83 protein-coding genes, 3 rRNA genes and 3 pseudogenes (2 of these 89 running past the window's edge) are annotated in these 115,343 nt (G+C 46.3%); 48 read left to right on the top strand and 41 right to left on the bottom strand.

Annotated elements, in window-relative coordinates; all coding sequences use genetic code 11:
- A protein-coding gene (locus tag C1H71_RS20885) for a CHASE2 domain-containing protein (RefSeq protein WP_223145966.1) crosses the window boundary here: on the bottom strand, positions 1-781 show its 5' portion. Its footprint begins 323 nt before the window's first position; the window shows 781 of its 1,104 coding nt (coding positions 1-781); it begins with the start codon at positions 779-781; its stop codon lies beyond the left edge, outside the window.
- Between the two features lie 328 nt (positions 782-1,109).
- Here C1H71_RS20885 and C1H71_RS02130 point away from each other — a divergent pair, with 328 nt between their 5' ends.
- A complete protein-coding gene (locus tag C1H71_RS02130; RefSeq protein WP_130105099.1) occupies positions 1,110-1,544 on the top strand; it encodes a FecR family protein in 435 nt (144 codons plus the stop codon).
- 3 nt (positions 1,545-1,547) lie between these two features.
- Complete coding sequence (locus C1H71_RS02125; protein WP_130105098.1) at positions 1,548-2,147, top strand: OmpA family protein; 600 nt, start codon at positions 1,548-1,550, stop codon at positions 2,145-2,147.
- An 87-nt stretch (positions 2,148-2,234) separates the two neighbouring features.
- Here C1H71_RS02125 and hutH read toward each other — a convergent pair whose 3' ends face one another.
- The 4 genes from hutH to hutI all read right to left on the bottom strand — a co-directional run bounded on the left by hutH (position 2,235) and on the right by hutI (position 8,105).
- Complete coding sequence (gene hutH, locus C1H71_RS02120) at positions 2,235-3,770, bottom strand: histidine ammonia-lyase (RefSeq protein ID WP_130105097.1); 1,536 nt, start codon at positions 3,768-3,770, stop codon at positions 2,235-2,237.
- A gap of 199 nt (positions 3,771-3,969) precedes the next feature.
- Entirely contained in the window at positions 3,970-5,640 is a 1,671-nt protein-coding gene (gene hutU / locus C1H71_RS02115) for a urocanate hydratase (protein WP_130105096.1), read from the bottom strand.
- Positions 5,641-5,803: 163 nt separating this feature from the next.
- The gene (hutG, locus tag C1H71_RS02110) at positions 5,804-6,733 is read right to left on the bottom strand and encodes a formimidoylglutamase (protein WP_130105095.1); all 930 of its coding nucleotides are present in this window, start codon (positions 6,731-6,733) and stop codon (positions 5,804-5,806) included.
- Positions 6,734-6,881: 148 nt separating this feature from the next.
- A complete protein-coding gene (hutI, locus tag C1H71_RS02105; protein ID WP_130105094.1) occupies positions 6,882-8,105 on the bottom strand; it encodes an imidazolonepropionase in 1,224 nt (407 codons plus the stop codon).
- A 443-nt stretch (positions 8,106-8,548) separates the two neighbouring features.
- Between hutI and C1H71_RS02100 the strand changes: the two genes are divergently transcribed.
- The 3 genes from C1H71_RS02100 to rrf all read left to right on the top strand — a co-directional run bounded on the left by C1H71_RS02100 (position 8,549) and on the right by rrf (position 13,683).
- Positions 8,549-10,081: ribosomal RNA gene (locus C1H71_RS02100) — 16S ribosomal RNA — on the top strand.
- A gap of 448 nt (positions 10,082-10,529) precedes the next feature.
- A 23S ribosomal RNA gene (locus tag C1H71_RS02095) occupies positions 10,530-13,420 on the top strand.
- A gap of 149 nt (positions 13,421-13,569) precedes the next feature.
- Positions 13,570-13,683: ribosomal RNA gene (gene rrf / locus C1H71_RS02090) — 5S ribosomal RNA — on the top strand.
- Together the 16S, 23S and 5S rRNA genes form the textbook arrangement of a ribosomal RNA operon.
- An 84-nt stretch (positions 13,684-13,767) precedes the next feature.
- On the opposite strand, the gene C1H71_RS02085 is transcribed toward rrf, so the two are convergent.
- Positions 13,768-14,814: a glycosyltransferase family 4 protein gene (locus C1H71_RS02085; protein WP_130105093.1), complete on the bottom strand. Its 1,047-nt coding sequence runs from the start codon at positions 14,812-14,814 to the stop codon at positions 13,768-13,770.
- Entirely contained in the window at positions 14,811-15,629 is an 819-nt protein-coding gene (locus C1H71_RS02080; RefSeq protein ID WP_130105092.1) for a UDP-2,3-diacylglucosamine diphosphatase, read from the bottom strand. Before C1H71_RS02080 ends, C1H71_RS02085 begins: the two co-directional genes overlap by 4 nt.
- Before the next feature lie 135 nt (positions 15,630-15,764).
- On the opposite strand from C1H71_RS02080, the gene C1H71_RS21880 reads away from it, so the two are divergent.
- Positions 15,765-15,968, top strand: coding sequence for a DUF1289 domain-containing protein (locus tag C1H71_RS21880; RefSeq protein WP_130105091.1), 204 nt, complete (start codon positions 15,765-15,767; stop codon positions 15,966-15,968).
- 102 nt (positions 15,969-16,070) lie between these two features.
- Here C1H71_RS21880 and C1H71_RS02070 read toward each other — a convergent pair whose 3' ends face one another.
- Positions 16,071-18,044 (bottom strand): DUF2298 domain-containing protein, encoded by a 1,974-nt coding sequence (locus C1H71_RS02070; RefSeq protein ID WP_188053529.1) that lies wholly within the window; start codon positions 18,042-18,044, stop codon positions 16,071-16,073.
- Between the two features lie 344 nt (positions 18,045-18,388).
- Between C1H71_RS02070 and C1H71_RS02065 the strand changes: the two genes are divergently transcribed.
- From C1H71_RS02065 to C1H71_RS21225, 4 genes are all read left to right on the top strand, one after another.
- Entirely contained in the window at positions 18,389-20,395 is a 2,007-nt protein-coding gene (locus tag C1H71_RS02065; protein ID WP_130105089.1) for a site-specific recombinase, read from the top strand.
- Positions 20,385-20,969: a 2OG-Fe(II) oxygenase gene (locus C1H71_RS02060; protein WP_130105088.1), complete on the top strand. Its 585-nt coding sequence runs from the start codon at positions 20,385-20,387 to the stop codon at positions 20,967-20,969. The genes C1H71_RS02065 and C1H71_RS02060 overlap by 11 nt, the downstream gene beginning before the upstream one ends.
- A 165-nt stretch (positions 20,970-21,134) precedes the next feature.
- The gene (locus C1H71_RS02055) at positions 21,135-22,277 is read left to right on the top strand and encodes an ABC transporter substrate-binding protein (RefSeq protein WP_188053527.1); all 1,143 of its coding nucleotides are present in this window, start codon (positions 21,135-21,137) and stop codon (positions 22,275-22,277) included.
- Between the two features lie 62 nt (positions 22,278-22,339).
- Positions 22,340-24,157, top strand: coding sequence for a GGDEF domain-containing protein (locus C1H71_RS21225; RefSeq protein WP_130105086.1), 1,818 nt, complete (start codon positions 22,340-22,342; stop codon positions 24,155-24,157).
- Here C1H71_RS21225 and metF read toward each other — a convergent pair.
- The gene (gene metF / locus C1H71_RS02045) at positions 24,129-24,959 is read right to left on the bottom strand and encodes a methylenetetrahydrofolate reductase [NAD(P)H] (protein ID WP_130105085.1); all 831 of its coding nucleotides are present in this window, start codon (positions 24,957-24,959) and stop codon (positions 24,129-24,131) included. The genes C1H71_RS21225 and metF overlap by 29 nt on opposite strands.
- Before the next feature lie 639 nt (positions 24,960-25,598).
- Here metF and C1H71_RS20545 point away from each other — a divergent pair.
- Entirely contained in the window at positions 25,599-25,766 is a 168-nt protein-coding gene (locus C1H71_RS20545; RefSeq protein ID WP_188053525.1) for a hypothetical protein, read from the top strand.
- A gap of 208 nt (positions 25,767-25,974) precedes the next feature.
- Here C1H71_RS20545 and C1H71_RS02040 read toward each other — a convergent pair whose 3' ends face one another.
- The 4 genes from C1H71_RS02040 to C1H71_RS02025 all read right to left on the bottom strand — a co-directional run bounded on the left by C1H71_RS02040 (position 25,975) and on the right by C1H71_RS02025 (position 28,991).
- Positions 25,975-26,739, bottom strand: a complete 765-nt coding sequence (locus C1H71_RS02040) for an endonuclease (RefSeq protein ID WP_130105084.1) — start codon at positions 26,737-26,739, stop codon at positions 25,975-25,977.
- Positions 26,740-26,979: 240 nt separating this feature from the next.
- A complete protein-coding gene (locus C1H71_RS02035) occupies positions 26,980-27,699 on the bottom strand; it encodes an EAL domain-containing protein (protein ID WP_130105083.1) in 720 nt (239 codons plus the stop codon).
- A 132-nt stretch (positions 27,700-27,831) separates the two neighbouring features.
- Positions 27,832-28,515 (bottom strand): LrgB family protein, encoded by a 684-nt coding sequence (locus tag C1H71_RS02030; RefSeq protein ID WP_130105082.1) that lies wholly within the window; start codon positions 28,513-28,515, stop codon positions 27,832-27,834.
- Complete coding sequence (locus tag C1H71_RS02025) at positions 28,512-28,991, bottom strand: CidA/LrgA family protein (protein ID WP_262488373.1); 480 nt, start codon at positions 28,989-28,991, stop codon at positions 28,512-28,514. The genes C1H71_RS02030 and C1H71_RS02025 overlap by 4 nt, the downstream gene beginning before the upstream one ends.
- A gap of 107 nt (positions 28,992-29,098) precedes the next feature.
- Between C1H71_RS02025 and C1H71_RS02020 the strand changes: the two genes are divergently transcribed.
- From C1H71_RS02020 to C1H71_RS02000, 5 genes are all read left to right on the top strand, one after another.
- Positions 29,099-32,557 carry a DUF748 domain-containing protein gene (locus C1H71_RS02020; protein ID WP_130105081.1) on the top strand — a complete coding sequence of 1,153 codons (3,459 nt, stop codon included), beginning with the start codon at positions 29,099-29,101 and terminating at the stop codon, positions 32,555-32,557.
- 730 nt (positions 32,558-33,287) lie between these two features.
- A complete protein-coding gene (locus C1H71_RS02015) occupies positions 33,288-35,123 on the top strand; it encodes a sensor domain-containing diguanylate cyclase (RefSeq protein WP_223145964.1) in 1,836 nt (611 codons plus the stop codon).
- A 103-nt stretch (positions 35,124-35,226) separates the two neighbouring features.
- Positions 35,227-37,086: a protein-disulfide reductase DsbD gene (gene dsbD, locus C1H71_RS02010; RefSeq protein WP_130105080.1), complete on the top strand. Its 1,860-nt coding sequence runs from the start codon at positions 35,227-35,229 to the stop codon at positions 37,084-37,086.
- Positions 37,087-37,547: 461 nt separating this feature from the next.
- Positions 37,548-39,635 (top strand): TonB-dependent receptor plug domain-containing protein, encoded by a 2,088-nt coding sequence (locus C1H71_RS02005; protein ID WP_130105079.1) that lies wholly within the window; start codon positions 37,548-37,550, stop codon positions 39,633-39,635.
- Positions 39,636-39,656: 21 nt separating this feature from the next.
- Positions 39,657-40,106, top strand: a complete 450-nt coding sequence (locus tag C1H71_RS02000) for a TonB-dependent receptor (RefSeq protein ID WP_188053523.1) — start codon at positions 39,657-39,659, stop codon at positions 40,104-40,106.
- Between the two features lie 293 nt (positions 40,107-40,399).
- Here C1H71_RS02000 and C1H71_RS01995 read toward each other — a convergent pair whose 3' ends face one another.
- Positions 40,400-41,920 (bottom strand): thioredoxin family protein, encoded by a 1,521-nt coding sequence (locus C1H71_RS01995; protein WP_188053521.1) that lies wholly within the window; start codon positions 41,918-41,920, stop codon positions 40,400-40,402.
- Positions 41,921-42,050: 130 nt separating this feature from the next.
- Positions 42,051-42,659, bottom strand: a complete 609-nt coding sequence (locus C1H71_RS01990) for a class I SAM-dependent methyltransferase (RefSeq protein ID WP_223145963.1) — start codon at positions 42,657-42,659, stop codon at positions 42,051-42,053.
- Positions 42,660-42,835: 176 nt separating this feature from the next.
- Between C1H71_RS01990 and C1H71_RS20875 the strand changes: the two genes are divergently transcribed.
- Both C1H71_RS20875 and C1H71_RS20870 read left to right on the top strand, forming a co-directional pair.
- The gene (locus C1H71_RS20875; RefSeq protein WP_223145962.1) at positions 42,836-43,588 is read left to right on the top strand and encodes a TolB family protein; all 753 of its coding nucleotides are present in this window, start codon (positions 42,836-42,838) and stop codon (positions 43,586-43,588) included.
- 140 nt (positions 43,589-43,728) lie between these two features.
- A complete protein-coding gene (locus C1H71_RS20870) occupies positions 43,729-44,751 on the top strand; it encodes an alpha/beta hydrolase family protein (RefSeq protein WP_223145961.1) in 1,023 nt (340 codons plus the stop codon).
- A gap of 239 nt (positions 44,752-44,990) precedes the next feature.
- On the opposite strand, the gene C1H71_RS01980 is transcribed toward C1H71_RS20870, so the two are convergent.
- From C1H71_RS01980 to C1H71_RS01960, 5 genes are all read right to left on the bottom strand, one after another.
- Positions 44,991-45,800, bottom strand: a complete 810-nt coding sequence (locus tag C1H71_RS01980) for a sulfite exporter TauE/SafE family protein (RefSeq protein ID WP_130105076.1) — start codon at positions 45,798-45,800, stop codon at positions 44,991-44,993.
- Between the two features lie 44 nt (positions 45,801-45,844).
- A complete protein-coding gene (locus C1H71_RS01975; RefSeq protein ID WP_130105075.1) occupies positions 45,845-46,336 on the bottom strand; it encodes a flavin reductase in 492 nt (163 codons plus the stop codon).
- 557 nt (positions 46,337-46,893) lie between these two features.
- A complete protein-coding gene (locus C1H71_RS01970; protein WP_223145960.1) occupies positions 46,894-47,880 on the bottom strand; it encodes a methionine synthase in 987 nt (328 codons plus the stop codon).
- Positions 47,881-47,907: 27 nt separating this feature from the next.
- Positions 47,908-48,891 (bottom strand): DUF1852 domain-containing protein, encoded by a 984-nt coding sequence (locus C1H71_RS01965; protein WP_130105074.1) that lies wholly within the window; start codon positions 48,889-48,891, stop codon positions 47,908-47,910.
- 1,026 nt (positions 48,892-49,917) lie between these two features.
- Positions 49,918-51,951 carry a M3 family metallopeptidase gene (locus C1H71_RS01960; protein ID WP_130105073.1) on the bottom strand — a complete coding sequence of 678 codons (2,034 nt, stop codon included), beginning with the start codon at positions 51,949-51,951 and terminating at the stop codon, positions 49,918-49,920.
- Positions 51,952-52,426: 475 nt separating this feature from the next.
- Between C1H71_RS01960 and C1H71_RS01955 the strand changes: the two genes are divergently transcribed.
- Entirely contained in the window at positions 52,427-52,960 is a 534-nt protein-coding gene (locus tag C1H71_RS01955; protein WP_130105072.1) for a gamma carbonic anhydrase family protein, read from the top strand.
- A 75-nt stretch (positions 52,961-53,035) separates the two neighbouring features.
- Here C1H71_RS01955 and C1H71_RS01950 read toward each other — a convergent pair whose 3' ends face one another.
- Positions 53,036-54,658 carry a methyl-accepting chemotaxis protein gene (locus tag C1H71_RS01950; protein ID WP_130105071.1) on the bottom strand — a complete coding sequence of 541 codons (1,623 nt, stop codon included), beginning with the start codon at positions 54,656-54,658 and terminating at the stop codon, positions 53,036-53,038.
- A 519-nt stretch (positions 54,659-55,177) separates the two neighbouring features.
- Positions 55,178-56,800 (bottom strand): methyl-accepting chemotaxis protein, encoded by a 1,623-nt coding sequence (locus C1H71_RS01940; protein ID WP_130105070.1) that lies wholly within the window; start codon positions 56,798-56,800, stop codon positions 55,178-55,180.
- A gap of 315 nt (positions 56,801-57,115) precedes the next feature.
- Between C1H71_RS01940 and zapE the strand changes: the two genes are divergently transcribed.
- On the top strand, positions 57,116-58,267 hold the full coding sequence (gene zapE / locus C1H71_RS01935; RefSeq protein WP_130105069.1) for a cell division protein ZapE: 1,152 nt from the start codon (positions 57,116-57,118) through the stop codon (positions 58,265-58,267).
- A gap of 46 nt (positions 58,268-58,313) precedes the next feature.
- On the opposite strand, the gene C1H71_RS01930 is transcribed toward zapE, so the two are convergent.
- The 3 genes from C1H71_RS01930 to C1H71_RS01920 form a co-directional block, all read right to left on the bottom strand.
- Positions 58,314-59,240: a lipase secretion chaperone gene (locus C1H71_RS01930; protein WP_130105068.1), complete on the bottom strand. Its 927-nt coding sequence runs from the start codon at positions 59,238-59,240 to the stop codon at positions 58,314-58,316.
- Entirely contained in the window at positions 59,240-60,154 is a 915-nt protein-coding gene (locus tag C1H71_RS01925; RefSeq protein WP_130105067.1) for an esterase/lipase family protein, read from the bottom strand. Before C1H71_RS01925 ends, C1H71_RS01930 begins: the two co-directional genes overlap by 1 nt.
- Before the next feature lie 249 nt (positions 60,155-60,403).
- On the bottom strand, positions 60,404-61,576 hold the full coding sequence (locus C1H71_RS01920) for a benzoate/H(+) symporter BenE family transporter (protein WP_130105066.1): 1,173 nt from the start codon (positions 61,574-61,576) through the stop codon (positions 60,404-60,406).
- Positions 61,577-61,902: 326 nt separating this feature from the next.
- Here C1H71_RS01920 and C1H71_RS01915 point away from each other — a divergent pair, with 326 nt between their 5' ends.
- From C1H71_RS01915 to C1H71_RS01890, 7 genes and pseudogenes are all read left to right on the top strand, one after another.
- Entirely contained in the window at positions 61,903-62,736 is an 834-nt protein-coding gene (locus C1H71_RS01915) for a phytanoyl-CoA dioxygenase family protein (RefSeq protein ID WP_130105065.1), read from the top strand.
- A 149-nt stretch (positions 62,737-62,885) separates the two neighbouring features.
- Complete coding sequence (gene typA / locus C1H71_RS01910; RefSeq protein ID WP_130105064.1) at positions 62,886-64,706, top strand: translational GTPase TypA; 1,821 nt, start codon at positions 62,886-62,888, stop codon at positions 64,704-64,706.
- A 66-nt stretch (positions 64,707-64,772) separates the two neighbouring features.
- Positions 64,773-65,177, top strand: a complete 405-nt coding sequence (locus C1H71_RS01905) for an RNA-binding S4 domain-containing protein (protein ID WP_130105063.1) — start codon at positions 64,773-64,775, stop codon at positions 65,175-65,177.
- 456 nt (positions 65,178-65,633) lie between these two features.
- Positions 65,634-66,305 (top strand): annotated as a pseudogene (locus tag C1H71_RS21875) (response regulator); the annotation flags it as partial.
- Between the two features lie 99 nt (positions 66,306-66,404).
- Entirely contained in the window at positions 66,405-66,896 is a 492-nt protein-coding gene (locus tag C1H71_RS21870) for a GGDEF domain-containing protein (RefSeq protein WP_374704448.1), read from the top strand.
- Between the two features lie 62 nt (positions 66,897-66,958).
- Positions 66,959-68,767 carry a M61 family metallopeptidase gene (locus tag C1H71_RS01895; RefSeq protein ID WP_188053519.1) on the top strand — a complete coding sequence of 603 codons (1,809 nt, stop codon included), beginning with the start codon at positions 66,959-66,961 and terminating at the stop codon, positions 68,765-68,767.
- A gap of 62 nt (positions 68,768-68,829) precedes the next feature.
- Positions 68,830-69,417 (top strand): hypothetical protein, encoded by a 588-nt coding sequence (locus tag C1H71_RS01890; protein ID WP_130105060.1) that lies wholly within the window; start codon positions 68,830-68,832, stop codon positions 69,415-69,417.
- Between the two features lie 458 nt (positions 69,418-69,875).
- Here C1H71_RS01890 and istA read toward each other — a convergent pair.
- Positions 69,876-70,588, bottom strand: a pseudogene (gene istA, locus C1H71_RS01885) (IS21 family transposase); the annotation flags it as partial.
- 46 nt (positions 70,589-70,634) lie between these two features.
- On the opposite strand from istA, the gene C1H71_RS01880 reads away from it, so the two are divergent.
- From C1H71_RS01880 to C1H71_RS01825, 12 genes are all read left to right on the top strand, one after another.
- Entirely contained in the window at positions 70,635-70,907 is a 273-nt protein-coding gene (locus tag C1H71_RS01880; protein ID WP_188053516.1) for an HAD family hydrolase, read from the top strand.
- A 549-nt stretch (positions 70,908-71,456) separates the two neighbouring features.
- Positions 71,457-79,397 carry a heme utilization protein gene (locus tag C1H71_RS01875; RefSeq protein WP_223145959.1) on the top strand — a complete coding sequence of 2,647 codons (7,941 nt, stop codon included), beginning with the start codon at positions 71,457-71,459 and terminating at the stop codon, positions 79,395-79,397.
- A 243-nt stretch (positions 79,398-79,640) separates the two neighbouring features.
- Positions 79,641-81,788: a peptidase domain-containing ABC transporter gene (locus C1H71_RS01870; RefSeq protein ID WP_130105058.1), complete on the top strand. Its 2,148-nt coding sequence runs from the start codon at positions 79,641-79,643 to the stop codon at positions 81,786-81,788.
- Positions 81,761-83,113: an HlyD family type I secretion periplasmic adaptor subunit gene (locus C1H71_RS01865; RefSeq protein ID WP_130105057.1), complete on the top strand. Its 1,353-nt coding sequence runs from the start codon at positions 81,761-81,763 to the stop codon at positions 83,111-83,113. Before C1H71_RS01870 ends, C1H71_RS01865 begins: the two co-directional genes overlap by 28 nt.
- A gap of 84 nt (positions 83,114-83,197) precedes the next feature.
- Positions 83,198-85,072, top strand: coding sequence for an O-linked N-acetylglucosamine transferase, SPINDLY family protein (locus C1H71_RS01860; protein WP_130105056.1), 1,875 nt, complete (start codon positions 83,198-83,200; stop codon positions 85,070-85,072).
- 53 nt (positions 85,073-85,125) lie between these two features.
- The gene (locus tag C1H71_RS01855) at positions 85,126-85,620 is read left to right on the top strand and encodes a methyltransferase domain-containing protein (RefSeq protein ID WP_130105055.1); all 495 of its coding nucleotides are present in this window, start codon (positions 85,126-85,128) and stop codon (positions 85,618-85,620) included.
- A gap of 47 nt (positions 85,621-85,667) precedes the next feature.
- A complete protein-coding gene (locus tag C1H71_RS01850) occupies positions 85,668-86,528 on the top strand; it encodes a class I SAM-dependent methyltransferase (protein ID WP_130105054.1) in 861 nt (286 codons plus the stop codon).
- Between the two features lie 45 nt (positions 86,529-86,573).
- Positions 86,574-87,680 carry a hypothetical protein gene (locus C1H71_RS01845; RefSeq protein WP_130105053.1) on the top strand — a complete coding sequence of 369 codons (1,107 nt, stop codon included), beginning with the start codon at positions 86,574-86,576 and terminating at the stop codon, positions 87,678-87,680.
- Positions 87,681-87,737: 57 nt separating this feature from the next.
- Positions 87,738-88,142 carry a sugar 3,4-ketoisomerase gene (locus C1H71_RS01840; protein ID WP_130105052.1) on the top strand — a complete coding sequence of 135 codons (405 nt, stop codon included), beginning with the start codon at positions 87,738-87,740 and terminating at the stop codon, positions 88,140-88,142.
- Positions 88,132-88,608, top strand: a complete 477-nt coding sequence (locus C1H71_RS21750; RefSeq protein WP_130105051.1) for an acyltransferase — start codon at positions 88,132-88,134, stop codon at positions 88,606-88,608. Before C1H71_RS01840 ends, C1H71_RS21750 begins: the two co-directional genes overlap by 11 nt.
- Positions 88,592-89,683, top strand: a complete 1,092-nt coding sequence (locus C1H71_RS01830) for a DegT/DnrJ/EryC1/StrS family aminotransferase (RefSeq protein WP_188053514.1) — start codon at positions 88,592-88,594, stop codon at positions 89,681-89,683. Before C1H71_RS21750 ends, C1H71_RS01830 begins: the two co-directional genes overlap by 17 nt.
- A 41-nt stretch (positions 89,684-89,724) precedes the next feature.
- A complete protein-coding gene (locus tag C1H71_RS01825) occupies positions 89,725-90,477 on the top strand; it encodes a DUF5672 family protein (protein WP_130105049.1) in 753 nt (250 codons plus the stop codon).
- Positions 90,478-90,568: 91 nt separating this feature from the next.
- Here C1H71_RS01825 and C1H71_RS01820 read toward each other — a convergent pair whose 3' ends face one another.
- The 3 genes from C1H71_RS01820 to C1H71_RS01810 form a co-directional block, all read right to left on the bottom strand.
- Positions 90,569-91,345 carry an NUDIX hydrolase gene (locus C1H71_RS01820; protein ID WP_188053512.1) on the bottom strand — a complete coding sequence of 259 codons (777 nt, stop codon included), beginning with the start codon at positions 91,343-91,345 and terminating at the stop codon, positions 90,569-90,571.
- A gap of 10 nt (positions 91,346-91,355) precedes the next feature.
- On the bottom strand, positions 91,356-91,562 hold the full coding sequence (locus tag C1H71_RS21865; protein WP_374704447.1) for a UTRA domain-containing protein: 207 nt from the start codon (positions 91,560-91,562) through the stop codon (positions 91,356-91,358).
- Between the two features lie 181 nt (positions 91,563-91,743).
- Positions 91,744-92,010, bottom strand: coding sequence for a GntR family transcriptional regulator (locus C1H71_RS01810; RefSeq protein WP_223145958.1), 267 nt, complete (start codon positions 92,008-92,010; stop codon positions 91,744-91,746).
- A 284-nt stretch (positions 92,011-92,294) separates the two neighbouring features.
- Here C1H71_RS01810 and C1H71_RS01805 point away from each other — a divergent pair, with 284 nt between their 5' ends.
- Entirely contained in the window at positions 92,295-93,812 is a 1,518-nt protein-coding gene (locus C1H71_RS01805) for a fumarate hydratase (protein WP_130105046.1), read from the top strand.
- Between the two features lie 151 nt (positions 93,813-93,963).
- On the opposite strand, the gene hutC is transcribed toward C1H71_RS01805, so the two are convergent.
- Positions 93,964-94,671, bottom strand: a complete 708-nt coding sequence (gene hutC / locus C1H71_RS01800; RefSeq protein ID WP_130105045.1) for a histidine utilization repressor — start codon at positions 94,669-94,671, stop codon at positions 93,964-93,966.
- 44 nt (positions 94,672-94,715) lie between these two features.
- On the opposite strand from hutC, the gene C1H71_RS20540 reads away from it, so the two are divergent.
- Both C1H71_RS20540 and C1H71_RS21860 read left to right on the top strand, forming a co-directional pair.
- Entirely contained in the window at positions 94,716-95,054 is a 339-nt protein-coding gene (locus C1H71_RS20540; protein WP_188053510.1) for a GAF domain-containing protein, read from the top strand.
- A pseudogene (locus C1H71_RS21860) lies at positions 94,981-95,515 on the top strand (GGDEF domain-containing protein). Before C1H71_RS20540 ends, C1H71_RS21860 begins: the two are co-directional and overlap by 74 nt.
- A 375-nt stretch (positions 95,516-95,890) precedes the next feature.
- Here C1H71_RS21860 and mscL read toward each other — a convergent pair.
- The 9 genes from mscL to C1H71_RS01745 form a co-directional block, all read right to left on the bottom strand.
- The gene (mscL, locus tag C1H71_RS01785) at positions 95,891-96,316 is read right to left on the bottom strand and encodes a large conductance mechanosensitive channel protein MscL (protein WP_130105042.1); all 426 of its coding nucleotides are present in this window, start codon (positions 96,314-96,316) and stop codon (positions 95,891-95,893) included.
- Between the two features lie 582 nt (positions 96,317-96,898).
- Positions 96,899-97,954 carry a 23S rRNA (cytidine(2498)-2'-O)-methyltransferase RlmM gene (gene rlmM, locus C1H71_RS01780; RefSeq protein WP_130105041.1) on the bottom strand — a complete coding sequence of 352 codons (1,056 nt, stop codon included), beginning with the start codon at positions 97,952-97,954 and terminating at the stop codon, positions 96,899-96,901.
- A 30-nt stretch (positions 97,955-97,984) separates the two neighbouring features.
- Complete coding sequence (locus C1H71_RS01775; RefSeq protein WP_188053498.1) at positions 97,985-99,088, bottom strand: sensor histidine kinase; 1,104 nt, start codon at positions 99,086-99,088, stop codon at positions 97,985-97,987.
- Positions 99,089-99,093: 5 nt separating this feature from the next.
- Positions 99,094-99,528 (bottom strand): hypothetical protein, encoded by a 435-nt coding sequence (locus tag C1H71_RS01770; RefSeq protein ID WP_130105039.1) that lies wholly within the window; start codon positions 99,526-99,528, stop codon positions 99,094-99,096.
- A gap of 128 nt (positions 99,529-99,656) precedes the next feature.
- Positions 99,657-100,319, bottom strand: coding sequence for an energy-coupling factor ABC transporter permease (locus C1H71_RS01765; RefSeq protein ID WP_130105038.1), 663 nt, complete (start codon positions 100,317-100,319; stop codon positions 99,657-99,659).
- Between the two features lie 91 nt (positions 100,320-100,410).
- On the bottom strand, positions 100,411-101,058 hold the full coding sequence (locus C1H71_RS01760; protein WP_130105037.1) for an alpha/beta hydrolase: 648 nt from the start codon (positions 101,056-101,058) through the stop codon (positions 100,411-100,413).
- Between the two features lie 43 nt (positions 101,059-101,101).
- Positions 101,102-101,413: a (2Fe-2S) ferredoxin domain-containing protein gene (locus C1H71_RS01755; protein ID WP_223145956.1), complete on the bottom strand. Its 312-nt coding sequence runs from the start codon at positions 101,411-101,413 to the stop codon at positions 101,102-101,104.
- A 71-nt stretch (positions 101,414-101,484) separates the two neighbouring features.
- Positions 101,485-102,582 carry a hypothetical protein gene (locus C1H71_RS01750; RefSeq protein ID WP_130105036.1) on the bottom strand — a complete coding sequence of 366 codons (1,098 nt, stop codon included), beginning with the start codon at positions 102,580-102,582 and terminating at the stop codon, positions 101,485-101,487.
- Positions 102,583-102,747: 165 nt separating this feature from the next.
- The gene (locus tag C1H71_RS01745; RefSeq protein ID WP_130105035.1) at positions 102,748-103,632 is read right to left on the bottom strand and encodes a LysR family transcriptional regulator; all 885 of its coding nucleotides are present in this window, start codon (positions 103,630-103,632) and stop codon (positions 102,748-102,750) included.
- 89 nt (positions 103,633-103,721) lie between these two features.
- Here C1H71_RS01745 and C1H71_RS01740 point away from each other — a divergent pair, with 89 nt between their 5' ends.
- Both C1H71_RS01740 and C1H71_RS01735 read left to right on the top strand, forming a co-directional pair.
- Complete coding sequence (locus C1H71_RS01740; protein WP_223145955.1) at positions 103,722-104,153, top strand: PACE efflux transporter; 432 nt, start codon at positions 103,722-103,724, stop codon at positions 104,151-104,153.
- 44 nt (positions 104,154-104,197) lie between these two features.
- Positions 104,198-104,674 carry a WbuC family cupin fold metalloprotein gene (locus tag C1H71_RS01735; RefSeq protein ID WP_188053496.1) on the top strand — a complete coding sequence of 159 codons (477 nt, stop codon included), beginning with the start codon at positions 104,198-104,200 and terminating at the stop codon, positions 104,672-104,674.
- 87 nt (positions 104,675-104,761) lie between these two features.
- Here the strand turns inward: C1H71_RS01735 and C1H71_RS01730 are convergent, their stop codons facing one another.
- Positions 104,762-106,231 (bottom strand): hypothetical protein, encoded by a 1,470-nt coding sequence (locus C1H71_RS01730; RefSeq protein ID WP_130105034.1) that lies wholly within the window; start codon positions 106,229-106,231, stop codon positions 104,762-104,764.
- Between the two features lie 133 nt (positions 106,232-106,364).
- The gene (gene metG / locus C1H71_RS01725; RefSeq protein WP_130105033.1) at positions 106,365-108,437 is read right to left on the bottom strand and encodes a methionine--tRNA ligase; all 2,073 of its coding nucleotides are present in this window, start codon (positions 108,435-108,437) and stop codon (positions 106,365-106,367) included.
- A 279-nt stretch (positions 108,438-108,716) separates the two neighbouring features.
- On the opposite strand from metG, the gene C1H71_RS01720 reads away from it, so the two are divergent.
- The 4 genes from C1H71_RS01720 to C1H71_RS01705 all read left to right on the top strand — a co-directional run.
- Positions 108,717-113,255: a PAS domain-containing protein gene (locus C1H71_RS01720; protein WP_130105032.1), complete on the top strand. Its 4,539-nt coding sequence runs from the start codon at positions 108,717-108,719 to the stop codon at positions 113,253-113,255.
- Positions 113,256-113,485: 230 nt separating this feature from the next.
- Complete coding sequence (locus tag C1H71_RS01715) at positions 113,486-113,956, top strand: CoA pyrophosphatase (RefSeq protein WP_130105031.1); 471 nt, start codon at positions 113,486-113,488, stop codon at positions 113,954-113,956.
- 511 nt (positions 113,957-114,467) lie between these two features.
- The gene (locus tag C1H71_RS01710; RefSeq protein ID WP_130105030.1) at positions 114,468-115,025 is read left to right on the top strand and encodes a hypothetical protein; all 558 of its coding nucleotides are present in this window, start codon (positions 114,468-114,470) and stop codon (positions 115,023-115,025) included.
- Positions 115,026-115,085: 60 nt separating this feature from the next.
- A protein-coding gene (locus C1H71_RS01705; protein ID WP_130105029.1) for a hypothetical protein crosses the window boundary here: on the top strand, positions 115,086-115,343 show its 5' end (the start). It continues 546 nt past the right edge of the window; only the first 258 of its 804 coding nucleotides appear in the window; the start codon lies at positions 115,086-115,088; its stop codon lies beyond the right edge, outside the window.

Genomic DNA, 115,343 nt, shown 5'->3' with positions numbered 1-115,343 from the left:
TCGTGAAGGAGCCAATGCGCAGCGTATCTGGCTGGCCATTGGCAAGTGTTTTAACAATATAGTTTTGCCTACCCTGGGCCACGCGTAAGACTTCTGCATCCATTGAGGGCACCAGCTCATTGCCCAGCTTAAGTAGTAACGGAATGCGGCGTACCACCCCATCTTTATCTGGAATAAAATTGAGTACGCCATTGCCGCTGGCTACACGCTCAAATGCGGGCAGCGCAACAATGGCGCTTTGAAAAGAATGTAGCCAGCGGCTGGGTTCTGGGCCTGTATAGACATAACGATATTGGGGAGGGCTTAGCGGTACTGGCCCAACTTCACGCTTGATGGTAAGCCCTAAAACTACCGGCGCGGTTTTGATGCTCTGCGCAAAAACTGCATCGTGATCGGGCAGTGCGGTAAGCGCGCTTTTCAAAGGCTCTTGTAGAGACCAAAGTTGTGCCATTGTTTGTGGTGAGCTGCGATCTGGCTCAGCAAAAACCACGTCAAACCCAATGACTGCCACTTTGGCGTCTTGTAGTTTATTAATCATGGTCGCCAGCCGAGTTCGCGGCCACGGCCATTGGCCAAGGCGGGCTAGGCTTTCATCATCGATATCGATAATTTGTACTGCTAAGCCAGTACTTTGGCGAGCAGACCAGCGCTGATACTGATCGAATAATTGATTGCGTAATGTTTGTAAGGAGGTGAAATCAGCCCAAAGCAGCGCTAGTGCCAGTGCCAGCGTTGCAATGGGCAGAAAAATATTGGCGGGTTGAAGGGCGCTTTTTTTCATAGATTAAATAGCTTCAATTTTTGCTTATATAGATCAACTAATCTTTAGCTGACTTATTTATTTAGAATCTATATTAGTAGGCTAACGATTTTAGCAGGGATCTATTGTTAAACCAGCAAGTAGGGCTTTGTTTTTGCATTTTGTTACTATCGAGTAACTTGATTGCTCGCACCTGAGTGCGTATGGAAAAGCAACCATAAATCGGCTAAGCATCAGTACTTAGGGGCGAGGTGTGACGGTTGTCATTGGCGGGATCAATCACTGTGTGATGGCTTACGATTGTATGCTAAGTTTAAAACTGCGTACGTAGATTTACTGGAGTCAGATTATGTTTAAGTGTGTGGTGTTAAGTGGTTACTTACTTTCTTCGGTGCTATGGGCCGCTGATGCGCCAATAGGCTGGGTGAAAAATGTAACGGGGGATGCTTCCGTCAGTAGCCATGGTGTGTTGGTAAGAGCGGAGTCAGGTACGGCGGTTTGGCAGGGCAGTGTGTTGCGTACGGGTGCAAAAAGTAGCATGGGAATTACTTTTAAAGATGAAACTATTATGTCCTTTGGCCCCAATACGCAGATGAGCGTTGATGAATACCTGTATGCCCCTGCGCAAGGTCAGCTTAGCCTTGTTGGTAAACTAGCAAAGGGCACCATGAATTATGTATCCGGAATTATTGCTAAATTACAGCCCGATGCCGTTGCAGTGAATACCCCAGTTGGAATGATTGGTGTTCGTGGTACACAATTTGTGGTGAAAGTTGAGGAGTAATACATGCCATTTAAAGCTGGAGTTTTTCGCTCATTTCTTATCCCATTTATGCTGGCATTCTTGCTGCAGGCCTGTGCCTCGGAGTCTTATATTGTGTTACTGGAAAACCCAGATGGGCATACTGGTGCAGTTACGGTGAGTGGAGAAAAAGGTAAGCAGCTAATTAAAAAGGCAGGGGATGGTGCATTACTGGATGGATCCCAAGCACCTGCCCCAGTTGCTGCTGATAAAATTCGGGAAGACTTTGGTGAAGCTATGGCCGCAAGGCCTAAAGTTCCTAAGCGTTTTATACTGTATTTTCAGATTGATACCACTTTAACTGCAGAGTCAGAAGGGCAGTTGCCAACAATTATTGCTGAAGCCGCTAGCCGCCCAGCTGTAGATATTTCTGTGGTTGGCCATACGGATACGATGGGCAAAGCAGATGAAAATGCAGCTCTTGCGCTGGTGCGCGCTACATTGGTTGCTAATTTACTAAAAGAAAAAGGCCTGAAGTATCACAATATGACGGTTGAATCTCACGGAGAGCGAAATTTGCTAATTCTTACACCGAATGAAGTGTATGAGCCTAAAAACAGGCGAGTTGAAGTTTCGGTACGTTAAGAGCTAGCCTTAACGATGAGTTTGGATTTAAAAAAAGCCCACTTTATATTTTTAATATGAAGTGGGCTTTTTTGTGGGTGGGGAGGCTTAAACCGACGGCAGCAAGTTTGGCAGGCTCAAGTGATTAAACGCAGCACGGCTGATCATTGCGGCGGCTTTTTCGATATCTGGCGCAAAGAAGCGGTCTTTATCGTAGAAAGTAACCTCGGCACGCAAGATCGCTTTAGCGGCTTCTAGCTTGCTCGATGCTTTTGCTGGCGCTCTAAAATCCACACCTTGGCAGGCTGCTAGCAATTCAACCGCCAGAATACCTGCGGTATTTTCACTCATATCTTTTAAGCGGCGCGCAGCAAAAGTAGCCATGGAAACATGGTCTTCTTGGTTGGCCGATGTGGGCAAGCTGTCTACCGATGCGGGATGAGCCAGCGATTTATTTTCAGAAGCCAGCGCAGCACCTGTCACTTGGGCGATCATAAAGCCAGAATTAACGCCGCCGTTATTCACCAGGAAGGCGGGTAATTTAGACAGGTTATTATCGATCAACAGGGCCATACGGCGCTCAGACAAAGAGCCAACTTCGGCAATCGCCAGCGCCAAATTATCCGCAGCAAAGGCCACTGGCTCGGCGTGGAAATTGCCGCCAGATAAAATCACATTATCGTCTGAGAACACCAGTGGGTTGTCAGATACGGCATTGGCTTCTACCAATAAAGTTTCTGCCGAGTTGCGGATTTGTGTCAGGCATGCGCCCATTACCTGTGGTTGGCAGCGTAATGAATACGGGTCTTGCACCTTGCCGCAGTTGGCGTGGGCTTGGGCGATTCCGCTGGTCTCTCCAAGCAAGTCACGGTAAAACGTCGCCGAATCAATCTGCCCTGCATGGCCGCGCACCGCATGAATGCGTGCATCAAACGGCGTGCGGCTGCCCATGGCGGCTTCAACCGATAAGCTGCCTGCAACGGACGCGGCAATAAATAAGTCTTCAGCGGCAAATAAGCCTTCTAGCGCAAAGGCGGTCGATGCCTGTGTGCCATTCAATAGCGCCAAGCCTTCTTTTGGGGCCAGTACGATAGGATCAAGGCTGGCGGCTTGCATCGCAACAGCGCCGGTAACTCGTTTGCCATCAACAAAGGCTTCGCCTTCACCAATCAAAACCGCGCTCATATGGGATAGCGGGGCCAAATCCCCCGATGCGCCGACCGAGCCTTTTTGCGGAATCACTGGATAAATCTGATGGTTAAACAGGATAATCAGCGCTTCGATTACTGAGCGGCGAATGCCAGAAAAACCACGCGCCAGCGAATTGATTTTAAGCGCCATCAGCAAACGCACTGTGCTGCTTTCCATTGGCTTGCCGATACCTGCCGCGTGTGAAAGCACGATGGAGCGTTGCAGTAATTCGAGTTCTTCAGTGGCGATTTTGGTGCTGGCCAGTAAGCCAAAGCCGGTGTTAATGCCATAGACGGTGCGCCCTTCAGTCAGAACACGCGCCACGGTGGCGGCAGCTGCGTCGATGCCTGCATGAGAAGACGCATCCAGGCTAAGGGTGATGCTTTCATCTCGGGCAATCTTGCGTAAGTCAGCAAGCGTTAATTGGCCGGGCTTGATATTGAATGTGCTCATTGTGTGATCCAGTGTGTGTTTTTATAGTGTGGTGGGCGCTAAAAAGTTCTGTAGATACAGAGATCCGTGAGGACACAGAGCACACTGAGAAAAACTAAGAAAAGAGATTTAAACTCGATCGTCTTGGTTTTCTCCGTGTTCTGTTTTTTAACTCCGTGCGCTCTGTGCCTACAGAACTTAGGGTTTGTAAAGCCGTCTTTTACTTCAACATCGGCAAATCTAAGCCCTGCTCTTTGGCGCAGTTTTTGGCGATGTCGTAGCCTGCGTCGGCGTGGCGCATGACGCCGGTGCCGGGGTCGTTCCACAATACGCGGCCCAAGCGTTTGGCTGCGGCGTCTGTACCGTCAGCCACAATCACCACGCCTGAATGCTGAGAAAAGCCCATGCCTACGCCGCCACCGTGGTGGAGCGACACCCAAGTTGCGCCGCCTGCGGTATTGAGCAGCGCGTTCAAGAGTGGCCAGTCGGATACGGCATCCGAGCCATCTAGCATGGCTTCGGTTTCGCGGTTTGGTGAGGCTACCGAGCCAGAGTCGAGGTGATCACGGCCGATCACGATAGGCGCTTTTAGCTCGCCACTTTTAACCATCTCATTAAAGGCCAGCGCAAGTCGGGCGCGATCTTTTAGGCCTACCCAGCAAATACGCGCTGGCAAGCCTTGGAAGGCGATGCGTTCACGCGCCATATCCAGCCAGTTGTGCAGATGCGGGTTGTCTGGGATCAGCTCTTTTACTTTTGCATCCGTTTTGTAGATGTCTTCTGGGTCGCCAGACAGAGCTACCCAGCGGAAAGGGCCGATGCCTTCGCAAAACAGCGGGCGTACATAGGCGGGTACAAAGCCGGGGAAGTCGAACGCATTTTTTACGCCTTCTTCCAGCGCCATTTGACGGATATTATTGCCGTAGTCGACAGTCGCCGCGCCACGCGCTTGTAAATCCAACATCGCTTGTACTTGCTTGGCCATCGATTGTTTGGCGGCTTTGGTCACGCCTGCGGGGTCTGATTTTTGCGCCTCGCGCCATTTGGCAATATCCCAGCCCTGTGGCAAATAGCCGTGTACAGGGTCGTGAGCTGACGTTTGATCGGTGACAACATCGGGGGTAATGCCACGGGCGACTAGCTCGGCAAACACATCGGCCGCATTGCCTAAGAGGCCAACGGATACAGGTTTGCCGGTTTCTTTTGCATCGGCCACGATGGCCAGCGCTTCATCCAAGGTGGTCGCTTTGCGGTCTACATAGCGCGTCTTCAGGCGGAAATCGATGCGAGTTTCGTCGCACTCTACGGCTATCATCGAAAAACCTGCCATGGTTGCGGCCAAAGGCTGCGCGCCACCCATGCCGCCCAAACCGCCAGTCAAGACCCAACGCCCCTTGGCTACACCGCCAAAATGCTGCTTGGCCATCGCCACAAATGTTTCGTAAGTGCCCTGCACAATGCCCTGGCTGCCGATGTAAATCCAGCTGCCTGCGGTCATCTGGCCGTACATCATGAGGCCTTTTTTATCCAGCTCATTAAAGTGCTCCCAATTGGCCCAGTGAGGCACCAGATTGGAGTTGGCCAGTAGCACGCGCGGTGCATCAGGGTGCGATGGAAATACGCCAACCGGCTTGCCGGATTGAATTAGCAGCGTTTGATCGTCGTCCAGCCGTGTCAGTACTTCTAGAATCTTGTCGTAGCATTCCCAATTACGCGCCGCACGGCCAATCCCGCCATAAACGACAAGTGATTGCGGATACTCGGCCACTTCGGCGTCGAGATTATTCTGGATCATGCGAAAAGCGGCTTCAGTTAGCCAGCTTTTACAAGTCAACTCGCTACCGCGTGGCGCGCGAATAACGCGGGAAGGATCATGGCGTGGGTCGGTCATTTTCAGGCTCCAAGATATAGAAGGTCAAAAAGGTCTGTAGACACAGAGAACACGGAGTTAAAAACCAGAACACAGAGAAAACCTTGAGAAATATAAAGTTATTTTTTTACTTTGTTTTTCTCTGTGTGCTCTGTGTTCTCCCTGCTCTCCGTGTCTACAGAACTTAGGTTTTTAAAGGTTTAAAGCTTCTGGTAATGGCCCATGCCAGCCTAGCGGCGGCTTTTGCGCCGTGGCTGTCGGTGTCAAACAGCGGGTTGAATTCCACTAAGTCTGCTGCGACGAGTTTTCCGCTGGCAGCCAGCAACCTGCTCAGGTGCTCGATCATGCTGATTTCCACGCCAAATCCTGCCGGGGCGGAGACGGCGGGCATTTGCGCTGCGGGCAAGACATCCAGATCAATTGTCAGATACAGCACATCAACTTGATCGATAAAAGCTTGTAACTGAGCCTCGGTTTCTGTCAGCTGCCACGGTGTCATATCGGTGTCGAGCCGCCATGAGGCTTGCAATTGCCGCGCTTTATTAAATAGCGCCTCGGTATTGGCGGTTTCGGCTACGCCCATGCAGAGGTATTTAAAATTTTGGCCACGTTTGGCGCATGCAGCAGCGATCTGGGCAAAGGGAGTGCCGGATGTGGCTTCGCTTGCCTCGCGTAAATCAAAGTGCGCGTCGAAATTGACAATACCGATGCACTGGTTTGGGTGCGCGTTGGCAATCCCTAACCAGTGGCCGAAAGCGGTTTCATGCCCGCCACCGAGTACGAGTGACAAGTGACCAGCTTGAATATTTTGACTCACTGCAGCGGCAAGGCGCTGGTGGGCGGCATCTAAATCGCCATCTTCACAGGCTATATCACCAGCATCATAAAGCGGCAGAGTGGGGTGATAAGCCAGATTCGCCAGCGCCTTACGCAAAGCCACTGGCCCCGCTACAGCACCCACCCGCCCTTGATTGCGGCGCACGCCTTCATCACAGGCAAAGCCAAGCAGAGCAATCCCTGCTGGCTGATTTGTGGCGAAGGGCTGCACCACTTGATGCCAGCGCCGAGCTGCATCGCCTTCAGCAGCATCAATACGCCCAGTCCAAACGGTCATGGTTTTATCCTGATCAAGTAAACCTAAATCTTGAACCACGGAGGACACAGAGAACACGGAGTTTCACGGAGGAAATCTGATTTGTAATGCTTTTCTCTGTGATCCTCCGTTTTCTCCTCATCTCTGTGGTTCAAGGTTTGGGTGTTTGTTAAAAAGAGCCTCTAAATACTCGCTGTTTGAGCAGGGGCGTGCCTAGGCTGTAGATGATTTCTGCGGGGTGGTCGATGTTCCAGACTAAAAAGTCCGCGACAAATCCCTCTGCTAGCTGGCCGTGAGTGGCTGCGCGCCCCAGTGCTTGGGCTGCGTGGCGGGTGGTGCCAGCTAAGGCTTCTTCTGGGGTAAGGGCAAACAGCACACAGGCTTGGTTCATCGCTAGGCGGATAGAGGCGAAAGGGCTGGTGCCGGGGTTGAGATCGGTTGAAACCGCCATCGGCACGCCTGCGGCTCGTAGTGCTGCGACTGGGGGCTTTTGTGTTTCGCGCAAAAAGTAAAATGCGCCGGGCAAGAGCACCGCTACCGTGCCAGCGGCTTGCATCGCGGCAATCCCTGTCTCGTCGAGGTGCTCGATATGGTCGGCGGATAAGCCATTAAACTCTGCTACCAGCGCCGCGCCGTGCAAATTAGATAGTTGCTCTACATGGCCTTTTACGCGTAAACCATGCGCTTTGGCAGCTTCAAATACGCGGCGAGTTTGGGCTGGGCTAAAGCCAACACTTTCGCAGAACACATCAACGGCCTCGGCCAAGTCTTCACTGGCAGCAGCAGGTAGGATGCGCGAAATCACATCATATATATATTCATCGCTGCGTCCTGTAAATTCAGGTGGCACAGCGTGCGCAGCGAGGAGAGTGGTGGCAATTTCTACTGGATAGTTGTCCGCAAAGGATCTCGCCACCCGCAGTTGTTTTAGCTCGTCGTACAGGCACAGCCCATAACCGGATTTAATTTCCAGCGTGGTTACGCCCTCACTCATTAAAGCTTGCAGTCGTGGCAGGCTGGCGGTGCTTAAATCGGCCTGCGATAAATCTCGCGTAGCGTTAACGGTAGAAACAATGCCGCCACCTTCGACTGCAATCTGCTGGTAGGGCACGCCGGTCAGACGTTTTTCCCATTCAGCCGCGCGGTTGCCGCCATAAACCAGGTGGGTATGGCAATCGATCAGGCCAGGGGTAATCCATTGGCCTACTGCATCAATCACTTCACCACGAGAGCCAAATTCAGCCAGTGCCTCTTCCTGCGGCAAGATGGCATGTATCTCTTCGCCCCGAATCCATAGCGCGTGGTCATGTATAGCGCCATAGGCTTCGGGGTGTCGCACGTCCATGGTGGCAAGGCGGGCATTAACCCATAGCGATTCGGTAGGCTGGCTCATGTAGGACTCTGTACGGTGAGTAATTGTATATACATTTACTCATTCTAGACTTGATGTCAAGCAGGGAAAGCCGCGTTAGCGCTATTTAGTGATAGATTCAAGGCAACAGAACGTGGGATATTTCGGGTCGCAGCTAGTGATTTGCTTGGGTTGCGCTTGAGTGTGTAAGAATGGATTTATATAAAACAGTGACTTAGCCATTTATTGCGCTTTTGTTGCTAAACCTTGCTTGACCTAGTTGCCGATGACCCGTATATTTCGGCCTCTCGCTGCAGCGCGCACAGCAACACGGTGTTCTAGCAGTAGCGAATGATCTTTAAAAAAATACAGTCGATGAGTGTGAGTGCTTGATTCGGAAGCGAAACAAGTGCTTACATGAGTGATGAATATCCAGCGATGGATGTTCAAAATAAAGTAAGCCAGTAAGTACTAGCTTAGCGATTAAACTAAAGAGTTTGATCCTGGCTCAGATTGAACGCTGGCGGCATGCTTTACACATGCAAGTCGAACGGTAACAGGGTGCTTGCACCGCTGACGAGTGGCGAACGGGTGAGTAATATATCGGAACGTACCTAGTAATGGGGGATAACTATCCGAAAGGATAGCTAATACCGCATACGCCCTGAGGGGGAAAGAGGGGGATCGCAAGACCTCTCGTTATTAGAGCGGCCGATATCAGATTAGCTAGTTGGTGAGGTAAAGGCTCACCAAGGCAACGATCTGTAGCGGGTCTTAGAGGACGATCCGCCACACTGGAACTGAGACACGGTCCAGACTCCTACGGGAGGCAGCAGTGGGGAATCTTGGACAATGGGCGCAAGCCTGATCCAGCAATGCCGCGTGCGTGAAGAAGGCCTTCGGGTTGTAAAGCGCTTTTGTTCGGGAGGAAATCCTAGGGGCTAATACCTCTTGGGGATGACAGTACCGGAAGAATAAGGACCGGCTAACTACGTGCCAGCAGCCGCGGTAATACGTAGGGTCCAAGCGTTAATCGGAATTACTGGGCGTAAAGGGTGCGCAGGTGGTTGATTAAGTGTGATGTGAAAGCCCCGGGCTCAACCTGGGAATTGCATTGCAAACTGGTCAACTAGAGTATGGCAGAGGGGGTGGAATTCCGCGTGTAGCAGTGAAATGCGTAGAGATGCGGAGGAACACCGATGGCGAAGGCAACCCCCTGGGCTAATACTGACACTCATGCACGAAAGCGTGGGGAGCAAACAGGATTAGATACCCTGGTAGTCCACGCCCTAAACGATGTCTACTAGTTGTTGGGGAATTCGTTCCTTAGTAACGCAGCTAACGCGTGAAGTAGACCGCCTGGGGAGTACGGCCGCAAGGCTAAAACTCAAAGGAATTGACGGGGGCCCGCACAAGCGGTGGATGATGTGGATTAATTCGATGCAACGCGAAAAACCTTACCTAGCCTTGACATGTCAAGAATCCCTGAGAGATCGGGGAGTGCCGCAAGGAACTTGAACACAGGTGCTGCATGGCTGTCGTCAGCTCGTGTCGTGAGATGTTGGGTTAAGTCCCGCAACGAGCGCAACCCTTGTCCTTAGTTGCTACCATTTAGTTGGGCACTTTAAGGAGACTGCCGGTGACAAACCGGAGGAAGGTGGGGATGACGTCAAGTCCTCATGGCCCTTATGGCTAGGGCTTCACACGTCATACAATGGTCGGTACAGAGGGTTGCCAAGCCGCGAGGTGGAGCTAATCTCATAAAACCGATCGTAGTCCGGATTGGAGTCTGCAACTCGACTCCATGAAGTCGGAATCGCTAGTAATCGCGGATCAGCATGTCGCGGTGAATACGTTCCCGGGCCTTGTACACACCGCCCGTCACACCATGGGAATGGGTTTCACCAGAAGTAGGTAGGCTAACCGTAAGGAGGCCGCTTACCACGGTGGGATTCATGACTGGGGTGAAGTCGTAACAAGGTAGCCGTAGGGGAACCTGCGGCTGGATCACCTCCTTTCAAGAGAAAAGTCTTTTGGATTGAGTACTCACACTCATCGACTGTAGGTTTAAGGATTGTGATTGAAGGATTGAGCACTAATGCGATTAAAAAGTCACATTAGTTCTGATTGCTTCACAGCAAGCCAGTACATTGATCTTTAAAAAAATAGAAGAAGTAATACTCAAATTTAGAAATAAATAAGGGTAGATTGTATCAAAACTTAAATCTCGAAGTCAGAACTGAGGTTTAAGTGTCGCAAACAAAGCGAAATCAGATACTTTAAAGATGTGATTGGTTTCGGCCATAAAAATCTTTGTCAGACGTGGCGAGAAGTGCAAGGACAAGGCAAAAAAAGACGAGAAACCGGAGTTTACGTATGTAAATGAGGATTTCGAGTCGTTTTTTAACGCAGTCATTGTACTTCGCAGTAGCTTGGCGAATATTTTTCACGTGTTTGAGGTTATAGGATCAAGCGACTAAGTGCATCTGGTGGATGCCTTGGCGATGATAGGCGAAGAAGGACGCGTTAGCCTGCGAAAAGCACGGGGGAGCTGGCAAATAAGCATTGATCCCGTGATATCCGAATGGGGAAACCCGGCCCTTTTGGGTCACTCATCACTGAATACATAGGTGATGTAGAGCGAACTCGGCGAACTGAAACATCTAAGTAGCCGAAGGAAAAGAAATCAACCGAGATTCCCAAAGTAGTGGCGAGCGAAATGGGAAGAGCCTGCATGTGATAAATCAAACTTTAGTGGAACAGTCTGGAAAGTCTGGCGACAGTGGGTGATAGCCCCGTACACGAAAGAGATTGGTTGGTACTAAGCATGCGACAAGTAGGGCGGGACACGAGAAATCCTGTTTGAAGATGGGGGGACCATCCTCCAAGGCTAAATACTCATCATCGACCGATAGTGAACCAGTACCGTGAGGGAAAGGCGAAAAGAACCCCGGGAGGGGAGTGAAATAGAACCTGAAACCGGATGCATACAAACAGTGGGAGCCCTTGCAAAATGGGGTGACTGCGTACCTTTTGTATAATGGGTCAGCGACTTACGTTCAGTAGCAAGCTTAACCGAGTAGGGGAGGCGTAGGGAAACCGAGTCCGAATAGGGCGCATAGTTGCTGGGCGTAGACCCGAAACCAAGTGATCTATCCATGGCCAGGATGAAGCTGCGGTAAAACGCAGTGGAGGTCCGAACCCACTAATGTTGCAAAATTAGGGGATGAGCTGTGGATAGGGGTGAAAGGCTAAACAAACTTGGAAATAGCTGGTTCTCCTCGAAAACTATTTAGGTAGTGCCTCATGTATCACTGACGGGGGTAAAGCACTGTTATGGCTAGGGGGTCATCGCGACTTACCAAACCATGGCAAACTCTGAATACCGTCAAGTGCGAGCATGGGAGACAGACTGTGGGTGCTAACGTCCATGGTCAAGAGGGAAACAACCCAGATCGCCGTCTAAGGTCCCAAATAATCAGTTAAGTGGAAAACGAGGTGGGAAGGCATAGACAGCCAGGATGTTGGCTTAGAAGCAGCCATCATTTAAAGAAAGCGTAATAGCTCACTGGTCGAGTCGTCCTGCGCGGAAGATGTAACGGGGCTCAAACTGATAACCGAAGACGCGAATATGCACGATGTGCATATGGTAGAGGAGCGTTCCGTAGGCCTGCGAAGGTGTCTTGAGAAGGATGCTGGAGGTATCGGAAGTGCGAATGCTGACATGAGTAGCGATAATGCGGGTGAAAAGCCCGCACACCGAAAACCCAAGGTTTCCTGCGCAACGTTCATCGGCGCAGGGTGAGTCGGCCCCTAAGGCGAGGCAGAAATGCGTAGTCGATGGACAACGGGTTAATATTCCCGTACCGATATAAAGTGCGATGGGGGGACGGAGAAAGGTAGGTCAGCCCACTGTTGGAATAGTGGGTTTAAGCGAGTAGGCGTGTGGCTTAGGCAAATCCGGGCTGCTATAACGCTGAGACGTGACGACGAAGTCCTCGGACTGAAGTGATTGATCCTATGCTTCCAAGAAAAGCCTCTAAGCTTCAGCTTTATATTGACCGTACCGCAAACCGACACAGGTGGGTAGGAAGAGAATTCTAAGGTGCTTGAGAGAACTCAGGAGAAGGAACTCGGCAAATTATCACCGTAACTTCGGGAGAAGGTGAGCCCATATTAAGTGAAGGCCCTCGCGGCTGGAGCTGAAATGGGTCGCAGAGAAATGGGGGCTGCGACTGTTTATCAAAAACACAGCACTCTGCAAAGTCGAAAGACGACGTATAGGGTGTGACGCCTGCCCGGTGCTGGAAGATTAAATGATGGGGTGCAAGCTCTTGACTGAAGTCCCAGTAAACGGCGGCCGTAACTATAACGGTCCTAAGGTAGCGAAATTCCTTGTCGGGTAAGTTCCGACCCGCACGAATGGCGTAACGATGGCCCTACTGTCTCCTCCTGAGACTCAGCGAAGTTGAAATGTTTGTGAAGATGCAATCTCCCCGCTGCTAGACGGAAAGACCCCGTGAACCTTTACTGTAGCTTTGCATTGGACTTTGAAGTGGTTTGTGTAGGATAGGTGGGAGGCATTGAAGCATGGACGCTAGTCTGTGTGGAGCCAACCTTGAAATACCACCCTGACCCCTTTGAGGTTCTAACCTTGGTCCGTTATCCGGATCGGGGACCGTGCATGGTAGGCAGTTTGACTGGGGCGGTCTCCTCCCAAATTGTAACGGAGGAGCTCGAAGGTCGCCTAGGTACGGTCGGACATCGTACTGATAGTGTAATGGCATAAGGCGGCTTAACTGCGAGACAGACAAGTCGAGCAGGTGCGAAAGCAGGACATAGTGATCCGGTGGTTCTGAATGGAAGGGCCATCGCTCAACGGATAAAAGGTACTCCGGGGATAACAGGCTGATTCCGCCCAAGAGTTCACATCGACGGCGGAGTTTGGCACCTCGATGTCGGCTCATCACATCCTGGGGCTGTAGCCGGTCCCAAGGGTATGGCTGTTCGCCATTTAAAGTGGTACGTGAGCTGGGTTCAAAACGTCGTGAGACAGTTTGGTCCCTATCTGCAGTGGGCGTTGGAAATTTGAGGGGGGCTGCTCCTAGTACGAGAGGACCGGAGTGGACAGATCTCTGGTGTACCGGTTGTCACGCCAGTGGCATCGCCGGGTAGCTAAATCTGGAAGAGATAAGCGCTGAAAGCATCTAAGCGCGAAACTCGCCTCAAGATGAGATTTCCCCAAGGCTTTAAGCCTTTTAAAGGGTCGTTCGAGACCAGGACGTTGATAGGTCGGGTGTGGAAGCGCAGTAATGTGTTAAGCTAACCGATACTAATTGCCCGTAAGGCTTGATCCTATAACCTGAAGCGCGTGTGTGCGACGGTATAATCTACCCAGATTAGAAAACTAAATTTGAGAAACAAGCAATACAAAGCAATATATTACTTCTTCTATTGAACTGAACGCGTTGCAGAGCAATAAGTGCAACGAGTTAACCCGTTAAAGTCTGGCGACCATAGCGAGGTGGCCCCACTCCTTCCCATCCCGAACAGGACAGTGAAACACCTTAGCGCCGATGATAGTGCAGATTACCTGTGTGAAAGTAGGTCATTGCCAGACACCCTAAGCCGTAAACAAAACCCCCGTACTCGAAAGAGGCGGGGGTTTTGCTTTTGGCGGAAGAAAGGCGCAAACATCACTACTTTATTCGCCAGTATTGGCCATGCTAAGAGCTAGTTCGTTCTGTGCTGTAGGGGTAAATGGGTGAAGATGGGTTAGAAATTGCTGGCTTGCTGCGGCCCATGAGAATTTTTTGGCATGTTTACGTACGTCTTCTCGACTGATTTTTAATGAATCTAGACATGCTTTTTGTAAGTCTTCGCAGAGTGCGCCAGGGCCATCTTTGCCGATAACATCGATGGGTCCTGTGACTGGATATGCAGCAACAGGGCAGCCACAGGCCATGGCCTCTAGCAATACCAGCCCAAATGTGTCGGTTTTTGATGGGAATACAAACGAATCAGCAGCGTTATAGACCTTGGCTAATTCTTCTTGGCTTAAGACACCGAGCCAATTGATTCCAGGATATTTGAGGCGCAATTGTGCTGCTGCTGGACCATCACCGCAAACCCATTTAGAGCCAGGTAGATCGAGTTGTAAAAAAGCTTCAATATTTTTTTCAACCGCAACGCGGCCTACATAAACAAAAATAGGATGACGAGTTTGTAGCCGGTCTCTGTCGCTGGGGCTAAATATTTTTAAATCTACCCCGCGTGACCACATTACTACTTTTTTAAAGCCACGCGCTTCTAGATCATTCACAACAACGTGAGTAGGGGCCATGACCGCTTCAGCTGCATTATGGAAACGAGCTAGCCAAGCGTAAGTCCAGGAAAGAGGAATGCCAAAACGAAGCTGAACATATTCTGGAAAACGTGAGTGATAGGCTGTGGTAAATGGAAGTTTATTTTTTATACAATAGCGACGGGCAGCTAAGCCGAGTGGTCCTTCTGTGGCGATATGAATGGCATCAGGGTGAAAGGTTTTAATACGTTGGGCGATTTTCCTGCTTGGAAATAAAGAGAGTTGAATCTCGGGATACGTAGGACAAGGAATGGTGCGAAATTCGAGAGGAGAGAGTACGTCAACGATGTGTCCCAAGTGTTCTAGTTCTTGGCGTGTTTGCTTGAGCGTGCGTACTACGCCGTTGACTTGAGGTTCCCATGCATCTGTCACAATCAGAATATTCATGCTGCAATTCCTTGGAAAAGAGGAGGATGAGGAGCGTATAAATTGATCAGCTCTGCTTGCTGGTCGATAAAGAACTTTTGCCAAGTAATAATCCGTAATTCACCATCAGCTAGCTCAACTAAAGCGGTGAGGCTTTCTACCCAATCGCCATCATTACAGTAAAGAACACCATTAATTTCACGCATCTCTGCTTTGTGGATATGGCCACAAATGACGCCATCTAAACCACGTACTTTCGCTTCACTGGCGACGGCGGCTTCAAAATTAGAAACAAAGCTAACTGCTGTTTTGACTTTATGCTTAAGAAATTGTGAAAGTGACCAGTAACCTAATCCTAGGCGAGCGCGAGCTCGGTTAAATAAATGATTCAGTTTTAATGTAATGGTATAAAGGCGATCGCCCACAATGGCCAGCCATTTTGCGCATTGCACCACTCCATCAAATTTATCGCCGTGCAGCACCAAGAAGCGTTTACCATTAGCCATGGTATGAATCACTTCATCTTCAATGATGATGTCGCCAAACATAAGGCCTAAAAATTGCCGAGCGCCTTCGTCATGATTGCCGGGGATATAAGTTACTTTGGTGCCTTTTCGGGCTTTTCTAAGAATTTTTTGGATCACATCATTATGGCTTTGTTGCCAAAACCATGAGCGTCTTAAGGCCCAGCCGTCAATGATATCGCCCACTAAATAGAGATGGTCTGAATCGCAGTGTTTTAAAAAATCAAGTAGGTGCGCAGTCTGGCAGCCTGAGGTGCCTAGATGCAAGTCAGAGATCCATATACTGCGAAACTTGAGAGTGCTCTCCGACATGCTAGTAGCTCAGCTAGGTGATTTTGTCATAGTGCCGACGTTTGATGACAGATTCGGGTACTTTATGTGACAGTTTAATTTATTTTAAATTTGGCGCTGGCGAAGCTGCCGTCAGCGGTTCATTGTGGAGGGAGTATGTTAAAAAAAGAGCGCCCTAGCTCACCTTGTATCGCTGTTTGCTCAACGGCACTAGGGGATGAGATATGCCGCGGCTGTGGACGCAGTGTTGTAGAAGTATCAACGTGGGTGATGATGACTGAGGAGCAGAAGGAGAAAATCTGGGCTCGCTTAGAGCAGCAATGGCTCCGAGGAGGTAGAATTGCACCATGGTTAAGGTGAGTTTTTTGCAGCTTTAAATAAGAATGCGCAGCGTAAAATATTTTTTATGATGCGCATTCTTATCTCAAGCACATGATTTCAAGTTGAATCGATGTTAGAAAACTAGTTGCGTTGTTCCCACACACCAAATTCCATGCCATTTTCTGCCAGCAGTATACGCCATGCATACTGTGCTGTTAGTTGCTGACGCAGCAGGGCAAAAGCCGCAGGGGAGCGAGCTTGATCGAAGCGGCTCCATACAATGTAGCGAATATTTTGGCTGACTAGCCAAGGCCCAGCATCGGGTAAATTACCGTGATAAAATGCCCTAATTTTATCCGCTTGGGCTTGAATAAAGGGCGCTTGATTACGCCACAAGCTTTCATGATCTGGCCAACCTAAGGCGGCAGCTTGGCCGCTATGCAGGGCAAAGGCGCTAGCTGCTGTATAAGAGCCAGCATCTAAGCCCTCTAAGACCAAGCCTTTTTCGGCGCTGCGCAGATGTTTAAGAATCGCCCAATGGGCAACATCATTTTTTAGCCAGCCATCTCCGGCTAATTGACCAAGGCTTGTTTTGGGCTGATAAAGCCAATATTGTGCTTGGGGTAGAGCATAAGTACAGACGGCAAGCAGGGGCACGGCGGCAAGGCAACGCCGCCAGTACGCTTGGCTGCTTAGGTTGATTGAGCCCAGTAATAAGAGGGCCGCAGGATAAAGCCAAGACCACCATTTTAATGTGGAATTAAACCGGTTATAGCTGCCAGAAAGGGGATCATTGATATAGATGAACTCCATACCTACAAGTAAAAGCAGTACGCCAGCCGCGCACCATAATGCGAGTTTATTTTCTTTCCCTTGGCTGAGGGCGAGGGCCGCTAACCATAATACTGGCCACCAAATAGCTAAGCCTTGGCGTAACGGGGTGTGATCTTCGCTCACAACAAAGGCAAATCCCGCTGAAAGCGCGTTGGGTGCATAGCTATTAATGAAGGGGTAAAGCAGTAGTAAGGCTAGACTTGCGCCAAAGATCAGATGTTTAAAATAGCAGCTTTGCCCTGAGTGGCGACGATAGCCACACCATGCCAGAAGCAGCAAACCTTGCAAGGGTAGATTCCAAGCATTAACGGCCAATAGCAGCGGCAGGCTTGCCCCAAGTGCTATAGAAAGTGGCTTTGCTTGCTGCGTTCTTTCTAACTTAATCATCAGCGCTAGCGCAAAAAATAGCAGCGCAAACCCTGCTAGCGGCGGATGCAAATCGCCCAAATAGACATAGTAAGCCAGTGTTTCAAGTGGAAGCTCGCGTGGAGCACTCTCTGCCACCTTAGGAAATAGGGCGGCTCCGGCAGGGGTATTGATTTGCTGATCGTAAAGCCCAGTAAAGCGCGTGTTGGCCCAGAGTTGATTTACGGCAGCCTGCGTATTGGCAATTGGGCTAGCGTCAGTTTGTGAGTAAAGTATCGGTACGAGTGGAGAAACGCCTGTACCACCCATTAATAAGGCTGCAATAACTAGGAATTTTTTCCAAGTTATTGAACAAAAATGGTACACAACACTCCAAGCTAAGCTCATGCTAAAAGCAATCGTTAAGCAAAAACCTAGGTTCATGGCGAGGCCAGCAGGTAGGGCGAGTATTCGGCCCGCTAAGGCTGTGGCGTAATGCAAGAAGCCATAATAGATATCAAACTTGTAGGCAGGCAGCCAAACATCGCTGGGGGGAAGGCGGCTGCCACTGATGTAATTGGAGATAAAGGCTAAGTCGGTAAGATGTTCAGATTGCCCGTCAATATCGGGGAACACAAAGCGCCAAGCAAAGACGTAGAGAAAGGGCAGCCAAAAGGGTAGCTCAGCGCGCCAGCCCCCTGTTTTCCAGTGTTTGAATAGAATTGCAATACTGCATAAAGTACTCAGTGGCCAAACCCAGTTGAGTGATCCAAGCCCCACGAAATGTTCAATAAAGAATAAGCTAGTGAGTAATGTTAACGTGCCGCTGGCTCGTGCAATCTGAGCATCGGCAAAGTAATAAGTAAACACACGACCCAATGCTGCTAAATTGATCAGCAAGATAAAGACCGTTAATACTAAGTAAATCAAATACATATCGCACTCCCACATCGTCATCAGGGTGATGATCTGATTTTATTGGCTTGATTGTACATAAGGGAAAAATAAAATGGGCTATTCTAGGTGCTAATTTTGTTTGTAAACGCAGTAGCATAAGGCCTGCAAAATTGTAATAAGTTGGAAAAGGGAAAAGGTGGCTTGCCAACGATGCATGATTCCCGTCCAATTCGTATTGGTTTATTAGAGGTGGAGCGTGCTGTATTAAGTATATGTGGTTTTAAATCTCCACTTTTTGCTGCCTATAAGCTTATTTTTAATATGCAGGGATGTGACGTTTTAATTAATACGCTCTCATATGAATGATATACAAAGAGTCCTGAATGGAAAAAATACTGAAAACAATGCAGGCAACAGCAGTAGATCAAGCTGTTGAACTAATCATCAATTTGATTGCCGCATTGCGTCCCACTAAAGTGAATGACACCACACAAGCGATCAATAATATTCAAGCGCTTTGCTATTTACTAGAGCAAAATATTGAACTGCGCGGTGGGTTACGACGCCACTTATTACATATATTATCGACCAGTAAGCAGGTTCATCTTTATACCGACACGGGTATTCTTTCTAATGAAAGCCTTTATGATGCATTGGTTCGACGAATCGGTCATCGGATTTTGCCCCCAACCATTAATTTATCTTCATTAAAAGATTTATTTGCTGCGGCATTTAATCACCCAGAGGATCATATTTGGTTTGGCAATGTGCCCCATCAAGTTTGGTTTGATTTAGGCCAAGCCTTACATTTTAATGATGAAACGGATAGAGACAGCATCAATCGCACTTTGCTGCAAATGTTAGAGGCGATTCAAGTTTTATCTTGCAGAGTTTCTGCAATTGGGCTTGAGCCTGAAATTGTTAAAAATCATCCTGATATCGAACGCTTTGAATCTCCATTTGTGCGCCAGAATGTAGAAACATTGGCGTGGATAGAGCGCTATCGCCAAGATTTAATCCATGATGGCAAGCCTAGCGAAGATGACTTGCAGATTCGGGTATTATTGGCTCAGTGTGAAGAAGTTATTGCTAGGGTACGTAAAAATGCAGCTAAGAAGGGGGTATCTGTTAGTCTTACCTACTTATTGATTCGATTGCGTCAGCATATTGATAGGCTAAAAACGCTATTAACTTTGGCAAATCCTGAGCCATCAACAGAAAAAGCAAAGACTTTACTCAATACCCTGCATGCTTTTGTATTGGCAGAGAATCGCAAATATAGCTTAAGAGATTTATTTGCTGAAAACACTGAATTACTGGCGTTGCAAGTCACGGAACATGCAAGCCATACTGGCGAGCACTATATTGCTGAAACACGCCGTGATTGGGCTGGCATGTTTAAATCCGCAGCAGGAGCGGGTTTTGTCGTTGGTTTTATGGCGATGTTTAAAATTTTAATTACGAAGGCGCACCTGCCTTTAGTACTAGAAGCAATTGCATTCAGTTTTAATTATGCCTTTGGTTTTATGCTGATTCATATGCTGCACTTTACTGTTGCCACCAAACAGCCCGCAATGACGGCAGCTAAAATTGCCGCATCAATTCATTACTCCTCTAAGCAAAAAGACAGTTTAAACGAGCTGGTTGAGTTAATTGTCAGCGTATTTAGAACTCAGTTTGTAGCGATTGCAGGTAATGTATTACTCGCCATGCCGGTGGCATTGCTGTTGGGGGTGGCTTGGCAGTGGCAATTCGGGGAGCCTTTCGTAGGAGCGGAAAAAGCTGCGCATTTATTGCAAGATTTAAGCCCGATTGCTAGTCTCGCTATTTTCCACGCCGCAATTGCTGGGGTGTGTTTGTTTATGTCGGGGCTGATTTCAGGTTATTATGACAATAAAGCGATTTATAATGAAATTCCTGGACGAATTGCCGCGCTTCCTTGGCTAAAACGCTGGTTTGGTGAAAGCCGAGCCAGCAGTATGGCTAATTATATTGAGAATAATTTAGGCGCTTTAGCGGGTAATTTTTATTTTGGTATTATGCTGGGTTCGATTGGCACCGTGGGTACGTTGCTGGGTTTGCCTATAGATATTCGCCATATTACTTTTTCATCAGCTAATTTTTCTTTTGCACTGGTTGCTCAGAACTTTCAGATGAGCTGGCAAATTGCGGTGATTTCATTGCTAGGCGTGGTTATTATTGGTATGACCAATCTAGTGATTAGTTTTTCCTTGGCGCTTTGGGTGGCATTACGTTCGCGTAAATTATCCTTTAGGCAGACTCGGCCGCTATTGGGCCAATTAATGCGGCGTTTCTTAAAGCGCCCAGCAGATTTCTTTATTCCAACAAGAGACAATACATCGAGTGAAACAAGTAGCAATGAGCATTGAGTTAATGATTGATGGCTTAGTCGAGAAGGGCTTTGCCGTATTGCCACAGTTTTTAGATCAACATGAGGTAAATGTTCTTGCTAAGGTGATGCAAGAGCGGAAGAATTTATTTCATCAGGCAGGGGTAGGCCGCAAAGAAGGGCGTGCGGTGCGGGAGAAAATTAGAGGGGATGAAATTTGTTGGATTGAACCAACAGACCCTCTGGCGGCTACGGCATTAGCACAGTTAGCTGAGGTAAAACATGCGCTTAATGCGCATTTATACTTGGGTTTGGATGAGTTGGAGTGCCATTTTGCCACGTATCCGGTTGGTCGTTTTTATAAGCGCCATTTAGATCAACATCGTGGAGAAGATACCCGAGTTGTGACTATTGTTTTATATTTAAACCCAGAATGGCAGGAAAATGATGGGGGGGAATTACGTTTATATTTAGAAAAAGAGCAATTTATGGATATTGCTCCATTAGGTGGTAGTTTGGTGGTTTTTTTATCTAATCAATTTGAACATGAAGTATTAGTTTCTAAGCGAGAGCGTTTGTCGCTTACAGGGTGGTTTCGTCGCAGGCCTATATGATTCAGTTCATAGGGCGTGTCATTGGCATGCATTACAATGATGAAAGAGCCGCATCGGGCTGCCATTGGGGGAAGTAGTATCCATGCTGCATCATAATGCTCGGCCTATTCATTTTATGGGTGATATGTGAGTATATTTCGTTGTTGCTGTGTTTTGATATTGCTGTTGAGTAGCTCTCCTAGCTGGGCTATTTCGGTTCTATTTATTAATCCAGGTAAAACTAGCGAAGCATTTTGGGTAAGCGTAAGCCAATCCATGGCTGCTGCTGCGCAAGACTTAGGAATGGAGTTACGCATTATTTATGCGGAGCGAGATCATTTGCGTATGCCTTTGTTGCTACAGCAGGCTATTGATCAAGGGGCAAAGCCGGATTATTTAATTGTGGTGAATGAGCGGCAAATGGCTCCACCATTATTAGCGATTGCTGAGCGTGCGCATATTCCTACTCTACTAGCATTTAATGATTTAACCCCTGAGCAACTCATGCAATCAGGATTGCCTAGGGAGAAATTAAAATACTGGATTGGTAGTTTAACGACAGATAATCGCCAAGCTGGCTATTTAACCGGAAAGACGCTATTAAAGCGTTTGGTGCAGAGTAAAAAAATTGGTATAGATGGCCGATATCAATTGTTGGCGATGTCAGGGGATAAATCTACGCCTGCTTCTCAAGAGCGTTTATTGGGTTTGCAAGATGCATTACAAGAATTTCCCAATGTGGAGCTTAAACAAGTCATTTACGGGAATTGGAGCCGTGGTTTGGCTACTGAGCAAATGGCCGTCTTATTGGATCGTTATCCTGATTTAGCGGCGGTATGGTGTTCTAACGACCTGATGGCATTTGGCGTGCTATCTAGCTTAGAGCGTCGATACGGGACTGATCATGGCATTTTTGTTTCGGCAATTAATCATTCTGATGATGCAATATCTATGATAAAAAATGGCCGTTTGACAGCTTTAGCAGCAGGGCACTTCCTATTAGGGGCATGGAGTATGGTGCTTTTGTATGATTATGCCCATGGCTATGATTTTTCCGCACAAGGTACTCAGATACAGTTGCCTATGTTTAGCTTGGTGAATGCAAATAATGCGGATTTATTTTTATCGCGTTTTAGCCGCCAAGGTTTAAGCCATTACGATTTTTCACGATACAGCAAAGCCATTAATCCTAAAATAAATAATTATAGCGGGCAGCCTTCGGTTACTTTGGATACTTGCGTCTCAATTGGAATAGCTGGAAAAACAAATAAATCAAGGGCTTGCGCGCAGTATGGTAAGTTGCTTATTGTAAGGAGTAGTATGAAGTGAGTGGCAATTCTTCGACGAAGTTATCTAGATTAAAGCGAAATTTTCAACCGATAGCGAAGCGCTTGAATAAAGTATTACTGCGGATTGGCGGATTATTTATGCTGATTTTGATTGTTGCATATGCAGGTATTGTTTATTTTGATATTTCATCTGGATTACGCACACATCTCAGTAATACTGTTCAAGATCATGGCCCGCGCTTAACGGCTGCTTTGTGGGATATTGATCCAACCACTATTAATGAAGAGCTTGATGCGCTGGCAGCTTTACCCGGTATTGTTGGCGTAGTGTTAATCACGCCAAGTGGTGCTCGATACGAGCGCGGCTTAAGCAATTGGGTTGAAAATAAGTTCAGCTATTCTGTTGCCTTAGTCCATAAAAATAGCAGCAACACGGTTGGCACATTAAGCCTAATTGGTGATGCCTCGGCGGTATGGTCTCAACTGTTATCTCGAGTACTGCCTTTTTTTATTGCACAAATTATTCTAGTGCTCGGTATTTTATTGGTATTGCAATGGTTACTGCGCCGCGTTGTGGTACGGCGTTTGGATGCTTTGACTATTCATACTCATTTATTGCAAGCGAATCGCATCGAAAAAGTACCTGCCCCCCCTGCTTTTGCCACCGTGGTACAAGATGAGCTTGATTGCCTATTAGAAGGCTTTTCTTCCTTACAAGGTAATGTATTAAAAAATGAACAAGAGCGTGAGCAATTAATCCGTGCTTTGGCAGAAAGCCGTGATCAGTTAGAAATTGAAGTGGCACAACGTACCGGCGAAACACTTTACTTATCTGGTTTTTTACATATGCTATCTAAAGATGCTCAGCGTTATTTAGATTTACCATTAGATCAGGCACAGTTTGGATTAGAAGAAACCTTGGCTCAAACTGGGGTTTTGCTAGGGTTCGATGCTTTAGTTGCAGTATGTTTTTCAGATGAAATTTTGCCAGAAGAAGTTTATTTATGGCATAAGGAAGGGCGTAAGCTTCGTGCTGATTTTGTATTGGGAAGGCGTGCTTTATATAAACTGAGTGAGTACAATTTAAATCACCAGTCTGTTTTTTTTATTGATACTGTAGATGAATTGGATGCTGGCTGCGGCGAGGCGGTACTGTGCCGAGACTTAAATTTGGCAAAATTAGTGGCTTTACCTTTTAATTTTAATGCAGAGCGGCTTGGCGTTTTATTTGTTGGTTTAAAAAGCCCGCATCGACAATACTCAAAATTAGAGATGCGTATTTTGCCGATGGTTGTAGGCTTATGCTCCAATGTGTTGGCGCATCATCGCCAACAATTAGCCTTACAAGAGGCTAAAGAAGCTTTGCTTGCTGCCAATGCAAAATTGGCATTGCAGGCCAATCATGATGGGCTTACTGATATTGCTAATCGTCGTGCTTTTGATGAGAGCTTATTACAAGAAATGCGTCGAGCAACGCGCAGTGATCAATCTTTATTACTTATCATTTTAGATGTAGATTTTTTTAAACAATATAATGATTCATATGGCCATGGTGAAGGGGATATTGCGCTAAAGAAAATTGCTGCAATATTAGCTCAATTTGCTGAGCGAGCTGGGGATTGTGCCGCTCGGATTGGGGGTGAAGAATTTGCACTCTTATTACCGCATACGGATATACGTATTGGAAAATCATTAGCTGAACGTGTAAGGCTGGCGATTATCAAATTGGGTTTATTACAGGCTGATGGTCAGCCTCTGACGGTAAGCCAGGGGGGGGCTATTTTTTCTGGGGAGGAAGAAGTCAGCCCCGCTGACTTCTTACGTATGGCAGATCAAGCGCTGTATCGTGCAAAGAATGGTGGGCGTAATCAGGTGTGTATAGCCAAAATGCCTAACGGCCCAAGCGCTGGCATACTGTAGAAACGGCACCGGCAGCATTTAGGGTATAAAAATGCAGGCCGGGTGCGCCTCCTGCTAATACACGGTCTGATAATTCGGTGACAAAATCCAAACCAAAAGCACGAATCGAGGCGGTATCGTCACCAAATGCTTGTAAACGCAGCCTTAGCCAACGTGGAATTTCCGCACCGCACATTTCAGAAAAACGAGCTAATTGGCTAAAATTTTGGATAGGCATAATGCCAGGCACAATAGGGATACTAATGCCACGTGCGTTTATTTCATCCACAAAGCGGAAATACGCATCTGCATTAAAGAAGTATTGAGTAATGGCCGAATCAGCCCCTGCCCGTACTTTATTTACAAAGTTACGAATATCCGCTTCTGCGCTTTGGGCCTGGGGGTGAAACTCTGGGTAGGCTGCCACTTCAATATGAAACCAATCCCCAAACTCTTGGCGTAAAAAGCTGACCAATTCATTGGCGTAACGAAACTCGCCAAAATCCCCCATCCCCGAAGGAATATCACCGCGTAAGGCCACAATATGGCGGATGCCGTGGTCCTTATAGTTTTGCACAATGCTGCGGATGTTTTCTTTGGAGGAGCCCACACAGGAAAGGTGTGGCGCGGCAGCGTGCCCTTCAGATTGAATATCAAGCACAGCATTGAGCGTGCCTTCTTGTGTAGTGCCACCTGCTCCAAAGGTCACGGAGAAAAACTCCGGTTTAAATTGGGCGAGCTGCCTACGCGTATTGCGTAGTTTTTCTGCGCCTTCGGCGGTTCTAGGTGGGAAAAACTCAAAGCTGATAGGGGAAGGCGTCATTTTTTTATCCAAGGCACTAATCGATTCATCTTAACATTGTCGCATTAGAGATTGCATGCAGGCTATTCATTGCAAATATGAAATAAAATAATGATTTTTGTAGTAAATAGGCGAGTTCATTAAATTATATTACAATTATTTTTAATAAAAATATTTTATATTCAATGACTTACATTTTTATTTTTTTGTTGTATGTTGCCGCGGTGCTTATGAGGAATTCATAGAAGGTAGTAGGTACTTTCAATAGACTTAATAAAGATGGAGTTATGACTAAAAAGACTAGCGCTACTCGCATTATCATGCTTATTCCCTCGCTGATGCTGAGTTTCTCCCTAAGTAGTTCGACATAAGTTATCACGCATTTTTAAAGTAAAAAAGATGTGATTTTAGTAGGGTGTGCAAGTGTATTTCTTGCTCGCCAGTCCTTGGTGCGTAACGCCTACGGAGTTTCCACCCTACGAAAAACACATGCTTGAAAAGCATGGGGTAATTTATGCCTAGGCACTTATTTGCTTTGGATAATTGGCAGGAAGGAATTGCCTATAATAGTGGCCTGGAAGTTACTTACGTAGATGAAAAATTACAGGTGCTTGGGACGCATACGGCCTATGTAGCATAAGTATCTACACAACTCGCCCTATGAATTTTGGGGTAGATTTTTTCAATGCCGCCTCTTCACTCTGGTCTGCGGCCATTTCCCAAACGGTCATGCACGCCATGCTGGCCACCATCAGCCGCCTAGCGATCGCAGGGGCAGATTCTTGCTACCAAGACTTAGGTTATGCCCTGCTTTTTTCAACAGTTTAAAGTAGCACTCAATTTGCCAGCGCCAGTGGTATCACAGTGCAATTATGTGGGTGGGAAGATCGTTCACATTGCACAACAACAGCCATTGCGCTGATAAGCACGGTGGATATAAATTCTCTAAATCTGCTACGGCAGCATTGAAAACATTGCTGTAAGAGTAGCAAGCGATGAAGTGATTTTCTCTTATAGAGATCGCTTCAGTGCAGTATTAAACGCAATATTGGGCGAGTTTGCTCTCACTCACAAAGTGATTGCCATCGCCTTGCAGTTTAATAATACGTTGATTGCGTTTTACTTCCCAATCGTCCACCGGATAGGTTTTAGCCCACGCGCACATTAGCTGCTGATCTTGCTTGGAGAGGCTGAGTTGATAGCGCTGATACATATAGAAGTGAATTCGCGCAATGCGGCCACGTACTTCCTCCCTAGGCTGGGCTTTTTTACTTTTAAAATCAACAATGGTTTTACATTGGCCATACATAGGCTCAGGATTATGCGTCCATGCGCTATAGGCAAAGTTACTGCGATCCCCATTCACCTCGCCTACCGATGGTACTAAATTTACGAGGTTACCTTCCGCGCTTTTAAATTGCGGATCATTATCGCTACAGTTTTTGCGTCCGCCATTTTGCCAACATTGACGTTGATGGCCTAGCACCCACGCCGGAACCACATGCTCCCATTCCAAACGTTGGGCTCGAGATTCGTTTTTTCTGGGGGTGTAGCCACAGCTGGCTAAGTCCATTTTTTTGCCCTTATAGGTGCAGCCGCAATAGAAATCGCTTTCCATACCGCGAAATACATCTGGCAAAACTTGCTTAGCACGATTGAAATCCCGCTGGCCAACGGCTGTACGGCCGGTAACCAGCTCAACGGGGTCTGATGAATTGTTGTTTGGATTGGGCGGGGGTGTTTCTTCATTTTTAAAGATTTGCTTAAGCGCGATTTCGCCAAGTTTGGCGAGTGTTTTCATTTCTTGGCTATGCGCTATTTTTTCGGCTTGGTTAATACTGTTAGCGTCACAAGCACTTAAAAAAAGACTACAGAATAAAATAATAATTGAAATTGTATATGGGGCATGCTTTTTATTGGACGGCATTACTTGCGCATATTCCTGTGTTGATTTAAGGCTAAGCGATAGATTGCAAGTGGCCAAGGGCCATTGCCATTTGATTAAATTTTTTTATTGGGGAGTTGTATTAATGCCTTGCAGCTAAGCTCTGATTTGAATAAAACGCTGTTTAAATAAAAAACCTTGCACCATATCTACATTCAGCTGGCGGGCAATTTCTAGCTGTTCTGCTGTTTCTACACCTTCTAATACGGTACGTTTGCCTGTGTCCTTAGCATAACGGATGAGGCTTTCTAAAGCGATGCGATGGTTAGGTAAATAAAGTTGATTAAACCAACTTCGATCAAATTTTAAGCAATCTACAGTGATTAAAATTGGCAGGGATAGCATCGAATGGGGGGAGCCTATGTCGTCCAATGCCAGTTGAATATTTTTTTTATGGAATGCTTGAGCCATATTGGCACTTTGGCGCGCGTCAGAAATATCACTATTCTCTATGATCTCTAATACAACATTACTGCGCTGCTGAAGCATGCTGAGTAAAGGGTTTTCTTCCCCAGTAATATCTGCCACCGCGTAGGCATCTGGGTCTAGATTTAAAAACAACTCCCCGGCTGGTGCATGTGCTAATTGCAATTGCTTCATTGCATATTCCACTTGAAATAAGGTAAGTGGGCTATGGTGCAGTTCATTAAATAAATGATCGGTGTGAAGCAATTGTTCATCGGCCCGATAAAAGCGGGCAAGGGCCTCATGGGCGATTGTTTCTAAATTGTGCGTATGAATTAATGGTTGATATTCAACGCCAAACCGTTGCTGTTGAATCACATCAAGCAATACGATTGGGGATAATTTAGACATTGCTCTGATTTTTAATAGGAATAGTTATCATATTTTATAATGACTTAGTCTGACTATGGGTAATAAAATACTTTCTTTTTTAGTCAGTTTACTTTGGGCGTGGGCTAGTATGCCGCACACCCATCCACTCTATTAAGCAAATAGTGGGGTGAGTAAAGGGGCAATTAGTACCATGACTACGCCTGAAACCATCATAGTAATACAGGCAACTACCCCTTCTTCATTACCAATTTCTCTTGCCTTTGCAGTACCTACGGCATGGGCTGCCGCGCCAAATAAAGCGCCTCGGGCTAGGCGTGAGCGTAGTGGTAAAATCAGCAGCATAAATTCACCAAATAGCATGCCCATTAAGCCCGTAATCACTACAAATAAAGCAGTCAATTCAGGAGAGCCTCCCCAAGTACCTGATACTGCTAAAGCAAAGGGGGTGGAAATAGATCTAGGTAATAGGCTGCGAGTAAGCTCTGGGGATAGATGAAATAACTTAGCCAAGAGTACGCAGCTAAGAAGTGCTGTAAAACAACCAGCAATCACACCAGCAGATAAAGATAGCCAATGTTTAACCATCAAGCCGCGATATTCATAGAGAGGTACTGCAAAAGCAACGGTTGCGGGGCCAAGCAGCCATAATAACCAACGGGTGTCTTTATAATAAACCCCATAAGGAATATGGGTGAACAACATAAAGACAACCAATAGCGTAGGTGTGAGTACTAAGGGGGCTAGCCACCAGCGGGTATAACGCGCATATAAAAATTTGGCCAGCGCATATGCGCCAATAGTAAGCAGCAAGCAGCTGATAGCAATAAAACTCATAGCGTGGATCGCTTTTTGGCACGGGCCAAGCGTAAGTGGTGCTCCCATTTAAAGCAGCGATCAACCACAATCGCCGTCACGCACATCACCAAGGTTGTACCAAGAAAAATCACCACCAATAACTGCCAACCTTCGGCGATAAACAAGGCTTTATATTTGACGAGGGCCACCACGGCGGGCACAAAAAACAACAGCATTTCTGCCAATAACCATTCTGCACCGTATTTCACCCAATTGAGTGGCACACCCAGCAGCAACAGTACAAAAACAATCCCTAAACCCAGTACACCTCCTGGTATAGGTAAGCCTACTTTAAGCACTAGCCAATCAGATGCTAGCCAAATTGCAATGAGTAAGCCAATTTGGGTTAAAACACGGGTAAAGGAAAACAGCTTGCTCGCCACCACATACACTCCTGTCATATTGGCGCTTATTTTACGCGTAATAGATTGATTGCCTGAATGACTTATTGCCATCGCTATGGCTCACGTTGCGATATGAGTGATAAGGGACACGTATGACTTGCTTGGCCGCTTTTATCGCATAGGCAGCTTTAAAGACGGGGTCTAGAATAGAGCTTGATATGGTTAAACGTGAGTATTATTTAATGAGAAGTCTTATCAATACTGGCTTGAAACGCTGCGTACTGTTTTTTGTTTTATTGCTAAGCATCTTCGGGGTGGTGGGAAGCGTTTGGCTGCCTAACTGGATCTTGCCACGCTTAGAAAGCATGCTTTCTAATGAATTGCATAGAAATGTTAGTATTAAAAAAATAGAGCTTAATCCCTTTACACTACAAGCTATTTTGCATGATGGAAAAATTAATGATGGGAAAATTACATTTGCAAAATTTAAATCTTTAACGTTAGATGTTGAGTGGTCTTCTTTATGGAGAAGAGCGCCAATTTTTAATGAGATTACTTTGCTTGAGCCTCAGTTAAATATTGTCCGCATTAATGATCACCAATATAATTTTTCTGATTTATTTGTGAAAAATAATAAAAATGAAAATTGGCCTGATTTTTCATTGAATAATATTAGAGTTATAAAAGGGCTGATTAATTTTGATGATAAACTGCTGCACACGCAGCAAATACTCAGTGATTTTCAATTGGCATTGCCCTTTATATCTACCTTAGAACATCGTGTTGATGAATATATTCAGCCTAGTGTTTCAGGTAAAATAAATGGTGCATCTTTTAATATTGCAGCAACAAGTAAACCTTTTACTCGCCAAAAAGAAACGCGTTTATCATTCTCATTAGATAAATTGGATGTTAATAAGTACGTTAACTACATTGTGTTGCCCAATGAATTAAGACTACTTTCTACTCAGGTATCAGGAAAAATTAATATTGTTTTTAATATGGAAAAAAACAATTCAAAATTAGTACTGGAGGGGCCGCTACAGTTTGATAATGTCAATATAGAGCAAGCTAAAAAACCTTTTGTAAAAATTAATAAATTAACGCTTAAATTAAAAGATTTTGAACCGCTGGCTGCGAAATATCGCTTTGCAGGCATAAAAATAGATACCTTGGATATGGCCTTGGAAAAAGCCCTACAGTTAGTTAATCAGTCTGCAACCCCGCCTAAAAGTCAGGCTAAAATGCTGCTTGATGTTGGCCATTTTCAATTAATTAATAGCCGCGTTACTTATCAAGATCTAGTCTTTGATGCAATCAAATTTGATGTGCATGGTTTTGTAAATAAGGGAAATAAAACACTTCCCGTGCGGCTGGCTGTGAATAGCCCTTACGGAGAACAGCTCTTGGCTGACTTAAGCATACAAACTCAGCCATTCAGCCTAACAGGTAAAATAAATGCTTCAAAATTAAAGCTAACACAATATAGCCAATACCTTGCACCATACTTTAAAGGCGAAATAAGTGATGGTTTATTAGATGTTGAAACAACAGCTTATCTCAGTATAAATCCACTTGTATATACTTTGAAAAATACCGAAATAGGTTTAAGTAATTTAGCACTGCAGCAAACAAAAAAACCTATATTGAAAGTAAATCAGCTGGTTATAAAATCACTTGAGCTGGATTCTGCTCATAAATTCATAAAAGCAACTACTTTAGAAAGCAAACAAGGGCAGTTAGTAGCCCAGATCTTAGTTAATGGGCAATTGAATTTAGCGACGTTAACGCCAGAGTCAGCTATTGCCGCTAAGCCTGCTACTCCATGGCGGGTGCAAGTTGAAAAAATAGATATTAATGATTGGAAGCTTAATCTTGCTGATAAAAGGTTAGCATATGCTCCTACGATTTTTATTCGTGATATTGCTTTGGGTTTTGATCATTTTGATAGTCAACAAGGCAGCAAAGGAATATTAAACTTAACAGGAAAATGGGGGAGTAAGGGCTTAATTAATATAGCGGGCGATGTGGTTCCACTGCCTTTTACTAGTAAAGTAGCTATCGATATGCGTAATGTTGATGCTGCTTTTTTACAGCCCTATTTTACTAAATACATCAATGTTTTTTTGGCTCGAGGGTTTTTAAGTGCTAAAGGGGATTTGCAAGTAGCTACCGAGCCTAAGCTTAATGGGCGCTACCGTGGATTATTGAGTGTTGATAATTTTTATGCCTTAGATAAACAAACCTCTACGGCTTTTTTAAAGTGGAATAAACTAGGATTTAATGGGGTAGATATTAATTTATCCCCATTGCGCGTAGATATTGCTGAGCTTGCTTTAGATAAATTTTACTCTCGATTGATTTTGTCTGCTACTGGGCGTTTAAATTTACAAGATATCTTGGTGCATGATGGTAAACAAGTCTCGGTTGCTGATACACAGCAGGCTAGCTCAGTTGCTGTTGTTGTGCCTGAAGAGGTTGAAAAGTCTGTCTTGCCTATTAATATTAAGAAAATTTTATTTTCTAATGGGAATATTCGTTATAGTGATAATTTTATTAAGCCTAACTTCAGCGCTAATATAACTGGTATGACTGGGATGGTTAACGGTTTATCTAGTGCAGAAAATACTTTGGCACAATTAGATCTGCATGGGTTTGTTGATAAAATTGCACCGGTAAAAGTCAGTGGTTTATTTAATACTCTCGCAAAAAAAATGTTTCTTGATCTTAAAGGTGGGGTCAATAACTATGATTTAACATCAGCCTCTACATACTCGAGTAAATACGCTGGTTATGGAGTAGAAAAAGGTAAGCTATCTATGGATGTTTCTTATAAGGTTGAGAATAATAAATTACTGGCAAATAATAAATTGTTTTTAGACCAATTTGTATTAAGTGATGAAAAAATTACCAATGAAACGGCAACGACACTACCTGTTAAATTGGCTTTATCATTATTAACTGATCGCCGAGGACAAATTAATTTAAACCTCCCGATTGAGGGCTCATTGGACGATCCTGAGTTTAGTGTCAGTGGAATTATACTTCAGGTTATTGCTAATCTTATGGAGAAAATAGTCACGGCTCCATTTGATGTATTGGCCAGCAGCTTTGGTGGAGAGAGTATTACACTTTCACATATTACTTTTAATGATGGCAGTGAAAAATTAGATGCTACGGCTGAAAAAAGTATTAAAAAATTAGCCGAGGTATTGCAGGATAGGCCTGGGTTGAAATTAGATATTCAAAGCTATTTAGATCCTATAGTTGATCGCCAAACATTAAAAAAGAGAATTTTGCAAAGAAAAGTGCTGGGGTTTAAATTGGAAAAATTAGCAGGGAGTACTCAATCATTAGAAGATGATAGCCAGTTGGCAATGAGCAAGGATGAATATCCTTATTTGTTAGAACAGGCCTATAAGAAAGAAGACTTTAAAAAGCCGACCAATCTAATTGGCTTTGATAAAACACTCTCAGTGGTAGAGATGGAAAAATTAATTATGGAGCATATTGAGATAAAAGATGACGATTTACACGCCCTAGGTTTGAGGCGTGCTTTGCGGGTTAAATCATCCTTACTGGCCGCTGGGGTGGAGGAGGCTAGAATGTTTGTGGTGCAAGCCAAAATTAACAACAGTCAAGATAAGCCATCACGGGTGCAATTTGATTTGAAGTAAGTGAGTAGTGCCCTACTATTGTAATCAATATTCGCACTCATTATCATTATCGCTAGTAATTACTGGGGTGCTCAGCGCATTAAATAAATTACCCAACGATTTAAAGTGCTCAATATTTTTATTGTATTTTATAAGCATTTGGATAGCTTACAAATTAATGTAGTTTGTCATGTGCCAGAGGGGTTTTTCTTGAAAAGCTTGCTAAAAACATCTTTACTAAGGCTGTGTGCCTAGCAGCCTGTCGGACTTAGCATCAGTCAGCTGCAAAATCACCTGATCGGCCTATATTTCACCATATTTTTGACCAATAACTCGTTATTGGCGCTGCAAATCCGGCAAAATCTGGTCTCGATCATGCGATTTTTCGCTTCGACCGTCTAAGTCTGACAGGCTTCTAGGGTCTGTTGACGTTTCATTCGCCATTGCGCCGAGCCGGAAAACCGCCAAGCACAAGGTAGGAGGGCGAAGGCAATAACGAGTTATTTCCGAGGAGTATAATGCAGTGAATTGCCATTTTCCGGCCTAGCCCCATTGCTGAGCGAGGAAAAAAACCTCGCACGCTAAGGGTTGGCTACATTTTTGGGGCTGCACGGCTTGCCTTGTTCAGCCCCAAAACTGCAGTCAACGCAGCCGTGAATGAAACATCCACAGACACTAGTGTTTAGCAATTTTCTTTGCCGAGTGATTTTTGCTTCTTCTAACTGAGTGTTTGACTTGTATTGGGGCTGTTATGCTGTTGTACAGTGAATCACCTTCGCAGTTAAAAATTATCTTATTGCTAGGGCAAGATGTAGATAGTGCATCATTGATCCAAGTTATTCATAGTACAGATCTACCATGCGTCATTCAAGAATGCCGTGATTTTCAGCAATTAGATCAGCTTATTAATAATTCACCTGAAGCCTTTGATGCCTTAATTATTGACCTCACAGAAAGCCATCTTAAATATATGCAGCAGCTTGCACATATGATCAATCATTTACCTGTTGTTATATTAGCTCCTACGGGTTGTGAAAATTGGGTAAAGCATGCCGTTCAATTAAAGTGTGAGCATTTTTTAATTAAAGACGCTGCAGATGGTTTTTTATCCTTATTGCCCATGCTATTACTGCATGCAATTAATGATAATAGGGAGCAAATTGCGCGTACTGAAGCTGAGCTGAATATGATGGAGCATCGTTTAAGCTTAAGCCAAATTGTTGAAGGTAGCCCTGTTGCTTCATTTGTGATTGATTGCAATCATATCGTTACCCATTGGAATACAGCCTGTGAGCTTATAACTGGAAAAAAAGCTTTTGAAATGATTGGGACAAAGAGGCAATGGGAGGCCTTTTATCCCGTGGAGCGGCCAGTATTGGCAGATCTAATGTTAGACGATGCTTTAAAGCAGAATGTTGATATTTTATATAAAGGAAAAGTGCAAGTTACTAATAATATTTGTGATGTTTTTGAAGCAGAGGATTTTTTTAGCCAATATGGTGAGCATGGCCGCTGGATATATTTTACCGCCACGCCCATTCGGGATGCCTGCGGTAAAATTGTTGGCGCAATGGAAACCTTGCAAGATGTAAGTTTGCGCCACGAAGTAGAAGAAGCTTTGCAGGCAAGCAAAGCTTTTTTGGCGCAAATTGTAGATGGCAGCTCGGTGGCTACGTTTGTGATTGATAGAAATCATACCGTCACCCATTGGAATCGAGCATGTGAAGCATTAACTGGTTTGGCTGCAAAAGATGTGATTGGAACGCAGCAGCAGTGGCGCGCTTTCTATCCGAGCGAGCGGCCTGTGATGGCTGATTTAATTTTGAATGGGGCGATGGCCGATGATGTTGATCAGTTTTACCACGGAAAATTTCGCTCTTCTCGTTTAATTGATGGCGTATTTGAGGCAGAGGATTTCTTTGCTCATTTTGGTGCCGAAGGTAAATGGGTTTTTTTTACTGCGGCACCTTTAAGAGATTTGGATGGCAAGGTAGTGGGAGCTATTGAAACTTTACAAGATATGAATGAGCGTAGATTAGCCGAAGAGGCTTTAAAAGCGAGCGAGGCACGATATCGAGATTTGAGTATTACGGATGGAATGACGGGATTATTTAATAGCCGGCATTTTTATGAAAGTATTGATAAAGAATTAGAGCGTGCTCGGCGCTATGGTAGATCATTGTCATTGTTGTTAATGGATGTTGATAATTTTAAAAAAGTAAATGATCTATATGGGCACTTAGAGGGTGATAAAGTATTGCAATCATTGGCGCTGGTAATTAGAGACTGCTTACGCGATATGGACAGTGCTTATCGCTATGGTGGTGAGGAGTTTATTGTTATCTTGCCCGAAACACGTAGCGTGGATGCTATTAATGTGGCGGAACGTTTGCGCCAACGGTTTGCCGATCAAATTCAACGGCCCAGTGCCGAATTAGCTATTCATTGCACCATTAGCATTGGCGTGAGCCAATTTGTGGTAGGGGACGACGCTCAAAGCCTTGTTAAGCGTGCCGATGAAGGCACATATCAGGCCAAGCATCAGGGTAAGAACTGTGTGGTATGGGTAGAGCACAAGGGTATTTGATAAAGATGGTCTTGTTATTTAAAATAAGTAAAAAATCTTAGCGTTAGTTGCATAATAACTATTAAACTCTTTGTTCTACTGCATAGGACTAAAGAGAGATTCGATGTTAAAAAAAATCTGCACGCTGATCACCTTTTTTGCCTTGATGGGCATGGCATGGGCCGAATCTGAGGTAGATTTTTTAGAGCCAGAGCAGGCTTTAAAAATGTCCGCTAGCGCCCGTGATGCTCAAACCATTGAAGTGCGTTTTAATATTGCCCAAGGCTATTACCTCTATAAAAATAAGCTTAAGATCAGCGCCGATAATGGGGTAATACTTGGCGAGGCTGATTTCCCTGCGTCTTTGCCGCACGATGACCCTAATTTTGGCAAGGTAGAAACCTACCGCGGTCAGCTTGTCTTGCCTATTGGGGTGCAAAATCCTGCCGCGCAGCAATTTAAATTGACCGTTATTGCACAAGGCTGTGCCGATGCGGGCCTTTGCTACCCACCGATTACTCAAATTGCGCAGGTTAAGCTCTTAGCCGCAGCCAAAAAAATACCGGTGGCAAGTAACGTTAGCCACGTTGCCATCGCGTCTTCTGCTGTAATTGCTTCATCTCCTACTGTCGTGATGGTACCAGTTTTGTTAGCTAGTTCTACGCCTATTGCTGCTTCCCTTACTGTGACGCAGCCCAAGGCTGAAAGCGATAGTGGCAAAATTAATGAATTATTAGGTAGTGGCAATTTATGGCTGATTTTAGCTAGCTTCTTTGGTTTTGGACTCTTGCTGGCTTTTACCCCCTGTGTTTTCCCAATGATGCCCATTTTGTCTGGCATTATTGTTGGTCATGGCGACAAAATTACTAAGCAGCGGGCGTTACTCTTATCTATCACTTATGTGCTGGGCATGGCGGTGAGCTATGCCATTGCTGGGGTGGCGGCAGGTTTATCTGGATCTTTACTGATGGCGGCTTTGCAAAATGTCTGGGTGTTGGGCAGCTTTGCTATGGTGTTTGTCTTACTGGCTTTATCTATGTTTGGTTTTTACGAGTTGCAATTGCCGGCGGCTTTGCAAAGCAAAATATCCGGCAGTGCCAATCAGCAACAAGCAGGGTCGCTCTGGGGCGTGTTGATTATGGGGGCTTTATCTGCTCTGATTGTTGGCCCTTGCGTAGCGGCGCCCTTGGCTGGAGCCTTGCTCTATATTGCTCAAACGCATAATGCCTTGTTGGGTGGGGCCGCTTTGTTTGTGATGGCTATGGGAATGGGTGTGCCACTGATTATGGTGGCCTGCGCTGCATCAGCACTGCCTAAAGCGGGTGCATGGATGGAGAATATCAAAAAGGTATTTGGCGTATTCTTACTGGCGGTGGCGATCTACTTAGTGTCGCCGGTATTACCTGCGCTTTTTGCCATGTTGGCATGGGCGGCTTTACTTATTATTAGCGCGGTGTTTTTACGGGCCATTGATCCATTGCCGGCTGAAAGTAGGGGCTGGCAGCGTTTTTGCAAAGGCTTGGGCGTGATTGCGCTCTTGGCCGGATCGGCTTTATTAATAGGAGCGCTGAGCGGTGGGCGCGATCCGCTGCAGCCATTGCAGGGTGGGGCTGCAATGGTTAAGTCAGCGCATCTTCAGTTCACCAAGGTAGCTACGCTTAGCCAGCTAGAAAGCCAGCTGGCACAAACCAATCAGCCAGTTATGCTGGATTTTTATGCCGACTGGTGTGTTTCTTGCAAAGAAATGGAAAAGCTAACTTTTAGCGATCCTGAAGTAGCAGCCAGAATGGGGCAGATGAAGCTGTTGCAGGTGGATGTCACTGCTAATACAGAAGACGATAAAGCCTTATTAAAGCGTTTTAAACTATTTGGCCCGCCTGGCATTATATTTTTTAGCAAAGAAGGTAAAGAGTTATCTAGCAGTGTTGGCTTTCAATCGGCAGAGCCATTTAAGCAATTATTGGATAAGATACTCGCGCAGTAAATGTGTAGACTTATTCTACTAAAAAGCCCCGCCCTCTCAATGAGTAGGCGGGGCTTTTTAATTTATGGCTTATATTTATTTAATTTATCATAGCTGCATTTTTCTTAGGGCTTATTTATCGTCATCCATGTTTGATTACGTACTTTTACATCACTAAATATGATTTCTTAGTATGGGTGGATAAAAATTAATTTGGAATAAACTTATAAATATTACTTAATAGGTGCTAGCTTTCTTTTAATTATAAATATATTTATTAATTGTTGTATCTTTGCCTATTGATTAATGAATAAATATTTATATATAGATCAGGTACTTAGTCTAATACCTATGTTTTTATATTATCCGTTTGGCATATTTTCTCTTGTTTGTGATACTTTTCGTTATTGATCTATAAATAATATTTTTAATAGCTTGAAGTTATATTTGGCAAGTGGTTTTTGCCTACTCAAGGGGGTGATATGCGTTTCAAACCAAAATTCTTAGCGATGATGATTGCCCAAATAACGGCTTCAGCGCTGAGCTACGCCGAAGAGCCACCAGCCGTCAATAAGGTAGAGCGGGTTGAAGTGGTGGGTTCCAATATCAAACGGATTAACCAGGAAGGCCCTTTTTTGGTTACTGTGTTTAAGCGTGCAGATATTGAAAAAACAGGCGCAACTACGGTAGTAGAGGCCTTGGATCAGTTGATTCCTAAAGCTTCGCTGGAGTTTGCTACTGATGGTGGCCGCTTTGCGCCAGGCTCTAGCACCGTGGGCTTGCGGGGTATGGGTGCCAAAAATACGTTGATTTTATTAAATGGCCGTCGCTTAGCACCCAACGGTTTTGCTGATGTGGATACCAGCCCCGTTAGCTTGAACAATATTCCGCTCTCGGCTATCGAGCAAATCGAAGTGCTTTATGATGGGGCGGCAGCGATTTATGGCTCGGATGCGGTAGCTGGGGTGATTAACTTTAAAACCAAGCGTGATTTTGAAGGGGTGGCACTGACCAGTAAGCTGGGCCAAAACTTTGCAGGTGATGGGCAAAATGTGGTGTTTGGGATTGCTGCAGGGTTTGGTAATTTAAATGAAGACGGGCAAAATTTATTGCTGACGCTGGATGTGTTAAATAAACAGCCTACCAAAGATAGCGAGCACGATGCGACCCGTAGTTTAGATCATCGCAGCCAAGGCGGCGCAGATAATCGATTTACTGGCCTGTATGGTGGCGCTTATAAAATCAAAGGTGGCACGACCACTTTATTACCAGGGTGCGAAGGCCATGGCGAAATTGCTATCGATAAATTTGGCAATCAAAAATGCTTAGCCAATGATAATTTATATCGCACTGCGCATATTCAGCGGATTAGCGCCAATGCACTTTACAGCTATCAATTTAATGATCATTTTTCCCTCTTTGCCGAATTAGGTATTAGCAAAGATAAGCAGGAATTTGAAACCTGGCCTGTGGCTATCCCAACTGCTCAGGCGGTGCTTAAGGAAGGAGACGCAGCCTACCGCGATGTGATCAACGGGGTAAAAACCGATGGCAAAGATGTCACTATATCTCGGCGGATTTATGAGGCTGGTTTGGCGCAAAATGATGTGGATAGCGATTCACTCCGCGCCGTACTGGGGGCTAGGGGCTCGATTTCGGCTTGGGATGTAGAAACGGCACTGACCTATAGCAGTAATAAAAGTAGCCAGTCTAGAGAGCGCGCAGATGCTACAAAAATCAGCAATGCATTAAAAAATGGTGGCTATGATCCTTTTCTGGCATGGAATCCAGAATCGCAGGCTAAAGCGTTGCTAACTCGGCGCAATCATGAAGGCACTGCTTCGCTGCTGATTGCGGATGCCAAGCTCTCACACTCCGCTCTGTTTAGCTTGCCAGCAGGTGATGTGGGTTTTGCCACGGGGATTAACCTATTAAAAGAAAAAGCCGATGAAGATGCCACGGTAGCGAGCAGCCGTTTGGTGAAGTCTATCTATGGCGAGCTGAGTATTCCGCTGCTTAAAAACCTAGAGTTACAAGCCGCATTACGCTACGACCATTACGACGACGTGGGCGGTGCAACTTCACCTAAGTTGGCATTATCTTACCGGCCGTTTGGTACCTTATTACTGCGCGGCTCGGCAACCAGCACTTTTAGAGCGCCAAGTTTGCAGCAATTGAATATGTCCCCAACGCCTAGCTACTATTTTTATAATGATTGGGCTAGATGCCAACCTATGGGCCTAGAGGGTGGCTCATGCTCGGGGCGAGTTGATTTAAACAGCCAGAGTAATCCGCAGTTAAAACCTGAAACATCTAATAACCTGACTTTAGGTTTGGTATTTGAGCCAACTAAAGATGCTTCGGTTAGTGTGGATTGGTATCAAATTAAGCAAAACGATGCCATTGAAAAATTAAGCCCGCAATACGTCATTGATCACGAAGATAGCAACCCAGCCTTGGCTAAATTGATTAAACGCTTCGCATTAGATCCGGATGAAGTAAAGAATTATCCAAGTTTGACTAAAGGCAAAATTGACGTGATTGATTTGCCATTATCCAATATTGGCTAAATTGAAACTTCAGGAATTGATGTGGATTTAAACCTTGGATATAAAACAGATGGCTGGGGTAAATTTACGCTGCGGGATCAGTTTAGCTATTTGCTAAGCTATAAGCGTTCGGATTTGCAAGACACCCCGCCGGTTGATCGCACGGGCGGTTATAATTATCCAGATTGGGAGAACCGCATTACGCTGGCTTATCAATATGCAGAATTTGATGCTACCGTTTCGGCTAAAACCTTTGCTAGGGTAAGGGATGCGGCAGATGATCCTGAAAACAGCAGCAACCCAGATGGCTATTTACCTTCATACACCACCTTTAATTTTGCCTTTGGTTCTAAATTAGATAAAAAGACCTCGTTTGCGATTGGGGTTAATAATATCTTTGATAGAGTGGCTCCTTATTCGGTGGATGGGGGTGGATATAATGGCACCACGTCTGGGCGTTATGGATTTGTGAGTGTTGATTACAAACTCTAAGCGAATAAGAATAATGCACTGATATGGTACTCCTCGACAATAACCAGTTATTGCATGAAGCTAAATCAATGGCGTGCGAAGTATTTTTTGTAGGGGACAGGTTTTTCTGCACACGTTGTGCTAAATCGCATGGTTAAGATAAACCGCCTTTACCCCAACTAGGCGAAGATTTATCTTGTTGCAAAGCTGTATTTGGCTATAGCAACGATTTAACTTAATGCTTGTATCCTTGGCTTAAAAAAATGGCCTTGCATCGTGCAAGGCCATTGGCTGATTGAATTAAATTAAGTGCATCAGGCTTTAGGTTTAAGCAAACCTTGGCAAGTGGCACGTTGTGGATCAGTCGCGGGTAGCTTGCTGCAGATGCCATCTAGCTGAGTCAGCACACGGCTTACTGAGGCTTCGTGCTGCTTGTCTTTATTCCATGCAGAAAGCTTGGTGACGATTTTTTCCAGCGAGCGGCGGCTACGTTCATAAAAAGCATTGGGTGTCACCGCAACTTCTTTCAGAATGCTTTGTGCGGTTTGCTCGATACGCTCATCGCTTTGCGGTGCCAAATCAATCAGTGCGCTGATATAGCTACTCCCCCATTGCACGCGGGTAGCTGGGCCTTCTGATTTTTTATACGCTTCTTCGTACCAGCCTAAGGCTTCATCTTTATTGCCTCGCTTTTTGGCATTCGCCCCCAAGGAGAGCATAAAGTAGTAAGGCGCGTGCGAGCGTTTTAGCTCGGCTTTGAGTAAGGTATCTGATTCATCTAGCAGGCCAGCTTCGCTAAGGGTGTAAGCCGCAGTGCTGATCACCGATTGACGCTCGTAGCCGTTGCTGGTGCTTTTATCGGCATCGCTGACGCGTGAACGTACTTCTTTGAGCAGCGGTTCGGCCAGCTTTACATCTTTAGCCAGATCAAGCTTGGCCAGTGCAACTTGGCTGGTCAGCGCGCTTAAGCGGTCATTCGCAGAGAGGGAAGGGTCTAAAGCTAGTTTTTGCAGTGCGCTGCTCCATGCTGCAGTCAGCTTATTTCTTTCTGCAGAAGTCGCTTTACTCTGCTGGCTGACAATATCGCTGGCGCTATTGACGATCACATCAAAGTTATCGCGGCTAAGCTGCTTATCCGCCAATACTTTATACAGAATTGCCAGCTCTTCAGGCGTGGTGCTGGCTTGCTCATCACCAGCGGCAATAGAAATAGCTTTTAGCTGCAAATGTGTGGCTGCGTAGGTTTCGGTGGCAGGCACGGCTTGGGCCAGCGTTTTAAGTGTGCTGGCTAGTTTGCTTTCCTCGATTAACTGGGCTTGATCAGATTCCCATGAGTAATCTGCAAGTAAACGCCAGTCATCCACGCTAAGCTTGCCACCGGCCAGTGCGCTGCTCAGTGTTTCTTTAACGGGGCGGGCGTTAGAGAGGCCTAGCTCTAGCGTGCTGAGATAGCGCTCCGCATCTACTTCGCCAGGCAAGCGGGTGATTTCTGTGCCGTCTGGTTTAAATAAAATCATGCTGGGATAACCGCGCACCTTAAACTGGCTGGCCAGCTTTTGCGCACTTGGGCTATCGCCATCCACATAGACTGGAATAAATTGTTTGGTGCGATCAATAAAACGCTGTTGATTAAACACGGTGGCTTTAATTTGATTGCATGGCGGGCACCAAGTGGCTCCCCAGTAAAGAAACAGTGGTTTTTTTTCTGCTTTGGCTTTGGCAAAAGCGGCGCTAACATCTCCTTGCTCCCAAGCGATGCCTGCTGGCACGGTGGATGGAGAGGCAAAAGTGTTACCGCTGACAAGGATCAGGGCAAGGGCGTGGGTGAGTTTCACGGTATCCTGTCTTATATTGGTTTGTGTGAGTATATCTTATCTGATATATTTGTTTGGAATAAATGAATCAGGCTAATTTTAACAATTTGTTGTGTTGTGGCGACAGGCTGCTACTCAGCGCGGATGTCTTTTAAGCGCGCCATACGCTTGCCAACCAAGGTTGTTGCTCACGGGGTAAGCCAGCAGGGCGGTAGTAGTGCTCTAGCTCGGTAAAGCCTGCGGCGATTAAATAACTTTGCCATGTTTCTAAGTTGTAATAAGCACCATAGCGCCCTTGATTCCAGCCTTCTTCATTATTGCCGCGTGGATTAGAGCAAAACAGCACGCCGCCGGTTTTGAGCGTGGCGTGCAGCTGGATCAGAATGCGTGGCAGTGCTGCGCTAGGAATATGAAACAGCACGGCATTGGCAAAGATGCCGTCAAAGTGGGCACTGGGTAGATCTAGTGCTAGAAAATCCTGTAGCCATACTTCGCAGCCACTGTCGGCTTTGGCCATCTCAACAAAGCGCGCCGTGCCATCTAGACCAATGGCCCTGTAGCCAAGTGCGCTGAAGCGTTTTAAATCACGCCCCGGGCCGCAGCCAAAATCCAAGATATCAAAAGGCACCGTGCCGCTAATATGGCGCAAAAGTGCGGTGATATTCTGGCTCACATCGTGATCGGCCGTCCCTGTTTTAAACGCCTCGGCGTGGGCTTGGTAGTGGGCCAGTGTTTGTTGGCTAATTAGGGGCTGGGTCATATTGATCTCCGTTGGGAATAACCACAGTTGCCGCATCATGCATAATTCATTACTGTGGCTTGTGTTTATCTAGCTTATTTAGTCAAGTTATTGTAATTAAATGTGCTATTTGTTAGCTTGCTGCCAAGGTGGGGGTGTTGATGGGCACAGCGTGGTGCAGAGACAAGGATAAAACAATGAAAATAATCAGCAGTTTATTAGTGTGTGGCTTCTTTACCAGTAGCGCCTTTGCTGCAGATTACGCTGGCCTTGGCGCAGACAGCATTAGCAAGGAAAGCATAGAGGCGTTTCGCCCCAAGCCGCTAGAGCCTAGTTTATCGCGGCGGATTCAAAGCATGCTGGATATTTCTAGCCCCAGTGCAGGCATGCTTAGCCCCGATGGCGCAAAGCTTTACTTTAGCTGGCGGGTTACGGGTGTAAGCCAAGTGTGGCGTTTGGATGGGCCACAGCGCTTTCCGGTACAGATGACGGGCGGAGAAGATGCCACCCAAATTGCCGGCATCAGCCCCGATGGCCAGACTTTAGTGATTCAGCGTGATCGCAAAGGCGAAGAAAACCCTGGGCTGTATTTGCAGCCAGCGGGCGGCGGGGCGCTCAAAGAAATTCAGCGTATTGCAGGCGTGCAAACCCGCTTTGCTTTTGTTTCTGATGATAATCAATATGTGTATTACAGCGCGAATGATAAGCAAAAAGACAGCTACACCATCTATCGCTACCACATCGCCAGCGCCACCAAACAAGTGGTGTTTGATCAGCCTGGCTTATGGAATATCGCGGATCAGCACCATGGACGGATTTTGCTAGAAAAAACCATTACCAATCTAGCGGCGGAATTTTATGAGCTGGCCGATGGAGAACTCAAGCCCTTGTTTGGTCAGAATGAAAAAGAAGAATATAGCGCCGCCTATGGGCAGGGCCGGATGAGCTGATTGTACAAACATCGAAGTTTGGCAATTTCCGCCGCCTTTACCAATGGAAGGCAGGTCAGTTTAAGCCAGTTTCCCCTGAAATAAACTGGGATGTCAGCAGCTTTGAGCTCGATAAATCACGTCAGCATATTAGCTATAGCGTGAATGAGGCGGGTTATATCCGTAGCTTTGCCTTGGATGCCAGAAGCCTGCAGCCGATAAAACTGCCGCAGTTTAAAGGCAGCGATCATGTGCTGATCAGCGGCCACAGCCCAGATGGCCGCTATAGCCTGATCAGCGTAGAAACCGCCACTTCGCCAAGGCTGAGCTATCGCTATGAATGGAGCACCGGCAAGCTAGTGCAATGGCAGCAGGCCATGAGCCCAGAAGTAAATACGCAGCACTTTGCTAAAGCCAGCTTAGAGAGCTATCCCGCTAGAGATGGCACTACAATCCCGATGTTTGTACGCCGCCCAGCACAATGCGCAACGATGGTTTGCCCCGTGGTCGTGCATTTTCATGGTGGGCCAGAGGGGCAAACCAAGGCAGGTTTCTCTCCGGTGGCGCAGCTGTATGTGGATGCTGGTTTTATCTTTGCCGAGCCCAATGTGCGTGGCTCGGATGGCTATGGCAAAGCTTGGCTTGCGATGGATGACGGCGCTAAGCGCTTGCAAGTGGTTAGCGATATCGAAGACGCTTCGCGCTATATGCGTAGCCAGTGGGCTAAAAATGGCCAAGTGCCTAAGATCGGCATTATTGGCGGCAGCTACGGCGGCTACTCTACGCTGGCAGGGATGACGATGTTTGCGGGCGCTTACGATGCAGGTGTATCTACCGTGGGCATCTCTAATTTTATGAGCTTCTTACAAAACACCGCGCCTTATCGCCGTGCGCTGCGTATTGCAGAATATGGCGATCCGGTGAAAGATCGTGAGGCATTAATCCAGCTTTCGCCGATCAACCACATTGATAAACTGATCGCCCCACTGATGATTATCCAAGGCGTGTCCGACCCGCGTGTGCCGGTTGGCGAAGCGCTAAAAATGTATGAAGCAGCCCAAAAACGCCATGTTCCCGCCGAGCTGATGCTTTTTGCCGACGAAGGCCACGGTGCCGCTAAACGCGAAAATCGCGTGTACTCGATTGGGCATACGATTCGGTTTTTGGAGGCGTATTTGAAGTAGATGAGTTTTTAATTAGGGAAAACGGGCCGATTGGCCCGTTTTTTTATGGATGGAGTGTTTTATTTAAGCAATTAAGGATTAGCAAAGGAGGAGCGGCATAAGTTGCGAATATTTCAAAAATAGCGCTTTCGCAGCTAAAGCCGCTCCTACAAAGTACGCCATGCCTTTACGTTTTGCTTAAGTTGATAGGATTGCTCTGGGAAAATCATTTGTTATTGCATTTTAAAATGCCATATCACTTATATCGAACTACTTAATCCCTTAAGAATAAAAAAATATCCGACAATAAATAACATAATGGCAAAACATTTTTTAAGCACGACGAGGGATAATACATGCGCCGCTTTTGCACCTAATTTTGCGGTAAAAAAACTCATTATGCTAATTACAAAAAAAGCATAAATATGAACAAAGCCAATACTATTGCTAATATTGACCTGTTCTTTGATACCAAAAAGCATAAATCCCAAAGCGCCCGAAATAGCGATGGGTAAACCACATGCGGCGGATGTGCCAACCGCTTTTTGCATGATCACGCCATAAAAATTGAGATAAGGGACGGTTAAGCTTCCTCCTCCAATTCCAAAAATAGCAGAAGCCACACCTATCACCGTACCTGCAAATACTTGCTTAGCCCTTGAGGGCAGTACTTTATTTTGATCGACTATTTTTTTTGCACCGACAAACATATTGCGTGCAACCCAAAGCGCAAAAATACCAATAATCAGTCGCAAGTGTTCGCCAGCAAGTAATCCGGCAATTCCCGCCCCGAAAAAAGATCCTATGATTAAACCGGGTGCCAAATTTTTGAATACTGGCCATATAACGGCACCTTTTTTATGGTGCGCAAGTAATGAACTAATAGAAGTGACTATAATAGTCGCCAACGATGTACCTAAAGCTAAATGCATCACTACTTCAGGGCCATAGCTCATTTTCGTAAAAACTACATACAATATGGGTACGATGATAATTCCACCACCCACACCAAATAATCCAGCTGCAAATCCAGCGATGGCACCTATGGCTAAAAAAATGATTAATTCCACGATATACTTACTTTATTAAGTGCTGCAGGTTAAATATTGTGGGTTTACGCTACTTGCGCCTGACCCACATGATGATAAGCACGATTAAAATAAACCAAGCCTTGCTCATATTCGCTTTGCGAAATAGCGACAATAGGGCAAATAAAAATTGTATGCGTGCCGACTTCTTGAATTTGCTCAATCTGACAATCAAAACTCACCAAAGCATCCACTAAAACAGGTGCGCCCGTTTTTAATTCAGTCCAATTGCCATATTGAAAACGCTCTTCTGAATTGATAGGGGATGAAAATGCGCTGGAAATAGACTGATGATGCACACCTAAAACATTCACAGTTAAAATTTTATTGTCTATAAAATGACTGTGTGATCGAGCGGATTTATTCATGCAGACCAATAATGTTGGCGGTGTATCCGTCACGCTACAAACTGCAGACGCAGTAAATCCATGACGACCAGATAGGCCCGTCGTAGTAACCACATTAACCGCACCCGTTAACAACGACATTGCACTTTTATAGTCTGTTGTTTCAATCATCACATTATTCCTAAATTAAACCGTATTTTTAAACATGAAGATGACATGCTACATGCGTGCACTCAGTACATCATCTATCAGTGTGCAGAGTTGAATGCAGTGTTGAATGGAAAAGGACCCAACGCAGAAACGCAGAGGAAGAAAGAATTAAACTGATTCAATTCATTAGAAATCTTTAGGGATAAATCCGATTTCGCTGTTTTTGTCTGCTTCTCTGCGTTTAAATATTTTTGGGGTGGCCAAGTAGAACTAGGGTCTGTTGACGTTTCATTCACGGCTGCGTTTGGCCCAGTTTTGGGGCTGAACAAGGAGAAAATTGCGACATGGTACGAGTACCATCAGCGATTTTTAACGCCGTGCAGCCCCAAAAATGGGCTAAACCCGAAGGGCTGGGCCGGAAAATGGCCATTCACTGCGTTATGCTCCTTGGAAATAACGCGTTATTGCCTTCGTCGCATGCCTTGTGCCTAGCCATTTTCCGGCTCAGCGCAATTGTGAATGAAACGTCAACAGACCCTAGGCCAATAGTTCTTTGCGAATGATTTGCGCTCCAGCAGTTAATGCATTGAGTTTGCCTCGTGCGACTGCACGCGGCAAAGGTGCCATACCACAATTGGTGCTAGGGTAGAGCTTATCCGCATCGACAAACTGCAGTGCTTTTCGCAGGGTATCTGCGACCTCCTCGGGGTTTCAATGGTATGGTTTGCCACATCAATAGCGCCTACCATCACTTTTTTTCCTCGAATCAGTTCAATCAGATCCATGGGCACCCGCGAGTTTTGACATTCTAGTGAGACAATATCAATATTCGATTTTTGCAATTTGGGGAAAGCGGCTTCATATTGGCGCCACTCTGATCCCAGCGTTTTTTTCCAATCGGTATTGGCTTTAATGCCGTAACCATAGCAAATATGCACGGCGGTTTCACATTGAAGTCCTTCAATGGCTCTTTCTAAGGTAGCCACCCCCCAATCATTCACCTCATCAAAAAAGACATTAAATGCAGGCTCATCAAATTGAATAATATCTACCCCAGCAGCCTCTAATTCACGGGCTTCCTGATTAAGAATTTTAGCGAATTCCCAAGCCAGTTTTTCACGACTTTTATAATGGCGATCATACAAGGTATCGATCATCGTCATCGGGCCGGGCAAAGCCCATTTAATTGGCTGCTTGGTTTGTTGGCGTAGAAACTTGGCATCTTCAACAAAAACAGGTTTTGTCCTAGCAACCTCGCCCACCACCGTGGGTACGCTTGCATCATAGCGATTACGAATTCTGACCGTTTCACGTTTTTCAAAATCAACGCCGCTCAGATGCTCAATAAATGTAGTGACGAAATGTTGGCGCGTTTGCTCTCCATCACTAACAATATGAATCCCTGCGTGTAATTGCTCTTGCAGTGACAAACGTAAAGCATCTAATTTGCCGTCTATTAATTCTTGACCTTGTAATTTCCAGGGAGACCAAATTTTCTCTGGTTCTGCAAGCCAAGTAGGCTTGGGTAAACTGCCCGCAGTTGAAGTTGGCAATAGTATTTTCATAATCAATATCCGCGATGTTTTATTAGATTAAAGAGCGCAATTAGCAGCCCATTGCCCAAGAATGTCTTGGTATGGCTTGATGAAATGCTCTTCAACAAACTTTCCTTGTTCAATCGCTAGTCGGTTACGTTCTTCTCGATCATAAACAATTCGGGTTAATGAATAATCTTGGTGCTGTAAACTGGGTTGATAAAATTTTCCTGCAGCAGAATTGGCATTATAAATTTCAGGTCGATAAATTTTTTGGAATGCGCTCATGGTGCTGATGGTGCTAATCAGCTCAAGATTTGTATAATCAGCCAGCAAATTACCGGAAAAATAAAATGCCAAAGGTGCTACGCTATTCGCAGGCATGAAATAGCGAACCTGCATACCCATCTTTTTGAAATATTCATCAGTGAGCGAGTATTTATCCTGGATGTATTCAGCACCTAATACAGGGTGCTGGTTTTCAGTCCGCTCATAAGTTCGACTGCTGGAAACACTTAAACAAATCACAGGCTGTTTTTTAAAGTTTTCTTTGTATGCCTTAGAATTGATGAAACTTTTAAACAGCTTTCCGTGCAGCTCACCATAATTTTCTGGCGTACTAAAATGGGTTTGCTGCTTATTATGTTCCAGCAGCAATACGCTAAAATCATAATCTCGCACATAAGAGGAAAAGTTGTTCCCCACAATTCCTTCTGTTCGCTCCTTAGTTTTATGATCAACAATATTAGTTTTTAATATTTCAATTAAAGGCAAACCCTTAAGGCTCTTTTCAGCATCAATATTCAACTCAACAGAAATAATCTCAAGGTCTACAGAATAACGATCTGATTTAGGGTTATCCCAATGTGCCAACTCATTGAAACGATTGTTAATCATCTTTAAGGTATTGCGCAGATTCTCTTGGCGATGCTCTCCTCTGGCTAAATTCGCAAAATTGGTGGTGATACGCGTATTTTCTGCTGGCAGATAGTTTTCATCGAAACTAATGCTATTAATCGTAAATGTAAACTCTTTACTCATTGTGATCTGGTATCCTAATTTTTGAGATAAAACCTGAATTTATTTCATTCACTGCTTGGAATTTCCAATTTTTTCGGATACTCACAGTCAAGCGTGCTCCAAGTTTTTTCTAATTCTTTCCTAATAGCATGATTAATAATTGGCAATAAAATTACCTAGCCTTCAGAACTCAGTATGATTTATACCTGAATCAAATCATGAATAAAAATGAAGTTATTTCAATAAAAACATGAGAAAAATTCATAGCTAGGTCCTGTGGGGTCAATATCAGAATGAAGGCTAGGCATGTTGTCTAAAATTGAGGGGGGGCAAGAAGCTGAGGGGGCTGATGTTGACGTCGACCGGAAACTGACCCACTACAGCAAGTTCTTCCGATCCAAGATTGTCTCAGATGTTTTACTTGTTCTGCTTAATTATTGAGCAGAGGGTCAAAGGTGGTCACCATGGAAATGATGGACAAAATCCAAAGGATGTATTGTCGCGATAATCTGTCGCTGCATGAAATCTCCAAGCGCACCGAGCTTGCGCAGCTAAGCGCGAAAACCGCGTTTATTCGATTGGGCATACGATTCGATTTTTGTAGCCGTATTTGAAGTCGAGGGTGTTGTAGGTGCGTAAAAAAAACGGGCTGCATGGCCCGTTTTTTTATGGATGGAGTGTTTAATTTGAGTAATTAAGGATCAACGTAGGAGCGGTTTTAGCCGCGAATATTTTAAAAATAGTACTTTCGCGGCTAAAGCCGCTCCTACGAAATACCTGATGCCTTTGTGTTTTACTTAAGTTGATAGGATTGTTTGTAGGGTGGGCAAAGTGTTTTATCTTGCCCACGCGGCAGATATATAAAGTGTTATTGCCTTCCGCGTGGGCACAAAATCGTGCCCACGTTACTTTATTTAATTAATTTCAATTCAGAAGCGCCAAAAAACAACATTCAATCATGGAAAACCTTGGTTTTTCTCCGTGAAACTCCGCGTTCTCTGTGCTATCCGTGTTTCAAGACGTGGGTTTTATCTCCTAAGCCCTGCCTTAATTCAGCCCATTATGTCTCAGCAAAGCTGCCACTTCTGGTTTGCGGCCACGGAAGGCGATGAAGGAGTCGATGGCGGGGCGGCTGCCGCCTTTTGCCAAGATTTCGGCACGAAAGCGCGCGCCGGTTACTGGGTCGAGGATGGCTTGGCCCGCTGCGGCGGCTTCTTCAAAGGCGGAATATGCGTCGGCAGACAGCACTTCGGCCCATTTATAACTGTAATAACCTGCGGCATAGCCACCAGCAAAAATATGGCTGAAGGTGTTGTACCAGCGGTTATAGTCTGGCGCGACGGGGGTTTCAAATTCGGCAACCAAGGCGGCATTGTGTGCTGCGGCGTCGATTACATCTGCGTTGGCGTGCAGGCCCATATCAAATAAAGACAGTAAAACCTGACGCACCATACCGCTGCCGCTCATAAAGTTTTTGGCGGCTAGCATTTTATCGAATAGTGCGCGCGGCAGTGGCTCGCCGCTGTCTACGTGGCGGGTTAAATCGGGTAGAACTTGCCATTCCCAGCAGAAGTTTTCCATAAACTGGCTAGGTAGCTCTACTGCATCCCACTCCACGCCATTGATGCCGGATACGCCGGATTCATCGACTTCGGTTAAGAGGTGATGCAGGGCGTGGCCAAACTCGTGGAACAAGGTGATTACATCGTCGTGGGTAAGCAGCGCAGGCTTACCGTCCACCCCGCGCGCGAAGTTACACACCACCAGCGCCACTGGGTTTTGCTGCGATGCACCCTTACGGCTACGTGAAAGCACATCGTTCATCCACGCGCCGCCTTGCTTGCCGGTGCGGGCGTAAAGATCCAGATACAGGCCCCCCACTGCGCTACCGTCCATATTTTGCAGGGCGTAATAGTTGACATCGGGGTGCCAGACCGGCGCTTCGGCTTTAATAAAGCGTAGGCTGTAGAGCGTTTCGATTACTTTAAATAGGCCTGCCAGCACCGCGTCTTCGGTAAAGTAGGCTTTTACTTCTTGGGCAGAGAAGGCATATTTAGCTTCGGATAATTTCTCGGCTGCATAGCCGTAATCCCACACGGCCAGCGTATCCAAGCCAAGGTGCTCCTTGGCAAAGGCTTTAAGCTCGGCCCGATCTTGTGCAGCAAACGGTTTGGCACCGTGGCCTAAATTTCGTAAGAATTCTGCCACCTGAGCGGGCGTATCGGCCATTTTGGTCGCCAGCGATTCCTCGCCGTAATTATTAAAGCCCAGTAATTGAGCGGCTTCAGAGCGCAGCGCGTGGATGCGGCTGATCAGCGGGCCGTTGTCGCGCTCGGCGGGGCCAAATTCTGCGGCGCGGGTCACGTTGGCGTGATAAACCTTTTCGCGCAATGAGCGATTACTACAAAACTGCATCACAGGGCTTTGGCTAGGCTGTTTAAGTGTGACTTTGTAGCCGGTTTTATCGTCGGCTTCGGCGGCGGATTTAGCGGCAGAAAGCCAGTCTTGTGGTAGGCCATCCAGCTCGGCTAAGTCTTCGATATATAAGGCCCACTCATCGGTAGCATCCATCACGTTTTGGCCAAATTTAACCGTTAGCTCTGATAGCTCTTCAGATATTTCGGCAAAGCGTTGTTTTTGCGCCTCCGGTAGCTCCGCACCAGAGAGGCGGAAATCACGTAGCGTGTCTTCAATAATGGTTTTTTTAGCTGAGTTGTAAGTTGCGAATTCTGCGCTGGCTGCAATGAGCTTGTATTGAGCATACAGCCGCTCATTTTGGCCTAGCTCGGTATAAAAATTAGAGATGCGGGCGATATTAGCGTTGTAAACATCGCGCAGCTCAGGGGTAGTCACCACGCTTTCTAAGTGAGCCACCACGCCCCATGCCAGGCCCAATTTATTGAGCGCTTCATCCAACGGCTCTACAAAGCTTTCCCAGCTTGGGTTTTGGGCTTGTTCGGCCGCCGTGACGGCAGCTGCACTGCTGGCCAGTAGGGTATCAAGTGCTGGGTTGATGTGTGTCGGTTTAACGCTTGGGTAATCAGGCAGTTTGCCGGTCAGATCAAGGAGTGGATTGCTCATGCAGCTGGCTCGCGTATTTAGAATGGTATAGGGGGTAAATGCGCGCAATGGCGTGTAATTTCAAGATGCGTGCTTTGAAAACTCTGGGGGTAAGTACGGTGTAAATCTGTAATATAAAGGCGGCTGAGGTCTGCATTGGTGGCTTTGCGGGCGCTCGCAAGGCTTTCTTCGCTGGGTGCTTTCACGTGCAGCGGCAATGCTAGCGCGATAGCTTGTGTGGACAATGCTTGAGTATTGTTCGAGTGCGGCGCGGGTTGTAATGTCTGTCGCTTGGGATGTTAGGGGTGTCAGCATGAGAGCTACAGTCATGGCGGCGCACCGCACGTGATTGAATCGTTTCATTTCATGATCTCAAGCACAAGTAAAAGGCAGAGGGTGATGATTCCTATGGCATATTCAATACATTATTGAGGGCTGCTAAGTAAAAGCAAGGTGGCTACCGCTTACAATAGATTTTTTAAAAGGATTTAAACTCATGGCAATTGGTGTGTTTGATGGCATTAAACCAGTCTTAGCAGAGGGTGCTTGGGTACATGAATCGGCACGGCTGATAGGTGAAGTGAGCCTAGGAGAGAGTGCTTCGGTGTGGCCAGGGGCGGTGATTCGTGGCGATGTAAATGCAATTAGCATCGGCAAAGATAGCAATGTGCAAGACTGTGCCGTGCTGCATGTAAGCCATAAACGTGCGGATGATCCACTCGGTGCGCCTTTGCGTATTGGCGAGCGCGTTACCATCGGTCATGGAGTGATGCTGCATGGTTGCACGATTGGCAATGAGTGCCTGATAGGTATGGGCACGATTGTGCTAGATAGAGTGGTGATCCAAGATCGGGTGATGATTGGGGCCGGTTCATTAGTGCCGCCAAATCGTGTTTTAGAATCAGGTTGGTTATATATGGGCCGCCCAGCTGAAAAAAAGCGCTTGCTGACCGAGGCAGAGCTCGACAACTTTAATTACTCTGCGGCGCATTATGTGCGCTTGATGGCTAAGTACCGAGATGCAAAATAAGGGTAGTTTATTCTTGCGATATTGGCCTGAATAAAGACTGAGCAAAGAGGCGATGTTGCGCCCCTTTGCTGCTCATTAGCTTAGGCGAAACTGCGTAACAGATGCGCTTAACTGTTTAGCCATATTGTCCAGCCCACCAATGGATGAGGCCATGCTGCGTACTGCAACCGCGTTTTCTTCGGTCATTTGGGCTATTTTCTCAACATTTAAGGCTAAACCGCGTGCTGCGGTGCGCTGTTCTTGCATTTGAGCGGTGATGTTCGTTACTGAGCTAATCACCTCATGGCTACTGTTATCAATTTTAAGAATGCTCTCTCTGGCTTGATTGGTGAGCGTTAAACCATCCCCTACGCGTTTATTCCCATTTTGCATGCTGCCAATTGCATCGTGTGCACCTTGCTGAATAGCACTCACCATCGAGGTGATTTGTGCGGCAGATGAGGTGGTACGCTCGGCAAGCTTTCTGACTTCATCGGCGACGACGGCAAAGCCACGGCCTTGCTCACCGGCTCTGGCTGCTTCAATTGCAGCATTAAGTGCTAATAAATTTGTTTGATCGGCTACTTCACGAATCACCACAACAATACTGCCGATCTCTTCAATTTGTTTACCGAGGCCTGCAATTTTTTCAGAGGCATTACCCACCTCTTTGGCGATCTGATCCATCTCTTTGGCCGCTGATTGCACGTCGGTACTACCTGATTGAGCTAATGCGCCTGCTTCAGATGCTTGGCTGCTTACGTCTTCGGTGTTGGAGGCCACTTGATCCATGCTGGTACTCATTTCTTCCACTGCAGCGGCCATTGAGCTGGCCGAGGACGTTTGTTGATCGGTACTGGCAGAGACTTGTTGTGATGCAGATGTCAGCTCTCTGGCTGCAGATGAAACCGCGTGCGAATTATTGATCATCATTTGAATAATGCCACGGAGATTACTCTGCATCTCTTTAATATCACTTTGTAAATGGCCAATTTCATCTTTATGTATCGTGACGCCTTGCCAGCTATAAGAAAGATTGCCCGCAGCGATTTGTTTAGCTACTTCGGCAACTTGTGTAAGTGGCTTGGTAATTAAATTAGCAATATAAAAGGCCATGAATAAGCCTAAGGCCATGGCGATTAAACTTGCGGAAGTTAGAAAAATCTTGGCTGAGTCATAGCTGGCATAAGCGTCTTCCTTGCTTTTTTTCATTATATCTTCTTGAAAGCTAGTTATTTCTTCCAGTGCTTTTATATAAGCATTATTATTAGGGGCTACTTGATCTTTTATAAATGGCCAAGCTTGAGCGGGGTCATCTGCTATTTTTTGAAATTCATCAAATTTAGTGTCTAATATTTTTTCAGCTTGACTTAGCTTTTCAAACAGCTCTCGCCCCTTGGGGATTGTGCTTCCTTTGTCTAAAATTTGTAATTTTTCTTTTGTTTTTTGGCGATTTTTATTCAGCTTGTTGAGTGCTATTTCATCATCTTCTTTGCTTGGAGAGAGCGCTATATTGCGCACTTGTCTGCCATTGTCGAGAGATAAAATCATTAAGCTATTGGATAGCTCAATTTTGGGGTAACGATCTTCCATTAAATCACGCATAGCATCATCGATTTTGCCCATGCTTCTTAAACTAAGGGCCGCCATGGCGGCAAGCAGAACTAAAACGACAGCAAAGCCAATAAAGAGTTTGTTTCTAACGCTGATGTTATGCATGACGCAATCCTTTAACTGAATCTATTGATCTTAGCGATATCAATAAGGGCGATGAGTAAGGTGTTCACTGCTTTTCCATTCAAAAAAGCTTTGCTAATAGCTACAGAGTTTATAGTGCGATGTAAGGGGTAAATGCAAGATTGGGGAAGATCAAAATAGGGGAAAGCGCTTGTTGGCTTTATAATTACTACTTGTTTTTCGATAGGCTTTAGTCATGTCTCTACACCATATCGCTCCGCCAGGAATCAGCCCTAAAGCTTGGTATTAAGGTACTAGGGTCTGTGACGTTACTATCGGTCATGGCGTGATGCTGCACGATTGGTAATGAGTGCCTGATAGGCATGGGTGCGATTGTGCTAGATAGAGTGATGATCCAAAACCGGGTGATGATTTGCGGCGCATTATGTGTGCTTGATGATGGCTCAGTACCGAGATGCAAAATAAGGGCAGTTTATTCCTGCGATATTGGCCTAAATAAAGACTGAGCAAAGAGGCGATGTTGCGCCCCTTTGCTGCTCATTAGCTTAGACGAAACTGCGTAACAGATGCGCTTAACTGTTTAGCCATATCGTCTAGCCCAACAATGGATGAGGCCATGCTGCGTACTGCAACCGCGTTTTCTTCGGTCATTTGGGCTATTTTCTCAACATTTAAGGCTAATTCGCGTGCGGCAGTGCGTTGTTCTTGCATTTGATCGGTGATGTTTGTTACCGAGCTAATTACGTCATGGCTACTATTATCAATTTTAAGAATGCTCTCTCTGGCTTGATTGGTGAGCGTTAAACCATCCCCTACGCGTTTATGCCCATTTTGCATGCTGCCAATTGCATCGTGTGCACCTTGCTGAATAGCACTCACCATTGCGGTGATTTGTGCGGCAGATGAGGTGGTACGCTCCGCGAGTTTTCTGACTTCATCGGCGACGACGGCAAAGCCACGGCCTTGCTCACCGGCTCTGGCTGCTTCAATTGCAGCATTGAGCGCTAATAAATTTGTTTGATCGGCTACTTCACGAATCACCACAACAATACTGCCGATCTCTTCAATTTGCTTACCGAGGCCTCCAATTTTTTCAGAGGCATTACCCACCTCTTTGGCGATCTCTTCCATCTCTTTGGCGGCTGATTGCACGTCGTTACTGCCTGATTGAGCTAATGTTCCTGCTTTAGATGCTTGGCTGCTTACGTCTTCGGTGTTAGAGGCTACTTGATCCATGCTGGTACTCATTTCTTCTACTGCAGCGGCCATTGAGCTGGCCGAGGACGTTTGTTGATCGGTACTGGCAGAGACTTGTTGCGATGCAGATGCCAGCTCTCTGGCTGCAGATGAAACCGCGTGCGAATTATTGATCATCATTTGAATAATGCCACGAAGATTGCTCTGCATCTCTTTAATATCACTTTGTAAATGGCCAATTTCGTCTTTATGTATCGTGACGCCTTGCCAGTTATAAGAAAGATTGCCCGCAGCGATTTGTTTGGCTACTTCGGAAACCTGTGTAAGGGGGGTTGTAATTAAATTGGCTATATAAAATGCCATGAATATGCCCAAGACGATAGCAATGATGCTGATACTAATCAAAACTGATTGGGCTGAGGCATAGCTTGCATAAGCGGCTTCTTTGCCTTTTTGCATTAAACTTTCTTGAAAATCTGCCAGCTCTTGGAGTGTTGTTATAAAAGTATTATTGGTAGGTGCCACTTGGGTTTTAATAAAAGGCCAAGCTTGAGCAGGGTCATCGGCTATTTTTTGAAATTCATCAAGCTTATTACCTAAATTTTTATCAGCTTGATTAACAATATCAAAAAGTTCACGCCCCTTAGGAGTGCTAAGTCTGTTACGTAAGTCTTGTAATTTTTCAGTTATCTTTTTGCGGTTTTCATTTAGCTTGCTAAACGCTTTATCGTCGTCTGCTTTATCTGGAGAGAGCGCTATATTGCGTACCTGCCTGCCGTTGTCCAGAGATAAATTCATTATCTCATTGGATAGTATAATTTTGGGGTAACGATCTTCAATTAAATCACGCATAGCAAGATCGATGTCCTTCATGCTTTTTAAGCTGAGGATGGCCATGATGGCGAGCAGAGCTAAAACGACGGCAAAGCCAAGAAAAAGTTTGCTTTTAACGCTGATGTTATGCATGACGCAATCCTTTAAAAAATCTATTGATCTTAGCGTTATCAATAAGGGCAATGGTTAAGGGCTTACTACCTTTTCATAAGATAGCTTTGTTCGCAGCTACAGAGTTTATAGTGCGATGTAAGGAGTAAAAGAAAGGAGTGTGCGTGTGTTTTTCATATTGCCCTGCCGGACGGCGTAAATGCGCTGCATATTATGTTGAGTGTGGGGAGTGGGTGAAATTAAATGGGGGATCAATGCAAGATTGGTAAAGATCAAAATAGGGGAAAGTGCTGGCGGGCTTTATAATTACTACTTGTTTTTCGACAGGCTTTAGTAATGTCTCTACACCATATCGTTCCGCCCACGCAAGGAACCAGCCCTAAAGCTTGGTATCAAGGTCTTAGTGCTCGCCCTGGTTTTATTTCAGACCCCGCTCAGGCCGAGGCGATTGATCGTCTAGATGCCCTGTACCATCAATTGATCTTCTTTAAAACCAAGCGTAGCCGCTTGTTTGGTAAATCTTTGCTACCGCAGCCAGATTTACCACGTGGGCTGTATTTTTGGGGTGGAGTGGGGCGTGGCAAAAGTTTTTTGATGGATGCGTTTTATGCCGCTTTGCCTTACAAACGTAAGAAACGGCTGCACTTTCATCAGTTTATGCAAGAAGTTCATCATGAATTGCGTCAGCTAAAAGGGGAGTCAGACCCTCTAGCCGCTGTCGCGACAAAAATTGCTAAATCAGTGCGCGTGCTGTGTTTTGATGAATTTCATGTCTCTGATATTGCCGATGCCATGATTCTGGGCCGCTTAATGGAGCACTTATTTAAGCGCGGCGTGGTGCTGGTCACCACTTCAAATTATCCGCCTGATGGCTTGTACCCCAATGGTTTGCAACGCAGTCATTTTTTGCCAACTATTGCGCTGCTCAATAACACGTTAGATGTGTTTAATTTGGATGGGGGCAACGATTATCGTATGCGTACCCTTACCCAAGCTAGAACCTATCTTTCCCCTCATACTGCGGATAGCGTTAGCGAGCTAGATGCTTTGTTTTCGGCCATGGCCACCAGTAAAGATAGCGCGCCACAGCTTAAAATAGAAGGGCGCACGATTAAAGCCAAACGGGTGGCGGCTGGGGTGGTGTGGTTTGATTTTTTTGCAATTTGCGGTGATGCACGCGGCCAAGCAGATTATTTACAAATTGCACATAGCTATCACACGGTGATGGTGTCGGATATCCCTAGGCTGGCTGGCCATCAGGCTGCTGAGGCAAGGCGCTTTACTTGGTTGGTTGATGTGTTTTATGACCACCGCGTTAAGTTGATTATCTCTGCCGAAGTATCGGTGGATTTGCTTTATCAAGCAGGCGTGCAGGCGAGTGAGTTTTTCCGCACCACTAGCCGTTTAACTGAGATGCAAACTGAGGAATATCTAGCCTTGCCACATCAATCGATTGAAGTGCAATTAACGGGGATTGCAGAAACGTAATGTATGGCGGCTTACGCTTCTTAGCCTAAGCCGCCATGCGGTTGTTTTATTCAAATGCGCCTAAGCGCTTTTGTTCTAGTGGGCTGAAGTTGGCATCGCGTAGCTTTTGGATGGCGCTGTTTTGCTCGGTAGTGGGTAGCTTATTCATGGCGTTGGCGTTGGCTTTGGCAATGAGGTAGTGATCAATTTTTGCCTGCCATTGGTTTTCTTCCTGATCTAAGGCAGCGAGCCGGTCTGCCGCAGGCTTACCCACGCTAGCGCTGCGGAGTGCATGCAGTTGGTTTGCCGTTGCACCTTGTGCTTTTGCGGATTGTACGTTTTCGGCCAAGCTTAGGTGTGCAATCAAATCCGCGCGTGCTTGCTGCTCGGCAGGACTTAGTTTTGCATCAAGCGCTGCTTGTTTTTGCGCTTTTTGCGTGGTGTTGAGTTGAGGATCTTGAGCAATCATCAAGCGATTCAAAAGCAGCTCATCTTGTTCATCATCGCTGGCAAATAAAGCGCTGATTTCTGCTCGGTTAAAAAATCGGCTGCGGGTGTTTTGGATAGCTGCAAGCCGTAAACGCATGGTGGCAATGCTTTGCCCTGCCATGGCGGGGTTGTGGGCGAGCTCGCTTAGAGCGTGTTTAAATTGAAGATATTGCGCCAAGATTCGCTTGGCTTCTTTGGCGGCAGCGGGTTTTAGCTCACGGTCTAAATCTTGGCTGATTTGCGCCATGATGTCGGATAAAGAGCGCTCACCAACGGTAGCTAAGTAATAATCAAAGCGACGCAGCAAGGCTTGGTTCAGTTGCAGCTCGCCCTTAGCTTGATCCATATCGCCATCGGGTAAGGTGCCAAATAATGAGGGTGCAAAGCTCGGCTTTGCTGCAATGGCTGCGACCGGAGCGGCTGCCGGTGCTGGCTTGAGTGACCAAGCCGCAGCAGCCACCAAAAATACGGTGGCTGCCATCGCCGCAAAAATCCAACGCAGCATTACAAACCTGCGTTCTTTAAACGATTTGCGTGCTGCCTAAATACACTAATGGGATTGGTTTCAAACAGGCTGACAATCCCGATAAACTGATTGATCTCATCTAAGTGATTCATATTGTAATCATCACGTAGCACTTGGCCTAAATGGCTAGAGCAAGATGAAACCAGCCCGTCGTTTTTTTCTTTAAATGCCAATGAAGTTAAGCCCATTGCTGCGTCGCTTACATCAAAAGCATTGGTCAGTGGGCTGGCACCGCTCCAAGAGTAGTAGCGCACGCCATTTACCTGATAGGCGCCTTCATTACAGGCCGCTAGCGGGAGGCCTTCCGGGAATTTAGCATTGAATTTGGCTGTGCCTACCGTGGTCAGCGCATCCAGTGCCGCATTGGGGTTTTGAGGTAGATTGCCATCCTGAGAGGCAAGGCCAATCAGCGTTGATAGGCCTTGGGCAATCAGCATGGCCACGCTTTCATTCACGGTGCCTGGTGCCGCTACTTTTCTGACTATATCGGCCACTACAGAGCCTTTATTCACCCCCGCAATATTGGTTACTGAGGCAATAAGATCAGGCCGCACCGATGCCACATAGCGAGTTGTAGGGCCACCATGGCTATGGCCGATGAGGTTGACTTTGTTGGCGCCCGTAATGGCTAAAATTTGCTTTACCTGTGCCAATAATTGCTCGCCTCTAAGCTCACTAGAATGGGTGGCAGAAACTTGTGCAACATACACTTTTGCGCCATCTGTTTGCAGGGATTGTGGCACTTTGTAAAAGTAATCAACACCCAGAGCTTGATCAAAGCCAAATAGGCCGTGGACTAAAACAATCGGGTAGCGGGTCTCTGTGTAGCCTGCCGCCATGGCTGGGGCGGCTAGGGATATAAAAAGTGCAAAGCATTTTAGAAAAAATTTCATTCCAAATTCCTCATGGCTTTTAATCAAACGTATAGAGCGGTGTGGCGCTCTTTGTTTCGCCAATCAAATATGTGTTTAATTTGGCTTACATACGTCCTAGCTCATTTGTGGAATGAATCCCATTTCAAACAGTGTTTATTTTGGTAGGGAAATTCCCCTAAGTGTTGTTTTATGGATTTGAAATGACCTTAGTTGATTCTTGGTAAACCTCATTGTTGAGGTGTAAAACGGCCTAGCAGCCTGTCGGACTTAAGACTGATCTACTACGGAAAAGCCGGATAAAATGATGCTGGCGATGGCTCCAGCAATCAGCCCCCAAAATGCTGGGCCAATTCCCATTAAGGTAACGCCGGATAGGGTCACTAAAAAAGTAATAACGGCGGGTTCACGAAATTTTTCATGGCTCATTGCCACGTTTAAACTATTGGCAATGGTACCGAGCAGAGCAAGGCCTGCAATGGCTAAAACCAAAGCTTTAGGCAGTGCGGTAAATAGTGCACCAATCGTGGCACCAAACAACCCGAGTAATAAATAAAAGCAACCTGCGGCAGTGCTGGCTTTATAGCGCTGGGCGGGGTCTTCGTGCGCTTCTTTACCCATGCAAATCGCTGCGGTAATAGCTGCTAAATTGAGCGAGAAACAGCCAAATGGCGCAAGTATCAGCGTGGTGAGGCCTGTCCAAGTAATCAGAGGAGAAACCGGTGTGTTGTAGCCATTGGCCCGAATCACGGCAACCCCCGCCATGTTTTGTGAAGCCATGGTAACTGCAAACAGCGGAATCCCAATGCTGAGCATGGATTGCCAATTAAAAATGGGCATCATCCATTCTGGTGTGGCTATGGCGAGTTTTACGGCTTGTAAATGTAATAAATTTTGAGCCGACGCAATGCATATCCCAAGTGCCAATACCAGCATGATGGCGTAGCGAGGCCAAAGTTTTTTGCAGATTAAATAAGCGGCAAACATGCTAAAAACAAGGGCAAATTGGCTTTGCATTTCAGTAAAAATATTAATGCCAAAACGGGCTAAAACACCCGCCAGCATCGCCGCCGCAATCGGCAATGGAATCCGCCCCACAATCCGTTCAAACCAACCTGTGATACCGCATAACGTAATAAGGGCGGCGCAAAACATAAAAGCAGCAATGGCTTCTCCCATCGGTACCCCCGCTAAGCTGCCTGCCAATAATGCAGCGCCAGGGGTAGACCAAGCAGTGACAACGGGATCTTTATAGCGTAGCGATAAGCCAATACAGCTTAAACCCATACCCAGCCCTAAGGCCCACATCCAAGAGGCTAGCTGCCCTGCCGTAGCCCCCGCACTACTTGCCGCCTGAAACACAATTGCTGCTGAACTGGTATACCCAACCAAGACAGTGATAAAGCCAGCAGTTAATAAAGAAAGGGAGAAGGATTTATTCATGGGCTAGGCTCGGTAAGGGGCGAGCTTTTAATCATGCCTTTTGAGTGGTTGCTTGGCTAGCAACGCTTTGAGTGTTGATCGCTCTTTTACAAAGAGCTGAGTCGCATAGGCATAAGGGCATTGTCAAAATATAAGGCAATAAGCTGCAGGCCAAATCCAGCTTTTCCGTAGTAGATCAGTCTTAAGTCCGACAGACCCTAGTAACTACGATGTGGGCACCGCTATTAAAAGCTGATCTTTATCAAAAGGGCTGATCTTGTAAGGGATATCCAAGGTATTAAATGCACGGCTAAGGCAAGACGTGGCTAAATAGGGGCTGTTACAATTTGACTTTATTTGCCGGAGTAACGGTTTTGCTTGCCCAATTTTGCTTGCCCATTGATTTAGCCTCCTTATCTAAGCGCTTTAATGCTGATGGCGTGGTCGTTTTGCGTGGCTTTGTTGCTCTGGAGCGAGTCGGCCAAATTCGCAAGGCCGCGATGGATGCGGTAGTTCAGCGTATTCCCCCTTTTGAGTTAGAGGCGGAGCTGGGTTATCCAGGTGCTCCCGCTTCTACCGCCGATGTGGGGGGCGGTACGATTCGGCGTTTAAGAAATATGGCAGGGCGAGATCCGATATTTGCTGAGTGGGCAGGCGATATAAAACTACTTACCATTATTAGTTGCTTGCTAAATACACCGCAAATCACCCTTACCCAAGCGCATCACAATAGTTTAATGAGTAAGCAGCCCAGCTTTAGTAGCGATACGCGTTGGCATCGTGATGTACGTTACTGGCACTTTAGCCGCCCAGAGTTAGTTTCTGCATGGCTGGCTTTAGGTGATGAAACCACAGAAAACGGTGGCTTGGGCTTTGTGCCTGGCTCGCATCGAGTTGATTTCCCTAGTGATGCTTATGATGAAAATGAATTCCTGATGGCCGATCACGCCGAAGCGGCCCCTTGGGTGGCTTTGGCACAATTTCCTGCTTTAGTTGCAGGCGATGTGGTGCTGTTTGATGCACGTACTTTTCATGCAGCAAGCCGTAATCGCACCGCGCAGACCAAATATTCTTTGGTTTATAGCTATCACACCAGCAGCAATACCCCACTCGCGGGCACTCGTTCATCTAGTCAAGCGGGGTTGGTTTTTGAGTTAGCAAGCGCTGCAGTTATTGCTTAATTTAAAAAAAAATCAGTCGATTACTGGTTAGGGATGACCAGTAATCGACTGATTTTTATGAATTATTTCCTAAGGCGAAGGAACTTAGTAGCGCGCGGCACTTCGCGTGGTACAATCGCGCACTTTTTTACAAATCTGCAGCCCAGACAATGACAACCCGCGCCATTCGTAATATTGCAATTATTGCCCACGTTGACCATGGTAAGACTACCCTCGTTGACAAACTCCTCCGCCAGTCCGGCACTTTCCGCGATAACCAACAGGTTACAGAACGCGTGATGGACAGTAATGATATCGAAAAAGAGCGCGGTATCACTATTTTGGCCAAGAACACCTCCCTTCAATACGAAGGCTACCATATCAATATCGTAGACACTCCAGGCCACGCTGATTTCGGTGGTGAAGTGGAACGTGTTCTAGGTATGGTTGATGGTGTCTTGCTGCTGGTTGATGCTGTTGATGGCCCTATGCCACAAACACGCTTCGTGACTAAAAAGGCTTTGGCTCTTGGCCTGAAGCCTATCGTGGTTATCAATAAAGTTGACCGTCCTGGCGCACGTCCGGATTGGGTTGTAGACCAAACTTTCGATTTATTCGACAAGCTCGGCGCGACTGATGAACAGCTCGATTTCCCTGTTATTTACGCTTCTGCTCTGAATGGCTACGCTAAGCTCGAACTCGAAACTGAGTCCGACAATATGCGTCCATTGCTAGACACTGTACTGACACACGTTCAAGCGCCAGTTGGCGATCCTGATGCACCATTGCAATTGCAAATTTCTGCTCTGGATTACTCCACATACACCGGTCGCCTTGGGGTTGGTCGTGTATTGAATGGCCGTATCAAGCCAGGTCAAGCCGTTGTTGTGATGAATCACGAAGACCAAGTCGGTCAAGGCCGTATCAACCAAGTATTGGGTTTCAGTGGTCTGGAACGCGTTGCAGTTGAAGAAGCACAAGCTGGCGATATTATTATTATCTCTGGTCTGGATGAAATCGGTATTGGCGTCACCATCTGTGATAAAGACTTGCCGGTAGGCGTGCCGATGTTAACCATCGATGAGCCAACACTGACTATGGACTTCATGGTGAACACTTCACCATTAGCCGGTACAGAAGGTAAGTTTGTTACCAGCCGTCAGATCCGTGATCGCCTGACTAAAGAATTGCTGATCAATGTGGCTCTGCGGGTAGAAGACACTGAAGACGCTGATATTTTCCGCGTTTCAGGTCGTGGTGAATTGCATCTGACTATTTTGCTAGAAAACATGCGCCGTGAAGGCTTTGAAATGGCCGTGGCTAAACCGCGCGTTGTTTACAAAGACATCGACGGTGTGAAGTGTGAGCCTTACGAAAATCTGTCTATCGATCTTGAAGATGAACATCAAGGTGGCGTGATGGAAGAAATTGGTCGCCGCCGTGGTGAGTTGACCAACATGGAATCCGACGGTCAAGGCCGTACCCGTTTGGAATACCATATTCCAGCTCGTGGTTTGATCGGCTTCCAAGGTGATTTCATGACCATGACTCGCGGTACTGGCTTGATCGGTCACGTGTTTGATGACTACGCACCGGCTAAAGCCGATATGCCAGGTCGTCATAACGGCGTGTTGGTTTCCCAAGAAAACGGTGAAGCTGTTGCCTACGCGCTGTGGAAACTGGAAGACCGTGGTCGTATGTTTGTAGCTCCAGGCGACAAATTGTACGAAGGTATGGTTATCGGTATTCACACCCGTGATAACGACTTGGTGGTTAACCCTGTTAAGGGTAAGCAACTGACTAACGTTCGCGCATCCGGTACTGACGAAGCGGTTCGTTTGACTACAGCGATCAAAATGACGCTGGAATCAGCAGTTGAGTTTATTGATGATGATGAATTGGTTGAAATCACACCAACAAGCATCCGTATTCGTAAGCGTTACTTAAACGAAACAGATCGTCGTCGTCATTTCAAAGCAAAAACACACTAAGCTTCGTTTGAATGATTGCAATACAACACCCCGCCATGCGGGGTGTTTTTTTTGCTGGAGCGTAAAATGGACAGTATAAAAGCTGTACGAATTGATAAATGGCTGTGGGTGGCACGGTTTTTTAAGACGCGCTCTTTGGCGAGTGCCGCGATTGATGCAGGGCATGTTCATTTAAATAAAGAGCGAATTAAACCTGCAAGAACGGTAAAATTAGGGGATCAACTGCGTATTCATACTGAGCAGGGGGAGTTTGAAGTGGTGGTAATCGGTATTTCTGAGCAGAGAGGCCCCGCTACTGCTGCACGGTTACTCTATTCAGAGAGCTTGGCAAGCCAGCAGAAAAGGCAGTACGAGCGTGAAGCACGGCAACTAGCCCCTCGATTTGAGCACCCTAGTGGTGAAGGGCGGCCAAGTAAAAAGTGGCGGCGGCAATTGCATGAATTTGAACGTAAAAATAACGGTGAAATTTAGTAATGGTGACACATGCATTTGTATTTTCAGCTATTTTATAAGGACTAGGGTACGTTGACGTTTCATTTGTCATTGCGTTGAGCCGGAAAACGGCCAAGCACAAGGCATGTGACGAAGGCAATAATGGGTTATTGTCGAGGAGCATCACGCAGTGAATGGCCATTTTCCGGCACAGCCCTTCGGGCCAAACGCAGCCGTGAATGAAACGTCAACAGACCCTAGCAGCCTGTCGGACTTAGACAGTCGAAGCGAAAAATAGCATGGTCGAGACCAGATTTTGCCGGATTTGCAGCGCCAATAACGAGTTATTGGTCAAAAATCTGGTGAAATATAGACCGATCAGGTGATTTTGCAGCTGACTGATGCTAAGTCCGACAGGCTGCTAGGTAAATTTAGGTGTATTGAATAAACAACCGCTGAAATTTTAGTTTAATTAAGTGTGAAACTGGATTCAAAATGAGTGAAAAATCAATAAAGCCCATCGTTTACGTTTCTGCCAGACAAGTGCATGGGGGCGCTGAATTAGCGAGACAGCTTACATTTTTTGGTTTTGAATGCCATGTCTTTTTAAAGAAAAGTTCCTTTTTGGCTGCCATGCATACTACTGCGCCGTTTGCTGTTGTGTTAAGTGAGGCAGGCTTGGAGGATTGCTCAGCCGATGAAATTTTGCCTTTTGTAGTTAAATTGTCGTGCGGGCCTATTTTATATCTGACCTCCACTTTAAGTATATCCCAGCAAATAGAGCTGATGAATAATGGGATTACAGATTTTATTTATTTTCCATTAGATATTCAGAGACTTATTGATAGATTAGATAGTCTGCTAGAGCGCTCGCATAACACTCCTTATCGAGTGTTAATCGTTGATGATTCAGACGCGATGGGGAGATTCAATGCCGATGCACTTGGCCAAGCAGGCATGCAAGTACAGCTTTTAAAAAATCCTTTAGAAGTATTTTTACTATTGGAGCGGTTTGTTCCCGATATTGTGTTGATGGATGTGTATATGCCGCAATGCTCGGGCAATGAAATTGCCAAAGTGATTCGCCAATACACACAATTTGACAGTATTCCGATTGTTTTTTTATCTACAGAAACTAATCGCAATAAACAACTTATGGCTCGTAGTATGGGTGGGGATGATTTCTGGGTTAAAAGTATGCCCAGAGAAGAGTTGGTTGCCTCGGTTGGCATTACCTGTGCGCGCTATCGCTCATTACGGCGGTGGATGACTTGTGATAGCCTCACTGCATTGCTAAATCATACTAATGTTATTGAATTACTTGAGCGTGAAGTAGCTCAGGCAAAAAAAGAATCGCTTTCTCTCTCTTTTGCCATGATTGATATTGATCATTTCAAAAAAATTAATAACTCTTATGGGCATGGAATTGGCGATCAAGTGATTAAAAGCTTAGCGCGCTTATTACGCCAATCTATTCATAATGATGGTTCAGTTGGACGCTATGGAGGTGAAAAATTTGCAGTACTTTTTGCAGGAACAAGCTTGATTCGAGCAGCTCAAAAGCTGGATGAGTGGCGTATGCGTTTTGCCGAATTAACCCAATCATCCGGTGATATCCAATTTAACGTTACATTTAGTGCGGGTATCGCTGCTTTGAAAAACAATATGGATGCTCAGCAATTGATTGATGCCGCTGATCAGGCGCTTTATCAGGCCAAGGGTGCAGGGCGTAACCAAATTGGCTTGCATAATAATTAATTTATGTTGACTTGGTTGCGCATTAAGCACGGTTTTTTAGATACTTTGTTTAAAGAATAATAATGAACATTCTGTATAAAATTGTTCCAGCGTCTTTGCACGCCCATCTTTTTCATGTTTCTATCACCATTAATAAGCCAGATAAAAATGGTCAGTGTTTATACTTAGCTGCGTGGATTCCTGGTAGTTATTTAATTCGTGAGTTTTCTCGTAATATTGTTGAAATTCGCGCCGAATCAGCTGGTAAGCCGGTCATGCTAAATAAGTGTGATAAGCATACTTGGCAGGCAGCTAGTGTCAAAGGCCCTTTAGAAATTCATTATAGTGTTTATGCCTGGGATTTATCCGTACGTGGTGCTTATTTAGATCAAAGCCGTGGTTTTTTTAATGGCACCAGCGTGTTTTTGGCGGTATCAGGCCAAGAAAGCAACCCTTGTTACGTTGATATCGTGGCGCCTGAAGGTAAGGCATATAAGCAGTGGAAAATAGCCACGACTTTAACGAAAGACGACGCCAAAGTGGGGCAATTTGGCCGTTATCAAGCCGCTAATTATGATGAGCTTATTGATCATCCTGTTGAAATGGGCGAATTTAGCCAGATTAGTTTTAAAGCGTGTGGTACGCCTCACGATATCGTTATTGCTGGGCGGCATAATGCCGATTTAAAACGCCTAAAAAAAGATTTAAAAAAAATTTGCGAATATCAAATTAAGCTTTTTGGTGAGCCAGCACCATTTGATCGGTATTTGTTTATGACGATGGCGCTTGGCGATGGTTATGGTGGATTAGAGCATCGATCATCCACGGCACTAATGTGTAATCGGGATGATTTACCTTTAGCACATGAAACACAAATCAAAGCGGGCTATCGCCAGTTTTTAGGCCTTTGCAGCCATGAGTATTTTCATAGCTGGAATGTGAAAAGAATAAAACCAGCTGCGTATGCGCCTTATGATTTAAGCCAAGAAAATTACACCCGTTTATTATGGGCATTTGAAGGGATTACCTCGTATTACGATGATCTCACCCTGCTTCGCACGGGCTTAATTAGCCAGCAGGATTATTTAGATTTATTAGCGCAAACCATTACAGGGGTGGAGCGGGGGAATGGCCGCACTAAGCAAACATTAGAGGATTCTAGTTTAGATACATGGGTTAAATTTTATCGCCAAGATGAAAACAGCCCAAATAGCTTGGTGAGTTATTACACCAAGGGAGCCTTGGTGGCTCTCTGCCTCGATTTATTAATTCGCCAGCAAAGTGCCGGACAAAAATCCTTAGATGACGTGATGCGCGCGCTGTGGCTGCGTTATGGTCAAGATTTTTCCTCCGCAGGTTTAGGCGTGGCAGAAGCAGATTGGGAGCGTTTAGCCAGTGAAGTTACCGGCCTAGATTTGCAAAGCTTTTTTGATTTAGCCCTACGCTCCACGCAAGAGTTGCCACTGCAAACGCTATTGGCTGAATTTGGTGTGGAGTGGCAAATGCGTGCAGCTGTGGGCGCAAGTGATAAGGGGGGCTGGTTAGATAAAGTGTTACCGCCAAGTAATAGCCTCGGTATACGTAGTAGCAGCGACGGTAGTTTTGTAAAGCTTAGCCATGTTTTAGATGGTGGAGCTGCGCAAGCTGCGGGTTTATCTGCAGGTGATTTGTTGATTGCAATAAATGGCTTACGCGTGACCAGTGGTAATTTAGAGGCACAGCTTGCTAGTCAGCCGATCAATGGCGAGCTGGATGTCTTGGCATTTCGCCGTGATGAATTAATGCGCTTTAATGTGCGTTTGCAGCATTCTGCAGAGAATACCTGCGGATTGAAGCTAAAGGCGCTTGATGCTGAAAAAAGTATGACAAGAGACGCATGGCTTCTTGGGTAATATATTGGGTTTGCCTTGCATGCATCTGACTGCTATCAATTTGGGATGACAAGGATTATAAAATGTCACTCCAAATGGGTTCTTATTTTTTTCAATACCGTTTTAGGCGGATCAATACAGCACGAGTAAAAATTTTACTCGTGCTATTGGCATTGAATCTGCTGCTGATGCTTGTGTTCACCATGCTAATTCAGTGGGTGATGAGCACAGAGGTACGCCGTGATGCAGATAATCGCTTGGCTGTTGCGGTGCAAACTTTGCCGATGCTGTTGCCGCCTGATTATCTTCACCGTGCTATGGCGGGTGCAGCGGTTTCTTCTGCCGAATATCTCAGTATTGCTGAGCGATTGAATCAGTATTGTCAGATTGCTGGGATTCGTTATCTTTACGTATTTAGATTAGTGGATGGGCACGTCAGCTACATGCTCGATAGTGCCCCGCCTGCTGAGCTAGCTGCAGATCGCTACGGCCATTATCAAATCAAATATCAAGATGACGAGGGCTTGGTGATGGCGGCTTTGCTCGATGGTAAAGCGCGCAAGGGCACGGTGAGTAATGCTTACGGTAAGTTTTACAAATTGTGGGCGATGCCCATCAAAAGCCGCTCTGGCGTTGATAAAGGCAGGCATCAATTCGCTGGGCAGCCCTAAATAAGCTAGACGCAGGGAGGGAAACAGCACTTTGCTAAAGGTGCCGACATACAGCGTTCTGTCTGTTTTATCTAGCGCATGTAGCGTGGGGAGCGGGCGCTGGTCGTAGTAAAACTCGCTGTCGTAATCATCCTCAATAATCCATGCGCCGTGCTGCTCTGATCTGCTTGAGCGAGTAGCGTCATCCGGCGCGATAAACTCATTGCTAACCCCAATGGATATTGGTGCGATGGTGTGGTGTAGATAAGCTTGGGCGGGCTTAAATTTTGGCGGAGGGTGGTGTTAAATTCTTTTGCATCAAACGGCACCGGCACAATCTCTGTACCAGCGGTCAGCATGGTGTTTCTTGCGCCTAAATTACCCAGCTCTTCTAACCAAACCTTATCCTGTGGATCAATCAAGAGCTGCGCAATCATTTGCAAGGCTTGCTGCGAGCTATTTAAAATCAAAATTTGCTCATCAAACGGGGTCGGCATCGGCATCATTTCCAAACGCTCTTGCTCCAACATCTCGGCAATGCTCAGACCTTTGAATTCGGGATGCCTAAGCACTCCCCATAAGGCGCGACAACGCTCGGCCAGCCACGCATTCAATGCGTCAAAGGTACTGAACTTGATGCTTTGCGCCTCCAGCCAGATTCGCCGCCGACTATCTTGGACATTCTTTTCAACCACGCCTTTTTCCCAGCCAGAGGCGACATTGCAGAAGTCGGGATCAAACAAATAATGGGCGCACATCACCGAGAATCGGGCATTCACGATCCGGCCTTTGCCTTTGAGCACCTTATCAACAGCGGTCTTCATATTGTCGTAAATGCCTCGGCGCGGCACACCCCCTAAAGCCGCAAAGGATCGAGTATGCGCATCGAACAACATTTCATGCCCTTGGCTGGGATAGGCCACTCACCAGAAGGCGCGACTGGCACACCATTTCAGATGGGAAACTTGAATACGCCGATAAATACCACCGATAAGCAGATGCTCCTCACTCCAATCAAATTGAAAGACTTCGCCCAAAGCAAATTGCAAGGGCACAAAACCCTGTGGGGTCTTACCGGCTTTGCCACGCCAAGCACGAACGAAATCAGTGACGCCACTGTAAGCCCCTGTATAACCCTCAGCCTGAATTTGCTCGAACAAGGCTTTGGCGTGCGACGATTCTGCTTGGATCGGCACAACTCGTTGTAGTTGGTCAGTTTTCGGTCGGCGTCAACCTATTTGGCGATCAAGCTTGCGGTTAAAAACCAGCAATACACTGGTGAAGTACAGGGCATTTTGACTTATCAGCAGGGTAAAGTTTTGCGTTTGCAAGAGTGGCTGCATGGGCAGAATGAAACGCTGCTGGGTAGCTATGGATATAGCGATTCAAGCAACGATATTCCGCTGCTTTCTGCCGTTTGTCTGGCTTACGTGGTGAATCCCGACCAGCGGTTAAAGCAATATGCCAATCAACAAGGATGGGAGATGGTGTGTTGGAAAAACGTAAAATGAGCTTGTTCTCATAATAAATAATCATTTTAGTGGAAAAATTTCATGTGATTTATCCGCATCAATTGCAGTAAGTAAACCACAAAAAAATAGCGTTGTTTTAAAGTTTTTAAATGAATTTAATCTGTATTTTGTAAGGTGTTTTTTAATGCTTGGCATTTGTGACTACGGATATCTATACCTTAGAGAGGCGCTTGGACTCGGTGCTATCGTTATGTGGCAATTTAGCTAGTCAGCAGTGTGTAATTTGCTGAAAATTATTTACAAACAAGGGATTGTGTTGCCATCCACGTTTCATTTGCTTGAGTGCATATTACTGATTAGTGGTGAATGCAAAACAAAAATACAAGCGCAAAATATATATTCCATTGGTATTTTACTTACAAGCTATTTAGGTTGTGGGTTGCTTATCTGTTTGACATAAAGTTATTAAAGTTTTTGTCGATACATCATTACCAGTCCGGACGGGCCGTTTTTACGGTTGTTGGGTAGGCCGATTTCAAAGGTTATGCATCGGTGTTGTGTATTAGAACTAGCTAAGGAATACATAAAATGAGCTTCGTTACGGGTCTGACAACAAGTCAAATTGCTGCACTTACCACCCAGCAAATTGCTGGTTTTAATACAGCAATTATAGCGGAGCTCAGCACAAGCCAATTTATGGCGCTGACTACATCACAAGTGGCGGTACTCACTACCGCCCAGATTCGCGCTTTAACCAGTGACCAAACGGTTGCCCTGACCACAGATCAAGCTTCAACGCTGTCATCCAGCCAAATCGCCGCACTCTCTACTAACAGCATCGCTGCGCTGGAAACTACGGATTTACAAGTATTAAGAACCAGCGGTATTGCGGCGTTAAGCACCGCCCAATCCAAAGCCTTTACCACCGCCCAAGTGGCCACTTTAACGACCGATCAAGTCGTGGCGCTGAGCACCAGCGTGGTGGCCAGTGGCTTAGGCACCGATCAAGTAGCCGCACTCACCACGGCCCAAGCCGCGGTATTGACATCTCGCCAAGTAGCGGCGCTCACCACCAGCAATGTGGCCGCGCTAGAAACCCGCGACTTAGCGGTGATCAGCACCAGCGGCATCGCCGTGCTATCTAGCGCACAGGTCAAAGCGTTGACGACTGATCAAGTGGCGAACCTGACCACGGATCAAGCGGTAAACTTAACTTCGAGTTCCTTAGCAGGCTTAACCACCGATCAAGCCGTGGCTTTAACCACCGCCCAAGCGGCTGTCTTGACCACTCGCCAAGTGGCTGCGCTGAGCACCAGCAATATTGCAGCCCTAGAAACGCGTGATTTAGTGGTGATTAGCACCAGCGCCGTTGCCGTGTTATCCAGCGCGCAAGTCAAAGCCCTGACTACTGACCAAGTCAATAACTTGACCACGGATCAAGCCATCAGCCTAAGCACCGGCTCTTTGGCAGGCTTAACCACCGATCAAGCCGTGGCACTGAATACCGCGCAAGCCGCCGTCTTAACCTCACGTCAAGTGGCTGCGCTGAGCACCAGCAATATCGCCGCGCTAGAAACCCGTGATGTGGCCGTACTGACAACAGGCTCGATTGCCGCCTTGTCGACCAGCCAAGTACGCGTCTTGACCAGTGATCAAACCGTCGCGTTGACCACAGATCAAGCCGCAACGTTGTCATCCAGCCAAATCGCCGCACTCTCAACTAACAGCATCGCTGCGTTGGAAACGACGGATCTACAAGTATTAAGAACCAGCGGTATTGCGGCGTTAAGTACAGCCCAATCCAAAGCCTTTACTACCGCCCAAGTGGCCACTTTAACGACTGATCAAGTCGTGGCGCTGAGCACCAGCGTGGTGGCCAGTGGCTTAGGCACCGATCAAGTAGCCGCACTCACCACGGCCCAAGCCGCCGTACTGACATCTCGCCAAGTGGCGGCGCTCACCACCAGCAATGTGGCCGCGCTAGAAACCCGCGACTTAGCCGTGATCAGCACCAGCGGCATCGCCGTGCTATCCAGCGCACAAGTTAAAGCGTTGACGACCGATCAAGTGGCGAACCTGACCACTGATCAAGCGGTGAGCTTAACTTCGAGTTCCCTAGCAGGCTTAACCACCGATCAAGCCGTGGCTTTAACCACCGCCCAAGCGGCTGTCTTAACCACTCGCCAAGTGGCTGCGCTGAGCACCAGCAATATTGCAGCCCTAGAAACGCGTGATTTAATCGTAATCAGCACCAGCGCGATCGCTGTGCTATCCAGCGCGCAAGTCAAAGCCCTGACCACCGACCAAGTCAATAACTTGACCACGGATCAAGCCATCAGCCTAAGCACCGGCTCTTTGGCAGGCTTAACCACCGATCAAGCGGTGGCACTGAATACCGCGCAAGCCGCCGTCTTAACCTCACGTCAAGTGGCTGCGCTGAGCACCAGCAATATCGCCGCGCTAGAAACCCGTGATGTGGCCGTACTGACAACAGGCTCGATTGCCGCCTTGTCGACCAGCCAAGTGCGCGTCTTGACCAGTGATCAAACCGTCGCGTTGACCACAGATCAAGCTTCAACGTTGTCATCCAGCCAAATCGCCGCACTCTCAACCAACAGCATTGCTGCGCTGGAAACGACGGATTTACAAGTATTAAGAACCAGCGGTATTGCCGTATTGAGCACAGCGCAAGTGAGCGCCTTTAATACTTCACAAATTAGCAATCTAACCACAGATCAAGTGGTGGCCTTGAGTACTAGCGCGGTGGCTAATGGCCTGACTACTGATCAGGTGGTCGCTTTAACGACAGCACAAGTTGCTGTGTTGAGTTCTCGCCAAGTTGCCGTGTTATCCACTAATAACGTGGCGGCTTTGGAAACCCGTGATTTAGCGGTACTGACAACCTTGCCTACCGCAATATTGTCGAGCAGCCAAGTTAAGGCGTTGACCACAGATCAAGTGGCTAATCTTACAACCGATCAGACCATCAACCTGAGCAGTAGTGCCTTGGTTGGGCTGCGTACAGATCAAGTGGCAGCTTTAACCACCGCACAAGCCGCGGTCTTAACTACGCGTCAAATTGCAGCTTTTAGTACAAGCGATATCGCAGCACTAGAAACGCGTGATTTAGTGGTAATCAGCACTAGCGCCATTGCCGTGTTATCCAGCGCGCAAGTCAAAGCCCTGACCACCGACCAAGTCAATAACTTGACCACGGATCAAGCCATCAGCCTAAGCACCGGTTCCTTGGCAGGCTTAACCACCGATCAAGCGGTGGCACTGAATACCGCGCAAGCTGCTGTCTTAACCTCACGTCAAGTGGCTGCGCTGAGCACCAGCAATATCGCCGCGCTAGAAACCCGTGATGTGGCCGTACTGACAACAGGCTCGATTGCCGCCTTGTCGACCAGCCAAGTGCGCGTCTTGACCAGTGATCAAACCGTCGCGTTGACCACAGATCAAGCTTCAACGTTGTCATCCAGCCAAATCGCCGCACTCTCAACCAACAGCATTGCTGCGCTGGAAACGACGGATCTACAAGTATTAAGAACCAGCGGTATTGCGGCGTTAAGCACAGCCCAATCCAAAGCCTTTACCACCGCCCAAGTGGCCACTTTAACGACTGATCAAGTCGTGGCGCTGAGCACCAGCGTGGTGGCCAGTGGCTTAGGCACCGATCAAGTAGCCGCACTCACCACGGCCCAAGCCGCCGTACTGACATCTCGCCAAGTGGCGGCGCTCACCACCAGCAATGTGGCCGCGCTAGAAACCCGCGACTTAGCCGTGATCAGCACCAGCGGCATCGCCGTGCTATCTAGCGCACAAGTTAAAGCGTTGACGACCGATCAAGTGGCGAACCTGACCACTGATCAAGCGGTGAGCTTAACTTCGAGTTCCCTAGCAGGCTTAACCACCGATCAAGCCGTGGCTTTAACCACCGCCCAAGCGGCTGTCTTAACCACTCGCCAAGTGGCTGCGCTGAGCACCAGCAATATCGCCGCACTAGAAACGCGTGATTTAGTGGTAATCAGCACCAGCGCGATCGCTGTGCTATCCAGTGCCCAAGTCAAAGCCCTGACTACCGACCAAGTCAATAACTTGACCACGGATCAAGCCATCAGCCTAAGCACCGGCTCTTTGGCAGGCTTAACCACCGATCAAGCGGTGGCACTGAATACCGCGCAAGCCGCCGTCTTAACCTCACGTCAAGTGGCTGCGCTGAGCACCAGCAATATCGCCGCGCTAGAAACCCGTGATGTGGCCGTACTGACAACAGGCTCGATTGCCGCCTTGTCGACCAGCCAAGTGCGCGTCTTGACCAGTGATCAAACCGTCGCGTTGACCACAGATCAAGCTTCAACGTTGTCATCCAGCCAAATCGCCGCACTCTCAACCAACAGCATTGCTGCGCTGGAAACGACGGATCTACAAGTATTAAGAACCAGCGGTATTGCGGCGTTAAGCACAGCCCAATCCAAAGCCTTTACCACCGCCCAAGTGGCCACTTTAACGACTGATCAAGTCGTGGCGCTGAGCACCAGCGTGGTGGCCAGTGGCTTAGGCACCGATCAAGTAGCCGCACTCACCACGGCCCAAGCCGCCGTACTGACATCTCGCCAAGTGGCGGCGCTCACCACCAGCAATGTGGCCGCGCTAGAAACCCGCGACTTAGCCGTGATCAGCACCAGCGGCATCGCCGTGCTATCTAGCGCACAAGTTAAAGCGTTGACGACCGATCAAGTGGCGAACCTGACCACTGATCAAGCGGTGAGCTTAACTTCGAGTTCCCTAGCAGGCTTAACCACCGATCAAGCCGTGGCTTTAACCACCGCCCAAGCGGCTGTCTTAACCACTCGCCAAGTGGCTGCGCTGAGCACCAGCAATATCGCCGCACTAGAAACGCGTGATTTAGTGGTAATCAGCACCAGCGCGATCGCTGTGCTATCCAGTGCCCAAGTCAAAGCCCTGACTACCGACCAAGTCAATAACTTGACCACGGATCAAGCCATCAGCCTAAGCACCGGCTCTTTGGCAGGCTTAACCACCGATCAAGCGGTGGCACTGAATACCGCGCAAGCCGCCGTCTTAACCTCACGTCAAGTGGCTGCGCTGAGCACCAGCAATATCGCCGCGCTAGAAACCCGTGATGTGGCCGTACTGACAACAGGCTCGATTGCCGCCTTGTCGACCAGCCAAGTGCGCGTCTTGACCAGTGATCAAACCGTCGCGTTGACCACAGATCAAGCTTCAACGCTGTCATCCAGCCAAATCGCCGCACTCTCAACCAACAGCATTGCGGCGTTGGAAACCACGGATCTACAAGTATTAAGAACCAGCGGTATTGCGGCGTTAAGCACCGCCCAATCCAAAGCCTTTACCACCGCCCAAGTGGCCACTTTAACGACCGATCAAGTCGTGGCGCTGAGCACCAGCGTGGTGGCCAGTGGCTTAGGCACCGATCAAGTAGCCGCACTCACCACGGCCCAAGCCGCGGTATTGACATCTCGCCAAGTAGCGGCGCTCACCACCAGCAATGTGGCCGCGCTAGAAACCCGCGACTTAGCGGTGATCAGCACCAGCGGCATCGCCGTGCTATCTAGCGCACAGGTCAAAGCGTTGACGACTGATCAAGTGGCGAACCTGACCACGGATCAAGCGGTAAACTTAACTTCGAGTTCCTTAGCAGGCTTAACCACCGATCAAGCCGTGGCTTTAACCACCGCCCAAGCGGCTGTCTTGACCACTCGCCAAGTGGCTGCGCTGAGCACCAGCAATATTGCAGCCCTAGAAACGCGTGATTTAGTGGTGATTAGCACCAGCGCCGTTGCCGTGTTATCCAGCGCGCAAGTCAAAGCCCTGACTACTGACCAAGTCAATAACTTGACCACGGATCAAGCCATCAGCCTAAGCACCGGCTCTTTGGCAGGCTTAACCACCGATCAAGCCGTGGCACTGAATACCGCGCAAGCCGCCGTCTTAACCTCACGTCAAGTGGCTGCGCTGAGCACCAGCAATATCGCCGCGCTAGAAACCCGTGATGTGGCCGTACTGACAACAGGCTCGATTGCCGCCTTGTCGACCAGCCAAGTACGCGTCTTGACCAGTGATCAAACCGTCGCGTTGACCACAGATCAAGCTTCAACGCTGTCATCCAGCCAAATCGCCGCACTCTCAACCAACAGCATCGCGGCGCTGGAAACCACGGACTTACAAGTATTAAGAACCAGCGGTATTGCGGCGTTAAGCACAGCCCAATCCAAAGCCTTTACCACCGCCCAAGTGGCCACTTTAACGACTGATCAAGTCGTTGCGCTGAGCACCAGCGTGGTGGCCAGTGGCTTAGGCACCGATCAAGTAGCCGCACTCACCACGGCCCAAGCCGCCGTACTGACATCTCGCCAAGTGGCGGCGCTCACCACCAGCAATGTGGCCGCGCTAGAAACCCGCGACTTAGCCGTGATCAGCACCAGCGGCATCGCCGTGCTATCCAGCGCACAAGTTAAAGCGTTGACGACCGATCAAGTGGCGAACCTGACCACTGATCAAGCGGTGAGCTTAACTTCGAGTTCCCTAGCAGGCTTAACCACCGATCAAGCCGTGGCTTTAACCACCGCCCAAGCGGCTGTCTTAACCACTCGCCAAGTGGCTGCGCTGAGCACCAGCAATATTGCAGCCCTAGAAACGCGTGATTTAATCGTAATCAGCACCAGCGCGATCGCTGTGCTATCCAGCGCGCAAGTCAAAGCCCTGACTACTGACCAAGTCAATAACTTGACCACGGATCAAGCCATCAGCCTAAGCACCGGCTCTTTGGCAGGCTTAACCACCGATCAAGCCGTGGCACTGAATACCGCGCAAGCCGCCGTCTTAACCTCACGTCAAGTGGCTGCGCTGAGCACCAGCAATATCGCCGCGCTAGAAACCCGTGATGTGGCCGTACTGACAACAGGCTCGATTGCCGCCTTGTCGACCAGCCAAGTACGCGTCTTGACCAGTGATCAAACCGTCGCGTTGACCACAGATCAAGCCGCAACGTTGTCATCCAGCCAAATCGCCGCACTCTCAACTAACAGCATCGCTGCGTTGGAAACGACGGATCTACAAGTATTAAGAACCAGCGGTATTGCGGCGTTAAGTACGACTCAGGTGAAAGCCTTTACGACTGCCCAAGTGGCTGTGTTTACCACAGACCAAGTGGTAGCCTTAACTGCAGCAAGTTTTGCGACTGGCTTCACAACCGCTCAAATTGTCGCACTAACCGCCATACAGACCGCTGTGCTCAACTCTAGCCAAGTTGCTGCGCTTTCTACTGACAATATTGCAGCTATGGAAACCACAGACTTTGCTGCCTTAACGACGTCTTCTCTCGTCGGGCTAACCACAAAACAAGCGAATGCCTTGACCTCAGCACAGGCTGTGGCGCTAACCACGGCACAAGCGGCGATATTAACGTCAAGCCAAGTGCTTGCGCTGTCGACCAGTAGTATTGCCGCCCTAGAAACGACAGATCTGGCGGTCTTAAGAACCGGCGCGATTGCTGTGCTTAATACTCAGCAAGTGGTTGCGATTAGCACCGTTCAGATTCAAGCGCTGCTAACGACCCAAGTGGCAGCAATGACGACCACACAAGTGATGGCGATGACATCGTCACAAATTGGTGCCTTTACCACCGATCAAATTTCTCACTTGGCCTTGGGTAGCCCAATCATTCTTGACTTGAATGGAAATGGCGTAAGCACCAGCAGTATTGAGAAAGGTGTGAAATTCGATCTCTTTGCTAGTGGCGTTGAAACCCAAACTGGTTGGGTGGGTGGAGGAGACGGCTTGCTTGTAATGGATCGCAACCATGATGGCAGCATTAATGATGGTAAAGAGCTGTTTGGTACCTCCACAGTGATGGCAGATGGTAGCAAGGCAAAAGATGGTTATGCGGCGCTTACCGAGCTTGATAGCGATGGCAATGGCGTAGTTGATCGTAATGACGCTCAATTCTCTGATTTGCGTGTTTGGGTGGATGGCAATACGGATGGGGTGAGCCAAGCTGATGAGCTGAAAACACTTGATGCCTTGGGGATTGCTAAACTCAATCTGGATGTAAGCAAAACCAGTGAAAAAGACAACGGCAATTACATAGGCTTGAAATCTACTTACGAGACGAATGATGGTGCTAGCCATTCAGCGGCCGATGTTTGGTTTGTTGCGGATACCTCTAACCAACCACCTGCGGTTGAGCCAGATATGCGCACTAGAGTTGTTGATTTTGTACAAGCGATTTCAGCCTTTGAAGAAAGTGCTCAGTCAGGAGGGGGGCAAGATGCTACTAAATTACAACTTGATGCAGCGCTTGATGCACCTCCAGTGATGGCCTTGGGTACCGCGGTCAATCAAATGAGCGATGTGTTGAAACAGTTTGATGCAAATGGGCAACAGATTGGAGGGGCGCTCACGCCAATGGCCTCTAGCGATCAAACGCTACGCTTGAATGCTTTGGCAACGCCTCAGGCAGGGGGAATATTGGCTTCTAAGTAGCTTATAGGGGGTGATTTTTGCAGATTTTGCCCTAATACAAAAATGGCAAGGTGTTGATCATCTTGCCGTTTTTTATTTTTATGCAATAAGCAGAGGTGTTAGTGATAAAAATTAATTTTTATAACTAGCCTCTAGATAATCTATGCTAAATTGTTACAAATAAAAATAAATAGCGTTTTATAAAAATAAAAATACTTACTCTTCTCGTTATACCTTCTCTGTTAAATCATCTAGCGTTTTAAAATGCCAATTAACGCACAACATACCGTTATCCAGTGCTTAGCCGCAATTGCTCAGCATCATGGCTTACAAATCAATCCTGAACGGCTGATTGATGAATATGCTTTGGGTAATGAAGAGCCAGCCCCTGCAGTACTGGTACGTATTGCGAGTGATATTGGGCTTAAGGGAAAAAATGAAAAACTAACTTGGGATGGATTATTGGCGCAAACAGGCGTTTTCCCCCTGATTGCGCGTACGGTTTTTGATCACGCGGTGATTGTGGTCGGTATTCGCCAAGACAGCGATGGCTTAAGTAAAATTGCCTTGATTGACCCCGCAGCTAGCCAATCTGCAGTGATATTAGAAGATCAAGCCACCTTTTGCGCACGCTGGGAAGGAGATGTATTTTTTGCTAAGCGTCAGCACAAATTAGCAGATCCAAATCAGCCCTTCGGTTTACGTTGGTTTATTCCTGAAATACTGAAGCAAAAAGCCGCATTTCGCGATATTTTTATTGCGGCATTAGCGATGCATTTTTTGGCGCTTGCATCCCCGATATTTTTTCAATTAGTCATTGATAAAGTGCTTTCACATCAAAGTGTGGCTACCCTATGGGTATTGGCTGCTGGTATTGTGCTGGCCTTGTTCTTTGATTCTACTTTTGGATTTTTAAGGCAAATCATTACGCTGGCCGCAACAAATAAAATCGATATGAAGCTTACCCGGCGCACCTTTGGGCATTTGCTTTCTTTACCTATTGATTATTTTGAAAGCACCTCGGCAGGCGTTGTATCGCGGCATATGCAGCAGCTCGAAAAAATACGCAGTTTTTTAACGGGTAAATTGTTTTTTACCAGTCTAGATTTGTTGTCTTTAATTATTTTTGTACCCATTTTATTCTCGTACTCAAGCAAACTAACCTTGATCGTATTGCTATTTACGGTGCTTATTGCGGGTATTGTAATGGCGATGGTGCCGCCTTTTCAAAGGCGTTTAAATGCACTTTATGCCGCTGAAGGCCAACGGCAGGCCATGATGGTGGAAACCATTCATGGTATTCGCACGGTCAAGGCCTTAGCGATCGAGCCTATGCAACGCCGCCTATGGGATCAACGCTCCGCAGAAGCGATCAGCATGCATTTTAGAGTGGGACAGATCTCTATTGTTGGGAATTCAATTACTGATTTTCTAGGCAAATTACTACCTGTAACCATTATTGTAATTGGTGCTCAAGATGTTTTTGATCAAACCCTAACGGTGGGGGCTTTGATTGGATTTCAAATGTTATCTGGGCGAGTTGTGCAGCCGTTGATTGCGCTGGTTGGCTTGGTTAACGAATACCAAGAAACCTCTTTAGCCGTAAAAATGATGGGCGAGGTGATGAACCGCCAGCCAGAAGGGCGCGTGGGGGCGGGCGGATTACGGCCACAATTAGTGGGTGAAATAAAGTTTGATGAAGTGAGTTTTCGCTACCCAGGCGCTACGGCTACCGCGCTAAACCATACCAGCTTCACGATTCCTGCAGGCGCGGTGGTGGGGATAGTTGGGCGCAGCGGCTCTGGAAAAACGACCTTAACTAAGCTTATTCAAGGGCTTTATCCCTTACAAGGGGGGATTGTGCGTTTTGATGGCATGGATGCGCGGGAGATTGAATTGCCCCATTTACGCCGGCAAATTGGCGTGGTGTTGCAAGAAAACTTTTTATTCCGTGGCACCGTGCGTGAAAACCTGATTGTGACTAAGCCTGATGCCTCGTTTGAAGATATTGTCGCGGCATGTGAAGCCTCTGGTGCGGCCGAGTTTATCGAACGTTTACCGCAGGGCTACGACACCTTGCTAGAAGAAAACGCATCCAATTTATCTGGTGGGCAAAAACAACGTTTGTCTATTGCGCGCTCGCTACTGGCTAAACCTCGGATTTTGATCCTAGACGAAGCCGCCAGTGCGCTGGATCCAGAGAGTGAGGCCATTTTTATTAGTAATCTTTCGAAGATTGCTGTGGGGAGAACCGTGGTGATGATTTCTCACCGCCTATCTACTTTGGTTAATGCGCACACGATCTTGGTGATGCAGCAAGGTGAGCTGATGGATAGCGGCCGACACGAAGAACTACTGACTCGATGTGAGACATATCAACACTTATGGCATCAACAAACAAGCCACCTGTAGTTAAAAAAGGCAAAAAAAACTCGACGGTGATCGAGTTTTTACCCGATGCCGATGAAATCGAGCAGAGCCCCTTGCCGCGCTATGTGCGCAGCACCTTGCTTGTGTTATTAGCGGCATTGATCAGTGCTATTTTATGGGCCAATTTTTCTGAGGTAGAGAAAATTGTGGTGGCGCACGGGCGGTTGGTGAATCCATTACCTAATATTGTGGTGCAGCCGCTTGAAACCTCGATTATTCAAACTATTGAAGTAAGGGTGGGGCAAGTAGTAAAAAAAGGTGAGCTATTGGCCACATTAGATCCCACTTTCGCCCATGCCGATGATGCACAGCTACGTACTCGCTTACAAAGTTTGGATACTCAGATTGCCAGCTATCGAGCAGAGCTTTCAGGAAAAACCACTAGTAATGCAAATGTAGATGCTGACACCTTGTTGCAAGCCAAGCTTTTAACTGAACGCCAAGCTAATTATCGCTCTCAGGTTTCTAAATTAGAGCAAAACGTCGCTCGCTTGGCTGCAGCAATTGAAACCAATCGAAATGATAGGATTGTCTTATCGAAACGGCTGAAATCGATGAATGAAATCGAGGCCATGCAAGAAAAAGCCTTGCTGCAGCAATATGATTCAAAGCTGCGCTTGCTAGAAGTAAGAGACCGGCGCTTAGAGGTTGAGCGTGATTTGGTGCAAATACAAAATAAAGAAAATGAGCTGCTGCGTGAAATGGGCGCTTTACGTGCAGATAAATCAGCGTTTTCAAATAGCTGGCGGCAAAAAGTGATGGAAGACTTACTCGCCGCAACCAGAGAGCGGGATGGCGTGAATGAGCAGCTCCAAAAGGCAGATAAGCGTAAGCAATTGGTGACATTAGTCTCGCCAGTAGATGCCGTAGTTTTGGATGTGGGTAAGCTTTCTCAGGGGTCTGTGCTTAGGGAAGCTGAGCAAATGTTTACGCTGGTTCCATTGGGGGCGCAGCTGGAGGTTGAAGTTAAAATTGATTCAATGGATATTGGTTATATAAAAGAAGGTGCTCCCGTTCATATGAAACTAGATGCGTTTCCGTTTCAAAAACATGGCGCATTAGAGGGAAAAGTACGCACAATTAGCCAAGATTCATTTCGTAATGAATCCGCTGCAGCTGGGCAAGAGGCGTTTTATATTAGCCATATTGTTTTTGGCGATGCCAAATTAAAAAATATGAAAGATAAATCTAGGCTATTGCCAGGGATGACGCTTTCTGCAGAAATTGTGGTAGGGAAACGCTCGGTTATTTCCTATCTGCTTTGGCCTTTAACTAAGGCAATGGAAGAGGCAATTAGAGAACCTTGACTCGTTTTATGGCATAGAAAATTGGACCATAGTAGTAAACCCATTTAAATATAATCACTTTTTATGAATGCAAAGAGTCTAACAATGCCCATTTCTGAAAAACTGCATAGTGCAATCAATTTTCAAAATCAAGGAAATGTTGAGGCAGCTCGAGTATTATTTAATGATATCTTAGATTTAGAGCCAAATAATGCGGCAGCATTATACTCATTAGGGTTAATTGCATTGAATGCTGGCCAGTTAAAGCAGGCCTTGCAACTCAGTGAGCGCGGCATAGAGGCGGCCCCCCAGTTTGCTTTGCTAAGATATTTGCAAGGCTCGATTGTACAAGCCATGGGGGATAAAGAAGCGGCTTTAAAGTGCTTTGATGCTGCTTTAGAGCTAGATCCAAATGATTTAAGCGTTTTACTTAATAGCGGTGTGTTGCTTAGAGGCATGTATAGGCATTTAGATGCATTAGCAAGATTCCAAAGAATTTTAGCTATCAACCCAGATCATGTTTCTGCTCTAGGTAATAGCGGTATTATGCTTACCGAGTTTAAGCAAAGCGAGCAGGCGATTGCCTTATTTGAGCGCCTACTTAAAATCCAGCCCGATTACAATTATGGCTTGGGTCTGCTATTTTATGAACGCATGCATATCTGTGATTGGCGCGATTTCAAACAATCCTGCGAGCAAATTACTAATGGCCTAAGGGCAGGTAAAACTGCGTGCAAATCGCTTGCTTTTATGTCGGTATCCGATAGCGCAGCAGATCATTTATTAGCCGCGCAAATTTTTGCTAATCAATATTGCCCAAAAAATAGCAAATCATTTTGGCAGGGGGAGCGCTATCGGCATAAAAAAATACGCTTAGCCTATTTATCTCCAGATTTGCGTGAGCACCCTGTTGGACATCTTATGGCGGGGGTGTTTGAGCAGCATGATAAATCGCGTTTTGAAATCATTGCTATTTCGCTAGGGATTGATGATCAAAGTCGCTTACGCTCGCGAATGTTAAATGCATTCGATCAATTTATTGATGTGCGAGAAATGGGCTCAGAGCAAGTAGCCCAAATGCTAAGGGATATGGAAATTGATATCGTGGTGGATTTGGGTGGCTATACCTCGGATACTCGTACCGATATTCTGAGCTTTAGACCCGCTCCTATTCAAGTGAATTACTTGGGTTATCCAGGCACAATGGGCATTGATTATATTGACTATATCATTGCCGATCGCCATATCATTCCGCCAGATCACCAGCCTTTTTATACAGAGAAGGTGGTTTATTTGCCCGATACTTATCTGCCTACCGATAGTAGTGTGCAAATAGCCGAGCGCACCCCTACGCGGGCTGAATGCGGCCTGCCAGAAACAGGCGTGGTGTTTTGTTCATTTAGCCATGATTACAAAATTTCCCCACCGGTGTTTGATGTTTGGATGCGGCTACTAAGCCAGGTTCCTGGCAGCGTGTTGTGGCTGATGTCTAGAGGGGAAATATCCCAGCGCAATTTACGTAAAGAGGCAGAGCTAAGAGGTGTGGCGGCAGATAGGCTGGTGTTTGCCAATCGAGTTCCCTTGGTTGAAGACCACCTTGCCCGCTATCGCCAAGCGGATGTGTTTCTCGATACCCACCCTTATAACGCGCATACCACCGCCGCTGACGCTTTGATGGCGGGGTTGCCGGTGGTTACATATATGGGTAATTCATTTCCATCCCGTGTGGCAGCTAGCCTGTTGCATGCCATTGGCTTGCCAGAGCTTGTTACGCATTCCCTAGTAGAGTATGAAAGTCTTATTTTGCAATTAATAAATAAGCCTGAACAATTAACTAGCGTAAAACAAAAATTGATCAATAATAAAGCCAACTTCGCTTTATTTGATACCAAAGGGCTTTGTCAAAATTTAGAAAATGCCTATATTGCCATGTGGCGAGCGCAGCAGCTGGGCGAATACCAAGATGAATTAAGTCATTAAGCGGCAACACTGGGTCACTTTATAGTCAAGGTTTAAAATAATAAGGAGGCAATATGTCACGAAGCCTAGATATTGGTTGTGGGCCCAGCCCTAAAAACCCGTTTAATGCCGACGAAGTATTTGGTATCGATGTAAGGGAAGATCTAGATGCCAATATTAAATGCGCAGATTTGGTGATAGAGCCTATTCCATTTGAAGATGGCTATTTTGATTTTGTTACCGCCCATGATTTTTTAGAGCATATCCCCCGCGTTATCTACGTACCTGATCGTAGAAATGCTTTTGTAGAAGTGATGAATGAAGTTTATCGGGTATTAAAAGTGGGCGGGCAATTTCTGTCTTTTACTCCCGCTTACCCTCATCCGGAAGCATTTCGCGACCCAACCCACGTTAATATTATTACTGATCAAACATTTCAGGCCTATTTTGATAATGTAAATCGGTGGGCTGCTGCTTATGGGTTTAATGGTGCTTTTGAAATTAAATTACAAGAATGGCGTGGCCCGCATTTACTTACGGTGATGCAAAAAGTAGAAATTCCAAAATAAATAAATTACTTAATTTTGAATTGATGATGATATAAAAGGCTGCCGCTATGTCAATGAATGAGATCCATGAAAAGCATTGGGCTGAGTTTATGACCGATGCACATCATCGTACATTATATGATTCATGGTGGACTTCAAGCAGCGTGGGCTATTGGCGGCAAACCCGTTTATATGCGGCGGTATTTGAAGTATTAGGCGGCCTAAAAGATTTTTCATGGCTTACCGTGGGCGACGGTGCAGGCTACGACGCCTGGCGCTTATTGCAAGCGGGTTATCGTGAAGTCTTGGCAACTGATTTGGATGATGCTGTATTGGCAGAAACAAAAGCAGCCGGCTTAATTCAGAATATTTCAATTGAAAATGCAGAATCACTAAGCTTTGCTGATGATTCATTTGATTTTATTTTATGCAAAGAAGCATTGCACCATATGAGCAGGCCCTACGCTGCTATTTATGAAATGTTTCGCGTGGCGCGCTACGGCGTGGTAGTGATAGAGCCACAAGACCCTTGGGTAGATTACCCCTGCCGCGTGGATCAGAGCCAGCCTCATTATGAATCAGTTGGCAATTATGTTTATCAGTATTCCACTAGGGAATTAGAAAAAATTGCCTATGGTTTAAATATAAGAGGCATTGCCACTAAAAAAATGATGGATGTCTATACAACGGGTTGCGAATTTGCCATGTGTAACGATGGCGATCCAATTTGGGAATCAACACGCACGCGCACCGAGCAATTAACCACGGCAATGCATGCGGGTGAAGTAGTGGCAAGCTATGTGCAGGCAGTTTTTTTTAAAAGCACAGTGACTGTTGAGCTTTTTGATCTACTGGCACAGCAGAATCCGGAATGGCGATTTCTTCGCACGGATACAAACCCGTATTTAAATGGCTCTAGCGCATTTTAATCGATGCTGGGCAGGGAAAAGCTGATTTGCTATGAAGGAAATATAATGAATGATGTTTATCAATTGATTGAAGGTTTGGCAGAAAGCGCCACACAGTTTTCAAATTTTTTGCAAGACCCATTGTTAGATTCTCTGGTGTATAGTAAGAAAATAAATTTGGAAAAAAAACTAAATCAATATGATTTTTCATGTTTTACAAAGGTTTATTTAGGAAACCATCTGAAATTTGCCCTGCCAGTTAGCCATGGTGCAGAGTTTGTTTGTTTAGAGGCTGATTTTTTTCAGTCTCTACCACTTGATGTACCCGCTGGCTCTGTATTTATTTTGTTAAATAACGACATTGGTAAAATGTTGCCAGCTTATGTGGATTTTTATCAAAAAAATCCACAGGCCATCTTTGTGATTTGGGATTGGGATTCGCAGCATTGGTTACAAATGAGCGCGCTTTGTGCAATGCATTGCGATTTTTATATTCCTGCAACATCTGAAATAAATTTTACATTGTCTCATTTTAATTCATGCATTCTTGGGCCGGTTTTTCCATGTGTTCATCAGTGGTCGCGACAATATATATTGAATCATTTAGATGTTTTATTGGTGGAGCGTCAGAACCAGCCTTTCGGTATGCATGTGCATTACGAAAAATATGCCAAGAGAAATCGGGTTGTAGCCTCCGTCATGCAGCATTTCCCATCTGTTGGCTTTACAAATAATGATTTCAAAGAACGATCAGATTTAGATAATTTTCAAGAATGGGCTGCTTATAAATCGCATTGGATTGCGCCTGTTTTAGGCGGGGTTCCAATCCGCGTTTATAATGCATTACTGACTGGGGGTATTCCTATTGTTCCTCGGTTTTATCAGAATCTACCAGAAGTTGCATATCTAGGTGCAACCCCGCTTTATTATGATGTTAATGATTTGATAGAGCCTCAGCGTATTGTTCAAACAGCAATAGATTTATTTGATGCATCGGGGGAGGGGGGGCTTATTCAACGGGTTAGTTCTGGTTTGGCTAACCATCATGTTGATGTACGTTGTAATGAAATTTTGCAGCGCTTACAAAGAGCAATATCCACTTTATTAAAGCAGGATCATTCTTTTCATGATCAATATTTCAGGTTTAATGAGAATGGGCTTGGAGGCGTATAAATTGTAAATTTATAGCTTTGGATGCTTTTGTGTTTCTTTCAATAAAGAGGCCATTTAATGCTAATTAGACTGATTCAGCTACAAAAACACGGTGATGATCGCGGATCATTAGTGGCTCTGGAAGAGCAAAAAAATATCCCTTTTCAGATAAAGCGTGTTTATTATTTATTTGGAACCAAGCAGGGTGTTCGCCGTGGGCTACATGCGCACAGAAAATTGAAGCAGCTTGCTATTGTGATGCGTGGTTCTTGCCGGTTTCTTTTAGATGACGGTAAAGAGCAAATTAGTTTATTACTGGATGATCCTGCTCAGGGGCTTTTGATTGAATCTCCTATTTGGCGGGAGATGTATGATTTTAGTGAAGATTGCGTATTGCTGGTTTTGGCAGATAGTTACTTTGAAGAAAGTGATTATATCAGGAGCTATGAAGAGTTTTTAAGGGTGATTACGGATGATTCATAATCTTAGCGATGTTCAGTCTAAAAATATTGGATTGAGCACAAATATATGGCAGTTTTGCGTTGTGCTGCCCGGCGCAAAAATTGGTATGGATTGTAATATAAATGCCCATTGTTTTATTGAAAATGATGTTGAAATTGGCGATCGGGTTACCGTTAAATCGGGAGTCTATTTATGGGATGGTACTCGGCTTGAAAATGATGTCTTTATTGGGCCCAATGTTACATTTTCTAATGATAAATACCCTAGATCAAAACAGTACCCTCCTCAATTTGAAGGCGCGATTGTAAAGTCTGGCGCGTCTATTGGGGCGGGAGCTGTGATTTTACCTGGCATCATTATTGGTGAGAATGCAATGGTAGGTGCGGGGGCCGTCGTAACAAAAAACGTGCCTAAAAACGCTGTCGTGGCGGGGGTACCCGCTCGGCTTATAAATATAAAAGATGCTGAAAATGATTCCCTTTCTTGATTTAAAAAAAAATAATGAAACATATCGTGCAGAGTTAATTGAGGCTTGTACTCGGGTTATAGATTCTGGGTGGTATATTTTAGGGAAAGAATTGAAATGTTTTGAAGATTCATTTGCTCAATATTGCAAAGTGCAACACTGTGCAGGTGTGAGTAATGGCTTGGATGCTCTGCATTTAATTTTGCGTGCTTACGGCATTGGTGTAGGTGACGAGGTCATTGTGCCCTCGAACACTTATATTGCCACTTGGCTTGCTGTTACGTATGCCGGAGCTGATCCTGTGCCGGTAGAGCCTCTTGAATCTAGCTATAATATTAATCCTGCTTTAATTGAAGCGGCGATTACGCCACGTACTAAAGCCATTATCGCCGTGCATTTGTATGGGCAGCCTGCCGATATGGATGCAATTATGGATATTGCCGGTAAATATAATTTAAAAGTGATTGAAGATGCTGCCCAGGCGCACGGTGCCGAGTATAAAGGTAGAAAAGTAGGGGGGCTGGGGGATGCGGCGGGGTTTAGTTTTTACCCAGGTAAAAATTTAGGTGCATTAGGGGATGCTGGGGCTGTAACAAGTAATGATGCTGAGCTGATAGAAAAGGTGCGTATGCTTTTGAATTACGGTTCAAAAGTAAAATATTATAATGAGGAGCAGGGGTTTAATTGTCGTTTAGATGAATTACAAGCGGCACTACTTAGTGTGAAGCTTCCCCATTTAGATATAGAAACTCAGCAGCGTTGCCGTATTGCGCAGCAATATACTGAAGGATTGCAAGGTCTGCCATTATATTTGCCCAGCGTAGAAGAAGGTATTTCAGCTGTTTGGCATTTATATGTGTTGCGCTCTGAAAAAAGAGATGAATTGCAAAATAAGCTTGCAGAGCTAGGTATTGCCACCATGATTCATTACCCTATTGCTCCTCATCAGCAAAATGCCTATAAAGAATTTAATCAATTATCCTTGCCCATTGCAGAGAAAATTCATCATCAAGTGCTAAGTTTGCCTTTAAGCCCAACAATGAGCCAAAGCGATGTGAATCAGGTAATTGCCGCGGTAAGGGCATGTGCAGTGTGATTTTTTAATTTGGCTATTAGCCAGATCAAAAGGGTTTTTTAATGCAAGAACCAGTCATTGTGCTTATTCCACTATATAAGTCTACGCTTGCAGAAATAGAGAAATATTCTCTGGATTTTTCTTTGCGAGCACTTACTGGGCGAAAGGTGCAATTTATTGCACCAGAAAATATTGAGCGTGCGTACTATCTAGAAAATTATCCTGATATTCCCTTTTCTTTTTTTGAAAATCACTATTTCGAGAGTATTACTGGCTACAATCGCTTGTTGTTGGCTGATGATTTTTATCAACGGTTTGATGCTTATGACTTTATTTTAATCCTACAAACAGATGCCATTGTTTTGCGCGATGATTTGGATGTATGGATGAGCAAACCTTTTGATTACATCGGTGCGCCTTGGCCGGATGGTAATGAGCTGTTTGTGAATCTTGGCCGGTTTGAGGGCGAGTTTGGGAAGCGGGTTAAGGTTTATGTAGGTAACGGTGGTTTAAGCTTGCGCAGAGTAAAAAAATGCCTCTCTTTATTAAATGAGTTCCCTGTGGCGGTTTCTGTATTTTTAAATACAGGATCTAGTGAAGATTTGTTTTTTTCCTATATGGGGGCTTTGTCTGCTGATTTTATTATCCCAAATGAAATAACTGCTTCTTTATTTTCGATGGAATTAAAACCTGCCTATTATTACCAAGTTAATGGCGGTATTGTGCCTATGGGCGGGCATGCTTGGTGGAAATATGATGTGGCATTTTGGAAAGCCTTCTTGCCTCCAGCTGCGCTTTTAGATGATTTAATTTAGGGACACTCAGATCTGTTTTGTTTTGCCATACCTGCTCTGGACCTCCGACAAAAGCATTCGGGGATGACGAATTAATTGGAGCTTTCTCGTTTTAGCCTTCTGCATTATTAATGCCTCGTTGTTCCAAAAACGCCTGCGTCACCGCTGCCGCATCTAAGGTCATCCTCGGTAAAATCGCCTCAATCTGCTCAAAGCGAAAGCGCTGAAAACCTGCGACTTCGCTGTCAGTATTCTTAGGTAGAAAATCATCAGCTAGCTGTAAATCGTAGGTGTAGATGATTTCATCATGCCAGCCATCAGCCTCTTGCCGAGTGGTGCGCAGCTTGCCGCTGGAAACAGCCTTGCTGGCGAGTTGGGCGGGGATGCCCGCTTCTTCGCTTAGCTCTCTGATTACACAGTCCCAGATGTTTTCACCGGCGGAGATGCCGCCTGCGGCGAGGTTGTCGAGCTTATTAGGATCGATGGCTTTATTGCTGGCGCGCTGGGCGATCCATAGCTCAGCCTTGGCTGTGTAGCCGTTGATATGCACGGCGCGGCTGGTGAGGCCAAAGCGGCGAAAGGCGGCGCGTTCTAGCTGAAATAGCGGCTGGGATAAATCTAGATCACCCGCTTGATCGCGTGCAAACACGGTGTAGCGCTCGTTACGCCAGCCGGTAATCCATCCTGAGTCCCGCATCTTGATTGCGGCCTGCTCTAAGGCGTTTTCAAGCGTTTTTGCATCGATACTTGCGTCTATGCAGATCGCTTCCTCGCTGATCTGCACCGCAGCTGGCCCCAGTGTGCTTTGCAAAAACGGCAGGCTGGCGTCTTCCATCCAACCTAATGCTTGGTTTAGGGCAATGAATCGGCGTAAGGGCTTGGGTGTCATGGGCATCGGTTTAAAATGTTTCGGCTTCTAAATAAATTTGCACCGCATCGCCGGTGAAATGGGTAATGCCATACTCAATAATCTGGCTGTCTGCATCACTGTAAACGCTTTCTACGCAAAGAAGCGGCTGAAATTTGGTTTGTGATAAAAGCTGTGCCTGGCCACTTTCTGGCAGGCGTGCGCTGATGCGGGATGATTTACGCTGGCATTGGTGAATGCCAAAGGCTTTGAGCGCTAGCAGCCTGTCGGACTTAAGACTGATCTACTACGGAAAAGCCGTATTTGGCCATACTTCACGCATTTTCTCGTTGAATAGCCAGCTATTCGCCTCAAAAACCCGCGAAATCTGTCTCAAACCGGTCTTTCCCTCGCTACGATCGCTTAAGTCCGACAGGCTGCTAGGTTGATATTGGGGTGGCTGCTTCAGTTTTAACGTGTAAAACTTGGCTTTGTCCCGCAAGGTACTGCTTTTGTAAGCTATGCGAAAAGCGTGTGCGGCGGCCAAGCTGGTAATCAATCAGCTCTTCTTGAACAAAAGTGCCACGTCCTTGCTCAATTCTGACTAAGCCCTGCGCTTCTATGGCTTGCAAAGCTCGGCGAATCGTGTGGCGATTGACGGCAAAGCGTGTGGCTAGATCGGTTTCATTGGGCAGGCGATCGCGCAAAATTTTATGGCCAAATCCGGCTTTTCCGTAGTAGATCAGTCTTAAGTCCGACAGGCTGCTAGGATTAACTCAATTTGTCGCCAGAGGGCGGTGCCAGAATCTCGATCAAGCATAGGCATTTAGCTTGTAAGAATAATAAAAGGTATTGTAATGGAAGTGTATTGCATCTAGATGATATTGGGGCAAATTTAGCCTTGGCTGTTTGTGCTAATATTTTTCATTGGCAGGCTTGCGCTACAATTGGGGCTTCTTAGTAAAAGCCCGAGCATATAGGGAGCCAAGAGATGACGACGATACGCCAGCAAGATTTAATCGATAGCATCAGCGATAGCTTGCAATATATTAGCTACTACCACCCTAAAGACTATATCCAAGCCTTAGGCAAAGCTTACGAGAAAGAAGAATCGCCTGCCGCAAAAGACGCTATTGCGCAAATCCTAACCAATAGCCGCATGTGCGCCGAAGGCCATCGCCCTATTTGCCAAGATACCGGCATCGTTACCTGTTTTGTACGCGTCGGCATGAATGTGCAGTGGGCCGATGCGACCATGAGCCTCACCGATATGATTAACGAAGGCGTGCGCCGCGCCTATCTGCACCCAGATAACAAGCTGCGTGCGTCTATCTTGCAAGACCCAGCAGGCAAGCGCCAAAACACCAAAGACAATACGCCGGCGGTGATCCATTACGAGATTGTTGAGGGTGATAAAGTCCACGTCGATATCGCGGCCAAGGGCGGCGGCTCAGAGAATAAATCTAAATTCGCCATGCTCAACCCTTCTGATTCGATTGTGGATTGGGTGCTTAAAACTGTGCCGCAAATGGGCGCAGGCTGGTGTCCGCCAGGCATGCTAGGGATTGGCATCGGCGGTACGGCAGAAAAAGCCATGCTGATGGCCAAAGAAGCGTTGATGGAATCCATCGATATTCAAGAGCTGATCGAGCGTGGCGCACAAACCCGCAGCGAAGAATTGCGCATCGAGTTATACGAAAAAGTAAACGCGTTGGGTATTGGCGCACAAGGCTTGGGCGGCCTCGCCACCGTGCTGGATGTCAAAATCAAAGACTACCCAACCCACGCCGCCAGCTTGCCGATTGCTATGATCCCCAACTGCGCCGCCACTCGCCATGTGCATTTCACCTTAGATGGCAGCGGCCCAGCCGTATTGGAAACGCCGAAGCTGGAAGACTGGCCCGATGTAACGTGGACACCTTCGGCAGAATCGATCCGTATCGATCTGAACACTGTAACCCGTGAGGATGTTGCCAGCTGGAAGCCAGGCCAAACGTTGCTCCTCAACGGCAAAATGCTCACCGGCCGCGATGCCGCGCACAAGCGTATGGTGGAGATGCTCAATAAAGGTGAAAAACTGCCGGTTGATTTTGCTGGCCGCTTTATCTACTACGTAGGCCCCGTAGACCCAGTGCGTGATGAAATAGTCGGCCCAGCCGGCCCAACCACCGCCACGCGGATGGATAAGTTTACCGAGCAAGTGCTAGCCGAAACCGGCCTCTTGGGCATGATTGGTAAGGCAGAGCGCGGCCCAGCAGGGCTGGAAGCCATCAAAAAGCATCAATCGGTTTACCTGATGGCCGTAGGCGGTGCTGCTTATCTGGTATCTAAAGCCATCAAGGCCAGCCGCGTGGTCGGCTTTGCTGATTTGGGCATGGAAGCCATTTACGAGTTCGATGTCGTCGACATGCCGGTTACTGTGGCGGTAGATTCGCAAGGCGTTTCTGTACACGCCACTGCGCCAAAAATCTGGCAGGCTAAAATCGGCAAGATCCCAGTGGTGGGTTGATTGATTTAACTACAGTAAGGTTTATGCAAAGTAATCACCCCAAGCGTATGGATACTTGTCTACACGCTTGGGGTGTTTTTACTTGTAAAAATGTAATGCAGACTTAGGGTGTGATAGAGGGCGCTTTGCGGATTGGCTATTGGGATCCGCCTTATTTCTTTACTCGTGTTTGCGAGCGTAGCTTATAGCTGCTGCCAGGGTGGAGCAGACGGCTAAAGCTAACCAGATGTTTATGTGACCAAGTACGGCGCAGTACGCGCAGGCAGGGTTCACCTTCGCTGATATTGAGCAGTGCTTGCTCGGCCGCCGTAGGAAGAACTGCTTCTACAGTGTGCTCGATGTCAGATAACGGGCAGCTACGCATTAGATAGGCGTTCGGTGTTTCATTGCTAAAATCTTGCTGCAAGTAATCAGGAGCAAAGGCTGGGTTAACGTAGCGGTCTTCAATCTGAATGGCCATCTCGTTTTCAAAATGCACAATGATGGAATGAAACAACTCGGTACCGCTCGCTAACCCCAGCCAGAGCGCCACTTCTGTTGAGGCCGGTTCGGCGCGCAGCAAGATAATAGCGGCGCGGTAGCGATGCCCACGGCCTTGGATTTCTTCAGCGATATTATTGACATCCAATAGCGGTGATTCAGCCTTGCGCTCGGCTACATAAGTGCCATCCCCAGCAAAGCGGATTAGCACGCCTTCAGATGCTAAATCTCGGACGGCTTTATTCACGGTCATTCTGGATACCCCAAATTGAAGCACCAGTTCGGCTTCGGTAGGGATTTTTGCGCCAGGTAAAAAGCGGCGCTCTTTAATGCCGTCCAAAATAAATTGGCGGATGCGTAAGTGAATGGGTCTGTTCATGGCCGTATTGTAGCGTTAGCAAGGGCTGCGCAAACAAAATACTCATGAAAAAGATGAAGCGCTTGCAGATTATGTCCCAGAGTAAAAATTACAATGCAAGTTGTGGCTGTGGGGTGAAATCGCCAGAGCAGTGCCTCGCGTTTCGGCGTGGGCAGGTGCAAAAATTTAATGATGACTCAGCCTTAGACGTGTGTCGCTATATGCGTGGCAGGGAAAGTGGCGATTGCTCGGCTGTGTGTATTCCGCTGGCCAGTATTGGCCAAGCGGTGGGTGTTTTGCATATTGTTGGGTTGGCGGGGCAGTTGCCAGATGAGGCAGAAATGCTGCGTGCTACTGCGATTGCAGCCCATGCAGGCATGCGTTTGGGGTGTTACGGGTCATGAGCGAATCGCAATTGCAAGCGCGTACCGATCCTTTAACGGGGTTACTGAATCGCCGCAGCTTAGAAAACCAAGCCGCCCGTGCACTGGCTTTACCCGAGCAACTTGTGTTGCTTTTGCGGATATTGATCATTTTAAGCGTTTAAATGATAGTTATGGCCATGATACGGGTGATAGAGCTTTACGCTTATTTGCCAGAGTACTGCAAGAAGCATTACGTCCTGGCGATATGGTGGTGCGCTTTGGTGGTGGTGTTTCCAAATACCGATGAGGCGGGCGCGTTATGTGGCTTAGAAAGGGTCCGTGCTGCCTTGGAGTGTCGAATTGCCATTGCGGGCTTACCTGTATTTACGGCAAGTTTTGGTTTGGCAACGGTGTTTGGCCCCATAGAATTTAATGAGCTGGTGCATACCGCCGATATGGCCTTGCTAGAGGCCAAACGCACTGGGCGTAATAAGGTGTGAATCGCTGGTAAACCACAGATGGCTCAGGAGCCCATTGTGCCAGTCGTTGAAAGCAACAAGCTTGAAGTCAGCTCCTTGCTAAAGGTGGATGTGCTTAATGTTAAAGAAGATATGCGCTTGAAAAATGAGTACTGATTGCATGCAAGAAATTTAATTCATTCAGAGCCATGCGCTTTAGTCATATATGGTTTAAGTAGGGCGAAAAATGAAATCATTCCAATTGTATTCATTTATGTATTTGCAAAGCGGGCTCGTTTATCCTTGTAGGTGTTTGGCATGGAAAAATAAACCCCCTTTACCTTCTTTATAGAGGATTTCCCATTCTTTAGTAACAGGACGGGGAGTCATTAAAAAATAGCGGCTAATGCGATACGGTTATTTTTTAAGTAAATCTCTAATCTCACGTAATAGCTCGATATCTTCTGGTGTGGCAGCAGGGGCGGCTGGAGTAATTGTTTCTTCACGTTTCATATTGTTTATGCCTTTAATGACTAAAAAAACAGCGAATGTAACGATGATAAAGCTAATCAATACATTGATAAATACGCCGTAATTAAGGGTCACGGCTCCGGCTTTTTGTGCGGCATCTAGTGTTGCATAAGGGGCGGGTGTTTTACCCTCAGAAAGCAACAAATACAAATTAGCAAAATCAACCTTACCCATCAGCATCGCAATGGGCGGCAAGATGATATCTTTAACCAGTGAATCAACAATCTTGCCAAAAGCCGCACCAATGATAATACCGACGGCTAAATCGATTACGTTACCGCGGATTGCAAATTCTTTGAATTCTTTAAACATGCGATACCCCTGTTGCTTAGTGACTAACAATGAAGAACTCACTTAAAAATACTTGATCCTGATTATGTCTCTTGCTCAGGCAAGCGCCCATACGGGCGTGGTTTGGCTTGAGTAAGGTATGCAGCATGTGTTGACTAAGCTCCCCCTAATTCAAAACCGCTTAGACCGTCTGAATTTATGTCATACGGATTATCAAATCAAGGGTACCTGAGCAAGAGACCTAATCAGGTAAAAATATAAATTAAAAAATGCTGATTAGCAGATCTATTATTGTATTGTTTTGTAAGTATAGAGGGTTTCTTACTGAGCGCCTGCGTATTGAGTAGCTAGCCTATATTATATTATATTTAATTAATAAATAAGCTGTAGCGTGCATGCTTGATGGCATAGAGTGCCCAGCAAAGGTGTTTTGCAAATGGTGCTAATTTGATTGCGTTACTTAAGCGATTCCAAGACGGGAAAAACGGTGTTGGGTGCCAACTTGCTGGGGAATAAAATCTCGCTTGTTGGGCAAGTTTTTTTGGTGGGTATTTATAGGCTCCAAACGGAGCAGGGCGCAGCAAGCTGCGCCCTTAGCTAGTTTTAGCGTTTGATTTTGCTTAGATAGCAGGTGACTTCTTCGCGATCGTGATACAGATGGCGAGCACGGAATTGATAGCGAATTCCTGCGCCGCCCAGTGCATCATCGATGATTTCCATGCAGCGCTGCAGCTCGTTCCAGCGCTTTTTCATGGGTAGTTTAAAGTTAAAAATAAACTGGCGTGCGTGGCCTTTAATCATCCAATCGGCCATCAGTGCAGCAATGCGAGCAGGTTGCTCCACCATATCGCAAACTAACCAATCAACGGGGCTTTTGGGGCGGTATCTAAAGCCATCTTCGCGTAGATGCTTAACGTTAGGGTGGATCGCCATACTGCCTTTCATTGGGCCGTTATCAATGGCAAAAATCTTAGTGCAGCCACGGCTTACCATTTGCCAAGTCCAGCCGCCAGGCGCTGCGCCTAGGTCAACCGCGCTCATGCCTGGTTTAACTTGGGCAGATTCTGGCACCAGCATCATAAATGCTTCGGCAAGTTTTAGCGTGGAGCGGCTAGGAGCATCTGTTGGCATACGCAGGCGAGGAATGCCGAGTTGCCAGTTCACAGAAAAGTCTGGGCGGGTAAAGCCAATATAAACGCGTTCTAGTGTTGGGAAAAATAAGTGTAAACGGGCGGTTGCTTCTGGTTGATTAGCCCAGCCTTTGGTGGCTAATTTGGCATCCAGTAGTGCGCCAAATTTGCGGCTAAACGAGGAAATTTCTTTGCCATCGTTGGTATCTGGGTATTCAATCCATACATCACGCCAAGGGCCTTTGTGTGTTTCGTGTAAGCCATCGAGTGCATTTAAGATTGGGGTGAGCCGATCTTTTGGGGGCAGATCAAGGGCTTCAGCCACAAATACGATTTGGCGCGGAAAAACCCAATCACCACATTCTAGTGTGCGATAAAGCTTGTCCCAATCGGCGGGGCGCTTCGGTAAAAAGAGGCAAAAACCTTGGCCGATTTCCCATTTGCCGGGAATATCTGCTTTAAAGGTGAATTCGGCCTCCACATCGGCTTCAAAACCGGGGCGGCAATAAAATAGGATGGCATGTTTCATCGGCGTAAGGATACCAGATTATGGCTGTTTCTAACTGGTTTTGCTTTCTTTAGCTTGGGGGGCAATGAGTGGGAAGCAGGCAATAAAGCTTGTGCCTTTGCCTAGTTCTGAATGAACTATCAGCGAGCCACCCAATGTTTGGGTGACGAGGTTATAAACCACGTTGAGTCCTAAGCCGCTACCACCGCTACCGCGTTTAGTGGTAAAAAATGGGTCGAAAATCTTTTTAAGATGCTCAGGAGGAATACCTCCTCCGTTGTCTTCAAAACTGAGGGTGACATTATCATCGCTGCGTGTTGCGCTCAGCGAAATGAGTCCTATCTGGCCTTCAGCAAAAGCGTGTGCTAAAGCATTGGTTAAAAAGTTAGTGATCACTTGCGAAATCGCGCCAGGGTAGCCGTCTAAATTTATTTTTTCAGGGCAGCTGACTTCAATCATAACGGAGGTTCGTTTTAGCGTGGGCTTGAGGCTCATAATTACCTCGTCCATATATTCGCCCAATTCAAAACTACGGCGAGCTTCTGAGGTTTGATCCACTGCAACTTGTTTAAAGCTTTGTATAAGCTGTGCCGCTCGTTCTGCATTGGCTAAAATTAAGCGGCTGGATTCAATCGCCATTTCTGAATAGCGCATGACTTCCGACTTTTTAATCGCACCAGCATCTAAACTATTTTTAAACAAAATGGTTTCTTCAGATAAAACCGAAGCACTGGTCAAAATAACCCCAACAGGCGTGTTGACCTCATGGGCTACCCCAGCAACTAAGCCCCCTAAAGAGGCCATCTTTTCTGCTTGAACAAGATTATTTTTTGTTTCATTGAGCTGCTTAAACGCAGTTTCGGTGAGGTCCCGAGCCTGACGCATGGCAAGCTCAGCGGCTTTACGGCTTTCTAAGTCATCACATAGCCTACGCGTGATTCTTTGTACGGCATCAGCAACATCGGCAAATTCATCTTTTCTATTTTGGGGAAGGATAATGGTATTTAAATCAAAATCTTTGGTGTCTGACGCTTGGATAAGTGACTCTCTGAGCTGATCTAAAGGCCTAATCACCACTAATAACAAGCTATGCGAGAGCGCCATAAATAGGAGTAAATCAAGTAAAATGACTTCTATTATTTTTGAAGCTACCATTTGATTTAGGCGAGCGGTGATTTTTTCCCGTGAAAAAACATAATAAACTTTGCCCATAGGCTTAGATTTTTCATTGGCAGGGTAATAAATAGGGAAGGTTTGTGCATCTGTTGTGGGGGGGCGGCATGTACCGTGGTCATCTTGCCTTGTACATTGATGCGGCCATCGACTTGTTCTTCGTTGTTGTAAACCAGCAGCATGGATAAATCTGCGGATTGCATTTCTGCTTCTACAACGAGGCCTAATTGGGTGCTGTCAAAGTTCCACAAGATGCCTGGCAGTACGGTTTGCAAGCGCTTTTGCAAGGCGATCGCAGAGTGCCGCATGTTGTTTTCTAGCTCTTGCTGGGTTTGCCAATAAGAAATAACACCAGAGATAGCTAGAAAAAGCGTCACGATGGCAAGGAAGATCAGATTGAGGCGTGAGCGTATGCTGTGCATGCAATGTTGAAGCGGTGTGATTGGCTATTAACAATAGTCTTTAATGTAATTAAAGAGCAAGTTAGCTTGCGAAACATTCGTCGTTTTCTTCATAAAAAATAAGCAGCCGTGTTGTGTATGGTATGGGCTTAGTTTTTACGTGTTAAATAAAAAGCATCGTTAAAGGTGCTGACCCATTCTGGCCGCCAAATAACCAGCAGGGTCAGATAAATACCACTACTAAATCCTTCGGGCCAGCCTAATAAAAAATAATAGGGCAGTTGTTCTTCTAGTAAAAAATCGAGTGGATACGCACCGCTTGCCGCCAAGAGGCTGCAGGTGAGTAGGCCTACGCTCCACATGGATAAGGCACTGGCGGCAAAGCAATTTACAAAAATATAAATAAAGTAATTGGCGGCTAGGGTGCGTTGTGCCCAAATAAATAAGCCATGGGCAAGTGTGACGGGGATAAAGGCAATCATCAGGTAAGATAACCCAAAGCTGGCCCATTCTCCGTGACCATAGGCGGTATCCGCAGCTAATACGGCGAGCCCTAGCAGCGCTTTATCTCGGCCGGCAATCATGGCTAAGGCGCTGGCACCGAGTAGATGAAATGACAGCCCCGGCTGAATATTGGCTTTCATTTGCCAAAACCCCAGTACAACTACGCTGGCCCCAAACCAGCCTGTTAATTGCTCTTGGCTAAGGGCAAACCAAGCAATCCGGGTTGCCGCGTGCAAAATAAGCCCAACACTGATGAATAGTGCAATCAGAAGTAGCCAGTGTGCAAAGGGGGCGGCGATTAGATTCATAGGCTTACGCTAAAACTATTGAGGTGCTGTGTAAGGGCACGGTATGTTGTGGCCCTAGGTTTTTTAAATCATATCTGGCAATGATTTGGGATTAGCTTCGATTGCGCCATTCTTTGTTAATCCAATCCGCCAATTGGGTGAGCTTGCCGTGGAAATAATGCCCAACGCCGGGGAACACCACTACGGGTAGTGATTGTGGCCTTGCCCAATTGAGCACGGTAGCAAGACTAATCACTTCGTCTTCTTCACCATGAATGAGCAGAGTACTGTGATTGGGAACGGGGGGAAAGTTATGTCGGCTTACCGCTGGCCCAATCAAAATCATTCCTTCCACTTCATCATCGCTTAAGCGCTGGCGTAGTTGGCTTTGCACAAAAGTACCAAAAGAAAATCCTGCCAGCGTAAGGCGGGTGAGCGTTGGATTTTCGGCTCTGGCAAAGGCTAGTACCGCCGCCATATCGTCCACTTCGCCAACGCCATTCTCAAATGCGCCTGCTGAATGACCCACACCGCGCAGATTGGGGCAATAGGCGATATAGCCGAGGCGACTTAATGTTTTGGCGAGGGTATGTACGATTTTATTATTGAAGGTGCCGCCTTCGGTGGGGTTGGGATGTGCAACAAGTACGACACCCACGGTGTGTTCTAGTGCGGAGGGCAGGCGCAGACATTCGAGCTGGCCTGTTGGGCCGTTGATGGCAATCAGTTCAAAACTAGGGGCTTTGCGTGGTGTGGTCATTTTTTATGGAACTCTGGGTTTAGGGCTAGGGAATAGTGCAGGCTTAAAGCTTTAAGCGCTCTACCACTCTGCCATTTACGATATGCTCATCGATGATTTCATCAATGTCGCTTTTATCGATATAGGTATACCAAACCGCTTCTGGGTAGATAACTAATACGGGGCCTTCTTCGCAGCGTTCCAGACAGCCCGCTTTATTAACTCGCACCTTGCCTGGCTGGTTTAAGCCGAGTTTTTTAATCCGGCCTTTGGCGTGTTCCCACATCTCTACCGAACCACAGCTGGCACAGCTTTGGCGCTCACTCGGCTCGCGCTGGTTAAGACAAAAAAACACGTGATGTTGATAGTGGCTCATCATTTTCTCTGTAGGTTCGCTGATGATTGAGAGTAGCGTATGGCTAGGCAAACACGCCACACGCAGGCTGTTTAATGCTGCACAACCGCCGGAATATGCGCTGTTACAAAGAAAGGCAGTTGATCGCTCTCATCCATATTGGGCTGTACGTTTTCGATGATGCGGAGATCGGTCACCATACATTCGCGGAATAACTCAACCGCGTATTGATGAATTTTTTCTACATGATCCCAAGCCGATAGTGGCCAAACAAAACCTTCCCAGCGCTCTTTGTCTTCAAGCGTCGAAAAGGTCATGCGAATTTCGGCGTTTTCATGCGCAGCAATACAGATGACCGGTGTGCGGCCTTTGCTTCGGATGCTGCGCAAGGCATTGCTGGTCATGAGCTGCAAACGGGTTTCTAGCTGAGTTTCACGGCCTGCTTCGCCAGCGGTGAGCCATGGCATTGGGGTGCGTGGAATCGGGAATAAAGTTACGCCATTGGTTTTAAGTTGCTCACCAATTAGATTGGCTAACTGCATACCCCAAGCACCTAAATTGCCGCCGAGTTTAATCGCTGGTGCCGCATCTTTTTTCTGCATCGCCACGCCAACAAGATAGCGTAAAAATACGGCTTCATCTTTAAGTGGCATTGGGGAGGTGTTTAAATCCAGCGGCAAGCCACCAGAGGCGTATTGCAATTGATCACGCCATTGGCTGAGTTGTGATGGATTAACGCTCGCCAGTGTTTCGGCGTGTACTAGTTTGGCTGATAGCCATACATCGGCGTCTGGGCTGATGACTTCGTGCTGTTTTAATAGTGCGAGTACGGCATCGACATCGGATAACTGGCCAGCTAGCTCGGTTGTGCCTTTGAAACCCGCCACTAAAATCACTGGAATTGCAAAAGGGATGGCATAGTGCTCGGCATTTTTTGGCGCGTTTTCAACGGTATTGCGTAAGAGTGCCCACAGCTCTAGATAAGCATCCAAAGACGGCGCTTGGGTCATGGCGGCATTTAAAGCGGCATGATCTTGAATGGCGAGGGTATCGGCCAGTAGAGTGGTGAGCGCTTCACGTTTTTGCTTAACCACTTCGCTGGATGATTCTGTCAGTAGCGACATCAGTAGTCGAATAATGGGGTTTTGTGCGTTAACTCTAGCGTAGAGGCGAGGATCTGGTAGGTACATGGCTGGCCTGTACGGAAGGTGGCAAAAAAGTGATTATACCGACAGTGGCGGTGTTTGAATTATTTGCCTTGTCGCCCAGTGATATAAGGGTTTATTTCACTCCCTAAGTGAATGTTTGGGGCATAAGTGCGAAGGGTTTATGAGCTGGACACACCTTGCAAGGGCTTATCCAGCTATTGCTCCTTGAATTAGTGCGGTTTTAAACCACTGGCCGGCTAGGCCCAGCTGATGCCCTGGGTGCCAAACTAGCTGAATACCCAGCTGCAACTGACTTTCGCTAAACTGGATGGGAAGCTGAATAATATCTTGCTCCTGTGTAACATCGGCAAAGTGTTTGGGTAAGCAAGCCCAGCCCAAGCCGCGGCGCACCAGCTCGAGCACGGCCCAATCGCCTTCTACCCACCAAACCGAGGGTGAATAGCGAAAGCGCTCTTTTTCAGCTCCGCTCTGTCGACCCGTGACCATCAATTGCCGGTGGCTTTGCAGCATGGCGAGGCTCACATTGTGGGCTACGGCTAGCGGATGTTGTCTAGATACGACAAATTGCACTTCGCATTGTTTGAGCCAGTGAAAGGCCAATTCTTTGGGTTGCTCAGCCGCTTCATAGCTGATGCCTAAGTCAACTCGCCCTGATTGCAGGAGCTTGTATAAATCATCCATGATGGGGAATAACAATTCCACCTCTAGCTGCGGAAATTTCGTGGCTAATTGCTCCAGTAAATCCCCCAGCCAGGGCATCTGAGCTGAATCATCTACGGCCAAGCGTAGCTTGGCTTCTTGCCCCGCATTCAGGCTATGAGCAATGCCGCTGAGCTGCTCACAGCGCTGCAAAATAGCGATGGCCTCGGGCAATAAGCGCTTACCTTCAGCACTAAGTTGGGGGTAGCGCCCTGCGCGGTGAAATAAGCTCACTCCCAGATCAATCTCTAAATTGGCGATGGCAGTGCTAACCAAAGACTGAGCTTTACCCATGCGCCGAGCCGCCGCGGAGAAAGAACCGCACTCGGCAGCGGCTTTAAAGGCACTTAACTGATCTAATGAATATTTCATCTATCTGCTTTTAAGATGGTTACCAACTAACAACTATCATAGAAGCTGGGTATGCTAGTAGTCATTGTGAATAAGATGAGCACCTTAAAATGCAGATGAGAAATCGGGCCGATCGTATCCGGCATGTGATTGGTTTTGAAGTGATTGGCTTGTTGCTATTTGTCCCCCTTGCTAGGTTAGCCTTTGGTTTTTCAGTTGGAGAACTTGGGGTGCTAGCGGTGGGGATCTCGATTATTGCTACTGTATGGAATTATGTTTACAACGTGGGTTTTGATCATTTATTGGCGCGCTGGAAAAAACGCGTGAATAAAACCCCAGTAGAGCGAGTGATGCACGCTATTGGCTTTGAAGGTGGGCTGCTGATGGTGAGTTTGCCGCTGGTGGCGTGGTGGCTGAAGGTTGGGCTTTGGGATGCTTTTATTATGGATCTTGGTTTTGCCGCTTTTTACTTGGTTTATGCCTTCATCTATAACTGGGTTTACGATAAAGTTTTTCCTTTACCTGTATGGAAAGCGGCGTAAGTTGATATTGTTTAATGCATATCTAACGTTGCTTCAAGGATCCTATGATTAGTCTAATTAATACAGAAACATTGGCTGAGCTAACCCAAGGGGCGAAAGCCAGCCCACGTTTGCGCAAGAATTTTAATTTTCACGCCAGTAATGAATCCAGTTGTCATCGCTTATTGAATGCTTTAGAACCTGGCACTTATGTGCAGCCGCATTGCCATTTAGATAGCGAAAAAGACGAAACCATGATCGCTTTGAGTGGTCGATTTGGTATTCTTATTTTTGATGCTCAGGGTGAAATTATCCAGCAGGTGGTTTTGAGTGCGAAAGAGGGCAATGTGGGGATTAATATTCCTGCCGGTGCGTTTCACAGTATGGTGGCGCTGGAAAGTGGCTCGGTGTTTTTTGAAAGCAAGGCGGGGCCATATGTGGCTCTGGCTGCGGCTGAAAAAGCCAGCTGGGCTCCAGCCGAGGGCGAGGCAGGTTGTGCGGCGTATTTAGCTAAGATGGTGGCGGTTTTTAGCGCGGGCTAAGGCTGTTTTTGCTCGGGAAGTCACTTAAGGTATCCGTTGGATGGCTTTAAAATAAATAGGGGCGCTGCTTGCAGCGCCCCTATTGTATTAACGTCTTGCTAAGCCAAAACGGTAGCCCAGGGATAAATCTAAAACGGGGCTATTGAGTTCACCCTTGAATGATTTTACGATCCCTGCGCCGGCTTTGATTTGCCAGTTTTTAGCAATAGGGTAGCTAGCATAAGCCATAGGCTGCATGATGGCACCGCCATCTGAATCCACCCCTCCGCCGCCTGCAGCACCGATCAGCATTTCTGCACTAAGGCGTAATTTGCCGAGCACTTCTGGGCTTTCCCAGCCTGCACCAACTAGGCCGACTGAATAACCACCTGCACCGCCAGCTAAGGCGCTATGTGCTTGGCCGCTAAGGTAAAATCCGTTATCAATATGACGGTTCAGCTTAAAGCCAATGTTTTGCATGCTGCGTTTGCTGCCATCGCGGCGTGCGGCGCTGGTGTATTGTTGTACGCTAGCATCCCATTCCCAACCTTCTATTCGGCTAAGAATATCGGTACTAGCATGAGGGTGATCTAGTGCCATGCCGAGCTGCAAGCTGGCGTAGCGAGCACTAAAACTGCCATCAAAGGCTTTAGATACACCGGTTTCTAAGGTTAAGTCTAAATCACGGGTGAGTTGATACGTGCCAAAAATGGCCGCTTTTCCCAAGCCGCCACCGCCAGTATCCACAGCACCGCCGCCACCCATCCCTAGCGAAACACGAGAGCCTGCGCGTAAAGAGGGGTTAAATGTGTACTCCCAACCGAAGGTGCCTAATACTTCAGCATAACCATCGGATTCGCCTTTTACGGCACCAGCTGCTTCAACGCCCCATAGCCAGCCATTGGCTAAAGACTGGGTCATTAAAAAGCCAGCGTAGGAGGTGCTATCGGGTGCAGGTGCGCCTGTAGTGGTTTTTACATCGCCTTGCGGCTTAGATTGCGCAGCCACAATGGCAATCCGATCAAAGCCCACGCCACTGCGTGTGCTGCTACTTAAATATTGGCCGATTCGGCTAGCATCGCTATAGCTAAAGCTATCATCAAATGACAGCATGAGCCCTAGTTGGCGGCTATTAAAATGACCGCTTGGAAAGCGTACTTCAGAGGCCGATATCCCCGCTCTGATCCCGCCAAAGTCCCAAAGTAGATCGATATGCGGGCGTAACATCAGCCCACCGCCCACGCCCGCTGCGCCGCCACCGCCGCCACCCAGATAAAAGCCGCTATCCACACTGAGGCGATTGTTAATGGGGAGGCGATAGGTGATTTCCGCCCCACCGGTAAAAAATCCACCGCGCTCTCCTGTGATCGCGCCATAGGCCGCTGGGCCAAGGTAGAGGCCGGGCAAGGTTTCAATTAAGTAACTCCCCCCAATCATGCCCATATTTTCATCATTGGGCAGGGTGATGGTTTCAAAACCTAGCTTAAATGCGGCAGGATTTTGATTTAAGGATTCGCCTGGCTCGGCGTAAGCCTGACTGGCGATTAGCAGGGCGATAGGAAGAAGCTGTTTGAGCATAGGTTTCTTGTGTAAAGAGAAAAACCGCCACGAATGGCGGTTGATTTAAGGGCGTCTCGAAATATCCATCTTCGCGATAAAGCGCGCTTTGTTTTATTGAGTCGATCGGCTTTTGATGCTCCCTTAAGCAAGTTTATTTCACACGCATGCCAGGCTTTGCACCGGTATCTGGGCTCAGGAGATATAATCCACCGTCTCCACCTGCAGCCAATACCATGCCTTCGGATACACCAAATTTCATTTTACGCGGGGCTAGGTTGGCGACCATCACCGTCATACGCCCTTGCAGATCTTCCGGTTTATAAGCGGCTTTAATGCCTGCAAATACATGGCGGCTTTCATTGCCGATATCTAGTGTTAAAGAAACCAGCTTATCTGCACCTTCTACGGCCTTTGCTTCGGTAATCATCGCTACACGTAGATCGATTTTCATAAAGTCATCGATGCTGATGGTTTCCGCAATCGGCGGGATCTCGTAGTCAGGCTTGGCTGTCGTTGGCGTGGCTTCTAGGTTTTGCTTGTTTTCTTCGACCATGGCTTCGATATTTTTAGGATCAATTCGGGTCATGAGGTGCTGGTAAGGCTCGATGGTGTGATCCAGCAGTAATACCTGTGCATCGGCCCATGTAAATGGTGCGACATTAAGAAAGGCTTCAACATCGGCAGCCAGCTTAGGTAGTACAGGCTTCAGGTAGATCGTCAGAATACGGAAGGCATTAATCAAGAAGCTGCATACCACATGTAAATGCAAGCTTTGCTCAGGGTCTTTCGCCATTACCCAAGGCTTGACGCTATCTACGTACTGATTGACCTCATCGGTTAAAGCCATGATTTCACGAATGGCGCGGCCATATTCGCGTGCCTCATAGAGGGCCGCCAGCTTCTCGCCAGCGCCCTGCAGCTGAGCTTGCAGAGCCACGATTTTGTCCATTAAAGGGTAATCATCGGCAGTGAAAATACCATCGTGCAAACGGCCTTCAAAGCGCTTGCTGATAAAGCCTGCTGCGCGGCTAGCGATATTAATGTACTTGCCGATCAAGTCAGAGTTAACGCGGGCACTAAAGTCTTCTAGGTTTAAATCCAGATCGTCCACACCGCTGCCCAGCTTAGCGGCAAAGTAATAACGCAGCCATTCTGGGTTCAGATGTTTTAAGTAAGACTCAGCAGTAATGAAGGTACCGCGTGATTTGCTCATTTTTGCGCCATCTACGGTTAAAAAGCCGTGGGCGTTAATGGCGGTTGGTGTACGGTAGCCTGCGTATTCCAGCATGGCCGGCCAAAATAGTGCGTGGAAATACAGAATATCTTTGCCGATAAAGTGATACAGCTCCGCATCAGAATCTTTATTCCAATAGCTATCAAAATCTAAGCCGAGGCGATCGCAAAGGTTTTTATGGCTGGCCATATAACCAACTGGTGCGTCGAGCCAAACGTAGAAATACTTACCTGGTGCATCTGGAATTTCAAAGCCAAAGTAAGGCGCATCGCGGCTGATATCCCAGTCTGAAAGGCCAGATTCAAACCATTCTTGCATCTTATTAGAGGCTTCGCTTTGCAAGCGAGGGCGCTGTTTGCCATCTACTAGCGTGGTTTCTTTAGTCCAAACTTTAAGGAATTCTTCGCAATCGGCAAGCTTAAAGAAATAGTGCTCGGAGTCTCTTAACTCCGGTGTTGCGCCAGAAATGGCCGAGTAGGGGCGTTTTAGCTCGGTAGGTGCGTAAGTGGCACCGCACACCTCACAGTTATCACCGTACTGATCTTTGGCTGCGCATTTCGGGCATTCGCCTTTTACAAAGCGGTCGGCCAGAAACATGTTTTTTTGCGGGTCAAATAGCTGGCTAATGCTGCGCTGAGCAATTTTTCCATCCGCTTTCAACTTGTTGTAAATCTCACAAGCCAGTTGTTTGTTTTCTGGGCTGTTGGTGCTGTAGTAGTTGTCATAGCTCACATGAAAGCCAGCAAAATCACTCATATGCGAGCGAAGTGATTCAGCAATCAGGGCTTCAGGCGTAATTCCCAATTTTTCTGCACGCAACATAATCGGCGCGCCGTGGGTGTCATCCGCACAAACACTATGACACTCATGGCCACGTTGTTTTTGAAAGCGTACCCAGATATCAGTCTGAATATGTTCGACCATATGGCCAAGGTGAATCGCACCGTTGGCGTAGGGAAGGGCGGAGGTAACGAGAATCTTGCGCGGCATCGTGGCTAAACCGGAATTTAAAGAGAATAAGGAATTATCCCCAATATTGCATCTTACTGCGAGGTGAATAGATAGATATTTGTGGGATTGCTGGCAAATAGCCACTTGTGAGTGTAAATCTGCGGATTTATATCGCTTTATTACGGAGTAAAAAATGTTTTTTTGTCTTTTTATTACACATGTAGCAATGTCTTTGTCATTTAATTTGTGTTTGACTGGCAACACGCTATGCAGCTCATCTATATTGAGTTGCATGTAGATGCTTAGGTCAGAGCGGTAATGAAGTTATTTTGGTCAAGAATGTACGAGTATAAAACGGTATGGCAGGGCCCCATGTGGCTTGGCTTATTGGGGCTGGTGTTCAGTATTGTTGTGGCTTTGTTTGTAGACCGAGCCGAAACTGAGCGCGCAGATGCAGCTTTTCTACAAATGAGTGATCGCTTAGTGCAAGCCACACAAAGCCGCCTGTCTAACTACGCCGTAAGTTTAAGATATGCCCATGCTTTTTCAGGGGTAAATAGAAATAATATGATCGAGTTTTCTCGTTATATCCAGTTCTTGAATTTGCCTGCTGCCTTACCTGGGGCTTTATCTATTGGTTTGATTAGGAAGGTGTCCGCTGAGGATTGGGATAAATATTACGCGCAGAGCCGGCAGCATTTGCCCATTACGCAATTTAAAGTGCAGAGTTTAACTGATGCTTTTATTGTTGAGGCATTAGAGCCAGGTATTTTAAAAACGGAAGTATTGGGTTACGATTTTGCGCAGGATCCAGAGTTAGCCAAGCGCTTGACCGCCGTAATGGCGCATGAAAAAGAGCTGATTATTCGCTCTGCATCTATCGGCGCGCAGCATCATGCCGATTTTTTTGTATTTGTGCCTTGGTATAGCCTAAATTCAAGAGGCAACAATATTTCAAGTAAAGGGGGAACGGTTTTAGGTTTTTTTTATATGCCAATTGATGCAGAAAAAATGATGGCAAGCATAAATAGTGAATACAGTAATTTTTTAAATTTTAGTATTTATTTTGGGAATGGGAAAAAAGAAGAAAATAAAATATTTAGTTTAGATAAAAATAATAAGCAGTCTTTAGATACGGCTAGCTTGGGTAGGGAATTTTTGATTAATTATGCAGGTTCAAATTTTACCTTTATGATTAAAAGTGGTCATGACTTTGATAGGATTTATAAAAAAAATGATTATGCGTGGTGTTTGCTGTTTGGAATGCTGATAAGTGCATCTCTTACCATATGTTATGGTTTGTTAAAAAAACATAAAAATATTAAAGATGAGTTTAATTTTTTTTCGCAGTCAAAGCAAAATAATAATGATAAATATGAATGTGTTATTGATGCTGTGGGTGATGTAATATTTACGATTGATTATAGCGGTAAAATATTAAAAGTTAATAATCAAGCAGAAATGGTTTTTAAATATAATGAAAGCGATGTAGTTGGAAAAAACCTAGCACCATTCCTGCTTGACCTTAGTCTATCCGAGCTTAATAAGCATATTGAGCACTGCATAAATATGCAAGGTAGTAAATCAGACTCTACATTAATAAAAGTGCAGTGCAAAAATAACCAAGGTGTTGGTTTTTTTGCATGGCTACATTTGTATGATTTAAAAATTGATAAAACATTGCTCTGCGTTTTAAGTAAGCCATCGCACAGCTGGTTTGCAGATACAGAGGCTATTCAAGAGCGCTTACAATTGGCTGTTGATTCTGCAGGGTTGGGTATTTGGGAGTGGCAATTAGCCGAAAATAAAATATTTTGGGATAAGGTGATGTATGCCTTGTATGCATTAGACCCTACTCGATTTGAAATAAGTTATGCCAGCTGGTCGGCCTTGATTATTAATGATGATTTTGCTCAATTTGATGGTGCAATCCATGCGATGCTACAGGATGGGGACCCATTGCATGAAACAGTTAGAATTCGCCGCGCTGATGGTGAAATTCGTTATATATCAATGCATGGTAAATTAATTATTAATGAAGAAGATCAATCTGAGCGTGTTATTGGCGTTAATTTTGATATTACTCCATTAAAAGCCGCTGAAGCTTTATTAAGGGAATCGGGAGAGCGATTCTCTTTGGCGGCACAAGCGGCACAAGAAGGTATTTGGGATTGGAATATGCAGACGGGTGAGGTTTGGTTCTCACCTCAGTGGAAAGCTAATTTTGGTTATCAAGATGGTGAATTAGCCAATAATTTAACGACATGGGATCAATTAATTGATTCTGAAGATAGAAAAAGCTTTTTACGTTTAACTCAAGAATATAATGATGGTACAGTGGCGCGCTTTGAATTGACTCTACGTTTTAAACATAAAGATGGGCACTGGGTAAGTGTGCGCAGCCGTGCTGTGCATTTGAAAAATGCGCAGGGAGAAGTGGTGCGGATGGTTGGTTCGCACGAAGATATTACTGAGATTTTAAAGCATGAAGCAGCGTTAGATGATAGCCGAAAACGAATGGATTTAACTATCCAGTGCGCGGGTTTGGGCGTGTGGGACTGGGATATCACGAGCGATGAAGTTTTATTTGGTGGTAAATGGGCAGAAATGCTGGGCTATGACGAATCTGAAATTAAACCGCATATAGAAAGTTGGGCATTGTTAGTTCATCCCGATGATTTTGCTGCAGCAAATAAGATATTACAAGCTCACTTTGATGGCATCGTGCCCGTTTATTCTGCAGAATTTAGAATGCTGGAAAAAAGCGGCAGTTGGCGGTGGATTTTGGGTGTAGGCAGGGTGAATGCATTTAATGATGATGGCAAACCTTTACGAATATTAGGTGTGAATATTGATATTCATGAAAGAAAAATGAATGAAGCTGCTTTGCAAGAGGCAACCGCAATGGCAGAGGCGGCTAATCGAGCCAAAAGTGAATTTTTAGCTAATATGAGCCATGAAATTCGCACTCCATTGAATGCTGTACTTGGATTTTCTTCGTTAATGCGTACAGGAAATTTAGAGCCACAGCAACGTGATTTTGTAGATTCCATTCACACCGCTGGGAATGCTTTATTGTATTTAATTAATGATTTATTGGATTTTTCAAAAATTGAAGCCGGTAAGTTAGAACTTGAGAATATTCAATTTGATTTTCGCCAAGTATGTGAAGAAGCTTTTGAGATGATTGCCCAAAAAGCAAATGAAAAAAGATTAGATATTGCTTCTATTGTGGTGCCATCCGTGCCTGAATGCTTGATAGGAGATCCTGGCCGAATTAGGCAAGTGTTACTTAATTTATTAAATAATGCCATTAAATTTACCGAGCAGGGCCAAGTGCTGATGCGGGTTTATAGCGAAGCTGTTGTAGATCATAAGGTTAACATTCGCTTAGAAGTCGAAGATAGTGGTGTGGGTATTTCTGATAAGGTAAAAAAAGTATTATTTAGTTCATTTACCCAAGCGGATGCATCAACAACACGCAAATTTGGAGGTACGGGATTGGGTTTATCTATTTGTAAAAAATTGATTGAGGCCATGGGGGGTAGGATTGGTGTTGATAGCGTGGAAGGAAAAGGTGCCTTATTTTGGTTTGAATTACAATTAGCGACTGGAAATGTACCAGTACCTATTAACATAAATTATTCTGACCGATCGAATAAAGTGCTTGTTATTGATGCCTTTGCTGCTCATGCAGAAGCATTATGGATATTACTAGGGCGGCTGGGCTTGGTGGCTGATTGTTATAATGATGTGCAACGTGGTTTAGCTGCCTTGAATGCTGATGATGCAAATTTTATGCTTGCAATTGTGGATAATCGATTTGAAAGTATGAGTTTTACTCAAATAGTTGATGTTATTCGATCGAATAAAAAATGGGCGGATCTACCCATTATTATTCTTTCAGATTGGAGCTATTCTGATAATACTTATTTAAAAGAACACGCTGATTTTTATTTAGCTAAGCCTGTGCAAGAGCGAGCATTGCGCCTCTGTATTGATGCAGCTTTAGATTTACCTAAAAAAGTGATGCCCCTTCAGCAGGATTTATCCTTAAGCATTGAATCTATTTCCGATTTAAAATTATATATTTTGGTGGCTGAAGATAATCCCATTAATCAAAAAGTAGCGGTGTTAATGCTGCAAAATTTGGGTTGTAGAGTTGATGTGGCTGCAAATGGATTAGAAGCACTCAATGCAGTGCAAAAGGGTAATTACGATCTGGTTTTTATGGATTGCCAAATGCCAGAGATGGATGGCTATACTGCGGTGGCTCATATTCGCTCGCTTGTAGGGCCCCAATCCAAGGTGCCAATTGTGGCGTTAACCGCTAATGCGTTTAAATCAGATCAAGATCGTTGTTTTGCCATAGGAATGAATGATTTTATTGCGAAGCCTATTAGTGTGGAGCATCTCATCCGCGTGCTCTCGATTTTTTTCCCAAACCAGCAAACGGGGCCAGCGGTGCTTGCCCAAAGTAGAGGAAATATGTCCTTACCTATTGAAGCCACTGATGTTGAAAATGAGATGGCCAGCATTTATCAAACTTTTGAAGATTTGAAAAAAATGCTTGGCATGGATATGACCGATGAGTTAATTCAATTGTTTTTGCCCACTTTAGACGAGTGTTTGGCTAATTTAGGCCCTGTGATTGAGTCGGGGAGTGGCGATGCGGTGGTGACTTGCGCACATAAATTAAAAGGAGCAGCGGCACAAATGGGCGCGCAATCTTTGGCTGATTTATGCAAAAAAGTAGAGCAAACTGGGCGAGATAAAAAACTGGAAGAGGCTTGGCCTTTTCATGCAAAAATTGTAGCCTTGGGTAGCGCCGTTGGGCAGCGTTTGCGGGATAAATAGTCTGTCCTCATCTGATCATGAACCAAGATTTTTTATAGGATGGTTGGGGGCTTTAGCCTGCAGTCATCCATGTTTTTATGATTTTTTTTGCACGGTTTCATATACGCTACTCCCCTTTTTTAAGTAGGTATCGTCGTGATCTTGCCAGCCCCCAGCCAGATTCGCTCATGGCTGCAATTAAAACTGAATACTGCTAACAAAATATCTGCCGGTGATTTAGGGGGAGCCCCTTGCATAGTAGCCGTGCTGCCGCTGTTTTGATTCCTTTGGTACTGCACCCTGCAGGTGTAAGTGTGTTGTTTACCGAGCGTGCTGCACACCTCTCTACCCATGCAGGGCAGGTGAGTTTCCCCGGGGGCGCGTTCGAAAAACAAGATATAGATCTAGTGGCCACCGCCTTGCGTGAAACCCAAGAAGAGACAGGTATTCCAATTGAGCGAGTTGAAGTGGTGGCAAGCTTGGCCGAGTATTTTACGATTAGCCGGTATAGGGTAACGCCAGTGGTGGGGCTGCTTCAGCCTGGTTTTGAGATGGCACCAGACCCAAGAGAGGTGGCTGCGGTATTTGAGCTGCCTTTGGAAGTATTGCTCGATGTGCGCCGCTATGAGCGCAGGATGGTAGAGCGCAATGGTCAGCGTGGGTTCACCCATTTTTTGGAGCACGATGGGCGAGTGGTATGGGGGCAACGGCGGGCATGCTGATGATGTTGGCTAAAAGTTTGGAATAAAATGAAGGCCAACACACAGCGGCTGGTGATGGCCTGCGCCCACTGTACTGCTTTTTTGTATTGAGCGGAGTCCCTACTTCTGCTGCTTTAAAGTCTGGCTGTACAAAAAATAAAACGCTGGTTTTGTCTTTTGCCGTGCGGATTAAGTGCAGGCCATGAGTCCATTTCAGTAAGCTGCCGACATAAATCAACAGCTGATGCTCATAAGCTACAACCCGTTCTATGCCAATTTTACTGACGTATTTCAACGCCCCCCTAGCTAGCAGGACTTACTGTTAATGCAATGAGGGTGGGGTAAATGGCTTTTACATTTCGATTGGTAATATTGCATTGTTGTTGTATTTCTGTTTTTTTTGTTTACGCCACTTGACATGCTTTTGTCATAAAAGTAATGATCTATTGCAGAAAGTGATTGATTTTTAACTGTTAATTACTTTTCAAATAAAACGTAGGCAATAAGTATCCCGCCAAATATGGAGATAACGATGACAAAGCAAACTCGATTGGTTTTTGCACTTGTAATGGGTTTAGGCCTTAGCCAGGCTGTAAATGCAGTTACTGTGAGTCAGACTTACATCAATAAAACTGGCTCAGAAATCAGCCAAGAAAAAGGCTCGTATGCACGGCCAACCGTTTATATCGATCAACGCGCTTGTGGCGAGCCTAGCCCAAATGCGATGGCATGTGGCCCAAGCATTATTAGCGTGGGCACACAGTTTTTACAGTCTCAGGAAACGCAGCACGGCAATTACGCCGCAAAAATGGTGTTGGCGCATGAGTGGGGGCATTCTATCCAGTTTGCCAATGGTATTAACCTGCGCGAGCCTTACCAAGAGCTGCAGGCCGATTGCAACGGTGGCTCATTTATTCGCTTTGCTGTAAATAATCTTGGATATCAACCTTTCCTAGAGGCCGCGGTAAGTAGCGCACGGGCGGCCGCGGATTACAGCACGCATGGCACACCTGCTCAGCGTGATGCGTTTACTCGCTGGGGCTATGCTCAGGGTGATCTACGGAAGTGTTTTAATAGTTTGCCAAGATAATTTTTTAAAAAAATCTCCCTAATGTCTTTGGGTATTAGGGAGAATGGAGTGAGGCAAAATATGAAAAAACCAATTCTGCTACTGATGCTGGTATTAGCTGGGGTAGCCATACTCTCTTTCTGGCAATCACCTGCTGCTGTTTTATATAGTTTGGTTGCAGCCGTGAAATCAGCGGCTCAGCCAAATCAGACCGCATCATTGTCTGAAACTACTTTACAAATAAAAGATAAAAACTTCAATCAGTCTGCCATGTTGCAAGCCTCGCCTTTTGCTAAAAACAAAACCATTGATTTAAGTAGTGATGAGGTAAAAACAGAT

Origin of the sequence: Iodobacter fluviatilis (assembly GCF_004194535.1) — a bacterium.
GTDB lineage: Bacteria > Pseudomonadota > Gammaproteobacteria > Burkholderiales > Chitinibacteraceae > Iodobacter > Iodobacter fluviatilis_A.
Note: the sequence above shows the minus strand (reverse complement) of the source record. Positions and strands in the feature narration are given on the sequence as shown.

Excerpts from the sequence above, each read along its gene's own strand:
- C1H71_RS02130 (WP_130105099.1), top strand. The coding sequence starts at position 1,110 with ATGTTTAAGTGTGTGGTGTTAAGTGGTTACTTACTTTCTTCGGTGCTA.
- C1H71_RS02125 (WP_130105098.1), top strand. The coding sequence starts at position 1,548 with ATGCCATTTAAAGCTGGAGTTTTTCGCTCATTTCTTATCCCATTTATG.
- hutH (WP_130105097.1), bottom strand. The coding sequence starts at position 3,770 with ATGAGCACATTCAATATCAAGCCCGGCCAATTAACGCTTGCTGACTTA.
- hutU (WP_130105096.1), bottom strand. The coding sequence starts at position 5,640 with ATGACCGACCCACGCCATGATCCTTCCCGCGTTATTCGCGCGCCACGC.
- hutG (WP_130105095.1), bottom strand. The coding sequence starts at position 6,733 with ATGACCGTTTGGACTGGGCGTATTGATGCTGCTGAAGGCGATGCAGCT.
- hutI (WP_130105094.1), bottom strand. The coding sequence starts at position 8,105 with ATGAGCCAGCCTACCGAATCGCTATGGGTTAATGCCCGCCTTGCCACC.
- C1H71_RS02085 (WP_130105093.1), bottom strand. The coding sequence starts at position 14,814 with ATGAATATTCTGATTGTGACAGATGCATGGGAACCTCAAGTCAACGGC.
- C1H71_RS02080 (WP_130105092.1), bottom strand. The coding sequence starts at position 15,629 with ATGTCGGAGAGCACTCTCAAGTTTCGCAGTATATGGATCTCTGACTTG.
- C1H71_RS21880 (WP_130105091.1), top strand. The coding sequence starts at position 15,765 with ATGTTAAAAAAAGAGCGCCCTAGCTCACCTTGTATCGCTGTTTGCTCA.
- C1H71_RS02070 (WP_188053529.1), bottom strand. The coding sequence starts at position 18,044 with ATGTATTTGATTTACTTAGTATTAACGGTCTTTATCTTGCTGATCAAT.
- C1H71_RS02065 (WP_130105089.1), top strand. The coding sequence starts at position 18,389 with ATGGAAAAAATACTGAAAACAATGCAGGCAACAGCAGTAGATCAAGCT.
- C1H71_RS02060 (WP_130105088.1), top strand. The coding sequence starts at position 20,385 with ATGAGCATTGAGTTAATGATTGATGGCTTAGTCGAGAAGGGCTTTGCC.
- metF (WP_130105085.1), bottom strand. The coding sequence starts at position 24,959 with ATGACGCCTTCCCCTATCAGCTTTGAGTTTTTCCCACCTAGAACCGCC.
- C1H71_RS20545 (WP_188053525.1), top strand. The coding sequence starts at position 25,599 with ATGAATTTTGGGGTAGATTTTTTCAATGCCGCCTCTTCACTCTGGTCT.
- C1H71_RS02040 (WP_130105084.1), bottom strand. The coding sequence starts at position 26,739 with ATGAAAACACTCGCCAAACTTGGCGAAATCGCGCTTAAGCAAATCTTT.
- C1H71_RS02035 (WP_130105083.1), bottom strand. The coding sequence starts at position 27,699 with ATGTCTAAATTATCCCCAATCGTATTGCTTGATGTGATTCAACAGCAA.
- C1H71_RS02030 (WP_130105082.1), bottom strand. The coding sequence starts at position 28,515 with ATGAGTTTTATTGCTATCAGCTGCTTGCTGCTTACTATTGGCGCATAT.
- C1H71_RS02025 (WP_262488373.1), bottom strand. The coding sequence starts at position 28,991 with ATGGCAATAAGTCATTCAGGCAATCAATCTATTACGCGTAAAATAAGC.
- C1H71_RS02020 (WP_130105081.1), top strand. The coding sequence starts at position 29,099 with ATGGTTAAACGTGAGTATTATTTAATGAGAAGTCTTATCAATACTGGC.
- C1H71_RS02015 (WP_223145964.1), top strand. The coding sequence starts at position 33,288 with ATGCTGTTGTACAGTGAATCACCTTCGCAGTTAAAAATTATCTTATTG.
- dsbD (WP_130105080.1), top strand. The coding sequence starts at position 35,227 with ATGTTAAAAAAAATCTGCACGCTGATCACCTTTTTTGCCTTGATGGGC.
- C1H71_RS02005 (WP_130105079.1), top strand. The coding sequence starts at position 37,548 with ATGCGTTTCAAACCAAAATTCTTAGCGATGATGATTGCCCAAATAACG.
- C1H71_RS01990 (WP_223145963.1), bottom strand. The coding sequence starts at position 42,659 with ATGACCCAGCCCCTAATTAGCCAACAAACACTGGCCCACTACCAAGCC.
- C1H71_RS20875 (WP_223145962.1), top strand. The coding sequence starts at position 42,836 with ATGAAAATAATCAGCAGTTTATTAGTGTGTGGCTTCTTTACCAGTAGC.
- C1H71_RS01975 (WP_130105075.1), bottom strand. The coding sequence starts at position 46,336 with ATGATTGAAACAACAGACTATAAAAGTGCAATGTCGTTGTTAACGGGT.
- C1H71_RS01970 (WP_223145960.1), bottom strand. The coding sequence starts at position 47,880 with ATGAAAATACTATTGCCAACTTCAACTGCGGGCAGTTTACCCAAGCCT.
- C1H71_RS01965 (WP_130105074.1), bottom strand. The coding sequence starts at position 48,891 with ATGAGTAAAGAGTTTACATTTACGATTAATAGCATTAGTTTCGATGAA.
- C1H71_RS01960 (WP_130105073.1), bottom strand. The coding sequence starts at position 51,951 with ATGAGCAATCCACTCCTTGATCTGACCGGCAAACTGCCTGATTACCCA.
- C1H71_RS01955 (WP_130105072.1), top strand. The coding sequence starts at position 52,427 with ATGGCAATTGGTGTGTTTGATGGCATTAAACCAGTCTTAGCAGAGGGT.
- C1H71_RS01950 (WP_130105071.1), bottom strand. The coding sequence starts at position 54,658 with ATGCATAACATCAGCGTTAGAAACAAACTCTTTATTGGCTTTGCTGTC.
- C1H71_RS01940 (WP_130105070.1), bottom strand. The coding sequence starts at position 56,800 with ATGCATAACATCAGCGTTAAAAGCAAACTTTTTCTTGGCTTTGCCGTC.
- zapE (WP_130105069.1), top strand. The coding sequence starts at position 57,116 with ATGTCTCTACACCATATCGTTCCGCCCACGCAAGGAACCAGCCCTAAA.
- C1H71_RS01930 (WP_130105068.1), bottom strand. The coding sequence starts at position 59,240 with ATGCTGCGTTGGATTTTTGCGGCGATGGCAGCCACCGTATTTTTGGTG.
- C1H71_RS01925 (WP_130105067.1), bottom strand. The coding sequence starts at position 60,154 with ATGAAATTTTTTCTAAAATGCTTTGCACTTTTTATATCCCTAGCCGCC.
- C1H71_RS01920 (WP_130105066.1), bottom strand. The coding sequence starts at position 61,576 with ATGAATAAATCCTTCTCCCTTTCTTTATTAACTGCTGGCTTTATCACT.
- typA (WP_130105064.1), top strand. The coding sequence starts at position 62,886 with ATGACAACCCGCGCCATTCGTAATATTGCAATTATTGCCCACGTTGAC.
- C1H71_RS01905 (WP_130105063.1), top strand. The coding sequence starts at position 64,773 with ATGGACAGTATAAAAGCTGTACGAATTGATAAATGGCTGTGGGTGGCA.
- C1H71_RS21870 (WP_374704448.1), top strand. The coding sequence starts at position 66,405 with ATGACTTGTGATAGCCTCACTGCATTGCTAAATCATACTAATGTTATT.
- C1H71_RS01895 (WP_188053519.1), top strand. The coding sequence starts at position 66,959 with ATGAACATTCTGTATAAAATTGTTCCAGCGTCTTTGCACGCCCATCTT.
- C1H71_RS01890 (WP_130105060.1), top strand. The coding sequence starts at position 68,830 with ATGTCACTCCAAATGGGTTCTTATTTTTTTCAATACCGTTTTAGGCGG.
- C1H71_RS01875 (WP_223145959.1), top strand. The coding sequence starts at position 71,457 with ATGAGCTTCGTTACGGGTCTGACAACAAGTCAAATTGCTGCACTTACC.
- C1H71_RS01870 (WP_130105058.1), top strand. The coding sequence starts at position 79,641 with ATGCCAATTAACGCACAACATACCGTTATCCAGTGCTTAGCCGCAATT.
- C1H71_RS01865 (WP_130105057.1), top strand. The coding sequence starts at position 81,761 with ATGGCATCAACAAACAAGCCACCTGTAGTTAAAAAAGGCAAAAAAAAC.
- C1H71_RS01860 (WP_130105056.1), top strand. The coding sequence starts at position 83,198 with ATGCCCATTTCTGAAAAACTGCATAGTGCAATCAATTTTCAAAATCAA.
- C1H71_RS01855 (WP_130105055.1), top strand. The coding sequence starts at position 85,126 with ATGTCACGAAGCCTAGATATTGGTTGTGGGCCCAGCCCTAAAAACCCG.
- C1H71_RS01850 (WP_130105054.1), top strand. The coding sequence starts at position 85,668 with ATGTCAATGAATGAGATCCATGAAAAGCATTGGGCTGAGTTTATGACC.
- C1H71_RS01845 (WP_130105053.1), top strand. The coding sequence starts at position 86,574 with ATGAATGATGTTTATCAATTGATTGAAGGTTTGGCAGAAAGCGCCACA.
- C1H71_RS01840 (WP_130105052.1), top strand. The coding sequence starts at position 87,738 with ATGCTAATTAGACTGATTCAGCTACAAAAACACGGTGATGATCGCGGA.
- C1H71_RS21750 (WP_130105051.1), top strand. The coding sequence starts at position 88,132 with ATGATTCATAATCTTAGCGATGTTCAGTCTAAAAATATTGGATTGAGC.
- C1H71_RS01830 (WP_188053514.1), top strand. The coding sequence starts at position 88,592 with ATGATTCCCTTTCTTGATTTAAAAAAAAATAATGAAACATATCGTGCA.
- C1H71_RS01825 (WP_130105049.1), top strand. The coding sequence starts at position 89,725 with ATGCAAGAACCAGTCATTGTGCTTATTCCACTATATAAGTCTACGCTT.
- C1H71_RS01820 (WP_188053512.1), bottom strand. The coding sequence starts at position 91,345 with ATGACACCCAAGCCCTTACGCCGATTCATTGCCCTAAACCAAGCATTA.
- C1H71_RS01805 (WP_130105046.1), top strand. The coding sequence starts at position 92,295 with ATGACGACGATACGCCAGCAAGATTTAATCGATAGCATCAGCGATAGC.
- hutC (WP_130105045.1), bottom strand. The coding sequence starts at position 94,671 with ATGAACAGACCCATTCACTTACGCATCCGCCAATTTATTTTGGACGGC.
- C1H71_RS20540 (WP_188053510.1), top strand. The coding sequence starts at position 94,716 with ATGAAAAAGATGAAGCGCTTGCAGATTATGTCCCAGAGTAAAAATTAC.
- mscL (WP_130105042.1), bottom strand. The coding sequence starts at position 96,316 with ATGTTTAAAGAATTCAAAGAATTTGCAATCCGCGGTAACGTAATCGAT.
- rlmM (WP_130105041.1), bottom strand. The coding sequence starts at position 97,954 with ATGAAACATGCCATCCTATTTTATTGCCGCCCCGGTTTTGAAGCCGAT.
- C1H71_RS01775 (WP_188053498.1), bottom strand. The coding sequence starts at position 99,088 with ATGGTAGCTTCAAAAATAATAGAAGTCATTTTACTTGATTTACTCCTA.
- C1H71_RS01770 (WP_130105039.1), bottom strand. The coding sequence starts at position 99,528 with ATGCACAGCATACGCTCACGCCTCAATCTGATCTTCCTTGCCATCGTG.
- C1H71_RS01765 (WP_130105038.1), bottom strand. The coding sequence starts at position 100,319 with ATGAATCTAATCGCCGCCCCCTTTGCACACTGGCTACTTCTGATTGCA.
- C1H71_RS01760 (WP_130105037.1), bottom strand. The coding sequence starts at position 101,058 with ATGACCACACCACGCAAAGCCCCTAGTTTTGAACTGATTGCCATCAAC.
- C1H71_RS01755 (WP_223145956.1), bottom strand. The coding sequence starts at position 101,413 with ATGAGCCACTATCAACATCACGTGTTTTTTTGTCTTAACCAGCGCGAG.
- C1H71_RS01750 (WP_130105036.1), bottom strand. The coding sequence starts at position 102,582 with ATGTACCTACCAGATCCTCGCCTCTACGCTAGAGTTAACGCACAAAAC.
- C1H71_RS01745 (WP_130105035.1), bottom strand. The coding sequence starts at position 103,632 with ATGAAATATTCATTAGATCAGTTAAGTGCCTTTAAAGCCGCTGCCGAG.
- C1H71_RS01740 (WP_223145955.1), top strand. The coding sequence starts at position 103,722 with ATGCAGATGAGAAATCGGGCCGATCGTATCCGGCATGTGATTGGTTTT.
- C1H71_RS01735 (WP_188053496.1), top strand. The coding sequence starts at position 104,198 with ATGATTAGTCTAATTAATACAGAAACATTGGCTGAGCTAACCCAAGGG.
- C1H71_RS01730 (WP_130105034.1), bottom strand. The coding sequence starts at position 106,231 with ATGCTCAAACAGCTTCTTCCTATCGCCCTGCTAATCGCCAGTCAGGCT.
- metG (WP_130105033.1), bottom strand. The coding sequence starts at position 108,437 with ATGCCGCGCAAGATTCTCGTTACCTCCGCCCTTCCCTACGCCAACGGT.
- C1H71_RS01720 (WP_130105032.1), top strand. The coding sequence starts at position 108,717 with ATGAAGTTATTTTGGTCAAGAATGTACGAGTATAAAACGGTATGGCAG.
- C1H71_RS01710 (WP_130105030.1), top strand. The coding sequence starts at position 114,468 with ATGACAAAGCAAACTCGATTGGTTTTTGCACTTGTAATGGGTTTAGGC.